General features: G+C 62.9%; 111 protein-coding genes and 1 pseudogene (2 of these 112 only partly in view). 55 read left to right on the top strand and 57 right to left on the bottom strand.

Translation table 11 applies throughout. The features are described from left to right. The 4 genes from purD to ACVWVY_RS14240 all read right to left on the bottom strand — a co-directional run. Positions 1-648, bottom strand: the 5' portion of a protein-coding gene (purD, locus tag ACVWVY_RS14255) for a phosphoribosylamine--glycine ligase (protein WP_456626947.1). It extends 633 nt beyond the left edge of the window; the window shows 648 of its 1281 coding nt (coding positions 1-648); the start codon lies at positions 646-648; its stop codon lies off the left edge, out of view. Positions 649-756: 108 nt separating this feature from the next. Further along, positions 757-1059 carry a winged helix-turn-helix domain-containing protein gene (locus ACVWVY_RS14250; RefSeq protein ID WP_456626946.1) on the bottom strand — a complete coding sequence of 101 codons (303 nt, stop codon included), beginning with the start codon at positions 1057-1059 and terminating at the stop codon, positions 757-759. A gap of 1 nt (position 1060) precedes the next feature. Next, complete coding sequence (locus tag ACVWVY_RS14245; RefSeq protein WP_456626945.1) at positions 1061-1612, bottom strand: hypothetical protein; 552 nt, start codon at positions 1610-1612, stop codon at positions 1061-1063. 11 nt (positions 1613-1623) lie between these two features. Beyond that, on the bottom strand, positions 1624-2619 hold the full coding sequence (locus tag ACVWVY_RS14240; protein WP_456626944.1) for an alpha/beta hydrolase: 996 nt from the start codon (positions 2617-2619) through the stop codon (positions 1624-1626). A 202-nt stretch (positions 2620-2821) separates the two neighbouring features. On the opposite strand from ACVWVY_RS14240, the gene xseA reads away from it, so the two are divergent. Further along, positions 2822-4447: an exodeoxyribonuclease VII large subunit gene (gene xseA, locus ACVWVY_RS14235; protein ID WP_456626943.1), complete on the top strand. Its 1626-nt coding sequence runs from the start codon at positions 2822-2824 to the stop codon at positions 4445-4447. Here xseA and ACVWVY_RS14230 read toward each other — a convergent pair. Continuing rightward, entirely contained in the window at positions 4444-5271 is an 828-nt protein-coding gene (locus ACVWVY_RS14230; protein ID WP_456626942.1) for a dienelactone hydrolase family protein, read from the bottom strand. The genes xseA and ACVWVY_RS14230 overlap by 4 nt on opposite strands. 186 nt (positions 5272-5457) lie before the next feature. On the opposite strand from ACVWVY_RS14230, the gene ACVWVY_RS14225 reads away from it, so the two are divergent. Next, positions 5458-5685: a DUF2093 domain-containing protein gene (locus ACVWVY_RS14225; protein ID WP_456626941.1), complete on the top strand. Its 228-nt coding sequence runs from the start codon at positions 5458-5460 to the stop codon at positions 5683-5685. Between the two features lie 100 nt (positions 5686-5785). Here the strand turns inward: ACVWVY_RS14225 and lpxK are convergent, their stop codons facing one another. From lpxK to ACVWVY_RS14195, 6 genes are all read right to left on the bottom strand, one after another. Beyond that, positions 5786-6787 (bottom strand): tetraacyldisaccharide 4'-kinase, encoded by a 1002-nt coding sequence (gene lpxK, locus ACVWVY_RS14220; RefSeq protein WP_456626940.1) that lies wholly within the window; start codon positions 6785-6787, stop codon positions 5786-5788. Next, complete coding sequence (locus ACVWVY_RS14215) at positions 6780-8084, bottom strand: 3-deoxy-D-manno-octulosonic acid transferase (protein WP_456626939.1); 1305 nt, start codon at positions 8082-8084, stop codon at positions 6780-6782. Before ACVWVY_RS14215 ends, lpxK begins: the two co-directional genes overlap by 8 nt. Beyond that, positions 8077-8790 carry a lysophospholipid acyltransferase family protein gene (locus tag ACVWVY_RS14210; protein WP_456626938.1) on the bottom strand — a complete coding sequence of 238 codons (714 nt, stop codon included), beginning with the start codon at positions 8788-8790 and terminating at the stop codon, positions 8077-8079. Before ACVWVY_RS14210 ends, ACVWVY_RS14215 begins: the two co-directional genes overlap by 8 nt. Positions 8791-8802: 12 nt before the next feature. Continuing rightward, entirely contained in the window at positions 8803-9051 is a 249-nt protein-coding gene (locus ACVWVY_RS14205) for a DUF4170 domain-containing protein (protein WP_456626937.1), read from the bottom strand. A gap of 93 nt (positions 9052-9144) precedes the next feature. Continuing rightward, entirely contained in the window at positions 9145-9954 is an 810-nt protein-coding gene (locus ACVWVY_RS14200) for a 3'(2'),5'-bisphosphate nucleotidase CysQ (RefSeq protein ID WP_456626936.1), read from the bottom strand. Then, positions 9941-11341, bottom strand: coding sequence for a TldD/PmbA family protein (locus tag ACVWVY_RS14195; protein WP_456626935.1), 1401 nt, complete (start codon positions 11339-11341; stop codon positions 9941-9943). Before ACVWVY_RS14195 ends, ACVWVY_RS14200 begins: the two co-directional genes overlap by 14 nt. 286 nt (positions 11342-11627) lie before the next feature. On the opposite strand from ACVWVY_RS14195, the gene ACVWVY_RS14190 reads away from it, so the two are divergent. After that, positions 11628-12155 (top strand): DUF6101 family protein, encoded by a 528-nt coding sequence (locus ACVWVY_RS14190; RefSeq protein ID WP_456626934.1) that lies wholly within the window; start codon positions 11628-11630, stop codon positions 12153-12155. Positions 12156-12897: 742 nt separating this feature from the next. Here the strand turns inward: ACVWVY_RS14190 and ACVWVY_RS14185 are convergent. Beyond that, positions 12898-13125: a hypothetical protein gene (locus ACVWVY_RS14185; protein ID WP_456626933.1), complete on the bottom strand. Its 228-nt coding sequence runs from the start codon at positions 13123-13125 to the stop codon at positions 12898-12900. A 701-nt stretch (positions 13126-13826) separates the two neighbouring features. Here ACVWVY_RS14185 and ACVWVY_RS14180 point away from each other — a divergent pair. Further along, positions 13827-17033, top strand: a complete 3207-nt coding sequence (locus tag ACVWVY_RS14180) for an AAA family ATPase (protein ID WP_456626932.1) — start codon at positions 13827-13829, stop codon at positions 17031-17033. A gap of 98 nt (positions 17034-17131) precedes the next feature. On the opposite strand, the gene ubiA is transcribed toward ACVWVY_RS14180, so the two are convergent. The 3 genes from ubiA to ACVWVY_RS14165 all read right to left on the bottom strand — a co-directional run bounded on the left by ubiA (position 17132) and on the right by ACVWVY_RS14165 (position 19573). Further along, complete coding sequence (gene ubiA, locus ACVWVY_RS14175) at positions 17132-18058, bottom strand: 4-hydroxybenzoate octaprenyltransferase (RefSeq protein ID WP_456626931.1); 927 nt, start codon at positions 18056-18058, stop codon at positions 17132-17134. A 10-nt stretch (positions 18059-18068) separates the two neighbouring features. Next, on the bottom strand, positions 18069-18737 hold the full coding sequence (locus ACVWVY_RS14170) for a hypothetical protein (protein WP_456626930.1): 669 nt from the start codon (positions 18735-18737) through the stop codon (positions 18069-18071). 284 nt (positions 18738-19021) lie between these two features. Further along, complete coding sequence (locus ACVWVY_RS14165) at positions 19022-19573, bottom strand: hypothetical protein (protein WP_456626929.1); 552 nt, start codon at positions 19571-19573, stop codon at positions 19022-19024. Between the two features lie 174 nt (positions 19574-19747). Here ACVWVY_RS14165 and ACVWVY_RS14160 point away from each other — a divergent pair, with 174 nt between their 5' ends. From ACVWVY_RS14160 to ACVWVY_RS14135, 6 genes are all read left to right on the top strand, one after another. After that, positions 19748-20500, top strand: coding sequence for a 16S rRNA (uracil(1498)-N(3))-methyltransferase (locus tag ACVWVY_RS14160; protein ID WP_456626928.1), 753 nt, complete (start codon positions 19748-19750; stop codon positions 20498-20500). 175 nt (positions 20501-20675) lie between these two features. Then, on the top strand, positions 20676-21857 hold the full coding sequence (locus tag ACVWVY_RS14155) for an ATP phosphoribosyltransferase regulatory subunit (RefSeq protein ID WP_456626927.1): 1182 nt from the start codon (positions 20676-20678) through the stop codon (positions 21855-21857). Continuing rightward, positions 21854-22831 (top strand): ATP phosphoribosyltransferase, encoded by a 978-nt coding sequence (gene hisG / locus ACVWVY_RS14150; RefSeq protein WP_456626926.1) that lies wholly within the window; start codon positions 21854-21856, stop codon positions 22829-22831. Before ACVWVY_RS14155 ends, hisG begins: the two co-directional genes overlap by 4 nt. A gap of 75 nt (positions 22832-22906) precedes the next feature. Beyond that, entirely contained in the window at positions 22907-23953 is a 1047-nt protein-coding gene (locus ACVWVY_RS14145; protein WP_456626925.1) for a glycosyltransferase family 2 protein, read from the top strand. Continuing rightward, positions 23950-24792: a ChbG/HpnK family deacetylase gene (locus tag ACVWVY_RS14140; protein WP_456626924.1), complete on the top strand. Its 843-nt coding sequence runs from the start codon at positions 23950-23952 to the stop codon at positions 24790-24792. Before ACVWVY_RS14145 ends, ACVWVY_RS14140 begins: the two co-directional genes overlap by 4 nt. Positions 24793-24919: 127 nt before the next feature. Beyond that, on the top strand, positions 24920-25741 hold the full coding sequence (locus ACVWVY_RS14135; protein WP_456626923.1) for a DUF2076 domain-containing protein: 822 nt from the start codon (positions 24920-24922) through the stop codon (positions 25739-25741). 192 nt (positions 25742-25933) lie between these two features. On the opposite strand, the gene ACVWVY_RS14130 is transcribed toward ACVWVY_RS14135, so the two are convergent. Continuing rightward, positions 25934-26710 carry a L,D-transpeptidase gene (locus ACVWVY_RS14130; RefSeq protein ID WP_456626922.1) on the bottom strand — a complete coding sequence of 259 codons (777 nt, stop codon included), beginning with the start codon at positions 26708-26710 and terminating at the stop codon, positions 25934-25936. Positions 26711-27014: 304 nt separating this feature from the next. Between ACVWVY_RS14130 and ACVWVY_RS14125 the strand changes: the two genes are divergently transcribed. Continuing rightward, positions 27015-27791: a protein phosphatase CheZ gene (locus ACVWVY_RS14125; RefSeq protein ID WP_456626921.1), complete on the top strand. Its 777-nt coding sequence runs from the start codon at positions 27015-27017 to the stop codon at positions 27789-27791. A gap of 172 nt (positions 27792-27963) precedes the next feature. Here ACVWVY_RS14125 and ACVWVY_RS14120 read toward each other — a convergent pair whose 3' ends face one another. Beyond that, positions 27964-28479 carry a hypothetical protein gene (locus ACVWVY_RS14120; RefSeq protein WP_456626920.1) on the bottom strand — a complete coding sequence of 172 codons (516 nt, stop codon included), beginning with the start codon at positions 28477-28479 and terminating at the stop codon, positions 27964-27966. A gap of 337 nt (positions 28480-28816) precedes the next feature. On the opposite strand from ACVWVY_RS14120, the gene ACVWVY_RS14115 reads away from it, so the two are divergent. From ACVWVY_RS14115 to ACVWVY_RS14095, 5 genes are all read left to right on the top strand, one after another. Continuing rightward, entirely contained in the window at positions 28817-29113 is a 297-nt protein-coding gene (locus tag ACVWVY_RS14115; protein WP_247517682.1) for a co-chaperone GroES, read from the top strand. Positions 29114-29275: 162 nt separating this feature from the next. Continuing rightward, positions 29276-30922, top strand: a complete 1647-nt coding sequence (groL, locus tag ACVWVY_RS14110; protein WP_456626919.1) for a chaperonin GroEL — start codon at positions 29276-29278, stop codon at positions 30920-30922. A gap of 274 nt (positions 30923-31196) precedes the next feature. Then, entirely contained in the window at positions 31197-32396 is a 1200-nt protein-coding gene (locus tag ACVWVY_RS14105; RefSeq protein WP_456626918.1) for a hypothetical protein, read from the top strand. 268 nt (positions 32397-32664) lie between these two features. Continuing rightward, the gene (locus ACVWVY_RS14100) at positions 32665-33051 is read left to right on the top strand and encodes a VOC family protein (RefSeq protein WP_456626917.1); all 387 of its coding nucleotides are present in this window, start codon (positions 32665-32667) and stop codon (positions 33049-33051) included. Positions 33052-33271: 220 nt separating this feature from the next. Beyond that, positions 33272-33964, top strand: coding sequence for a hypothetical protein (locus ACVWVY_RS14095; RefSeq protein ID WP_456626916.1), 693 nt, complete (start codon positions 33272-33274; stop codon positions 33962-33964). Between the two features lie 113 nt (positions 33965-34077). Here the strand turns inward: ACVWVY_RS14095 and ACVWVY_RS14090 are convergent, their stop codons facing one another. Then, entirely contained in the window at positions 34078-34476 is a 399-nt protein-coding gene (locus ACVWVY_RS14090) for an META domain-containing protein (protein ID WP_456626915.1), read from the bottom strand. 243 nt (positions 34477-34719) lie between these two features. Between ACVWVY_RS14090 and ACVWVY_RS14085 the strand changes: the two genes are divergently transcribed. Continuing rightward, complete coding sequence (locus ACVWVY_RS14085) at positions 34720-36174, top strand: acetamidase/formamidase family protein (RefSeq protein ID WP_456626914.1); 1455 nt, start codon at positions 34720-34722, stop codon at positions 36172-36174. A gap of 74 nt (positions 36175-36248) precedes the next feature. Here the strand turns inward: ACVWVY_RS14085 and ACVWVY_RS14080 are convergent, their stop codons facing one another. Then, positions 36249-37913: an L-lactate permease gene (locus tag ACVWVY_RS14080; protein ID WP_456626913.1), complete on the bottom strand. Its 1665-nt coding sequence runs from the start codon at positions 37911-37913 to the stop codon at positions 36249-36251. Between the two features lie 305 nt (positions 37914-38218). Between ACVWVY_RS14080 and ACVWVY_RS14075 the strand changes: the two genes are divergently transcribed. Beyond that, positions 38219-39961 carry an ABC transporter ATP-binding protein/permease gene (locus tag ACVWVY_RS14075; RefSeq protein WP_456626912.1) on the top strand — a complete coding sequence of 581 codons (1743 nt, stop codon included), beginning with the start codon at positions 38219-38221 and terminating at the stop codon, positions 39959-39961. A gap of 36 nt (positions 39962-39997) precedes the next feature. On the opposite strand, the gene ACVWVY_RS14070 is transcribed toward ACVWVY_RS14075, so the two are convergent. From ACVWVY_RS14070 to ACVWVY_RS14045, 6 genes are all read right to left on the bottom strand, one after another. Further along, the gene (locus ACVWVY_RS14070; RefSeq protein WP_456626911.1) at positions 39998-40510 is read right to left on the bottom strand and encodes an HPP family protein; all 513 of its coding nucleotides are present in this window, start codon (positions 40508-40510) and stop codon (positions 39998-40000) included. 68 nt (positions 40511-40578) lie between these two features. Continuing rightward, complete coding sequence (locus ACVWVY_RS14065; protein WP_456626910.1) at positions 40579-41607, bottom strand: TorF family putative porin; 1029 nt, start codon at positions 41605-41607, stop codon at positions 40579-40581. Between the two features lie 417 nt (positions 41608-42024). Next, positions 42025-42393 (bottom strand): histone, encoded by a 369-nt coding sequence (locus ACVWVY_RS14060; RefSeq protein WP_456626909.1) that lies wholly within the window; start codon positions 42391-42393, stop codon positions 42025-42027. A gap of 224 nt (positions 42394-42617) precedes the next feature. Next, positions 42618-43940, bottom strand: a complete 1323-nt coding sequence (gene glcF / locus ACVWVY_RS14055) for a glycolate oxidase subunit GlcF (RefSeq protein WP_456626908.1) — start codon at positions 43938-43940, stop codon at positions 42618-42620. After that, positions 43937-45175: an FAD-binding protein gene (locus ACVWVY_RS14050; protein WP_456626907.1), complete on the bottom strand. Its 1239-nt coding sequence runs from the start codon at positions 45173-45175 to the stop codon at positions 43937-43939. The genes glcF and ACVWVY_RS14050 overlap by 4 nt, the downstream gene beginning before the upstream one ends. A gap of 12 nt (positions 45176-45187) precedes the next feature. Continuing rightward, positions 45188-46681 carry an FAD-linked oxidase C-terminal domain-containing protein gene (locus ACVWVY_RS14045; protein WP_456626906.1) on the bottom strand — a complete coding sequence of 498 codons (1494 nt, stop codon included), beginning with the start codon at positions 46679-46681 and terminating at the stop codon, positions 45188-45190. Positions 46682-46911: 230 nt separating this feature from the next. Here ACVWVY_RS14045 and cycA point away from each other — a divergent pair, with 230 nt between their 5' ends. Continuing rightward, positions 46912-47304, top strand: a complete 393-nt coding sequence (gene cycA / locus ACVWVY_RS14040) for a cytochrome c-550 CycA (RefSeq protein WP_456626905.1) — start codon at positions 46912-46914, stop codon at positions 47302-47304. 48 nt (positions 47305-47352) lie between these two features. Here cycA and ACVWVY_RS14035 read toward each other — a convergent pair whose 3' ends face one another. Both ACVWVY_RS14035 and ACVWVY_RS14030 read right to left on the bottom strand, forming a co-directional pair. Then, a complete protein-coding gene (locus ACVWVY_RS14035) occupies positions 47353-47646 on the bottom strand; it encodes an antibiotic biosynthesis monooxygenase (protein WP_456626904.1) in 294 nt (97 codons plus the stop codon). 192 nt (positions 47647-47838) lie between these two features. Then, positions 47839-48801: an alpha/beta fold hydrolase gene (locus tag ACVWVY_RS14030; RefSeq protein ID WP_456626903.1), complete on the bottom strand. Its 963-nt coding sequence runs from the start codon at positions 48799-48801 to the stop codon at positions 47839-47841. A gap of 263 nt (positions 48802-49064) precedes the next feature. Here ACVWVY_RS14030 and ACVWVY_RS14025 point away from each other — a divergent pair, with 263 nt between their 5' ends. Continuing rightward, complete coding sequence (locus ACVWVY_RS14025; RefSeq protein WP_212417885.1) at positions 49065-49244, top strand: hypothetical protein; 180 nt, start codon at positions 49065-49067, stop codon at positions 49242-49244. A 49-nt stretch (positions 49245-49293) separates the two neighbouring features. On the opposite strand, the gene ACVWVY_RS14020 is transcribed toward ACVWVY_RS14025, so the two are convergent. The 5 genes from ACVWVY_RS14020 to ACVWVY_RS14000 all read right to left on the bottom strand — a co-directional run bounded on the left by ACVWVY_RS14020 (position 49294) and on the right by ACVWVY_RS14000 (position 51806). Beyond that, on the bottom strand, positions 49294-49575 hold the full coding sequence (locus ACVWVY_RS14020; protein ID WP_456626902.1) for a hypothetical protein: 282 nt from the start codon (positions 49573-49575) through the stop codon (positions 49294-49296). Between the two features lie 159 nt (positions 49576-49734). Further along, positions 49735-50334, bottom strand: a complete 600-nt coding sequence (locus ACVWVY_RS14015) for a hypothetical protein (RefSeq protein WP_456632208.1) — start codon at positions 50332-50334, stop codon at positions 49735-49737. 180 nt (positions 50335-50514) lie between these two features. Continuing rightward, positions 50515-50640 carry a type B 50S ribosomal protein L36 gene (gene ykgO / locus ACVWVY_RS14010; RefSeq protein WP_002718645.1) on the bottom strand — a complete coding sequence of 42 codons (126 nt, stop codon included), beginning with the start codon at positions 50638-50640 and terminating at the stop codon, positions 50515-50517. A 225-nt stretch (positions 50641-50865) separates the two neighbouring features. Beyond that, complete coding sequence (locus ACVWVY_RS14005; protein ID WP_456626901.1) at positions 50866-51315, bottom strand: MaoC family dehydratase; 450 nt, start codon at positions 51313-51315, stop codon at positions 50866-50868. 14 nt (positions 51316-51329) lie between these two features. After that, positions 51330-51806, bottom strand: a complete 477-nt coding sequence (locus ACVWVY_RS14000; protein ID WP_456626900.1) for a MaoC family dehydratase — start codon at positions 51804-51806, stop codon at positions 51330-51332. Positions 51807-51910: 104 nt separating this feature from the next. Between ACVWVY_RS14000 and ACVWVY_RS13995 the strand changes: the two genes are divergently transcribed. The 4 genes from ACVWVY_RS13995 to ACVWVY_RS13980 are packed head-to-tail and all read left to right on the top strand — an operon-like array spanning position 51911 to position 54901. Then, positions 51911-52795 (top strand): amidohydrolase family protein, encoded by an 885-nt coding sequence (locus ACVWVY_RS13995; protein ID WP_456626899.1) that lies wholly within the window; start codon positions 51911-51913, stop codon positions 52793-52795. Between the two features lie 39 nt (positions 52796-52834). Continuing rightward, a complete protein-coding gene (locus tag ACVWVY_RS13990; protein WP_456626898.1) occupies positions 52835-53656 on the top strand; it encodes a dienelactone hydrolase family protein in 822 nt (273 codons plus the stop codon). Beyond that, entirely contained in the window at positions 53653-54399 is a 747-nt protein-coding gene (locus ACVWVY_RS13985; RefSeq protein ID WP_456626897.1) for a haloacid dehalogenase type II, read from the top strand. Before ACVWVY_RS13990 ends, ACVWVY_RS13985 begins: the two co-directional genes overlap by 4 nt. A gap of 1 nt (position 54400) precedes the next feature. Beyond that, on the top strand, positions 54401-54901 hold the full coding sequence (locus ACVWVY_RS13980; protein WP_456626896.1) for a YbaK/EbsC family protein: 501 nt from the start codon (positions 54401-54403) through the stop codon (positions 54899-54901). Here ACVWVY_RS13980 and ACVWVY_RS13975 read toward each other — a convergent pair. The 3 genes from ACVWVY_RS13975 to ACVWVY_RS13965 form a co-directional block, all read right to left on the bottom strand. Further along, positions 54883-55278: a hypothetical protein gene (locus tag ACVWVY_RS13975; protein ID WP_456626895.1), complete on the bottom strand. Its 396-nt coding sequence runs from the start codon at positions 55276-55278 to the stop codon at positions 54883-54885. The genes ACVWVY_RS13980 and ACVWVY_RS13975 overlap by 19 nt on opposite strands. 125 nt (positions 55279-55403) lie before the next feature. After that, positions 55404-56393, bottom strand: a complete 990-nt coding sequence (locus ACVWVY_RS13970) for a tripartite tricarboxylate transporter substrate binding protein (protein WP_456626894.1) — start codon at positions 56391-56393, stop codon at positions 55404-55406. 186 nt (positions 56394-56579) lie between these two features. Then, on the bottom strand, positions 56580-57488 hold the full coding sequence (locus tag ACVWVY_RS13965; protein WP_456626893.1) for a LysR family transcriptional regulator: 909 nt from the start codon (positions 57486-57488) through the stop codon (positions 56580-56582). A gap of 115 nt (positions 57489-57603) precedes the next feature. On the opposite strand from ACVWVY_RS13965, the gene ACVWVY_RS13960 reads away from it, so the two are divergent. From ACVWVY_RS13960 to ACVWVY_RS13940, 5 genes are all read left to right on the top strand, one after another. After that, on the top strand, positions 57604-58356 hold the full coding sequence (locus ACVWVY_RS13960) for an SDR family NAD(P)-dependent oxidoreductase (protein ID WP_456626892.1): 753 nt from the start codon (positions 57604-57606) through the stop codon (positions 58354-58356). 73 nt (positions 58357-58429) lie between these two features. Then, complete coding sequence (locus tag ACVWVY_RS13955; RefSeq protein WP_456626891.1) at positions 58430-59128, top strand: pirin family protein; 699 nt, start codon at positions 58430-58432, stop codon at positions 59126-59128. A gap of 150 nt (positions 59129-59278) precedes the next feature. Further along, positions 59279-59878: an NAD(P)H:quinone oxidoreductase gene (gene wrbA / locus ACVWVY_RS13950; RefSeq protein ID WP_456626890.1), complete on the top strand. Its 600-nt coding sequence runs from the start codon at positions 59279-59281 to the stop codon at positions 59876-59878. After that, positions 59871-60095 (top strand): hypothetical protein, encoded by a 225-nt coding sequence (locus tag ACVWVY_RS13945; RefSeq protein WP_456626889.1) that lies wholly within the window; start codon positions 59871-59873, stop codon positions 60093-60095. Before wrbA ends, ACVWVY_RS13945 begins: the two co-directional genes overlap by 8 nt. A gap of 59 nt (positions 60096-60154) precedes the next feature. Beyond that, complete coding sequence (locus ACVWVY_RS13940; RefSeq protein ID WP_456626888.1) at positions 60155-61102, top strand: DUF5996 family protein; 948 nt, start codon at positions 60155-60157, stop codon at positions 61100-61102. A 91-nt stretch (positions 61103-61193) separates the two neighbouring features. Here ACVWVY_RS13940 and ACVWVY_RS13935 read toward each other — a convergent pair whose 3' ends face one another. The 3 genes from ACVWVY_RS13935 to ACVWVY_RS13925 all read right to left on the bottom strand — a co-directional run bounded on the left by ACVWVY_RS13935 (position 61194) and on the right by ACVWVY_RS13925 (position 63701). After that, positions 61194-61388 (bottom strand): hypothetical protein, encoded by a 195-nt coding sequence (locus ACVWVY_RS13935; RefSeq protein WP_456626887.1) that lies wholly within the window; start codon positions 61386-61388, stop codon positions 61194-61196. 180 nt (positions 61389-61568) lie between these two features. Continuing rightward, positions 61569-62756 (bottom strand): GNAT family N-acetyltransferase, encoded by a 1188-nt coding sequence (locus ACVWVY_RS13930; RefSeq protein ID WP_456626886.1) that lies wholly within the window; start codon positions 62754-62756, stop codon positions 61569-61571. 12 nt (positions 62757-62768) lie between these two features. Then, positions 62769-63701: a cupin-like domain-containing protein gene (locus ACVWVY_RS13925; protein ID WP_456626885.1), complete on the bottom strand. Its 933-nt coding sequence runs from the start codon at positions 63699-63701 to the stop codon at positions 62769-62771. Positions 63702-63945: 244 nt separating this feature from the next. Between ACVWVY_RS13925 and ACVWVY_RS13920 the strand changes: the two genes are divergently transcribed. Beyond that, entirely contained in the window at positions 63946-65070 is a 1125-nt protein-coding gene (locus tag ACVWVY_RS13920; RefSeq protein ID WP_456626884.1) for a hypothetical protein, read from the top strand. A gap of 3 nt (positions 65071-65073) precedes the next feature. On the opposite strand, the gene ACVWVY_RS13915 is transcribed toward ACVWVY_RS13920, so the two are convergent. From ACVWVY_RS13915 to ACVWVY_RS13900, 4 genes are all read right to left on the bottom strand, one after another. Further along, the gene (locus ACVWVY_RS13915) at positions 65074-66387 is read right to left on the bottom strand and encodes an O-antigen ligase family protein (RefSeq protein ID WP_456626883.1); all 1314 of its coding nucleotides are present in this window, start codon (positions 66385-66387) and stop codon (positions 65074-65076) included. Continuing rightward, positions 66384-67385: a glycosyltransferase family 2 protein gene (locus ACVWVY_RS13910; RefSeq protein ID WP_456632207.1), complete on the bottom strand. Its 1002-nt coding sequence runs from the start codon at positions 67383-67385 to the stop codon at positions 66384-66386. The genes ACVWVY_RS13915 and ACVWVY_RS13910 overlap by 4 nt, the downstream gene beginning before the upstream one ends. Before the next feature lie 252 nt (positions 67386-67637). Continuing rightward, on the bottom strand, positions 67638-68624 hold the full coding sequence (locus ACVWVY_RS13905) for a hypothetical protein (RefSeq protein WP_456626882.1): 987 nt from the start codon (positions 68622-68624) through the stop codon (positions 67638-67640). After that, positions 68611-69027 (bottom strand): SGNH hydrolase domain-containing protein, encoded by a 417-nt coding sequence (locus ACVWVY_RS13900; protein ID WP_456626881.1) that lies wholly within the window; start codon positions 69025-69027, stop codon positions 68611-68613. The genes ACVWVY_RS13905 and ACVWVY_RS13900 overlap by 14 nt, the downstream gene beginning before the upstream one ends. A 574-nt stretch (positions 69028-69601) precedes the next feature. Here ACVWVY_RS13900 and ACVWVY_RS13895 point away from each other — a divergent pair. The 7 genes and pseudogenes from ACVWVY_RS13895 to ACVWVY_RS13865 form a co-directional block, all read left to right on the top strand. Continuing rightward, positions 69602-70267, top strand: a pseudogene (locus ACVWVY_RS13895) (polysaccharide biosynthesis protein); the annotation flags it as partial. A gap of 82 nt (positions 70268-70349) precedes the next feature. Beyond that, complete coding sequence (locus ACVWVY_RS13890; protein WP_456632206.1) at positions 70350-71078, top strand: hypothetical protein; 729 nt, start codon at positions 70350-70352, stop codon at positions 71076-71078. Next, positions 71078-72289, top strand: coding sequence for a hypothetical protein (locus ACVWVY_RS13885; RefSeq protein WP_456632490.1), 1212 nt, complete (start codon positions 71078-71080; stop codon positions 72287-72289). The genes ACVWVY_RS13890 and ACVWVY_RS13885 overlap by 1 nt, the downstream gene beginning before the upstream one ends. A gap of 41 nt (positions 72290-72330) precedes the next feature. Further along, positions 72331-73119: a class I SAM-dependent methyltransferase gene (locus ACVWVY_RS13880; RefSeq protein ID WP_456632205.1), complete on the top strand. Its 789-nt coding sequence runs from the start codon at positions 72331-72333 to the stop codon at positions 73117-73119. 5 nt (positions 73120-73124) lie between these two features. Continuing rightward, positions 73125-73877: a polysaccharide deacetylase family protein gene (locus ACVWVY_RS13875; protein WP_456626880.1), complete on the top strand. Its 753-nt coding sequence runs from the start codon at positions 73125-73127 to the stop codon at positions 73875-73877. 156 nt (positions 73878-74033) lie between these two features. Beyond that, the gene (locus tag ACVWVY_RS13870) at positions 74034-76337 is read left to right on the top strand and encodes an exopolysaccharide transport family protein (RefSeq protein ID WP_456626879.1); all 2304 of its coding nucleotides are present in this window, start codon (positions 74034-74036) and stop codon (positions 76335-76337) included. Next, the gene (locus tag ACVWVY_RS13865) at positions 76330-77163 is read left to right on the top strand and encodes a WecB/TagA/CpsF family glycosyltransferase (RefSeq protein WP_456626878.1); all 834 of its coding nucleotides are present in this window, start codon (positions 76330-76332) and stop codon (positions 77161-77163) included. Before ACVWVY_RS13870 ends, ACVWVY_RS13865 begins: the two co-directional genes overlap by 8 nt. 44 nt (positions 77164-77207) lie before the next feature. Here ACVWVY_RS13865 and ACVWVY_RS13860 read toward each other — a convergent pair whose 3' ends face one another. Continuing rightward, complete coding sequence (locus ACVWVY_RS13860) at positions 77208-77813, bottom strand: 3-keto-disaccharide hydrolase (protein ID WP_456626877.1); 606 nt, start codon at positions 77811-77813, stop codon at positions 77208-77210. Positions 77814-78255: 442 nt separating this feature from the next. Here ACVWVY_RS13860 and ACVWVY_RS13855 point away from each other — a divergent pair, with 442 nt between their 5' ends. The 7 genes from ACVWVY_RS13855 (at position 78256) to ACVWVY_RS13825 (ending at position 84134) form a co-directional block, all read left to right on the top strand. Next, complete coding sequence (locus ACVWVY_RS13855) at positions 78256-79908, top strand: hypothetical protein (RefSeq protein ID WP_456626876.1); 1653 nt, start codon at positions 78256-78258, stop codon at positions 79906-79908. After that, on the top strand, positions 79905-80885 hold the full coding sequence (locus tag ACVWVY_RS13850; protein ID WP_456626875.1) for a UbiA family prenyltransferase: 981 nt from the start codon (positions 79905-79907) through the stop codon (positions 80883-80885). Before ACVWVY_RS13855 ends, ACVWVY_RS13850 begins: the two co-directional genes overlap by 4 nt. After that, positions 80885-81571, top strand: a complete 687-nt coding sequence (locus ACVWVY_RS13845; RefSeq protein WP_456626874.1) for an HAD family hydrolase — start codon at positions 80885-80887, stop codon at positions 81569-81571. Before ACVWVY_RS13850 ends, ACVWVY_RS13845 begins: the two co-directional genes overlap by 1 nt. 242 nt (positions 81572-81813) lie before the next feature. After that, positions 81814-82281 (top strand): cupin domain-containing protein, encoded by a 468-nt coding sequence (locus tag ACVWVY_RS13840; RefSeq protein ID WP_456626873.1) that lies wholly within the window; start codon positions 81814-81816, stop codon positions 82279-82281. A gap of 48 nt (positions 82282-82329) precedes the next feature. Further along, complete coding sequence (locus ACVWVY_RS13835) at positions 82330-83421, top strand: amidohydrolase family protein (protein WP_456626872.1); 1092 nt, start codon at positions 82330-82332, stop codon at positions 83419-83421. Positions 83422-83489: 68 nt separating this feature from the next. Further along, positions 83490-83729: a DUF2171 domain-containing protein gene (locus ACVWVY_RS13830; protein ID WP_456626871.1), complete on the top strand. Its 240-nt coding sequence runs from the start codon at positions 83490-83492 to the stop codon at positions 83727-83729. 60 nt (positions 83730-83789) lie between these two features. Then, positions 83790-84134: a hypothetical protein gene (locus tag ACVWVY_RS13825; protein ID WP_456626870.1), complete on the top strand. Its 345-nt coding sequence runs from the start codon at positions 83790-83792 to the stop codon at positions 84132-84134. Here ACVWVY_RS13825 and ACVWVY_RS13820 read toward each other — a convergent pair. Continuing rightward, the gene (locus tag ACVWVY_RS13820; protein ID WP_456632204.1) at positions 84108-86810 is read right to left on the bottom strand and encodes a bifunctional diguanylate cyclase/phosphodiesterase; all 2703 of its coding nucleotides are present in this window, start codon (positions 86808-86810) and stop codon (positions 84108-84110) included. The genes ACVWVY_RS13825 and ACVWVY_RS13820 overlap by 27 nt on opposite strands. Next, positions 86800-88197 (bottom strand): GAF domain-containing protein, encoded by a 1398-nt coding sequence (locus tag ACVWVY_RS13815; RefSeq protein ID WP_456626869.1) that lies wholly within the window; start codon positions 88195-88197, stop codon positions 86800-86802. Before ACVWVY_RS13815 ends, ACVWVY_RS13820 begins: the two co-directional genes overlap by 11 nt. A gap of 387 nt (positions 88198-88584) precedes the next feature. Between ACVWVY_RS13815 and ACVWVY_RS13810 the strand changes: the two genes are divergently transcribed. The 4 genes from ACVWVY_RS13810 (at position 88585) to iaaH (ending at position 93432) form a co-directional block, all read left to right on the top strand. After that, entirely contained in the window at positions 88585-89637 is a 1053-nt protein-coding gene (locus tag ACVWVY_RS13810) for an Ldh family oxidoreductase (RefSeq protein WP_456626868.1), read from the top strand. A gap of 31 nt (positions 89638-89668) precedes the next feature. Continuing rightward, complete coding sequence (locus ACVWVY_RS13805) at positions 89669-91036, top strand: LLM class flavin-dependent oxidoreductase (RefSeq protein WP_456626867.1); 1368 nt, start codon at positions 89669-89671, stop codon at positions 91034-91036. Between the two features lie 14 nt (positions 91037-91050). Continuing rightward, positions 91051-91836, top strand: coding sequence for a fumarylacetoacetate hydrolase family protein (locus ACVWVY_RS13800; protein WP_456626866.1), 786 nt, complete (start codon positions 91051-91053; stop codon positions 91834-91836). Between the two features lie 168 nt (positions 91837-92004). Next, entirely contained in the window at positions 92005-93432 is a 1428-nt protein-coding gene (gene iaaH, locus ACVWVY_RS13795) for an indoleacetamide hydrolase (RefSeq protein WP_456632203.1), read from the top strand. 16 nt (positions 93433-93448) lie between these two features. Here the strand turns inward: iaaH and ACVWVY_RS13790 are convergent, their stop codons facing one another. From ACVWVY_RS13790 to ACVWVY_RS13775, 4 genes are read right to left on the bottom strand one after another with little or no spacing between them, the layout of a single operon-like run. Further along, positions 93449-94183, bottom strand: a complete 735-nt coding sequence (locus tag ACVWVY_RS13790; RefSeq protein ID WP_456626865.1) for a response regulator transcription factor — start codon at positions 94181-94183, stop codon at positions 93449-93451. Between the two features lie 59 nt (positions 94184-94242). Further along, the gene (locus ACVWVY_RS13785; RefSeq protein WP_456626864.1) at positions 94243-95226 is read right to left on the bottom strand and encodes a tripartite tricarboxylate transporter substrate binding protein; all 984 of its coding nucleotides are present in this window, start codon (positions 95224-95226) and stop codon (positions 94243-94245) included. 31 nt (positions 95227-95257) lie between these two features. Then, positions 95258-96460 carry an acyltransferase family protein gene (locus tag ACVWVY_RS13780; RefSeq protein ID WP_456626863.1) on the bottom strand — a complete coding sequence of 401 codons (1203 nt, stop codon included), beginning with the start codon at positions 96458-96460 and terminating at the stop codon, positions 95258-95260. Positions 96461-96475: 15 nt separating this feature from the next. Further along, positions 96476-97759, bottom strand: coding sequence for a serine hydrolase domain-containing protein (locus ACVWVY_RS13775; protein WP_456626862.1), 1284 nt, complete (start codon positions 97757-97759; stop codon positions 96476-96478). Between the two features lie 143 nt (positions 97760-97902). Here ACVWVY_RS13775 and ACVWVY_RS13770 point away from each other — a divergent pair, with 143 nt between their 5' ends. Together ACVWVY_RS13770 and ACVWVY_RS13765 are read left to right on the top strand one after the other, a co-directional pair. Continuing rightward, the gene (locus tag ACVWVY_RS13770) at positions 97903-98364 is read left to right on the top strand and encodes a carboxymuconolactone decarboxylase family protein (protein ID WP_456626861.1); all 462 of its coding nucleotides are present in this window, start codon (positions 97903-97905) and stop codon (positions 98362-98364) included. 17 nt (positions 98365-98381) lie between these two features. Then, complete coding sequence (locus ACVWVY_RS13765) at positions 98382-98795, top strand: cupin domain-containing protein (RefSeq protein ID WP_456626860.1); 414 nt, start codon at positions 98382-98384, stop codon at positions 98793-98795. A 162-nt stretch (positions 98796-98957) separates the two neighbouring features. Here ACVWVY_RS13765 and ACVWVY_RS13760 read toward each other — a convergent pair whose 3' ends face one another. The 6 genes from ACVWVY_RS13760 to ACVWVY_RS13735 all read right to left on the bottom strand — a co-directional run bounded on the left by ACVWVY_RS13760 (position 98958) and on the right by ACVWVY_RS13735 (position 104065). Continuing rightward, positions 98958-99815: a D-amino-acid transaminase gene (locus ACVWVY_RS13760; protein WP_456626859.1), complete on the bottom strand. Its 858-nt coding sequence runs from the start codon at positions 99813-99815 to the stop codon at positions 98958-98960. A gap of 56 nt (positions 99816-99871) precedes the next feature. Next, on the bottom strand, positions 99872-100603 hold the full coding sequence (locus ACVWVY_RS13755) for an amino acid ABC transporter ATP-binding protein (RefSeq protein ID WP_456626858.1): 732 nt from the start codon (positions 100601-100603) through the stop codon (positions 99872-99874). Positions 100604-100612: 9 nt separating this feature from the next. Continuing rightward, positions 100613-101305 carry an amino acid ABC transporter permease gene (locus ACVWVY_RS13750; RefSeq protein WP_456626857.1) on the bottom strand — a complete coding sequence of 231 codons (693 nt, stop codon included), beginning with the start codon at positions 101303-101305 and terminating at the stop codon, positions 100613-100615. Between the two features lie 2 nt (positions 101306-101307). After that, entirely contained in the window at positions 101308-102039 is a 732-nt protein-coding gene (locus ACVWVY_RS13745; protein ID WP_456626856.1) for an amino acid ABC transporter permease, read from the bottom strand. Between the two features lie 78 nt (positions 102040-102117). Next, on the bottom strand, positions 102118-102969 hold the full coding sequence (locus tag ACVWVY_RS13740; RefSeq protein ID WP_456632202.1) for an amino acid ABC transporter substrate-binding protein: 852 nt from the start codon (positions 102967-102969) through the stop codon (positions 102118-102120). A 94-nt stretch (positions 102970-103063) separates the two neighbouring features. Further along, entirely contained in the window at positions 103064-104065 is a 1002-nt protein-coding gene (locus tag ACVWVY_RS13735) for a LysR family transcriptional regulator (RefSeq protein WP_456626855.1), read from the bottom strand. A 424-nt stretch (positions 104066-104489) separates the two neighbouring features. Between ACVWVY_RS13735 and ACVWVY_RS13730 the strand changes: the two genes are divergently transcribed. From ACVWVY_RS13730 to ACVWVY_RS13715, 4 genes are all read left to right on the top strand, one after another. Continuing rightward, a complete protein-coding gene (locus ACVWVY_RS13730) occupies positions 104490-105752 on the top strand; it encodes a D-amino acid dehydrogenase (protein WP_456626854.1) in 1263 nt (420 codons plus the stop codon). A 189-nt stretch (positions 105753-105941) separates the two neighbouring features. After that, a complete protein-coding gene (locus ACVWVY_RS13725) occupies positions 105942-106913 on the top strand; it encodes a Bug family tripartite tricarboxylate transporter substrate binding protein (protein WP_456626853.1) in 972 nt (323 codons plus the stop codon). Between the two features lie 182 nt (positions 106914-107095). After that, positions 107096-107581 (top strand): tripartite tricarboxylate transporter TctB family protein, encoded by a 486-nt coding sequence (locus ACVWVY_RS13720; protein WP_456626852.1) that lies wholly within the window; start codon positions 107096-107098, stop codon positions 107579-107581. Positions 107582-107588: 7 nt separating this feature from the next. Further along, on the top strand, positions 107589-109097 hold the full coding sequence (locus ACVWVY_RS13715) for a tripartite tricarboxylate transporter permease (protein WP_456626851.1): 1509 nt from the start codon (positions 107589-107591) through the stop codon (positions 109095-109097). 94 nt (positions 109098-109191) lie between these two features. On the opposite strand, the gene ACVWVY_RS13710 is transcribed toward ACVWVY_RS13715, so the two are convergent. Next, positions 109192-110577: a M20 family metallopeptidase gene (locus ACVWVY_RS13710; RefSeq protein WP_456626850.1), complete on the bottom strand. Its 1386-nt coding sequence runs from the start codon at positions 110575-110577 to the stop codon at positions 109192-109194. Between the two features lie 187 nt (positions 110578-110764). Here ACVWVY_RS13710 and ACVWVY_RS13705 point away from each other — a divergent pair, with 187 nt between their 5' ends. Beyond that, a complete protein-coding gene (locus tag ACVWVY_RS13705; protein WP_456626849.1) occupies positions 110765-112153 on the top strand; it encodes an LLM class flavin-dependent oxidoreductase in 1389 nt (462 codons plus the stop codon). A 117-nt stretch (positions 112154-112270) separates the two neighbouring features. Here the strand turns inward: ACVWVY_RS13705 and ACVWVY_RS13700 are convergent, their stop codons facing one another. Continuing rightward, positions 112271-113830: the 3' portion of a thiamine pyrophosphate-binding protein gene (locus ACVWVY_RS13700; RefSeq protein WP_456626848.1), read on the bottom strand. Its footprint extends 105 nt past the window's final position; only the last 1560 of its 1665 coding nucleotides appear in the window; its start codon lies off the right edge, out of view — the gene reads right to left on this strand; it ends in the stop codon at positions 112271-112273.

Below are 113830 nucleotides of genomic sequence, written 5' to 3'. Positions count from 1 at the left end.
GAACACGCGCTTGTGGTCCTGGGCAGAGGCCAGCGGGATAGCGGTTTCGCCGTCGCACAGCGCAAAAAAGCTGATCTCGCGGCCTGCGAGAAATTCCTCGATCACGACTTCCGTGCCGGCCGAGCCGAACGCGCCGTCGAACATCATGGCAATGGCCGCCTCGGCTTCATCAAGCGTTTGGGCGACGACAACGCCTTTGCCGGCGGCCAGGCCATCCGCCTTGACCACGATCGGCGCGCCCTGCGCGCGCGCATAAGCCAGCGCATCGTCAGCCGTCGTGAAGCGGCCATAGGCGCCGGTCGGAATGTTGAATTCGGTGCAGAGCGCCTTGGTGAACCCCTTGGACCCCTCGAGCTGGGCGGCCTGTTTACTCGGTCCGAACGCCTTGATGCCGGCTTTCGCGAGATCGTCGACGATCCCGGCCACCAACGGCGTCTCCGGGCCAACCACGACGAGATCGACGGCGTTTCGCTTGCAGAAATCGATCAGCGCCGGATGGTCAGCGATATCCAGCGCCACGCATTCGGCTTCCCGCGCGATGCCGGCATTGCCCGGCGCGCACCACAGCTTGGTCAGCAGCGGGGAAGCGGCGATCTTCCATGCGAGAGCGTGTTCACGGCCGCCGGAACCGAGCAGAAGGATGTTCATGACTGGAGCCAGATGCGAGGACGATATGCGGTTTCGGTCGCACAAAACGTCCCCTCGCCGCAAGGGGACCGGACGGCAGAATAACCGTTGTGCAGAGGTGTTTCGGCGCTATTTGCCGCCCGAGGCCGCGATGATTTCCTGCAGCATCGCGACGTGGCGGGCGAAGGCGCCCCGCCCGGAGGCCGTGGCCGTCACAGTGGTCTGTGGCTTCTTGCCGACAAAGGCCTTGTCGACCGCGACATAGCCGGCCTTCGACAGGGTCTCGATATGGGCGCCGAGATTGCCATCGGTGGCGCCGGTGAGCTGCTTCAGCCTGGCGAATTCGAGCCCTGTGCCCGATGGCAGCGCGTTCAGCGCGGCCATGATTCGCAGCCGCAACGGTTGGTGGATGACCTCGTCGAGCGCTGCCATGTCAGCTCCGCCGCATCCAGAACCCGCCGAGCAGCAGCCCGCCGCCATTGACTAGCGCCATCCACAATCCGAACCACGGGCCGGCATAGAAATAGCCGATCAGCGTCAGCACGATGATGGTCGTCCCGATAGCGACCCAAGCGCTGCCCAGCCACAGGCCGACCATGATGTAGGGCAGCATGAAATAGGTCGGCCAGAATACGCTGAGCTGGCGCGGGGTGAACTGGCCGAAACCGACGCTCCAGATGGCGCCGAAAGCGATGAATACCACAATGGCCGCCGTCGCCCTTGCGTCGAACGTATTCACGCCTGCGCGTTTCCTGCTCAGGGCGCCGATCAACACCGAGCCCGCGACGCCCGCGATGAATACCGCAACCCACCCGTAGCCCGCGAGCGACGGCATGCCGAACGCAAATGCGTGTCCCAGGAACGTCAGCGCGCCCCACAGGATCAGCATCGAGCTCGCGTGCCGGTAAAACCGCGATTGGCGCACCCGCCGTGCGATGTCCGTGATGTCGGCAAGCGCCGAACTCGCTTGATGGCTGTCGATCATGATCTAAAGTCTCACCGGGTTGCGATATCTTCCGATATCACGGAAACTGCCGCGGCCGTGCTGACGACATCCATGTGATTGGTGTTGTCGAGGATGCGGACATCGATGTTCGCCGTTGGCGAGCGACGGACCGTTTCCTCATACTTGCCGGCGAACATCAGTTCGTCATTGGCGCCGGCGATGAGCGTCAGCGGGCCTTTGGCGGCGTCGAGATCGACGCGATAGTCACGATGCGTGCCGAAGTTCGCCAGCAGGCGGAAGGAATATTCCGAGGTCAGAATGCGGGTGGTATTGGGCGGCACGGCAAAGGCGATCACCGGGAGCTGTTCGCAGCATGCAATGCCAGCAGCTCGCAGGACACTCAAGGCAATGATGCGCGGCATATTCGGACTGGCCCAACCACCGGCGTTTTCCCGGCTGGAGGCCGCCTTGGTGCCGAGATACGGCGACAGCAGCACGGTGCGCGTGAAAAGGTTCTGCATCGGCGAACCCGCCACCCGCAAGGCGAACGCGCCGCCCGACGAATGCCCGACCAATGTCAGCGGTGTGGATGGAATGGTCGTTCTGATCAATCCGACGAGGTCCGCCATGTCGTCTTCGAGCTGGCCGATATAACCGATGTCCCCGCGCATGCCGGACGAACCGTGACCGCGAATATCCGGCACGAAGCTCTCGACCCCGCGAGCGGCAAGGGCCTTGGCCAACGGATGCACCGCAAGGCTGGAACCGGATGACCCATGGACCAGAACCGCGACGCGGCCCGTTGTCGGCTCACGTGGGACGTAGCGGCGATAAGCAAGCCTCGATCCGTCACGGGCTTGAAAATACAGCAAGGGCGGAATGCCTTCGCGATCTCCTGCCCGTACCGTTTCGGAAATGAAGGCCAGGGTCGGCGGCTTCGCCAACGGCCGGGAGATCATGCCGACCAGCAGCAGCGTGACCAGCCCTGCGCCGGCGAGACCCAAGATCACCAGCTTGAAAAGTCCCGACACAATCTTCGCCGCCATGATGAAAAAGCCCTTTCTCTATCTAATATAGAGAACTCTGTACAACAGAGTATATGGTTCCGCAAGGCTTACCCGGCGGGGATTTTGCGGAAACCAGCTTGAGATTTGCCGAGAGACTTCGGTTTGGCGGGGATCGGATTGGCGGCCATGGCCAAAAATCCCTACCTTGCGTCATCACCCCAAACGCCCGAATCAGTTGCCAATGCCTGCTGCCGAAAACCTGATCAACGCGCCGGAATTTACCGTTTCCGAGCTGTCCTCCGCCCTGAAACGGACGGTGGAGGACGCCTATGGCCATGTCCGCGTCCGCGGCGAAATCTCCGGCTTCCGCGGGCCGCACTCCTCGGGCCATTGCTATTTCGCGCTCAAGGACGAGAGCGCCAAGATCGAGGCGGTGATCTGGAAATTCGCCCACGCCCGGATGCGGTTCAAGCCGCAGGAGGGGCTGGAGGTCATCGCCACCGGCAAGCTCACGACCTATCCGGGCTCCTCGAAATACCAGATCGTCATCGAGGCGCTGGAGCCGGCCGGCATCGGCGCGCTGATGGCGCTGATGGAGGAGCGCAAGAAGAAGCTCGCGGCCGAGGGGCTGTTCGACGAGGCGCGCAAGCAATTGCTGCCGTGGCTGCCGGAGGTGATCGGCGTCGTCACCTCGCCGACCGGCGCCGTGATCCGGGACATCCTGCACCGGCTGGAGGATCGCTTTCCCCGCCGCGTGCTGGTGTGGCCGGTCAAGGTCCAGGGCGAAGGCTCGGCCGAACAGGTTGCCGCGGCCATCCGCGGCTTCAACGCGCTGCCCGAGGCGGGAAGGATTCCGCGGCCGGATCTGTTGATCGTCGCGCGCGGCGGCGGCTCGCTGGAGGATCTGTGGTCGTTCAACGAGGAGATCGTGGTCCGCGCCGCCGCCGACAGCATCATCCCGCTGATCTCGGCCGTCGGCCACGAGACCGATATCACGCTGATCGACTTTGCCGCCGACAAGCGCGCACCGACGCCGACAGCCGCGGCCGAAATGGCCGTGCCCGTGCGCAGCGAATTATTCGTCGAGGTCGAGAGTCTCGCGCGGCGCACCATGGTGTGCTGGCAGCGCGGGCAGGAGAGCCGCCGCAATGAATTGCGCGCTGCCGCGCGCGCCCTGCCGGGCTTGAGCGAACTGCTCGCGATCCCAAGGCAGCGGCTGGATCATCTCGGCGCCGCCCTGCCCCGCGGCCTGAAGGCCAATACGCACGCCCACCATCGCCGCTTTGCGCATCTCGCCGCGGGGCTGACGCTGAAGGTTTTGCGCGGACAGGTTGCCCAAGCCAATCACCGCCTGACGGTGTCGGGCGAACGCATCAGGCTGTCCGCCCACGCCCTGCTGCGCAGCCGGCGGGACCGCTTTGCCGGGCTGGAGGTCAGGTTGAAGGCCTCAAAGCTCTCCAACGCCCAGGCGCAGCGCAACGCCATCGCGCGTGATCGCGAGCGCGCGCAACGGCTGGCCGAGCGGGCCCGCCGCGCGCTTCTGACCGCCATGCAGCGTCTCGAAGCGCGCGTCGCCCATAGCGGCCAATTGTTGTCGGCGCTGTCCTACCGCGGCGTGCTTGCGCGCGGCTTTGCCCTGGTGCGCGACGAGCATGGCCACGCCGTGCACGCCGCCGCCGCGATCGAACCGAGCGCACATCTCTCCATCGAATTCGCCGACGGCCGCGTCGGCGCCATCGCGGATGCCGATCGGCCTCAGGCAACGGCGCCCGCCGCGAGTACGCCGAAAGCTTCGCCACACGAGGCGAAGCCGGCGGCGGCGCCGAAGCGGCTGGCCAAGCCGGTTGATCAGGGAAGTCTGTTCTAGCGCGCCAGCCACTCCGTGACGCGCCGTTGCGAGTCCTTGCGCGCGTCCGCATCCGTGCCGATATGACCGCGTTCGGGCAGCGCGGCGTCGGAGCCTGCGATCGCCCGCAGCGGCAGGTTGGCGCGGTCGAAATCGTGAGGCGCACCGGGATAGACCACGATTTGCGCCAGCGCGCTGCGGCCGCGGGCCCCCTCCACCACCTGGCGGCAGGCCGCCGGCGAACTGACGTCGTCCTGCGCGCCGATCAGCAGCAGCGTCGGCACCCGCGTGCTCCAGCCGAGACCGGAGGAGACGCGGCAATCCGGATAGAATGCGATGGCCGAGCGGAAATCCGGCTCGATACCGCGTGCTGACGATTGCGGGCGCACCGCCCACAGCACCGCGCTGGCGCCGTTCGCCCATCCCATCAGGCTGATCCGGTCCCGCGCGGCCCAGGGTTGCTGCAACAGCCATTGCCGCGATGCATTGACATCGGCCACCCGCTCGCGGCGGGCGAGCACGCGGCGCTCCTTGACGCGGCATTGCGGGCCAAGCTCGCGCGAACCGTAACTGTCCGGCAGCAGCACGGCGTGACCGCTCTTCAACAGCTGTTCTGCCCAGTCGCGATAGCGCGACTGTACCGGCTCCGATGGTCCACCCAATCCGCCGCAGCCATGCAGCGCGATCACGGTGGGAAACGGGCCGTCACCCTCGGGCTTGTAGAGCTGGGCATGCAGGGTCAGGCCGCTCCCCGGGATATCGACCGGGGCCGGCAACGGCGCGGCACCGGCCGTGCAGGCCGCAGCAAGGAGCGTCAGGAATAGCGTTGCTGACAACAGGCGCATCGGTCTCTGTCGGATCGGTATGACGCTGCGGGCACGGTGAAATTCACGCTATCATGCAGGTGGGCACAAAATCATCACAAGTAGGTCAGTTTCCGGGGCGGACAGTACGACCTATTTATGATAGATCGAATCCGGAAAATACACTTGAGGCCAGCCTCGCGGGCCGGCCGATCGGAGAGTTATACGGTGCTTAATAAATTCGGCCCCTCCGGCCATGGCGAAGCGCAGGTGCAATATCTGGACGGCGATTTCCGCGTGATCTCGCCCGGAACCTATGTGCGCTGCGCCGTATCAGACGTGCGGATCCCGCTCGACGAATTGAAGTACTGGAGCGTCGATCTGCAGGAGGCGTATTCGGTTCCGACCGCCGTGCTGCAACGGCATTTTCCGGGTGCGCTGAAGACGCAGGGCTGATTTCGTAGGATGGGCAAAGGCGCGCCGCGCCGTGCCCACCATCTATCGTCGAGCATTGTCTTGAATGGTGGGCACGCTTCGCTTTGCCCACCCTACGAAGTTACGGTTCTTTCGCCTCTCGCGCCTTGAATAGCCGATCGGCGACGAACTTCCGCAGCAGCGCCGGATCGTTGAACTCCAGCGTCACCCTGAACGGCACGATTTGCTGCGCCCGATCACGCAGCCGCGCCAGGTCCTTTTCTGTCGTCACCAGTATCAGCTCGTCGCGTCTGGCTTCCGCGATCAGGCTTTCGATCTCGGCTTGCGAATACGGATGATGATCGGCGAAGGCGCGCTGCCCGGCCACGTCGATGCCGCTGGCGCGCAGCGTGTTGAAGAATCGCGCGGGATCGCCGATGCCGGCGAACGCCAGCACGCGCTTGCCCCGAAGCTGCGCGACCTGCGCCTCATCCGGCCTCAGATGCGCCGATAACACCGGCTTGCCCTGCGCCGCAATCTCGGCCGCAATCTGCCCGGCAGCATTGCCTTTGCCGACGACGATGAGCGCGTCGGTACGCGCCAGTTGCGGCGGCAGCGGCGCGCGCAGGGGGCCGGCGGGGAATACCTGCCCGTTGCCGAGCCCGCGCTCGCTGTCGATCACGATCAGGGAGGCATCCTTGACGACCGACGGATTCTGAAAACCGTCGTCCATCAGGATCACGGTCGCGCCTTGCGCGCGCGCCAACGGCACGCCGTCCGCGCGCTTGCGCGACACCACCACCGGCAGCACACCCGCCAGCATCAAGGGCTCGTCGCCGACATCGGAAGCCGCATGCCTGGCCGGATCGACCCTGACCGGCCCGCGCAGCTTCCCGCCATAGCCGCGGCTGAGCACGACCGGCGTCTCGCCGAGCTCGCGCAGCAGCTTGGCCAATGCCAGCACGGTCGGCGTCTTGCCAGCGCCGCCGACGTGATAATTGCCGACGCAGAGCACCGGAATGCCGGCATTCAATCCCCTGCGCTGCAGGCGCCGCGCGGCGATGGCGCCATAGAGTGCGGCGAGCGGTTTCAGGAGATGCGCGTTGAGCGAGGCCGGGCCGTGCCAGAAGCCTGGCTCACGCATTGGCGGCTCCCATCTCGATCCGCAACTGCAGCAAATACGGCTCGAGCGCAGAGAGCGTGCGCTCCAGCGCGCCGCCGAGTTGCCCGACCACGCGCTCGGATGCGGTCAGCACGGCTTCGCGCGCCTTTGGATCGGCGAGCATCTGTCCGAACTGCTTGACCAGCGCTTCCTGCGTTTCGGCCCGCCGCGCGCCGCCGGCGGCATCGAGGGCTTCATAGACGTCGGTGAAATTGAAGACATGGGGGCCGTGAATGACCGAGGCACCGAGCTTGATCGCCTCGATCGGATTCTGTCCGCCATGCTCGACCAGCGATCCGCCCATGAACACGATCGGCGCCAGCCGGTAGAACAACCCGAGTTCGCCCATGGTGTCGGCGACATAGATGTCGGTCGTGGCGGTGGGCAGGTCCTCGTGCGAGCGCAGGGTCGGATTGAGGCCGGAAGCTGAGATCATGCGCGCGATGGCCTCGCCGCGATCGGGATGCCGCGGCACGATCACGGTCAGGAGCTTTGGGAAGAATCCGGCGAGCGACTTGTGTGTTTCCGTCAGGATCTCCTCTTCGCCGGGATGCGTGGAGGCCGCGAGCACGACGGGGCGGCCGCGCGTCATTGACATCAGCATATCCAGCTTGTTCGCATCGGCCGGCGGGGCGGGAACGTCGAGCTTGAGGTTTCCCGTCACCACGACGTTGCGGCTGCCCAGCGCAGCAAAGCGATCCGCATCGGTCTGCGATTGCGCCAGGCAGACATCGAACTTGCCGAGCAGCGCCGAGATGGTCCCTTGGACCCGCTGCCAGCGCGGAAACGAGCGCTGCGACATCCGTCCGTTGATCAGTACCATCGGCAGCCGCCGCGCGGCGCTCGACAGGATCAGGTTCGGCCACAGGTCGGATTCGATGAACAGCGCCAGCGAGGGCCGCCAGTGATCGAGAAATCGCGCGACGTAACGCGGCGAGTCGTAGGGTACATATTGATGGATGACGTCGGCGGGGAAACGCTTGGCGACGATCGCAGCCGAGGTCACCGTGCCCGAGGTCAGCAGGATGCGCAGGTTCAAGGCCCGCAGCCGCTCGATCAGCGCCGCCGCCGCCAGCACTTCGCCGACGCTGGCGCCATGAATCCACACCAGGGGACCTGCAGGGCGAATGTCGGCACTCATGCCGCGGCGCTCGCCGAAGCGTGCCGGGTCTTCCTTGCCGAGTTTCAACCGGCGGCTGATCAGCGCAGGCGACAACGGCACCATCGCGTACGACAGTTTCCGGTAGACGCGCAACGTCATCGGCAGCGAATTAGCCAAGAGCGGCCTCCGGACGCCCGACCGCCTTATAGGCGCGACGAGTCGCTTCGTTCAGCAAAGCTTCTACCTGAAGGCGCAGCTTTTCCATAGTCTCGGCGTCGGCGTCCGGCGGCACGTATACATGTTCAATGCCTACCACGGCACCGTGCCCGAATGGCAGATTGATGGTGGTAGAGTCCCAGTTCCTCAGCCGGATGAACCTGGAGGTCACCATCGCAAACGGCATGATCGGCCGGCCGGATTCGCGCGCCAGCATGATGATGCCGAGCCCCACCACCCGCGCGCGCTTCGGCACGTCGGCGGTGGTCGCAACGTTCCAATTGTCCGCGAGCGCCTGCAGCATCTCACGGAACGCGCCGACGCCGCCCTTGCGGTGAAAGGCGCCGCCATGATCGCCGGAACCGCGGATGGTTCCGATGCCGAGCCGCTCGGCGGCGATGGCGTTGAATTCGCCGTCGCGATGCCGCGAGATCAGCACCTTGGCGCGGTGGCTGTCCTTGGTCTTGATGAACGGCGTCATGAAATGCTGGCCGTGCCAGAACGCGAAGATCGCCGGCATCTCCGGCTCGACCCGCTCATAGACGTCGGCCGGGTCGTAGCTGAAGCGGTTGGTCAGCCACACCAGCCGCAGATATTCGGCCGCAAGCACACCCAGCGCGCGCTGAACCCAGGTGCTGCGCAGCAAATCGCGAAGGAATCGTTTCAACTGCAGGACTTCTTAACCAGAGGACTTCGTGTCTTGACCTGGATCGAGCAGCCGATGCAGGTGAACCACGAAGTAGCGCATGTGGGCGTTGTCCACGGTTTGCTGCGCCTTCGCCTTCCAGGCCGCGAGAGCGGATGCGTAATTGGGATACACGCCGACGATGTCGACCTGGTCGAGATCCTTGAACGTGATGTGTTCGAGATCGGTCAGTTCGCCACCGATGACGAGATGAAGCAATTGCTGCGGGGCACTATCTGGCATGATGGTCTTTCCTAATGAGATGCCCGGCAAGCAGGAGCGACAGCAGATATCGCGGCGTGGAAGGGATGATTTGTGGCACCGATTTAGACCGATTCAGGGCAGCGGACGATTTCGGAAATGTTCGACAATGCGCGCATGTCGATCCTGTCCCGCCGCCACCAGCACCCCGTGCACCACCTCCCGGCGATTATACTCAATCGCATCCCCCGAGAGCGCAGTCATTCTACCATTCGCTTCCTGCACGATCAAATTCGCCGCGGCAAGATCCCAGTCGCGGCTCTGACCGCCGGCAAAAGCGGCATCGAGGCTGCCGTCGGCAACCCGGCACAGCCGAAGCGCCAGCGATCCGATCCGCGGATGCAGCGTGATCTCATCCGGTGACGAACTCAGCCGCTGTACCAGCGGTTTTGGTCCGGCCATGCGGGAAAAAACGAGATCGTTGCCTGCGGCAGCACGCACCGGCCCTTCGTTGAGGGTGGTCCCCTGGCCGCGGATTGCGAAGAAGAATTCGTCGGTGGAGGGAGCGAACACCGCCGCCAGCACCGGTGCCGAGCCTGCAACCAGTGCCACGCTGACGCACCAGTCTTCGCGGCCGGCGAGATAGGCGCGGGTGCCGTCGATCGGGTCGACGATCCAGACCAGTTCCTTGCCGAGACGGCTGTCATCGTCGACGCTCTCTTCCGACAGCCAGCCATAGTCCGGCGTCGCCGCGCGCAGCCGCCGCTCGACGAGGTCGTTGACGGCGATGTCGGCCTCGGAGACCGGCGACGAAGCGCCCTTGGTCCAGTTCTTCAGCTCGGTGCGGAACAACGACAAGGCCAACGCGCCGGCCTCGCCCACGGTATCCCTCAACAGCGCGGCATCGCGCGCCCAGATCCTGTCGGCCGTGTCAGCGTCCGCCAAGCGTCAGGCCCTCGATGCGCAGCGTCGGCGCGTTGACGCCGTAGCGGAATTCCAGATCGTTGGCAGGAACGAGCGATTTAAACATCGGCAGCAGATGGCCCGCGATCGTCACCTCGCTCACGGGGTAAGTGATCTCGCCATTCTCGATCCAGAAACCGGAGGCGCCGCGGCTGTAATCGCCGGTCACGCCGTTGACGCCGGAGCCGATCAGGTCGGTGACGTAAAAGCCCTGCTTGATATCGGAGATCAGCTCTTTCGGCGTCATCTCGCCGGGCTCGAGATGCAGATTATACGATCCCGGCGACGGCGAGGACGAGACGCCGCGATGGGCATGTCCGGTCGTGACCAGCCCGAGTTCGCGCGCGGTCGCGCAATCCAATAGCCAGGTGGTCAACACCCCCTCGTCGATCAGCGCGTGCTTCTTCACTCGTACGCCCTCGGCGTCGAAGGTCTGCGACCGCAGGCCGCGCACCCGCAAGGGATCGTCGATGATGCGGATGTTGTTCGCGAACAGCTGCTCGCCCATCCGGTCTTTCAAAAAGCTGGTCTTGCGCGCGATCGAGGCGCCATTGATGGCGCCGACGAGATGGCCGACCAGCGATGCCGACACCCGGGGATCGTACACCACCGGCACCTTGCAGGTTTCGACCTTGCGCGGATTGGACCGCGCCACGGTGCGCTCGCCCGCCTTGCGGCCGACGCTTTCGGGCGAAGCAAGGTCGGAAGCATGCGGGGCCGAGGTGAAATCGTAATCGCGCTCCATGCCGGTGCCTTCGCCCGATATCGCGGTCACCGAGATGCCGTGGCTGGAGCGCAAATAGGAGCCGTGGAAGCCCGTCGAGGTCACCAGCACCATGCCGCCGATGCCGCTCGAGGCGGACGCGCCGCCTGATTTGGTCACACCCTTGACCGCAAGGCCCGCGGCTTCCGCTTCGCAGGCGCGGCGCTCCAGTTCGGACGTCGAGGGAACTTCGCGGTCGAGGAGATCGAGATCGGCGAACTCACGCGCCAGCAGCGACGGATCGGCGAGACCGACATATTTGTCGTCAGGCGCGACGCGGGCCATCGCGACCGCCCGCTCGGCGAGCTTGGCGATGCCGTCGCCGGAGATATCGTTGGTCGAGACCACGGCCTGGCGTTGCCCGACCAATACCCGCAATCCGACATCGTCGCCTTCGGAGCGCTCGGATTCCTCCACCCGGCCATCGCGCACTTCGACGCCTTGCGAGACGCCGCGCACCGCAACCGCGTCGGCGGCGTCCGCGCCCGCGCGCTTGGCGGCCTCAACCAGCCGCTGCGCCAGCGTCGACAGCGCCGATTGATCGAACAGATCGGAGGTTGCGGGAGCCTGCGAAAGCGGCGAAGCGGTGGATGGTGAAGAGTTCACAAACAAAATCCCTGACAATTGAAGGGGCTCGGGCGGAAATCGGCAGACCCACCAGATGTGCCTGATTCACAGGGATATCAAGCATTTTGCGCCACCGAATGCCAAACATTTTCGGCATTGGCGCAAGGTCTCGTCAATCATGCGCGCCAAGGTCTTGTCAATCATGCGGCCAGATCCAGGGCGGGTGACATCTCCTTAACCAGGCTTTTTAAGGCGAAACGGAAATCGCTCGGCTAAGGTCTCACGTATCGACCGGGAACATAATCCCGGCGGGGAGATGAGAGCCGTGAGGCGTCAAACAGCAACAAGCGGGATCAATCCCGCCGGGTCGAGCCGTGTCATGCGGCTCGACCCTCTTTCTCTGCCGCTCAGCTTTCATGCGCACGACACCCGCGCAGACGGCGGCGTGCGGAGGATCGAACTTCATCGCGAACGCGTCGTGCTGCACCGTGCCGTCAAGGGCATGCGGATGGCGATCAACGTCCGCGTCAGCGACTTTCTCGGCGTTGCGCTCCGTGGTCTCGACGACGATGCGCAGATGCTGGTGCTGGCGCATCGCGATCCAGCGCTGAACATTCCCCTGTGCGTGAGCTCCGACCACGAGGAGATCGCCTCCGCTTGGCAGATGTGGAGCGACATCCTCGCGCTGCCGCTGCTGGCGGAAGATGACCACAGCGAACCGGCCGCCCGGCGCCGCCGCCACAACGCGATCCGCGCCCGCCGCCCGAAATTTCTGGTGCGCCGCCGCGCCGGCGACCTGCTCAACCCCGCCAATATCCATCAGGGCGAACGCGAGATCATCGCGCGGGGTTGAGGTTCTGAAGCCTCGCCGCACAAAGGTCGTCATGCCCCGCGAAGGCGGGGCATCCAGTACGCCGCGGCCCCTCGGTTCAATCATTGACGTCTCTGGAATACTGGATCACCCGCATTCGCGGGTGATGACGACTGAATATGACGTTGCGATCTCGCGGCGCTGATCGCCCGAGGTTTGCCGGAGACTTCCCGCCCTCCGAAAACAGAGGGCGCAGGGAAGACCGGGTGCTTGCTGCACCCGCGGTCTCGCGTGCGATTTGCGCAAACAAAACTGCACACGAGCATACAGGGCAGCGGGAGCATTCCGGCCTTCCCTGCGCAATGGCTTTACGGCTTACTTCGTGCTCTCCCCGGAGAACGGCTCTTTTGCCTCCGTCGCCACGAGAGAAGCTTTACCTCTCCCGGACTTAGCGCCAGCACCGCGGCGCCCGAACCACACGACTTCGCCGTACGCTTCCGGCGCGTACGTCTATCGCGCCCTCAGCGTCCACCGCATCTCACCGCGCGTTCGTGACGATCGCGAGCGCCCCTCATCTGCCGTGAGACGGATGGAGTTGTGCGACTGATTTGGGTGAGAACGAAAGCGGAATATTTTTGATTTCCAGGCTTGACACGATTTCGGAAAATCCGAAGCGATTATTGCGCCGCCGCGAAATGACGCAACGTGCCATCCTCAGACATCGTTGGGGGCAATTACATCTAGATCACCAAATAGATGTTCGCGATGCGATCATGGAATCCTCCTACGCACGCGGTGGCAGATAGATGCAGACCGGGATGTTGGCGACGCAGACATGGCAATTACCATCGGGCGAGGCGCGCAGCGTCCATCTTGGAAACGTCCTGTCACGCCAACGCCAGCCGTCATCGCCGAGCTCGACCACCTCGTTGCACGGCACCGGGCGGCAATGATGATCTTCGCAACATTCGTGCGAGTACAGCATGTGGATGAGGATCAGCATCGTCTTCATCTTCGTTATCCTAGCGAGTTCGATCACACAGGGATACCGGCCGCCCGGGCGTTTGATCCTGCGCCCGAATTTCCAAGATTTTTCGCGGATGCCAGCGCAGCTTCATCTTGCCCTACCATCGACGCCGCCGTGGCCACTGACGAAATTCAACAGGCACTCTGCGCCGCATCCAAGCTGGTGAATAGGAGGAGCAGAGACAAATCGGCAGCCCAGGTGACTCACCCAACCACTTAGACGAGGTATCCGAAACACGACAGATGTCCGCTTCGGTCATTCGCGACCGAGGTGAACCGGCGGCAAGTCCGGCCATGTCCGCTCGCAGCTAAAGCGACCGAATTATAGCACCGCCGCGAAATGACGCGATGTGCCACGCGCGGAAGTCGCACTTTCGAATGGTTATTCATGCAGGCGCAGCGAGGATCTCACGAGCCGCGGTGTTACTAGGTTGGCCGGGCTGAAATCAATAAGGGGTAGCCGAGTAGCGAAGAACCAGGATTGGTCCGAAAACAGTAGAGAAGAGTTGGCCGTGCTGTCCGCACGTTATGCTTTACGCAGCGTCCAAACGTTTCAAAACTATGGAAGGGTCGAGTACAGGTTGCGCTTATTCAAACCTATCTTGCCGCGCATTCACTTTTTCGCCGTGTGTGATACCGTGTGTAGTATCAAATTCTCCGGGGACCGAGAACTGAGCGGGGAACGCCATGACAGGCGTCACCGAGTGGCTCAAGTCAATCGGCTTGTTGGAATACGCCCAGCGCTTCGGCGAAAACGGCATCGACCTCTCAGTCGTCCGCGACCTGACGGAGCAGGATCTCAAGGAGCTGGGCGTCCTTTTAGGTCATCGCCGTAAGCTGCTGCGCGCCATTGCGGAGCTTGAATACGAGGCCGGGGCTAAGCCTGCGAAAACAGGAACCGAGCCGGGGCGACCGAGCGAAGGCGAGCGGCGCCACCTCACAGTGATGTTTTGTGACTTGGCTCGCTCCACAGCTGCGGCGCGGTTGGACCCGGAGGACATGCGAGCGTTGATTGTCGCGTATCATGGCTGCATCGCAGAAGTCATAGGTCACTATAGCGGAGAGGTCGCCCGCAACATGGGTGACAGTGCGTTGGTCTATTTCGGCTTTCCGCAGGCACATGAGGATGATGCCGAGCGGGCCGTGCGCGCCGCGCTCGCACTCATTGATGCCGTGGCGAGTATCCGGAACGTCGCCGAGACGCTCCAGATACGCATCGGCATTGCGACAGGCACCGTGGTTGTTGCCGAGCTTCTGATTGAGAAAACACTGGAGCAGGAGGTTGTCGGTGAGACGCCGAACCTCGCCGCACGCCTGCAAGCGATAGCGGAGCCAGGGACCGTGTTGATCTGCGCGAGCACGCGCCGGCTCACCGAGCGAAAGTTTTATTATCGCGACATCGGCCCCGTCGCGTTGAAAGGCTGGACGACGCCGTTCCAGGTTTATCAGGTGCTGGGAACGAGCGATGTAGAGAGCCGCTTCGAGGCGATGCACGCCGCCAAGCTGCCGCCTCTGTTCGGGCGTGAGGAGGAAATAGAGCTGCTGTTACGCCGCTGGCGACGAGCCACCCTGGATGGGGGACGGGTGGTGACCCTTACCGGAGAGCCGGGTATTGGCAAGTCACACATCGCGTTGGCGCTTAATGAGCGGATCCAGGGTGAACCACACATCACCTTGCGCTATTTTTGCTCTGAGCATCATACCCACAGCGCATTGTTCCCGTTCATCAATCAGCTCGAACGTGCTTCCGGGTTCGTGCGCGGCGACTCACCTCAGGAGCGGCTATCCAAGCTCGACGCGCTACTGGCGCAATCCACACGCAATCCCGAACACCTGGCAGTTCTGGCCAACTTGTTGGCGCTGCCGATCGATGATCATCACCGACTGCGGGACGTCACTCCACAAAAACGCAAGGAGAAAACCTTCGCGGCATTACTGGCCCAGCTCGATGGGTTGGCGGCACAGCAGCCGGTTTTGCTTATCATCGAAGATGTCCACTGGATTGACCCAACTTCGCTCGAGCTCCTTGCAACAGCTGCGGAGCAAGCGCCGCAGCTCCGAGCCATGATGCTGATCACGGCCCGGCCCGAGTTTACACCCCCGTGGCCGAGTTATCCTCACACCACAACCATCCCGCTCACCCGCCTCGGCCGACGCGACGGCGCAGCGTTAATCCTGCGAGTGACCGGAGCCAAGACACTCCCCAAGGAGGTAATGGAGCACATTCTCGCTCACACCGATGGGGTGCCGCTCTTCATCGAGGAATTGACGAAGATGGTGATTGAAGGCGGGTTGTTGCGCGAGCGGGACGGCGAGTATGTTCTCGATGGTCCACTACCTTCATTCGCGATCCCAACCACATTGCAGGCTTCGCTGATGGCTCGCCTTGATCGGCTGTCACCGGTGCGGGATGTGGCTCAGATCAGTGCGGTCGCAGGTCGCGAATTTCATTACGAACTTGTAAACGCCGTCGCCGGGCTGCCAAAGGAGAGATTGGACGAGGCGCTCGACCAGTTGGTGCGTTCGGAACTGATGTTCTGCCGGGGAGAAATTCCAAACGCGGTATACACCTTCAAGCACGCACTGGTGCGGGATGCAGCGTATGCCGGGCTGCTAAAGAGCCGCCGTGTACATCTACACGCCACTATCGCGAAGGCGCTCGAGCAGAGGTTTCCTGAAGTTGTGCAAACTCAGCCCGAGATTATTGCTTACCACTACACAGAAGCGCGAAACCACGAAAGAGCCCTGCACTACTGGTATGAAGCAGGCAAACAGTCTGCGAATAAGGGCTGGAGCACTGACAGTGTGAAGCATGCATACACGCGAGCGTTTCAACTGTGCAAAGAGAGTGGGCTTGACGACCAAATCTTGCCTGCGGTGTTTGGTCTATGGACGTGGAATTTTGTTCGTGCCTCGCTTGGTGAAGCTCAAGCCCTTGCCGAACATTTGCTGAAGAGCGCTGAGAACGTGGATAACTCAGCTTACGACGTTCTTGCCCACGAAGCTTTAGGATTTACCTTGTTTGCACAAGGGAAATTTTCCGCTGCCCACGCGGAACTGGAACGCAGCATCAGCCTCTGCGAGGACTGCAAGGCCGCAGAATATCTTGAACTCTCAGCACAAGATCCGCGAGTTCATGCAAGGTTATACGACGGCATGGCGATTTGGGTACTCGGCTATCCAGATCAGGCGTTGCGGCTTTGCGCGGAAGCTCGCCGATATGCAGATGCATCTCGATATCCGTTCAGTGAGGCAATTGCACGAACGATAGGCCTTCGCGTGCATCAGCTTCGCGGCGATGCGGCAGTCGTTGCGGGTGAGGCGAACGCAGCCATTGCATTCTGCGAAGAGCATGAGTTTGCGTACTATCTAGCCATGGCGTTGATTTTACGCGGCTGGGCAAGTGCCGACCAAGGCGAGTTTGAGAAAGGTATTGCCGAGATTCAGGAAGGCCTGGAAAGAAAACGGGCCACTGGCGCCTTGTTATTGGAGTCGTACTCTTTGGGATTGATGGCGGATGCATGCATCAAGAACAAGCGCTACGGGCAAGCGTTCGACTCTTTGAAGCAGGCGCAATCGAGGCTCGATGGCGAGAGCTGCGAACGCTTTTACGCGGCGGAAATATATCGTTTGCTTGGCGAAACGTACCTTAAATCGAACCAAGATCTGAATCAGGCGGAGCACTATTTTTGCAAAGGTCTTGAAGTCGCGCGCGAGCAGAAAGCCAAATCCTTTGAACTTAGAATTTGCCTGAGCTTGTGTGACTTGTATGAGCTGAAGCCAGACGCCGACAAGTGTCGCTCACAACTCCGCGAGGTCTATAGATCTTTTGACGAGGGTTTTGACACGCCGGATCTAGTGAGGGCCAAGGCAAGATTAGAAAGTCCTTGGTGATGTTCAGGTTCGGATCGCAATCGGCCGAATGGATCGGACTGCGAACTGCCTGAGCGAGCATGTACAAGAAAGACGACGCCGTTGCCCACCCTACGAAGTCAGCGCAGCACCGCGTCGACCAGCAATCCCGCGAACAACAACAGCCCCGCATCGCGGTTGGATTTGAACACACGCAGGCACAGCGCGGGATCGGCGATGTCGAGCCGCCTGATCTGCCAGACGAGATGCGCGGCGAAAGCGATCAGGCCGATCCATGCCGGCCAGCGCGCGCCGCCCAGTACGAGCGCTGCGCCGATCAAGACCACCGCGAGCGAATACAACACCGAAAGCGCCAGGTGGGTGCGCGCGCCGAACAGGCGCGCGGTGGACTTGATGCCGATCAGCGCGTCGTCCTCGGTGTCCTGGTGGGCGTAGATCGTATCGTAGCCGATCACCCAGGCGATCGAGCCGGCATAGAGCACGAGCGCGGTCAGGTCGATCCGCCCGAGCGTGACGGCGAACCCCATCAGCGCGCCCCAGGAGAACGCGAGGCCCAGCACGACCTGCGGCCACCAGGTGATGCGCTTCATGAAGGGATAGACCGCGACGATGACGAGCGAGGTGATGCCGGTCAGAATCGCGAAGCGGTTGAACTGCAGCAGCACGGCTAGCCCGATCAGCGCCAGCAGGACCAGGAAGGCGAACGCCTGCGCCACGCTGATCTGCCCGGCCGGCAGGGGCCGCGACCGCGTCCGCTCGACGCGCGCGTCGAGGTCGCGGTCGGTGATGTCGTTCCAGGCGCAGCCCGCCCCGCGCATGACAAAGGCGCCGATCAAGAACAGCACGATCACGAGCGGCAATTGCGAGACGTCACGGGCCATGCCGGCGGCCAGCGCCGCCGACCACCAGCACGGCATCAGCAACAGCCACGATCCGATCGGACGGTCGAAACGGGAAAGCCGCAAATAGGGTCGCGACCAGGACGGCGCGCGCGTATCGACCCAGTTCCCGGTCGCGTCGGCAACGCGGGTGGTCGCGTCGCTCATCGGGCCGAGATCATCGCTGGAGAACGTTGCCGTTCAGCGTATCGAAGGTGCTGCCGCCCTTTTTGACAGCTTGCGCCTCGGGGAGCGCCGCCGAAGAGCCGAGCACTTCGCTGAGACTCGGACCAGCCGGCCCCCGCGACTGCACCTGCTGCGCGACGGCACAGACCTGATTCTGCATCTTCTCGGTGTTCTTGTGGCCGTTCTTGAGCTGGTCGGCGATCTGCGGCGGAATTCCGCATTTGGCGGAATTGGTCTCGACATATTGGATCATCTTGGTTTCGGCCTGGCCGAAATTTTTGATCAGCTTGCAGGCCTCGTCCGGCGGCGCCTTGCGGTCGCTCGCGGCCTTGATCAGCTTGCCGCGCCGCTCGGCTTCCTCGCGCAAGGGAACGAAGCCCTTCATGCAGGCGTCTGCTCCACCGCTGGCCTGTGGCGGACCGCCCGCTGGCGCCATTCCGCCCGTTGGCGAGGCTCCGCGATCGAAGACCGAGCCGCCGGAAGCCGGCGCCGCACTCTGGACCGGCGCGCCACCAACGCCATTCACCGGCGGAAACGGCGAAGCATTCGCGGGTGCGCTCTGGTTGGGCAATGGCGCCGGGAACGCGCCCTGCGCAAAGACGTGGCCCGCGTGAAGGCTCACGACGGCAGCGGTCAACGGCACAATCAGGCGGCGGATCATCAAATGTGTTTCTCCAGCAAGCTCAGGGAGCCCAACGACTTCCGAACGAAGCAGATCTGAGACGAGGCCTTTTACGATTCCTGCCGCCCCTTAACAACCCGGGGATTAGGGCGGCAGCGCGGCGTAGGGCCACGCCAGACGCGCAATACTGCTCCTGATTCTGGCCCTTTAGGCCAAAAAAGGCGCCGATTGGAAATCAAATATGCCTGAACCCGACTTCGCGCCTCGGGGAAGCCCATTCCGGCTGCAGCCGGACATGACGCGTTTCATTCAGCTCGCGAGGGTTAATCGGGGAACGGAGCGGATGCGGGCCAGAAGTCGCCCGGCCCCAGCACTTTGTCCAGGTCCGACCCCGCTGACGGATGCCGCTGCGCCATGGTGCAGACCTGCTTCTGCATCTTCTCGGTGTTCTTGTGGCCGTTCCTGAGCTGGTCAGCGATCCGCGGCGGAATTCCGCACCGCTCCGCATTGGCTTCGACGTATTTGATCATCTTGATTTCGGCCCGGCCGAAACTTCCGATCAGCTCGCAGCCTTCAACCGGAGACGCGTGCCGTTCGCTCGCCGCTTTGATCAGCTTGCCGCGTTTTTCCGCCTCTTCGCGCAAGGGAGCGAACCCATTCATGCAGGCGTCGGACCGACTGCCCGCCAGCGACTCTGCGGAAGCGCCAGGGGAAGCAGATGGCGCCCCGTTCATGTGCGGAACTGGCGAAGTGCTGCTTGCGGGCGTTTCGGTCTGGCTGGGCAGCGGTGCTGGAAACGCGCTTTGCGCGAAGGCCTGACCCGTGTGAAACGTCACGACGGCTGCGGTCAGCGGCAGAATCAGGCGGCGAATCATCAAGAGATTTCTCCTGCGAGGACCACGGGACCTGAAACATCTGCCGAGCAACGGGCGATCTTTGATTTTGCAACCCTTGATAGTCTGCGAAACAGGGCGACGGCAACAGACAAAAATAGCCTCCGGATTCCGGCGCGTTAGGCTAAAAAGCGGGCCCGGTCTGGATCATCGCATATGCCCGAATTCGACTTTCGCGCCCCTCGCCTGTTCGTCGACGCCTCCTTGCAGGAAGGCGCGCGGATCGCGCTGGAGCGCAACCAGAGCAACTATCTGGGCAACGTGCTGCGGCTCTCGGCCGGCGAAAACATTTTGGTGTTCAACGGCCGCGACGGGGAATGGAAGGCGCAGATCGAGGGCCGCAAGCGGCCCGACGGCCTGACGATCGTCGCACGCACGCGGCCGCAGGATCGCCTGCCTGACATCGCCTACGTCTTTGCGCCGCTGAAACACGCTCGCCTCGACTACATGGTGCAGAAGGCGGTCGAAATGGGGGCCTCGGCGCTGCAGCCGGTGTCGACGCGGCATACGCAGGTTTCGCGAGTCAACGTTGAGCGGATACGCGCCAATGTCATCGAGGCCGCCGAACAGTGCGGCATCCTGAGCCTTGCCGCGGTCGCCGAGCCCACGGCGCTCGACCGCTTTCTCGACAAGCGCGAAGCCGGTCGCCTGCTGGTGTTCTGCGACGAGGCGGCCGACATCGGCAATCCGATCCAGGCGCTGCAACAGGGGTTATCAGCGGCAGAGGGCATCGACGTCCTGATCGGCCCCGAGGGCGGATTTGCCGACGAAGAACGCGCGCTGCTGCTGCGGCAGCCCAGGACGCTGCGGCTGTCGTTGGGCCCCCGGATCCTGCGCGCGGATACCGCCGGCGTCGCCGCGCTGGCGCTGGTGCAGGCCGCGCTGGGGGACTGGACGGGACCGGGCTAGCTCCAACCGGCCAAGGCGCCTCCCGATAAGCCACCGCCCATTAATTCAGTTAGCCAATCCCTGTCGAAACGCCGCCCCGGCCATGCTAAGGCCTGCGCCAACCAGGCCCCCGGAACCACCGGGGAGCCCCAAATGAACCCTTGGAACCCGGTTTTCCCGGATATTTGGACGTGAAATGACCGCGACCGCTGCCGTCAGAGGTGCTGCCGGATCCGCCGCCTGGGCGGACGCCCTGCTATTGTCGTTTGCACAAGGCGGCTACGTCCAGGCCCACCCCGGCATCCTGCAGCCGGCCGAGCCGTTCCTCGACCTCTCCGGCGAGGACATTCGCAAGAGCCTTTACCTCACCACCGACGCGTCGGGCGAGGAGCTCTGCCTGCGCCCCGACCTCACCATTCCGGTGGCGCGCGATTATCTTGCCTCCGGCCGCGCCGGACAGCCCGCGGGCTTCAGCTATCTCGGGCCGGTGTTTCGCTATCGCGGCGGCCAGCCGAGTGAATTCCTGCAGGCCGGCATCGAATCCTTCGGTCGGCAGGACCGCGCCGCGGCGGATGCGGAAATGCTGGCGCTGGCGCTGGAAGCGACTTCCGCCTTCGGGTTGAAGGATGTCGAAATCCGCACCGGCGATGTCGCCCTGTTCACCGCGCTGATCGACGCGCTCAAACTGTACCCGGTCTGGCGGCGGCGGCTGATCAAGGACTTCAACCGCAAGGTCAGCCTCACCGACGATATCGAGCGGCTGACGCTCGCCACCGCCCCCGGCCGCAACGAATATGAGGGCGTGCTGGCAGCCCTTGCCGGCTCCGACCGCAAGGCGGCGCTGGCGCTGGTCACCGACCTGATGTCGATCGCCGGCACCACCAATGTGGGTGGACGGACGGTTGCCGAAATCGCCGACCGCTTCCTCGAACAATCGACATTGAAGGGCGGCGCGCTGCCGCGCGACGCGCTCGCGATCATCAAGCGTTTCCTCGCGATCGCGGGCGACCCCGATGAATCGGTGGCGAAACTGCGTGCGCTCGCCGCCGACGCCAAGCTCGATCTCGCAGCCGCCATCGATCAGCTCGAAAGCCGCCTCGGCTTCATGGCCGCGCGCGGCATCGACACCAAGCTCGTGCGGTTTTCCACCTCGTTCGGCCGCGGGCTCGATTATTACACCGGCTTCGAGTTCGAGTTGCACGCCAGGGGTAACGGCGTTGAGCCGCTGGTCGCGGGCGGGCGCTATGACGGCCTGATGACGCAACTCGGCTCGCCGACACCGATCCCGGCGGTCGGCTTCTCGGTCTGGATCGAGGCTCTGACGCAGCACGCCAAACCTGTTGCGCGAAAGCCTGTTTCGCAAGGGAGCGCCCCATGACCGCCCCCTTCGTTCTCGCCGTTCCCTCCAAGGGCCGCCTGCAGGAAAACGCCGAGGCATTTTTCACGCGCGCGGGGCTATCGCTGGCGAAGCCGCGCGGCGCGCGCGACTATCGCGGCACGATTCCCGGCCTCGACAATGTCGAGATCGCCTATCTCTCGGCGAGCGAAATCGCTTTCCAGCTCTCGCGTGGCATGGTGCATCTCGGCGTCACCGGCGAGGATCTGTTGCGCGAAAGCATTGCGGACGCCGACAAGCGCATATTGCTGATCGACAATCTCGGCTTCGGCAGCGCCAATGTCGTGGTCGCGGTGCCGCAGGCCTGGATCGACGTCCGCACCATGGCCGATCTCGACGACGTCACCACCGGCTTTCGCGCCCAGCATAACCGGCGGATGCGGGTCGCGACCAAATACATCAATTTGACGCGCAACTTCTTCGCCGCCCACGGCGTGGTCGATTACCGCATCGTCGAAAGCGCCGGCGCCACCGAAGGCGCGCCCGCCGTCGGCACCGCCGAGATGATCGTCGACATCACGACCACGGGTGCCACCCTCGCCGCCAACGGGCTCAAGGTGCTGGACGATGGCGTGATCCTGCGCAGCCAGGCCAATCTCGTGGCGTCCCGCGATGCCGACTGGTCGGCTGACGCCCGCGAGACCGCGCGCGTCATCCTCGACCACATCGCAGCCCGCGCCCGCGCCAACCAATACCGCGAAGTCCGCACCCGCTTCGCCGGCTGCAACGATGCGCTGCTGGCGGAGGCGCACAACCGGTTTGGCGTGGTGACGCCGTTCGGCGGGCCGACCTCGTCGGGCATGCTGACGCTGCACTGCCCGCCGATGCAGCTTTACGCGCTCGGCAGCTTCCTGCGCGAGCACGGCGCCGATACGGTTTCGATCGCCTCGCTCGATTACGTGCTCGACCGGGAAAACCCGTTATTTGCCAGGCTCGAGACGTTCTTGCGGCAATAAGGCTGCCGTTTCGTTCATCGTTGCGACAGGTGGCGACAGGTAGCATATACGGTTGGATAATCTGGGACCTGATCGATGACGCTCGGCTCTGACGTTTCCCGCCTGTCGGCCACCGCAGCCGGCGCCGCGGCGCAAGGCCTGTCGATTGTCGTGCCGCTGTACAACGAGGCGGCAGGGCTCGCTTTGCTGCACGGGCGGCTGACCGGCCTCGCCCGCACGCTGAAGGCACGTTACGGCCTCGAAAGCGAAGTGGTCTATGTCGACGACGGCAGCGCCGACAATACGCTGGCGATTGCGCGCACGCTTGGCGCCGACGCGCTCGACGTGCAGGTGGTGTCGCTGTCACGCAATTTCGGCAAGGAGGCCGCGCTGATGGCGGGGCTGGACCATGCCCGGCGCGGCGCAATACTGTTCATGGACGGCGACGGCCAGCATCCGCCTGATCTGGTCGAAAAACTGGTCTCGCACTGGATCGATGACGGCTACGACGTCGTCTATACGGCGAAGGCGCATCGCGACAATGAATCGTTCCTGCGCCGCCAGGCCGTGCACGGTTTCTACGCGCTGATCAACTGGGGCTCACGGCAGAAGATCCCCGAGGATGCCGGCGATTTCCGCCTGCTGTCGCCGCGCGCGGCCACGGCGCTGCGCCAGCTTCCCGAACGCAACCGCTTCTTCAAGGGCCTGTCGAACTGGATCGGCTTCCGCCAGATCCGCGTCGACTACGAACCGTCGCCACGCGCGCACGGCGTCACGACGTTCAGCCCGGGCCGGCTGATCGGGTTGTCGATCGAGGGACTGACGTCATTTTCGGTGGCGCCGCTGCGCTTTGCGAGCCTGCTCGGCGTGCTGCTCGCGCTCACCGCCTTCATCTTCGGCCTGACCATTCTTTGGGAGGTCTTGACCACCGGCAAGCAGGTCCCCGGCTATCCCTCGCTGATGATCGGCCTGATGACGATCGGCGGCGTGCAGCTCATCATGATCGGGATCGTCGGCGAATATATCGGCAAGATCCTGTCCGAGCTGAAGGCGCGTCCGATCTACTTCGTCGCCGAGCACTCCGAAAAGCGCACCGACGCCGAGACGTCGGCGAGCGCCACTGAGCGGACCGCCGCGGAATGAACGACGCCGCGCTGCGCCGGATCTGGCTGTGCGCCGACGATTACGGGCTGGCCGAGGGCGTCAACCGTGCCATTCGCGATTTGATCTCCCGCGGCCGTCTCAATGCCACCTCGGTGATGGTGGTGGGCGCAGCGATCGGACGCGCCGAGGTCGCCGCGCTGCAGGACGCAGCGGCGAACAGCCCACGTTGCGCGATCGGGCTGCACGCGACGCTCACCGCGCCGTTTCGTCCGCTGACGATGTATTTCCGGCCGCTCGATGGCGGCTTGTTCCTGCCGTTTCCAACCATGCTGCGATCAGGGCTGTTGCGGCGGCTCGATCCCGGCTTGATCGAGGATGAGCTCTCTGCCCAGCTCGCAGCCTTCAAGGAGCTGTTCGGCCGCGCGCCCGATTTCGTCGACGGCCACCAGCACGCACAACTCTTCCCGCAGGTGCGCGACGCCTTCCTGCGCGCGGTGAAGGAAGCAGCCCCCGGGGCCTGGGTCCGCCAGGGCGGCCGACTCAAGCCGCTGGCCAAGCTGCTCGGCGCGCCCAAGGCGCTGGTCCTCGACGTCCTCAGCGCGCAATTCCGCAAGCGCGCCGCAGTTGCCGGCATCCCGTTCAATCCCGCCTTTGCCGGCGCCTATGATTTTTCGAAAGAACCCGATTTCGCGGTGCTGATGGATGAGTTCCTTCGGGAGTTGCCGGAGGGCGGGCTCGCGATGTGCCACCCCGGGTTCGTCGACGAAACGCTCAGGAGTCTCGACCCCCTCACCACCCAGCGCGAGGCGGAACACGCGTATCTCGCAAGCGATCGATTCCCGGCATTGCTGGCGGCGAATAAAGTTACATTGAGTTGATAGGACCCGGCAAATCCCGGCGTTTTGTCGCATACCAAAATTTAATTCAGCCACCCACTACTTGCGACGCAAAGCCCGCCCTACATCTTGCCCGCGTCGACGACGATGTGACGCGAGGGAGAGGGCCATGACACCGCAAGAACGCCAATTGATTGACGATCTTTTCGACCGGCTCGCCAAGCTGGAAAGCGCCAAGCGCGATCCCGAGGCGATGTCAGCGATCATGCAGGGCCTGCGCAGCGCGCCCAACGCGGTCTATGCGCTGGTGCAGACGGCGCTGGTGCAGGACGAAGCGCTGAAGCGCGCCGACATGCGCATCCAGGAACTGGAAGCGGGCGCTGGGCAGCAAGCTCAATCCGGCGGCTTCCTCGATTCGATGCGCGACGCGATCTTCGGGCAGAACCAGCAACATGGCCAAAGCCAAGGCTCGGTGCCCAACGTGCGGGCGCCCGAGATGGCTGGCGGCAGCCGGCCGGCCTGGAACACCGGACAGGTTTTGCAGCAGGGCCAGCCTCCCGGACAATATGGCCAGCCGGCCTACGGCCAGCCATATGGCGGCGCGCAGCAACAGCCGTCTGCGTTCGGCGGTGGCGGCTCGTTCCTCGGAACGGCAGCGGCGGCCGCGGCCGGCGTGGTCGGCGGATCGCTGCTGGCCGGCAGCATCCGCTCGATGATGGGCGGCGGCGGCAGCCACCAAAGCTTCGGCGACACGGCCGGCCATGGCGGCGGAATTGAAGACCGCAGGCCGTGGAGCGACCAGTCCGGCGGCAACCTGGCAAAGGACGCCGGGGTCAACGACATCGGTTCGTCAGGCCGGCGCGCCGACAACAACGACAACGATTCCGGTTCGCGGCAGGGCTACTTCGATCAGGCCTCGCATGACGATGACGACATGGACCACGATGGCGACGGCTTCGACGGCGATGATGGCGATGGCGATTACGCGTGATCGATGCGAGAGTTGAAACGACAACGGCCGCCCGATCGGGCGGCCGTTTTTATTCCACTTTGCCGTCGTCCCTGCGAACGCAGGGACCCATACTCCGCGGCCGTAATCGTCGCGCGCGGTAGTCGACGGCTTTCTTCTACTACGTGGACCTGTGGTTATGGGTCCCTGCGTTCGCAGGGACGACAACGAGCATCAAATCACCACGACCCTGGCGCCGACGCCGACGCGGCCGTAGAGATCGATGACGTCTTCATTGCGCATCCGGATGCAGCCGGACGACACGTTGGTGCCGATGGTCCAGGGCTCGTTGGAGCCGTGGATGCGATAGAGCGACGAACCCAGATACATCGCGCGCGCACCGAGCGGATTTTGCGGGCCGCCCTCCATGTGCCGCGGCAAATCGGGGCGCCGCGCCAGCATTTCCGGCGGCGGCGTCCAGGCCGGCCACTCCTTCTTCGCGGAGACGGTCTTGACGCCCGACCAGGTGAAGCCGGGCCGGCCGACGCCGACGCCATAGCGCAGCGCCTTGCCGTCGCCCTGCACCAGGAACAGGAACTTGTTCGGGGTGTCGATCACGATGGTGCCCGGGCTTTCCTTGCCATGATACTCGACCACCTGCTTTTCGTATCTCGGATCCATCGGACGCAGCGCGGGGTCTTCCTCCTCCCGGCGCATCGACTGCTGCGGATCCATCGGTGGCAGCAACGCGCGCCGTCCGTAATCGGGCTGCGGCTGATAGGCCGGCTCCCGCTGATAGCGCCCGCCCTGCGGCGCATCGCCGAACAGGAATTCGATGAAGCCGCCGCCCATCTGCGAGCGTTCGGCAGAAGCCATGCGCACCGGCGCCGGCTCACGGCCGTAGATCACGGTGGGTTCGGCAATTGGCGAGGCGTCGATCGCAAAAGCCTCACTGGCGAAGCATAGGCAAGACGCGCTCGCGAGGAGCGCAAGGGAGATTTTTCCGGACATCGACGTACTCTGTACTGTTCGTCACTGCGGGTTGCCGGCGGCTCGACGAACGCCGCTGCACGCGATCAATACAAATCAAAACCTAATCGGTTTGGTAAACAGATCAGCCGTTTCGATTCACCACGTCAGCAATCGCGCGCGGATTTGCCCGGTAGCGTTTATTTTGCGTGAACGCGGCCCGCTCATGGTTAATCGTTGGTGTGCGGCCGCAGGCAAACCTCTGCCACGAAGCGTTCCGGCGTGAACCTCACGTTAAATCGCATCGGTTTAGAACACTCCGGAAGTGAAGGGGTGGGAAAAACTCATGTCGGTCAATCGCAAACGTTTTCGTATCGAACAATCTCTTCTGGGCGACGAGCCAATTATCATGCCTGCCGTCGAAGGCGGCGAGATCGGTCCGATGCATCGTGAGATCATGGCCGAGCTGCGCACGATCCGCGCGCAGATGGCGGGCTTCGGCCACGCCCGCGACGGTTCGGCTGTCGCCACGGATATCGCGCGCGAGACCGCGGATGCCCACGCGTTGCTGGAAACCTATCGCGCCCAGATCGAGCAGTGCGCGAAGCTCAAGGTCGAGCTTGACCTCATTCACGACGCGATCAACCGTACCAAGCGCGAAATCGCAACCCTGCACGGCACCAGCTTTGACGGCCAGGAGATGGCCAAGGTCAATGGCGAACTCGGCGCCGTCGTCGGCGGCACCGAACAGGCCACCCAGCAGATTCTCGAGGCCGTCGAGGCGATCGACCAGGCTGCGAGCGCATTGTCCAAGAACATCTCGCCCGACCAGCAAAAACTGCTCAGCGAGGAAATCCAGGAACGCGTCGTCGCGATCTTCGAGGCCTGTAATTTCCAGGACTTGACGGGCCAGCGCATCAGCAAGGTGATGCAGACGATGAAATTCATCGAAAAGCACATCATCGAGATGATGGAGATCTGGGGTGGCGTCGATGCCATCAAGGCGCACGCCCCCCCGATCGTTGATACCCGCGAAGGTGACGCCAAACTGCTGAACGGCCCGAAGCTGGACGGCGACGACGGTCACGCCTCGCAGAACGACATCGACGCGCTGTTCGATTGATCGAACTGGTTAACACGCACTAAACAAAACGCCGGCAGCGATGCCGGCGTTTTTTGTTTTGCGATGGCCCAACCACGTCATTGCGAGCGAAGCAATCCATCTATCGCTTATGCCGCGCTATGGATTGTTTCGTCGCTTCGCTCCTCGCAATGACGGCGAGCGTGTCGCCGCCTCACGCCCGCGGCGCGCAGCGCACGTAGACCATGTTGCCGTAACGGACCGCGGCGTCCTTGTCGATGAAGCGGGTGATCAGCACGCGGCCGTCGAACGAGACGATCTCGCGGTCCTGTTCGCCGGGCGTCGGGCCCGCCGGGCCGATATAGTTCTTGCCGCTCGGGCTGCCCTTGAGGCGCAGCTCCTGCGGGGTGGCCTGGTCGGCCAGATGCATGACGACGCCGCCGGAAGTGCCGGCGCTGATCACATAGGGCTGCTTGCACTGCCCGCGCGCCGCCGCTTCGGTGCGGGCGCGGTCGTTGGGATTCTGGAACGAGGCCAGACCCCAGCGGCCGACGATCTCGTCGGAGCGGATGGTCGCTGGCATTTCGGGCGCAACGCCGGGCTCGGCGTCGGGCGCCGGACTGGACGACATCGACGGCAGGCTCATGCTGCTGCACCCCGCCAGCAAGACCGTCAGCGCCGACGCGATCGCCAGATTGGCAATCGTACGCGCATTACGTGAGCTGATCATCGTATTCCCCCGAGCAAATCCTTAGCCGCTCCCGTCAAGCAGCCAATCGCAAAACGCCTGCCGGAGCAATGACGTCCGTTAAAATTACGCCGCTGCGCCGATTTGGTTTCCGTGAGCATCCTATATTGGCCTCACCAAGGACTTAACCCCCTTGTTTGCTTGACAGGAACAGCGCCAAGCCATATTCCCCGGCCCCACGTTTAGCACTCAAATACGAAGATTGCTAAGGGTCGTGCTGTCCCGCCCGGGGCGGCGTCGAATGCCCGGCATTACCAGCCATTTTCGATGGCACAGACCTGAAACCACGCCCTTCCACGGAACTTCAAGAGGAGACGTCATGGCCAAATCCAAATTCCGTCCGCTGCACGACCGCGTCGTGGTCAAGCGCATCGATGCCGAAGAGAAGACCAAGGGCGGCATCATCATTCCCGACAGCGCCAAGGAAAAGCCCTCCCAGGGCGAAATCACCGCCGTGGGCCCGGGCGGCCGCGACGAAGCCGGCAAGCTGATTCCGATCGATCTCAAGGTCGGCGACCGCGTGCTGTTCGGCAAATGGTCGGGCACCGAGGTCAAGCTCGACGGCGAAGAACTCCTGATCATGAAGGAGAGCGACATCATGGGCGTGCTGAGCTGATCGAATAGGCCCCGAACCGCCGCCGCACTCTCAAGTGTCATGCCCGGACATGATCCGGGCATCCATCACTTTCCAAAGAAAGTGGATTGCCGGGTCAAGCCCGGCAATGACGATTGAAAGAGCGGCAGCCGATTGCCCCCCAACTCTCAAGGAGTCCAAAACATGGCTGCCAAAGACGTTAAATTTTCCGGCGACGCCCGCGACCGCATGCTGCGCGGCGTCGACGTTCTCGCCAACGCGGTGAAGGTGACGCTCGGCCCGAAGGGCCGCAACGTCGTGATCGAAAAGAGCTTCGGCGCTCCCCGCATCACCAAGGACGGCGTCACCGTCGCCAAGGAAATCGAACTCGAGGACAAGTTCGAGAACATGGGCGCGCAGATGCTGCGCGAAGTCGCCTCCAAGACCAACGACACCGCCGGCGACGGCACCACCACCGCGACCGTGCTGGCGCAGGCGATCGTGCGCGAAGGCGCCAAGTCGGTCGCCGCCGGCATGAACCCGATGGATCTCAAGCGCGGCATCGACATCGCCGTTCTCGCCGTCGTCAAGGACATCGAGAAGCGCGCCAAGCCGGTCGCCGCTTCGTCCGAAGTCGCCCAGGTCGGCACCATCTCCGCCAACGGCGACACCGCCATCGGCAAGATGATCGCCCAGGCGATGCAGAAGGTCGGCAATGAAGGCGTCATCACGGTCGAGGAAAACAAGTCGCTCGAGACCGAAGTCGACATCGTCGAGGGCATGAAGTTCGACCGCGGCTACCTGTCGCCCTACTTCATCACCAATGCCGAGAAGATGACGGCCGAACTGGAAGACGTCTACGTGCTGCTGCACGAGAAGAAGCTGAGCGGCCTGCAGTCGATGCTGCCGGTGCTGGAAGCCGTGGTGCAGTCCGGCCGTCCGCTTTTGATCATCGCCGAGGACGTCGAGGGCGAGGCGCTGGCGACGCTGGTGGTCAACCGCCTGCGCGGCGGCCTCAAGGTCGCCGCCGTCAAGGCGCCGGGCTTCGGCGATCGCCGCAAGGCCATGCTGGAAGACATCGCGATCCTGACCGGCGGTCAGCTGATCTCCGATGAACTCGGCATGAAGCTGGAAAGCGTCACCGTCAACATGCTCGGCCGCGCCGGCAAGGTGGTGATCGACAAGGAAAACACCACGATCGTCAAGGGCGCCGGCAAGAAGAAGGACATCGAGGCCCGGGTCACGCAGATCAAGGCGCAGATCGAGGAAACCACCTCGGACTACGACCGTGAGAAGCTGCAGGAGCGTCTGGCCAAGCTCGCCGGCGGCGTCGCGGTGATCCGCGTCGGCGGCGCGACCGAGATCGAGGTCAAGGAAAAGAAGGACCGCGTCGAGGACGCCCTCAACGCGACCCGTGCGGCCGTGCAGGAAGGCATCGTGCCGGGCGGTGGCGTGGCGTTGCTGCGCGCCAAGAAGGCTGTCGGCCGCATCCACAACGACAATTCCGACGTCCAGGCCGGTATCAATATCGTGCTGAAGGCGCTGGAAGCTCCGGTTCGCCAGATCTCGGAGAATGCCGGTGTCGAGGGCTCGATCGTGGTCGGCAAGATCCTCGAGAACAAGTCCGAGACCTTCGGCTTCGACGCCCAGACCGAGGAATATGTCGACATGGTCGACAAGGGCATCATCGACCCGGCCAAGGTGGTGCGGACTGCGCTGCAGGACGCTTCGTCGGTCGCCGGCCTGCTGGTGACCACCGAAGCCATGGTCGCCGAACTGCCGAAGGAGCCGGCAGCCCCGATGCCCGGCGGTGGCGGCGGCATGGGCGGAATGGGCGGCATGGGGTTCTAAAGCACTACCGGTTCTGACTGAATCAGAACTGAAGCTCTGGATTCTTGTTTTGACGCGTTTTCTTCACGCGAACCGGTACCCACTTCGCTCGAAAACGCTACCAAAGCCCCGTTTTCCCGATCAATCAGTCGAAGGCCGCCTCCGGGCGGCCTTCTTTTTTGGCTTTTTTGGCGATGAAGCGCGCCCGATCGGTTGAGGACGTGCTGGCTCGAAAACGCTGCCGGGGTTTGCTACTTACGACCCCTGCCGATTTCATCGTTTAAGGGAATTTCATATGCGCGCGCGCTTCCTCCTCCTGCTCGGTCTGATCACGGTCTTCCCGAGCCTCGCTTTCGCCCAGATGAAACTTCCCTCCAAGACGACGCCGGGCGCGGCCGAGACGCGCTATTTCACCGCGATCGACGGCCTGATGGGCGGCAACGCCGACGTCATCCTGAAGGAAACCCGGCAGGGCAAGAACGTCACCGCGGCCGTGCTCGACGTCTGCTACCCCGCCGCGAAAGGCTCCGACCGCAAGGACCGCTTCGTCGCCAACCTCGCCGTCAACGGCCAGAACCTGACCGGCACGACGCAGAGCCTCGGCGACAAGCTGCCGGTCGCCATCAAATTGCTGCGCAAGCCGACCGGCGACACGTTCGAATTCCGCGGCCAGATCACGATCGGCCAGGCCGTGACCGAAGTGACCTCGACGGAAAATTCCGATCTCAGCGAGAAGGAATTTTTGGACAACCAGACCAGCGACGACGGCATCACCCCGGCGCCGAAGGATTTTACCGAGGTTTCGCCGGAAGCGTTCGGCGTGCGGGTCAAGCTCGACGCCGCGCTCGACTTCCTCAAAAGCCTGAAGGGCGAGGCCGTCGAGGTCGGGCTCTCGAGCCTTTCGATTTCCTGCGATGCGCTGCGCGCCGGCGAGCAGACCATCAACCTCACGGCCGATCCGGAGCGCGCCGCAGCACTGATTGCGAAGGCCAAATCGATGCCGGGCGTGGTCGCGGCGGGATGGACCAGCGGCGCTGTCGAGATGGACCGCACCATCCGGTTTGCCGCGGCCGAATGGCGCGACGGCGACAAGATCAACAAGGACAAGATCGCTTCCGCGATGTCGGGCGTGCTGGCCAAAACGCTCGTCGCCAAAGCTGCGGGCGCAACGTGGGATGCCAATACCGGCAAACTGAAACTGGCCTTCAAGCGGCCGAGCCCGGTCTACCCGCCACTCGCGCTCACCGAAAGTGTCGAGGTCACCGCGCTGGTCTCCCCGGACAAACCGGGCGCATCGGACAGGCTGATGCTGTGGATCTCGAGCCCGGTGATCACAACCGCGGATGAAGGCACGGGCGCGAAGCTGAACCTGACGGAAGAGTCCACCGGCGACGAGGAAGGCGGCGAGCCAAAGGACGACAATGGCTCGGTCGAGGCACTGGCGAAAGAGTTCAAGGGCCAGCGCTGGGACGCCGACAAGTCGGTGTGGAAATAGGGCGCGCGTCGCTCATCGAGGTTGCGTAGTTTGACGTCGAGCGTTGGCGCGTGCTATCCGGCTCCCGCCGAAAATAGGTATGGCCGGATTGGTAAGCCCGGCCTGTTCCCGGAAACGGGAATTCTATCCCCGCTTGCGGTTGGACCCACGGCCGGACGGAGTGACGACGTCGTCACGCTGCCGGTTGGTCGTGCGCACCGGGTTTTCGGCCTTCTCGTCAGCTTCGGCTTCGTTTCTGTCCGTTCCTCAAATCTGAACGGATGAGACCATGCAACTCAAGCACATCAATTTCGCCACGTCGGACGTCGCCGGTCTGGGCGCATTCTTCGAACGCTACTTCGCGTTCAAACCCTTGCTCGAACGCGGCTCCGGCGCATTCATGCTGATGAGTAATGATGAGGAATTCGTCCTCACTTTGATGAAGACGAAAAAACAGGACCGGGCCATCTACCCGGAAACCTTCCATATCGGTTTCTACGTCGGCGATCCGGCCGCCGTGCAAGCCAAGCACGACGAATTGGCGGCCGCCGGCTGCTCGCCGGGAGAGATAAAGCACGCAGGTGGCAACGGACGCCGTACGCATTTCTACTGCGCCGCACCCGGCAATGTCGTTGTCGAAATCGCGACGAAACCGGAACTCCACGCCACTGAGTAGGCTGGCGCTTTGCGGTCGTGGTTGGGCAGCGTGCTGGTCGCGATCAGCGTGACAAAATCACCCTGACGTTTCCAGCACGCCGGCGTCCCGGCGGCCGGCGACTGACCTTCATCGCCCAAGCCGATCTATCCACTGCAATGATCTGGCCCCGGACTTTGATTGTTAAGATTCGATTCAGCTTAGAGGAACATCATCGATTATCCGAAAATTGGATCACATCATGCAAGACCGCGAGCCGAGTACCTTTGAAAGCAGTTGGTCGGGCAATGTGATTGCCGGGCAGTGGCGGGAGCAATCCGCGAGCCTGTGGAGTTTCCTCAAATCCGATCGAGACCAGGTATTGGTGGTGCGGGAGCCATTTGGCGATCGGGCACGCGCCGCTGTGCTGGTCGCGGCAGCGCTGGTAGCAAGCTTTGGACTGGGATGGGCCGGCGGCCTGAACTGGCCCCAGTTCGCAAGCGAACTCGGTCTTGTGGAAGTGGCACAGAAAGAAGCTCCCTCGCCGCGAATTGCCGAAGCACGATCAAGCGGCAGGATTGAAGGCACGCGAAAGGCGGCAACGACGTCAGATTCGCCCGCCATTGTCGGAAGCATCCCCAAGCCATCGGCCCTGTTGCCGAGCGGTGCACGCCCGGCTGCGGGCCCGATGTCCCAGGCCAATGCAGGCCCTTCCGCCGCTGCGATCGCGATGCGGCAGCCCCTGGTGGCCGCGCCGGAAACCAGGCCGGCGACGATTCCCGGCTGGACGGTTGTCGATGTCAGGGACGGCACCGCTGTTCTCGAAGGTCCTGAAGGAATTCGGATGGCTGCACGCGGCGACACAATTCCCGGACTCGGACGCGTGGAGTCCATCGTGCGCTGGGGCAACCGCTGGGTCATTGCCACCGCCAGCGGATTGATCGCGACGCAGTAACGGAGCTCCCGCCTGGAGCACGATCGGTTCTGATGAATCAGAACCGATACTCAGGATTCTTGTCTTGACGCGTTTCTTGACGCGAACCGGTACCCACTTCGCTCGAAAACGCTCTAGTTCGTGTTGATGCGAAACCGCAGCGTCTTCGCGCCGACGAACGACACGAAATCACCCTGCCGTTTCCACGTCCCCGCTTCGGTCAAGGCCGCGATCAACTCGTCATCGGCCTGCGCCCGGTCTGGCGGACAGGGCCGGTTTTCCATCGCGCCGGCGACGAAGATCACGGTGTTGCCCGCCACCGAGAACTGGCCCTTGCCGCCCTTGCACCAGAGTTCGAGGACCACCTCGCCGGCATCGCCGATCTCCAGATTGGGGATCCGTTTGGAGCCGGGCTGGCGGCCCACGTCGAGTTGCATTTCCGTCCCGAACGGAAAGCCATCATCGGCCCGGGCCGGGCCGAACGGCAGTGCGGTAGCGATCAGCAGCAGCGAGCCCACCCCGGCCTGAAACATGCGTGCGAATGAAAACATGCAACCCCCTCGAAACACCTGCGCCCGTCACCGCGCGCCGTTTTATTGAACAACGGCGTGATTGGCTAGGGCGTTTGTCAAAAGTTGAGCACGCAAGGCTTAGGCAATAAGCAAAGGAGCTATTTTTCGTTCACTTCATGATGCCGCAACGCTTTGACTGTTGCGATGAACTGAGGTGGGATCAGGCGTGCGCCTGAATGCGCGTTCAAATCGGGGAGAGACACGATGTGCGCGGGTGATGACAAGAACTGTCCGGAATATGAATTGCACCACCGCAGCTTCAAGGAAACGCTTGATCGGGAACGTCGGTCGTTCTTGAGGTCCGGCTTCGCCGCGGCCGGGGGCGTCGCAGCGATGACCGCGGGCGGCATTTCTCTGGTGACGCCGCAGATGGCGGCTGCCGCCGAAAAGAACCAACCTGCCAAGCGCTCCTATCACCATTTGCCGGCGAATGCCGATACGGTGCATTGGGGCTATTTCAGCAAGAAGCTGAAACCGCAGGTCGAGATCGATTCCGGCGACTTCATCACCATTGAGGCGTTGACCCACCATGCCAACGACGACGCCGAGCGCATGGTAAAGGGCGATCCCGGCGCCGAAAGCGTGTTCCTGTGGACCAAGGAAAAGAAGGGCGTAAACCGTCGTGGCGCCGGACCGATGGATGCCTCGCTGTTCGGACGTGGCGCCGGCGAGGGCCTTGGCGTGCACATCTGCACAGGCCCGGTCTACGTGCGCGGCGCCCAGGAGGGCGACGTGATCGAGTTGCGCATTATCGACGTCACGCCCCGGCCATGCGCCAATCCGCAATATCCTGGAAAGACTTTCGGCAGCAACGCGGCGGCATGGTGGGGTTTTCACTATAAAGACTTGTTGACCGAGCCTAAACCGCGCGAAGTCATCACGATCTACGAGGTCGACGCGTCAGGCGAACGCAACTGGGCGAAAGCCGTCTACAATTTCCAATGGACTCCACAGACCGATCCTTCGGGCGTGGTGCACAAAACCATCGACTATCCCGGCGTTCCGGTCGATCACGCCACGATCAAGGAGAACCACGGCATCCTGAAGAATGTGCGGATTCCGATACGTCCGCATTTCGGCGTCATCGGCCTGGCGCCAAAGGAAGCCGATATCGTCGACTCAATTCCGCCAAGCTATACCGGCGGCAACATCGACAATTGGCGGATCGGCAAGGGCGCCACGATGTATTATCCGGTCGCGGTCGAAGGCGGCCTGCTTTCTGTTGGCGACCCGCACGCTTCGCAGGGAGACTCGGAGCTGTGCGGCACGGCCATCGAAAGCTCGCTGAACGGCACCTTCCAGATCATTCTGCACAAGAAAGCCGATCTCGTTGGAACGGCTCTCGAAGCCCTCGACTATCCGATGCTGGAAACCAGGGATGAGTGGCTGGTGCACGGCTTCAGCTTCGCCAATTATCTCACCGAATTGGGAGACAAGGCGCAGTCGGAGATTTACTCGAAATCGTCAGTTGACCTCGCTTTGCGCGATGCGTTCCGCAAGATGCGCAAATTCCTGATGACGACCAAGAAGCTGACGGAGGATGAAGCGATCTCCTTGATTACCGTCGGCGTCGATTTCGGCATCACCCAGGTGGTCGATGGAAACTGGGGCGTCCATGCGGTCATCAAGAAGGATATTTTTGCAGGCGGCGAGACCTGACCAAATCCCTCTCCTATGAATATCCCCGCGGCGCCGGCCGCGGGGATCGTTATCGATCGCTTCGATCGCGGCGGCTATTTCAGCACCATCTCCGTGAATGGATAGACGTAGGCCTGCAACATGACCAGGAGGCCGACGAGACAGGCCAGCGCGATTGAATGCTTGAACACGAAGCGCAGGATCGTGCTTTCGTGTCCATACCAGTTGGTTGCGGTGGAGGCGACCACGATCGATTGCGCGTCGATCATCTTGCCCATCACGCCACCGGAGGAGTTGGCGGCGGCCATCAGCACCGGAGACAAGCCGAGTTGTTCGGAGGTAATCTTCTGCAGATTGCCGAACAGGATGTTCGACGCCGTATCCGATCCCGTCAACGCCACGCCGAGCCAGCCGAGCAGCGTCCCGAAGAAGGGATAGAGCACGCCGGTTGCAGCGAAGGCGAGACCGAGTGTCGCATCGACACCCGAGAGCCGCGTCAACGTGCCGATCGCCAGCATCGCCGAGATCGTGATCAGCGAGATCGCGCACAGCCTGATGGTTCGGCCATATTCCCCGATCATCCTGGCCGGACTAAAGCCCGCCAGCAGGCCGGAAACGATCGCGGCAATCAACATGCCCGTGCCGGTGAACGACAGGTAGGTGAACGCGAACACCGCCCCTTCCGGTGTCGGCTTGGCCGCCACCGGCGGCACCTTGTTGATCATGTTGTGCAGGTCGGGAACGGGATAATTCCAGGTGAAGATCGAGTTCGCCCAGGTCTTGAACCCGCCGTTGCCCCAGACCAGCATCACGACGCAGACGATGATCCACGGCAACAACGCGCTCCAGAGCTGGCTCTGGGTCAGCGGCGTCGTGTCCATGGGTTTCGGCGCGGTCATGGTCGCCGCCGATTCATCGCGGCCGCGCAGCGCCGCCGACCGCCAGAGCTGCTTGGGCTGCCACACCCTGAGGAACAGGATCAGGCAGCCCATCGAGATCAGCGAGGCGCCGATATCGACGATCCATGGGTTGATGTAGTTCGAGATCACGAATTGCGGGATCGCGAACGAAAGGCCAGTCACCAGAATGGCCGGCCAGACCTCCTTCATGCCCCGCCAGCCGGCGAAGGCCCATACCACCCAGAACGGCACGATCAGCGAGAACACCGGCAATTGCCGGCCGACCATCGCGCCGAGGATGTAGGGATCCAATCCCGTGACCGAGGCGAGACCCTGGATCGGCGTACCGAGCGCGCCATAGGCCACCGGCGCAGTATTGGCGATCAGCGACAGGCCGGAGGCGGCCAGCGGAGAGAAGCCGAGGCCGATCAGGACCGAGCCGGTGATGGCGACCGGCGTACCAAAGCCGGAAGCCCCCTCGAAGAACGCACCGAACGAAAACGCGATCAACAGCAGTTGCAGGCGCCGGTCCTCGGTGACGCCGCCGACCGCGCGTTTCAACAATTCGAATTGGCCAGTTGCGACCGTGAGCTGGTAGAGGAAGATGACGTTCAGCACGATCCAGCCGATCGGGAAGAACCCGGCAACGACGCCGAGCAAGGAGGCACGGATCGACATCCCCGCGGGCATGGTGAAGATGAAGATCGCGATCAGGTTGGTCAGGATCACGGCAATGATCGCAGCCACATGCGCCTTCACCTTGCCGCTGGCGATCAGCACCAGCAGCGTGACCACAGGCACGGCGGCGGCAATCGTCGACAGCGCGGCGTTGCCAAGCGGATTATAGTGTTGATCCCACATTGCGGTTCTCCCCGACATTGTTGTTCAGCGAGCCCGCCAGCGTGGACGGTCAGGCACGTTTTTCGGCGATCGCGGGAGCGTCCTTGCATGCGGGGCTGGGGGCTGATCCGGTTTCGCCAGAAGTCCGCTCACAACCTCGCGAAGTTTGATGGCCGCCGCCCCTCGCCGTTCCGGCCATGCTAGGCTCTCGGCGGCGGTTGCGACAAGCTGCCGCAGGCCAGAAACCACATAACTTTCGTCGCAGGCCCTGTAATTCTTCCATCCCTTCAAGGCCTTGAGGGCCTTCCTCCGGAGACGGTGAATCTGTGAAAAATATCCGCTCGACGCTCGCGACGGTGTGGCGAATCGCCGCCCCGTATTTCAATTCCGAGGACAAATGGGCCGGCCGCGGACTGCTTGCCGCGGTGATCGCCATCGAGCTGGCGCTGGTCGGAAACGACGTGCTGATCAATTTGTGGCGCGCCCGCTTCTACAACGCGCTGCAGGAGAAGGACTCGGACAGCTTCATCCGCGAAATGCTGGTGTTTTGCGTGCTCGCCACGATCCTGGTCGCACTCCAGGTCTATCAGCTCTATCTGAACCAGTGGCTCCAGATCCGCTGGCGCAGCTGGATGACCAGCAAATATCTCGCAGATTGGATGCATGACGCCAATCACTACCGCATGCAGTTGCAGGGCGACGCCGCCGACAACCCCGACCAGCGCATGAGCGACGACGTCAAGCTGTTCGTCAGCCAGACACTCTCGTTAGGGGTGGGGCTGCTCAGTTCCATCGTCTCGCTGGCGTCCTTTGTCGTCATCCTCTGGGGATTGTCAGCGGCTGCACCGCTGGTGCTGTACGGCATCGATTTCACGATCCCCGGCTATCTGGTGTTGGCCGCGCTGATCTACGCCATCTTCGGCACCGCGTTGACGCAGTGGATCGGCTCGCCACTGGTCACCCTCGATTTCAACCAGCAGCGGCTGGAGGCGGACTTCCGTTTCAACCTGGTGCGGGTGCGCGAGAACTCCGAGCAGATCGCACTGCTGAAGGGCGAGCCCGCCGAACGCGAGCGGCTGTCGGAGCGCTTTTCCCGCGTCATCGCCAACTGGTATGGCATCATGAGCCGCACCAAGCGGCTGACAGCCTTCACCCAAAGCTATGCACAGGCGGCGGTGGTGATTCCCTTCGCGCTGGTCTCACCCGCCTATTTCGCCAACAAGATCCAGCTGGGTGCGCTGACCCAGACCGCGGAAGCCTTCGGCAAGGTGCAGGACGCCCTGTCCTTCTTCGTCACCGTCTACCGCACCATGGCGGAATGGCGCGCGGTGGTCGCCCGTCTCGACGGGTTTGAGCGATCGATTGCAAGCGCCACCACCCTGCCGACCGAACCCGGTTCGATCGGCATGGCCCAGACCGCGACAGCCGAGATCAGCCTGCAACAGCTTCTGGTGAACTTGCCCAATGGCAAGCCGCTGGTCTCTGCCGACGGCCTCAGCCTTCGCGCCGGCGAGCGTACGCTCCTGACCGGACCGTCGGGGTCCGGCAAATCGACGCTGTTCCGCGCCGTCGCCGGCATCTGGCCATTCGGAAACGGCGCGATCAACGTTCCCGCCGGTGCATCCCTGATGATGCTGCCGCAACGGCCGTATTTCCCGATCGGATCGCTGCACGCGGCGATCGTCTATCCCGGCGAGACCGAAGGCTTCAACCCGGACCAGGTGAGAGGCGTGCTCGCCATGGTGGGCCTGCCGCTGCTTGGTCCGCGGCTGGAAGAGGAAGCGCACTGGAATCGCATGCTGTCGCTGGGCGAGCAGCAGCGTCTCGGGCTGGCGCGCGCCCTGCTGCACAAGCCGGACTATCTGTTCCTCGACGAGGCGACCGCCTCGCTCGACGAGCCCTCGGAAGCGGCGCTGTACAAACTGCTTGCGGAAAAGCTGCCGGACACCACCATCGTCTCGATCGGCCACCGCTCGACGCTGGATGCATTCCACGAGCGCAACATCAGTATGGTGCGTGATGGCGATCGCTTCGCGCTAAAGGACGGCAAGCTGGCGTCGGTTCAGTAGGCCGCGGGCTCCATCCGGGCTACGCCGTTCCTGGAGCTACAGCCAGCGCCGCGGCCATGGCTGGCGGCGCACCCCGCGGTGCCAGACATAGGAGAACGCGGTCAACAGCAGCGCGCCGGCCAGCACCGGCGCCAGCAGGAACGTCGATGGCAGATTGCCTGATACCACCAGCAGCGGGTTGATGCCCGCCGGCGGGTGAAAGGTCCCGGTCACGTACATCGCCAGAATGGAAAGGCCGACGGCTGCGGCCGCGGCCCAGGCTTGCGGCCCGGTCAGCTTAAGCACGGCAAGGCCGACCAGCGCCGATATCAGATGACCGCCGATCAAGGCGCGCGGCTGCGCCGGCTCCACATCCGGCGATCCGATCACCAGCACGATCGAAGTGGCGAACGGAATCACCGCGAGCGGATAATGCGCGGCGAACGAGAACAGCTCCATCACGCCGATGGCGATGGCGCCGCCGAGGCCCGCGACCGCGCCCGCCGCGACGTTGCGGTGATCGTTGCGGACGATCGCATTCCGCAAGCTCCGCCGCCAATCCTGTTTCATCTGCGCCACCCAAAAGAAAAGGGGCGGCAGATCGCTCTGCCGCCCCCCTCGTCTTCGACGAGAAGATCTTACTTCAGGTTGGTCAACGCGGTCAGGTCAGCCGAGAGCTTGACGATGCCGGCGGCGCCGCACCAGTTCGAACCGACGCCCGACGGATTGATCGGGGTCACGAACGTGCCGAGGTTGGTGCCGTTGAGGTTGCCGCGAGCCGAGAAGTCGCTGGTGAAGGCGTTGCAATCACCCTTCGACAGGTTGGTGTCGGAATAGCGGAAGTCGAGCGTGAACACCTTGTAGGTGAAGCCGATGCCGATGTTCCAGGTGTTGTAGTCGGCGTAGTTGATGCCGTTCGGGAACAGCGCGGTGCCGTAGAACGAGTCAGTCGTGCCCAGCCACTGGCGGCCGAACTCACCCGACACATACATGCCGATGCCGCTGGCGCCGAACCAGGTGCTCGGGGCAATCGCCTTGCCGACGATCGAAGCATAGGTGCCCGGGGCGCCGCTGTTGAGGAAGCTCGGCGTATAATAGACGTTGCCGCCCATCGAGAAGTTGTCGTTGAAGGTGTAGTTCACCTTGCCGTAGACCTCGACGAAGCTGACGTCCTTTTTCAGAACGTTGCTGTTTACGAGCGCGTTCTGCAGACATTCGCCGCTAAGCGGAACGCCGGCGGCATCAGTCCCACCCGGAAATGCGTTGGCTGCGCCGTATTGGCAGGTGCCGCCCGGATACATGTAGCCCCAGGCGCCGACGTCAAAGGCGAACTGGCCGACCGTCAGGCGCGCGCCGCCGTAGGCGTCGACTTCAGCCGCGGCACGGTTGGGGAACGAGATGCTCGCACCGCCCACGCCGACATAGAGCTGGAAGTCCTTGGTGACGTTGTAGCGCGGCTCGAAATAGACGTTGACCGACGGCTTGTGGTTGGACTGGGTGATGCCGCGGAAGATGTAGTCGTTGGTGATGCCACCACCGAAGGCGAAATCCCAGGGATCGAATGCCGGCGGCGGCGGGGCCTTGACGGCCTTCACAGGCATATCCGCAGCGAAAGCCGAACCCGATACCAATGCCAGCGCCGTTGCTAACAAAGCCACTTTCTTCATGACGATCCCCATTCCACCCTTATTGACAGTCCCGTTCCGGCACCCCCCAAGGGCAAACGACAACCGACTGCGGCCAAATGTCTTAACGTGGTCACACAGTGGTCTGCGGCATCACGATCGTGAAGCAAAAAAGGCAAGCATGTGCCGCCTTTTTAGGCGTTCTGGCCGTTCCGATAAATGTTCTCCGCGTGTGTTGCATTCCCACAACTATTTTAGGGGTTTTGGTGCCGCCGGCCGCCAATTGAAACTGGAAAATGGGGCGGCGGGCGACGTGCCGGAGGATGCTTTTTACGAATCAACCACCCCCGGGAAAACACGCCTTCGGTCGACCGCGCAAACTTAAGGACAGCCCACACGAAAAAGGCCGCAGCGCTGGACGCTGCGGCCTTTCCGAAACGTTGTTCCGCAGGCGACCGTCTAGTTGTGGTCACCGCCATTGGACGAGCCGGCTCCCCACGAGGAGTTGGACGATTCCGGGCTAGCCCAGCTCGGCGCCGGTGCGGGCTCGGCTTCCGGCTCGGGCGCGGCCATCGCGGGCTCCGCCTTGGGAGCGGCGGGCTTGGCCGCCTTCCGTTTCTTCGCCGCGCTCTTCTTGGCGGCCTTCTTCGGGGCAGCCGCCTTTGACTTCTTGGCGGCCTTCTTGGCGGATTTCTTTGCGCCCTTGGCAGCCTTCTTCGCCGATTTCTTCGCGGCTTTCTTCGACGCCTTCTTGGCGGACTTCTTCTTCGCCACTACGGCCTTCTTGGCCTTTTTGGCCTTCTTCGCCTTCTTACTCTTCTTCGCCATCTGGTCCTCCTGTTGCCGCTGTCCATGTCTGTCGAGCGCTTCGAATAGTCCGTGGGCCAGACCGGGGCGACACTTCCTGGAAGTGCCCTCCCGCTCCATCCCTTGTCGGGGCGTGATCTCCGGGCAAACGCTTCGCGTTTGGTCCCGGGGAAACCGGATGCCGATCCCGCCATCCACATGCGGGGCAGACGCTCCGGATCATGCCCTTAGGCCGATCGATCAATTCAATCCTGGCCGATCGATCCAGGCTTTGGACCTCCTGTCGCCCAATCGAGAAGCTCAATCGTGTGCACCACAGGAACTGACGTACCGCCGGCAATTTGAACCATGCATCCAATATTGCCTGCAGCGATCATGTCCGGCTTGACTGTCGCAAGATTGGCGATCTTCCGATCGCGCAATCTGCTCGCAATGTCGGGCTGGAGAATGTTGTAGGTCCCCGCCGAACCGCAACACAAATGGCTCTCAGGCACATCTTTCACCACGAATCCATTCTTGGAAAGCAATTCTTTCGGAAGGCCTGTGATTTTCTGTCCATGCTGCAGCGAACATGCCGAGTGATAGGCGATTGTGACGTCGCCTTTTTGCGTCGTTGGCGCGAGTTCAATGCCGCCGAGAAACTCCGTGATATCCTTTGCCAGCGCGGAGATTTGCGCTGCAGGGCTAGCGAAATCGCGATCCTCGCGCAGCATGAAACCATAGTCCTTGATGACGGTGCCGCAGCCCGATGCCGTGATCAGGATGGCGTCGAGGCCACCTTGTTCCGCTTCCTTTTTCCACACGTTGATGTTGGCGCGGGCCCGCGCCAGCGCGTCGCCGTCCTGCCCGAGGTGATGGGTGAGCGCGCCGCAGCATTGCTCGTCCCTGACCAGAACGACCTCGATGCCGTGGCGCGTCAGGAGATTGATGGCGGCCTGGTTGATGCGCGGCGCCAGCACCTGCTGGGCGCAGCCCTGCAGCAGCGCGACCCGCCCGCGCCGCTCGCCGATGGCCGCAAAGACGCTGCCGCCCGAGGGTCCAGGCGCCGGAAGGCCGTTCGGCGCGAGCGCCAGCATCGCCTTGATCCGCCGCAGCAGACCGGGCGTCGCCGCCGCCCTTGACGCCGGCAGCAGGGCCGCAAACGGCCGGGCGAGCCGTGCCATGATCATGCTGGCGCGAAACAGCTTGGGCCGCGGCAGCACCAGCGCCAGCACCGCGCGCAGGGCCCGTTCGGTCAGCGGCCGCGAATAGTCCCGCTCGATCCGGACCCGCGCCTGATCGACCAGGTGCATGTAGTGCACGCCGGACGGACAGGTGGTCATGCAGGCAAGGCAGGACAGGCAGCGGTCGATGTGCTTGACCACCTCCGCGGTCGGCGGGCGGTCCTTTTCGAGCATCTCCTTGATCAGGTAGATCCGCCCGCGCGGGCTATCGAGCTCGTCGCCGAGCAGCACATAGGTCGGACAGGTCGCGGTGCAGAAGCCGCAATGCACGCAGGCGCGCAGGATCTTGTCGGCTTCAGCGATGTCAGGGTCGGCGAGCTGGGTGAGCGAGAATTCGGTTTTCATGTCGCGGTCCTGCGCAGCATCCGGCCGCGGTTGAGCACGATCCGGGGATCGAAGCTGTGGCGCACGCGTTCGCTCAAGGCGGCGAGCCCGCCGGCTTGCGGGTGGAATACATCGACCTCGCGGCGAACCTGCTCGGGCGCCCGTATCAGCATCGCGTGGCCGCCCACCGCCTCGGTGCGCTGGCGCACCAGGGCCGTCTGCGCGTCCGGCTTCGGCGGCAGCGCCGCCCAGATCAGGCCGCCGCCCCAGTCGTAGATCACATCGCCGCCGGTCTCGCGCGCCAGGGCCTGACCGAGCGCGCCGCCGGACGTGGGCGGACACACGATCCGCCATACCGGCCACGCCCCGATTTCGCCGCCCACGGCGAACGGCCGGACGTCACGGATCGTGCTCCAGACCGCCGCAGAGCCTGTGTCTGTAAGAACGTCTACCCCACCAAATGGCGCGAGCACCTTCGCGAGCGAGTCGGCGCGTGCCGCAACCGATGCCGCGATGCCCTCGAGCCGCAGCAGTGTGGCCGTCTGAGGCGGCGGTAAGAGCTCCGCCAGCGGTCCCACACCGGCGCGGAACGCTGAATTCGGCACATGCGCCGCCCCCGAGACATCGAATGGCGATCCCAGCGCCGCGGTCATCGCCCGGTTGGCGGTGACGGCATCGAGCCCAAGCAGCCTCAACGTGCGTTCACTCTCCGGCTTTGGCATCACCTTCAAGGTCACTTCCGTCATGACTGCCAGCGTGCCCCACGACCCCGCCAACAGCTTGCAGAGATCGTAGCCGGTGACGTTCTTCACCACCCTGCCCCCGGTCTTGAAACTGTCGCCGAAGCCGGACACGGCATGCGCGCCGAGGAGATGATCGCGCGCGCCGCCGGCCTTGATCCGGCGGGGACCGGCCAGCCCCGCGCCGATCATGCCGCCGATGGTGCCGTTGCCGGACACGCCCAGCAGCACGGAAGTGTCCATCGGCTCGAAGGCGAATTGCTGGTTCTTGGAATCGATCAGCGACTGCACGTCGGCGAGCGGTGCACCCGCCTGCACCGTGATGATCAGCTCGTTCGGCTCGTAGGCGGAGACCGCGTTGAGCGAGGAGAGATCGAGCACCGCGTTGGTCGCCATCGGATGGCCGATCGCACGCCTGGTGCCATGGCCGATGATTTCAAGCGGCTGCTCGCTGGCGATCGCCGCCCGCACCACCTCTTCAACGTCCCTGGCGTCACGTACCTTGAGAGTATCCACGCACGCCCTGCTTCAAAATCTTGGAATATCGGGAAACGCCAGTCTGCCGCCGTGCACATGCATGCGGCCGAGTTCGGCGCAGCGGTGCAGGGTCGGAAACACTTTTCCGGGGTTGAGCAGCCCCTGCGCGTCGAAGGCGCATTTCAGCCGCTGCTGCTGGTTGAGGTCGACTTCCGAAAACATCTCGCCCATCAGGTCGCGCTTCTCGATGCCGACGCCATGTTCGCCGGTGAGCACGCCGCCGAATTCGACGCACGCGCGCAGGATGTCGGCGCCGAAGGCTTCCGCGCGCTCGATCTCACCGGGCTGGTTGGCATCGTAGAGGATCAGGGGATGCAGATTGCCGTCGCCGGCGTGAAACACATTGGCGACGCGCAGATCGTATTTCGCCGAGAGGTCGCGAATGCGCGCCAGGGCCTTCGGCAGCGCGCCGCGCGGAATGGTGCCGTCCATGCAGAGATAGTCGGGCGAAATCCGGCCCACCGCCGGGAATGCCGCCTTGCGGCCGGCCCAGAACAGATTGCGCTCGGCCTCTGACGTCGAAATCTGGCAGGTCGTCGAACCGCAGGCCTGCGCGATCGCCTCGACGCGCTTGATCAGCTCGTCGACTTCCACGCTCGGACCATCGAGTTCGATGATCAAAAGCGCCTCGACATCGAGCGGATAGCCGGCATGGACGAAGGCTTCGGCGGCGTGGATCGCCGGCTTGTCCATCATCTCCATCCCGCCCGGAATGATGCCGGCGCCGATGATATCAGCCACGCATTCGCCGGCGGCCTCGACCTCGGCGAAACCGACCATCAGGGCGCGGGCGGTCTCCGGCTTCTGCAGGATCCGCACCGTGATCTCGGTGATGACGCCGAGCAGCCCTTCCGAGCCGGTGATGATGCCCATCAGGTCGTAGCCCGAGTTCTCCGCGGCCTTGCCACCGATGCGCAGGATCTCGCCGGACATCAGCACGATCTCGCAGCCCAGCACGTTGTTGGTGGTCATGCCGTATTTCAGGCAGTGCACCCCGCCGGAATTTTCCGCGACATTTCCGCCGATCGAACAGGCGATCTGCGACGACGGATCGGGCGCGTAATAGAATCCGGCATGCGCCACCGCCTGGCTGATGGCGAGGTTGGTGACGCCGGGCTCGGTCACCACGACGCGGTTGTCGAAATCGATCTCGCGGATGCGCTTGAACTTGCTTAAGCCCAGCAGCACGCCGTCCGCCAGCGGCAGCGCGCCGCCGGATAGCGACGTGCCGGAGCCGCGCGGCACCACCTTGATGCCCTGCTCGCAGCAATATTTCAGGACTTGAGAGACCTGCTCCGTGGTGTCGGGCAGCACTACGACCATCGGCGGTTGCCGATAGGCCATCAGGCCGTCGGACTCGTAAGGGACCATTTCGGCAGCACTATCGATTACGCCCTCGCCCGGCACGATCGCCCGAAGAGCTGCAACGATGGCACCCCGGCGCTCCAGAACCGCCTGATCGGAAGCCGGCATCATGATGGCCATACGAGTTCTCCAAGCCCCGCGAATTAACGATTTGTGGTGGCAAATCAAGCACGTCTGCCATGGTTTGGGTAGGCCACCCGAAGGCTGGATTGCGACGCTTCACACGACCATTTCTCTCTGGGACAAGTCTGCAATGATGAAACCTGTCAAGGTTTCGTGGCTTGTCCAACCCAAACGGGCCTGCCACAAGAAATCCACCTCTCTACTTGGGAAGAAACGAAGAGCACCACATGAAAACACCGATTTTGGGCGCGCTGGTTGTCGTTACCTCATTGGCCGCGGCATCGGGCGCGCTGGCGCAGGACGCCGCCGCCGGCAAAACCTCGTTCAACAAATGCCTTGCCTGCCATGCGATCGGCGAAGGCGCCAAGAACAAGGTCGGCCCGGTGCTGAACGGGCTCGATGGCCGCCACTCCGGCAGCGTCGAAGGCTACTCCTATTCGGATGCCAACAAGAATTCCGGCATCACCTGGAACAAGGACGTGTTCCTCGAATACATCAAGGAGCCGAAGGCGAAGATTCCCGGCACCAAGATGGTGTTCGCCGGCATCAAGAACGAGAAAGAGGCCAGCGACCTCTGGGCCTACGTCTCCTCGTTCGACAAGGACGGCAAGGCCAAGTGATTTCTTCACCCTCCCCTGGAGGGTGAGATGACGACAGCGCTCGCCGCATCAAGGCAGCGTATGGACGATCACGGGCCCGGCCATCGCGGTGGCCGGCCCGGTCAACAGTGGCGCCAGATCGTGCTCGATCCACGCCAGCGCGCGCTTGTTGGATTCCTCGGCAGCCGCGAAGTTGTTGAACAAGCTGATCGCGATCACCGTGTCGTCGGGCGCATAGACCACGTAATAGCCCATGAAGCCCTCGACCCCGCTGATGACGGGTATCGCGCCTTCCTTGATCCTGCGTGTGAGTTCCTCGGCCTTGCCGGCCTTGGCCTTGCCCTGACGAATGGCAGCGTACATGGCGCTCTCCCTCGAAGGTCGGCTGCCCAGTTCGCATCCCTCAAACATTCATCCCGAGCGGGGCGAGCAGCGGAATCCCGCGCGCGTCGATCGTATCCCATCTGCAGCCGTCAAGCCACGTGCGCCGTCATTATCGCCCTTTGACCCGCGCAAAAATCCGCACGGCGACAAAAAACCGGGCTCCCGCATGTCTCAATGGGCCGCCGCGGCCGTAGTTGACGCCACGCCGCCGATCATCGCCTCGACTTCCGCCATGACGAGATCGGGCGCGGCCTGCTGGATCATGTGGCCGACGCCCGGCAGCACGATCAGTTTTACGTTCGGCGCGGTAGCCGCAAACGGCCGTGAGTGGATGTTGGTCGACACCGTCTTGTCGGCCTCGCCGGTAATGATGGTGACCGGCGCCTTGATCTCCGCATAACGCGGCGCCTGCTCGGCGACCGAGGCCTTCAGCGTCACCAGATCGTGTGCATTGGCGATGAATTCGCGCGGCCGCAGCAACAGCGGCGTGGCGGTGTTCCGGACAAATCCATCCGGCATGGTTTGCGGCAGGAACACGCTGCGCGCGCCCGGTTCCGCCAGCAGGAGGCCGAGCGGCAGCGTGACGGTGTAGGCGAATAGCGGGCCGATCACCGGGGTTGCAATCAGCCTGTTGTAACGCGCGATGCCGCCGGGCCACGGATAAGCCACCGGCGCCAGCATCACGAGACCAGCGACGGCTTGCGGATAATCCAGCGCGATGCGTGTCCCCAGCGCCCCGGCCCAGGAATGCACCACAAAGATCGCGCTTTTGACGCCGAGCTTTGCCAGCGCGTCGGCGATCATGCGGGCCTGAATTTCGGGCGTCGAGTCCTCGAGGCGGGCGCGGGTGCTCCAGCCATGCCCGGGACGGTCGATCAGGATCACGCGGTGCTTCCTGGCAAGCCGTTCCCCGACCGGCTGCCGCATCACTTCGAGATTGGAACTCGCGCCATGGAGCATCACGATCGGCGGACCGGCCGCATCGCGCGGACCGATATCGACGACGTGCAGGGCCCCGCCCTCGACCTCGACCATCCTGCCCTGGGCCGGATGGGCCCGTTCGCTGAGAAAGACGCCGGCTTGCGTGACCAGCGCCAGCACTGCCAGCACCGCCACGAAAATCACCACCACCATCGAGGATTTCCGGCTGATTTTCTGCACCAGCGAGCTACGGCCCGGATCGGCGCGGGTTTCGGAGGTTGTCCACAGGGTGCCGATTCTGTGGATAGCGGGGTCATAATGATGTCATCGACAAATTTATACATTGGCGCTGACACTTTCGCCATGTGTGGCCGTGCCTGATTAGGGGGTTAGTCGGGCGCCTCACTTTACCCAACATCCACAGGAGCAGGGGCGCTCACTGCAAGTTGTTCCAGCGTAAAATCGGAGAAGTACCCATGATTTCCGACGCAAGCGAAGCCGCCATCGATCAGATCGTAGCGAGTTGCAATGGCGACATCCGCGGCGCCCTCAAGGCCCTGCTGCGAGTAAACGAGCAGCTTGAGGCCGAACTGGCGCAGTTCTACGCGGCGGTAGGCCTCGACGGCATGGCGCGCGGCAGCAACGCCGTACATTAGAGCCTTTGGGCCGACGCGTTTTCCCGACGCGAAACGGCTCCAAAACGCTCTAATCGGATTTGTTCTCGTCACCCTGCGTCTGTGCGGGCGGTTCTTCCACCGCGGGGCATTGAGGGATGGTCGAACGGGCCAGCTTGGCGTCGTTGAGCGACTGATACGGTCCGGTTCCGAACCAGATGTTTCCGCCGACCTGGGCGTTGATGACGGGGTTGCTCGTGACGATCTCGCATTTGCCGGTCGCGCTGTTGCCGACCACCCAATAGCCACCTTGGGCGAAGGCGCAGGTTCCGGTCGCGACAATCATCCCGCCGACCAGCAGCAATGATTTCATGGCTCGCTCCTGTAACGCAGTCAGCCAATAATAACCCGTGCGCGGCGCGGCGTTCCTGCCTGAAGTATGTCGTCGGGAATCAGGGTTAACCGCGATCTTCTTGATTGAGCATGATCTTATCGGAAAACCGCTACCCACTTTTCCGGATCATGCTCGTAATCAGATATCGCGGCCTTCGACCTTTTCGGTCAGCGTCTTGACCAGTTCCGGCACCTTTTCGAGATGCGGATTGACGGCCAGCGCCTTGCGGAACGCTTCCAGCGCGCGCCTTTCGTCGCCGATGTCCTGCATGATCATGCCGAGCCCGGCCAGCGCGCCGAAATGCCGGGGCTCGCGTATCAGCACCTGCCGGATGTCCTCCAGCGAATGGGCGTAGTCGTTCTTCAGGTAATACAGCGTCGCGCGCCGGTTCCATGCCTCGACATAGTCGGGACGCAGCTTGACGAGGGCATCGAGCAGTTTCAGCGCGACGTCCGCCTTCTGCGCATCCATGGCGGCCTTGGCGCGCAGCATCAACAGCGCAGCCGTGTCGCTCGGGGTCTGCATCCACAGCGCCCAGATCCGCGCCTCGACATGCTTGGCGCTGGCTTCATCGGGGGCGGCCTTCAGTGCGCCGAACAGGAAATCCAGCCCACGGGTGCGGTCGGCACCGACCTTCGGAAGCTTGCTCGGCGCTTCCGGCAATTTCTTCTGGGCTTTCGGCGGGGGGACGACCTGGGTGTTGTTCTGGGCAAAGGCGGTCACCGGCGCGGCTGCCATGACAGCAGCGAGAACCACGATCCGGCAGTTACGGGCGCCCGGGAATCTCAAAAGCATGGGCCAAGTCTAGACGCGCAAAATCGCGCCGCAAAGCGGCACGTCGTCAAAGACATGTGAAATGAAGAAGAAAAAGCGGGCTCGGCGCCCGGGGCTTGACCCCGGCGGCTCAACCTTCGCGGCTTAACCCTGACGGGCCTTGAAGCGGCGCTGCACCTTGTTGATCACGTAAACCCGGCCCTTGCGGCGGACCAGACGGTTGTTGCGGTGACGGCCGCGCAGCGATTTCAACGAGTTACGGACCTTCATGGGAACAATCCTGATGCTTTGAAAGGCCGTGTTGAAGGCCGAACCTGAGCTACCCGAAAGTGGCAAAATGGGATTTATCCCGAAAGCGGCCAACCGCCCGGGACGGGGCGGTTTCTAAGCCATGGCGGCACCGAATGTCAATGCGAATGGGACCGTTTTCGGGCCCATCCGTCCCGTTCCGGACCTAACGCCGGGCGGATTGATGCCTGGTGGAACGCCTGGGAATCACTGGCAAAACAGATCGCGCGGGAATTCGACCAGGGCCTCGCCGGTCGCGACCTTCTCCTCGCGCTGGTTCTTCACCACCACGTCGATCAAAACCCAGCGGGATTTTTCAGTCGTCTGCTTGGCCTTGATGATTCCTGAGGGCTGGATGGTGTCGCCGGGCCGGACCGGCTTGACCCACCGCGTCTCCAGCCGCCGGTGGACCGCGCCGGCAGGGCAGGCCCAATCGGTGAGCATCCGGGAGATCAGCCCGAAATTGTTCATGCCGTGCATGATGATGCCGCCAAAATTGGTCTTGCCGAAATTGCCCTTCATGTAGTCGTCGTCGAGATGCAGCGGGTTGTAGTCCAGCGAGGCATCGCAGAACAGGCGGATGGATTCGCGCGAGACGGCGAATTTCGGGCCGTCGATGACGTCGCCGGCGGAGAGACTGTCGAACGTGGCAGGCATTGATCGCTCCCCTCTCACATCGGCCGAATCGTCCAGCCGCGGCCGGAACAGATTACATTGCCCTTCTGGTTGAAGAAGACGTTGTCGTGCACCACGAACAGCCGCTCGCGCTTGATGAACTTGTCGAGCGCGCGGGCCTGCAAGGTGATGACGTCGCCCGGTCGCGCCGGGATGTTGTAGCTCCAGGATTGGCCGGCATTGACGGTTCCCGGCGAGCGCATCCAGTCGTCCGCCGGCGTGCAGGAAAACATCAGGAGGATATGGATCGAGGGCGGCGCGATCAGCCCGCCATAACGCGTGGTCTTCGCATAGGCCTCGTCGAAATAGATCGGATGATCCTCGCCGACCGATTTGCAGTACAGTTCGATGGCTTCTTTGGTCAGCGTGTAGGGAATGGTCTTGCGGGGCTCGCCGGGAACGATGTCGTCCCAGAGCTTTCGCAAATTGGCGTCTTTCCAGAAGTCGGTTTCGAAGGCCTCCGCTTGCGCCATACTACGCTCCTGTTCTTGCTCTTTTGCTTCTGCCGCCTTGCGGAATTTGTTATATAGTATAATCAATTTTCCAGACCCAAAAATCAAGCCGTCGGGGAAGCCCAATGCCCAAGCTCAAACTGCCCGATATCGAAAAAGTCGTCGCGATCGACATCCACACCCACGCCGAGGAGCCCTGCGGCATGCATGGCGACGACGGCTATGACGATTTCCAGGAGCGGATGGCGGACTATTTCAAATCGCCGCACAAGCATCCGCCGACCGTGCCGGAAACCGCGGCCTATTACCGCTCCAAGAACATCGCGGCGGTGATCTTCCCGGTCGACGCCGAGCGCGAGACCGGCTTCCGCCGCTACAACAATTACGAGATGCTGGAAGTCGCGTCCGACAATCTCGACGTCCTGATCCCCTTCGTTTCGATCGATCCGCACAAGGGCAAGCTCGGCGTGCGCGAGGCGAAGAAGCTGATCGAGGAATACGGCGTCCGCGGCTTCAAATTCCATCCGACCATGCAAGGTTTCTACGCCAACGACCGCATGGCCTATCCGCTTTACGAGGCGATCAATGACGGCGGCGCGATCGCGCTGTTTCACACCGGCCAGACCGGCGTTGGTTCCGGCATGCCCGGCGGCATGGGGATGCGCTTAAAATATTCCAACCCGATGTATATGGACGATGTGGCGGCGGATTTCCCCGACCTGAAGATCATCCTGGCGCATCCTTCCTTCCCCTGGCAGGAAGAGGCGCTGTCGGTCGCGACCCACAAGCCGAACGTCTATATCGACCTCTCCGGCTGGTCGCCGAAATATTTTCCGCCGATCCTGGTGCGCTACATCAACTCGATTTTGCAGGACAAGATGCTGTTCGGCTCGGATTGGCCGGTGATTACGCCGGACCGCTGGCTGGCGGATTTTGCAAAACTCGACATTCGTGAGGAAATCAGGCCGAAGGTGCTGAAGGCCAACGCGCGGAAGATTTTGGGTATATAATGCGCCTCGCTGGCAGACTGCTGAGCAAGAGGATGGTGCGTGGCGAAGCTCGCCAATATCGTCTTCGTCACCGCGCTTCTGATCGGAAGCGCGGCAGATTGCCTTGCGGCTGACACGCTGCCGATCGTCGTCGAAATCGAGACGCCACTTGCCAGTTCACATCCGCTCCAGGGTTACCTGAGACCAACCCACGCCGCGGGTCCCTCGCCTGCCGTTATATTGCTGCACAGTTGCAGCGGAAACTGGCAACGGACCGACCAACGCTGGGCAAAGCGAATCGCGTCATGGGGCTACGTGACGCTGACAGTGGATAGTCTCGGTCCGCGCGGCATCGATAGCTGCGTCAACACGACCCCGGACGAACTGCTCCGGGATCCCTACCGGGCCCTGAACTTTCTGGTACGCCTTCCGTCAGTCGATCCCGCCCGCGTCGCCGTGCTGGGCTTCGCACGCGGTGGCGCGACGGCGCTCATGTCTGTCGAACGTGGCTCCCTGGAAGAAGCATCGCCAGACAAGTTCCGCGCTGCGGTTGCTTTCTATCCACCGTGCAGCAAATTCAAAGGCAACATGATCGCGCCGACGCTGATCCTGATCGGCGAACTCGACGACTGGACGCCGGCCGAGGAGTGCCGCAAGCTGGTGAACGGCCGGGACGATTGGGGGATTTCACGGCAGGAGCGCGGCGCGCCGGTCAAGCTGATCGTCCTTCCCGGCGCCTATCATGCCTTCGACGCGCCTGATCCGAAGGATCCGGTCAAGGACCACCACCTCGAATTCAACCAGTCGGCAACGGATCAATCGTCCGAGGCGCTTCGCGAATTTCTCGGCGCGACGATCGGCGAGAAGGTGCAGGGACAGTGACCATCAAAGCCGTTGTGTTCGACGCCTATGGCACGCTTTACGACGTCCAGTCGGTGGCTGACGTCACCGAGGACGCGTTTCCGGGCTATGGCGACATCATCACCCAGGTCTGGCGCATCAAGCAGCTCGAATACACCTGGCTGCGCTCGCTGATGCGGCATTACCGCGATTTCTCCAACGTGACGCGCGACTCGCTCGCTTACACGCTTGATAGCCTCGGGCTGCAATATGCCGACGACAGCTTTGCGCGCATCATCGACAAATATCTGCATCTCGATCTCTATCCGGATGCGCTCGCAGCACTTTCGGCGATGAAGGACCGCAAGCTCGCGATCCTGTCCAACGGCAGCCCCGATATGCTCAACGCGCTGGTGCGCAACAGCGGGCTCGACGGCGTGCTCGATGCGGTCATCAGCGTCGATGCGAAGAAAATCTTCAAGCCCAGTCCAGAGGCCTACACGCTGATCGAGGAGGTGCTGAACGTGCCGCCCGCCGAGGTGCTGTTCATCTCGGCCAATCCCTGGGACGCCTGCGGCGCCAAGGCGTTCGGGCTCAACGTCGCCTGGATCGAGCGGGTGACACCGGAAGCGATGGCGCTGGCCTGCCTCGAAAGCGAGACACTGCCGCCATTGACGATGTTTTGGGCGTTGCGTACCCAGATGGATAAACTCGGCGTCGTGCCCGATCATCGCATCCACGGCCTCGCCGAGCTCCCCGCCCTGGTGTCTGGCATAAGGTCCTGAAATGAGTCTTGAGTCTGTCCGCGCCTTCTTCGCAGAAAAGGCGCCCGATATCTCCGTGATCGAATCCCAGATGAGTTCGGCCACCGTAGCGCTGGCCGCCGAAGCTTACGGCGTCGAGCCGGCGCGGATCGCAAAAACGCTGAGCTTGCGGATCGGCGAGCGCGTGGTGCTGATCGTGGCTGCCGGCACCTCGCGGATGGACAACAAGAAGGTGAAGGCGCTGTTCGGGGGAAAGCCGAAGATGCTCGGCCTCGAGGAAGTCGCCGAGATCACCGGGCACGAAGTCGGCGGCGTCTGCCCGTTCGGATTGAAGACGCCGCTGCCGATCTATTGCGACGTCTCGCTGAAAGCGTTCGACGTCGTGGTGCCGGCCGCTGGCTCGACCCATAGCGCGGTGAAAATCACGCCGGCGCGCATGGCGGAACTGACCGGAGCCGAATGGGTCGACGTTTGCGAACTCAGGCCCGCGCCGGAAGCGCCGGCCTATTCGTCGTCCTCATAATACGGCGGCGGCTGCATCGGGCGCGGCCGCATCCCCTGCGGCTGCCCATACTGCGGCTGTCCATACTGTGGGCCATACTGCGGCTGCCCATACTGTGGGGCGCGGACGCGTGGCGCGTTTTGCTGTCCGCGCGGCGCGGGCTGCGCGTCGGCCTGCGATTCGAACACCGCACGGCAATTGGTTGAGAGCTGCGGCGCATTTTGCCGCAAACACGCCACGATGCGACTGACGTCCGGGACCTGATCGCTGCAAAGACGCCAGACATCGGGCGTGCACGCCATCTGCTGTTCCCAGGTTCCGCGATACTCTTGCGACAACGCGGGCGCGACGCCGCCGATCGCGATTGCAAGGCCGAGGACAATCCGCTGCGTTCGCATGGATCACGTCCTTTCGTTTCGATTTCGAGTTGACGCGGAACTCCGCGCGGCGACAGCGTTCAGCCTGTCGAATGAATGCGGCCACGCGACGTTGGTGCAAACAAAAAAATGTGAAGCGGGTTCCGCTATTCGACCTTGCCGATCTTCTTCACCGCCGCGACCAGCCGTGCGCTGTCTTCCGCGACGAATTTTGAAAATTCCGGCGCGTCCTGATAGGCGACGGGACTGCCGGCGGTTTCGAAAGTCCTGACCACCTCCGGCGCCTTCACCGCTTGCGCCATCGCTTCGCGCAGTTGCGTCATGATCGGCGCCGGCAGCGCGCTCTGCGCGAACAGTCCGGCCCAGATGTAGAACTCGACATCCTTGTAGCCGAGCTCCTTGAAAGTCGGCAGATCGGGGAAACTCTTGACGCGCTCCGCGCCCCAGTTGGCGAGCACGCGCATCTTGCCGTCATCGACCTGCTGCTTCAGCGTCCCCGGCGCCGACGCCATCGCCTGCACCGTGCCGCTCAGCAGCGCGGTCAGCGCGGGACCGGCGCCGCGGAACGGCACATGCAGCAATTTGATGCCGGCGCTCGCCGCGAACATCTCCATCGCCACGTGCAGCGTGCCGTATGGACCCGACGAGCCGTAGGGAATCTGCCCGGGACGTTTTTTGGCGTCATCGACGAATTCCTGCAGCGTCTTCCAGGGCGCCGACGCCGGCACGGCCAGCAGCGTCGGATCGGCGAGCACGCGCGCGACCGGTGCGAACTGCGAGACCTCATACGCCACCGGGCGATCGAACAGCCGGTCGGCTTCCGGCAGCACCGCAAGCGAGGACAGCGTCATCAGCAGCGTGTGACCATCGGGCTCGGCACGCGCCGCCGCCGCATTGCCGACCGATCCGCCACCGCCGCCGGCGCGGTTGTCGACGATCACAGGCTTGCCGAGGATCCGCTCCAGCGCCTGCGCGATCGGCCGCGCCGCGAGATCGGCCTGCCCGCCCGGCGGGAAAGGGACGATCATGGTGACGTTGCGCGAGGGGTATGGGGCCTGCGCGAAAGCGGCATTGGGGAGCGCGGTCTGCGCGAGCGGCAATGCGGCGGCGGCCTTCAGGAGTTCGCGGCGGTTCATTGGTGGTTGTCTCCCCGGTCGTTTTGTTTTGGTTGTTGGTGGCAGCCTAGCCTCAAATCGCAGGGTGGGCAAAGCGCAGCGTGCCTACCATCTTGCGGGCGTTGGTGCTCATTGTGTGCGTTCAACGAATTTCCGGCCGCGCTCATCAGCGGTGGGCACGCTTCGCTTTGCCCACCCTACGAGACCTCACCGCTTCTTCGCCTTCGCAAAATGCTTTGCCAGAAAATCCGCCAGCACTTCCACGCGCGCAGGCCGCGGGCCGCCGGGCGGGGTGACCAGATGAACCGCGCCTTCGGGCTGATGCCAGCCTTTCAGGATCACCTCGACTTCGCCTGACGCGATGGCGTCGCCGACGATGAAGTCTGGCAGGTCGGCGATCCCGAGGCCGGCGATGACCGACGGCAACACCGCCTCGCCATTGTTGACGCGGAGCTGGCCTGCGGGACGGACGCTGGCCTGCTCGCCGGCCGCGTTGGTGTAGTGCCAGACACCTGCCGTCGAGAGATAGGCGTAGCCGAAGCATTTATGCTCCGCGAGATGCATCGGATGCGTCGGCCTGCCGTGGCGCTTCAGGTATGACGGCGCGGCCACGGTGTAGCGCGGCATCGCGCAGAGCCGTCGCGCGATCAGGGAGGAATCCGGCAGTCGTGCGATGCGCAGGCCGGCATCAAAGCCCTCGCCGATCAGATCGACGGTTGCGTCGCTCAGATGAAGATCGATCGAGACTTCCGGATAGGCTGAGAGAAATGCCGGCAGGATCGGCGCAACAGCTTTCACGCCGAACGTCATCGGCACGGCGAGCCGCACCAGCCCGCGCGGCGCCACCGATTGCGACAACGCCTCGTTTTCCGCCGCCTCACCATCGGCCAATAACTGCGTCGCGCGCTCGGCGAGTTTGTGCCCGGCATCGGTCAACGCCAGCCGCCGCGAGGTGCGGTTGAACAGCCGCGCGCCGAGCCGCTGCTCCAGCCGGCTGACCGCCTTGGACACCGTGGCCTTGGACAGCGCCAGTTCGGTTGCGGCGGCTGCAAACGACCGTAATTCCACGACTTTTGCGAAAATCGCGAGCGCCTCGAAATCCGGGAGCTTTGACATTCGGATCGCCTTCAAGGCTCATTGTGGAAACAATGAGTTTCAATAGTTTCTATTTCTATACCACGGCGGACGGCATATCCAAGGGCCATCGGAATTCAAGCAACGGAGAAATCCAATGACCAAGAAGCTCTCGGGCAAGGTAGCTCTCGTCACCGGCGGTTCGCGTGGCATCGGCGCGGCGTCTGCCCGCGCCCTCGCAGCAGAAGGCGCCAATGTCGCCATCAGCTATGTCGCTTCCCCCGACAAGGCCGAGGCCGTCGTCGCCGAATTGAAAGCCAAGGGCGTCAATGCCCGCGCCTACAAGGCCGACCAGGCCTCCTCTGCCGATGTCGATCAATTGGTGAAGAACGTCGCCAAGGATTTTGGACGGCTCGACATCCTCGTCAACAATGCCGGCGTGGCCGTCGGCGGCGCGATCGATGACGCCAATACCGACACCGCAGCTCTCGCCCGCCAGGAAGAGATCAACGTGCACGGCGTGATATCAGCGATCCGCACCGCGTCGAAGCTGATGGGTGACGGAGGCCGCATCGTCACGATCGGCTCCGGCATTGCCACCCGCGCTTCGTTCCCAGGTCTTGCCGATTATGCCGCCACCAAGGCTGCGATCGTCGGTTACTCCAAGGGCGCATCGCGCGACCTCGGACCGCGCGGCATCACCGTGAACGTGCTGCAGCCGGGTTCGATCGACACCGACATGAACCCGAAGGACGGCGGCGACTTCGCCGAAGCCCAGCGCGCCCAGCACGCACTGCAACGCTTCGGCACCGCCGAAGAGATCGCGGCCGGCGTGCTGTTCCTCGCGAGCCCCGAAGCCTCGTTTGTGACCGGCACGGTGCTCAACGTCGATGGCGGCTTCGGCGCGTAACTGAAACCACGAGACACAAGGCCGGGCGCACCGCGCCCCGCACATCGCGAAAACTCAACAAAGGAACATTCCCATGATCGAACTCAGACCATTTGCAAAGCTCGGCAGCGCCGATCACGGCTGGCTGAAAGCAAAGCATCACTTCTCGTTCGGCAGCCATTACGACCCCGACAATATGGGCCACGGCGCGCTGCGGGTGTGGAACGATGACGAGATCGCGCCGAACACCGGCTTTCCCGCCCATCCCCACGCCAACATGGAAATCATCACCTATGTCCGCGAAGGCGCGATCACGCACCAGGACTCGCTCGGCAACAAGGGCCGGACGGAAGCCGGCGACGTGCAGGTGATGAGCGCCGGAAGCGGCATTCGTCATTCCGAATACAATCTGGAACCTTCGAAGACGAAGATCTTCCAGATCTGGATCGAGCCGACGACAACGGGCGGCCAGCCGACCTGGGGCGCAAAACCGTTTCCGAAGTCGGATCGCTCCGGCAAGCTTGTCACCATCGCCAGCGGCATTGACGGCGACAAGGATGCGCTGCCGATCCGCGCCAATGCGCGGGTGCTCGCCACCACGCTGAAGGCCGGCGAGAGCGCGGAATACGAACCGCACAAGGCGCGTAACCTCTATCTGGTGCCGGCGGCCGGCAGCGTCGAAGTCAACGGCGTGCGCGTCAACGCCCGCGATGGTGCCGCGATCCGCAACGAGGCGAAGCTGACGATTACCGCACTGGAAGATTCCGAACTGGTGCTGGTCGACGCGGCGTAAGGCCTCAACCCCCAAACCGTCATGGCCGGGCTTGACCCGGCCATCCATCCCCTTCGCGTGACTCTTTCAACGACGATGGATTGCCGGGTCAAGCCCGGCAATGACACCTCAAGACAAACAACCCAGCTTCAAACTCAAAGGAAAACCATCATGGCCAAAGTACTCGTGCTCTATTACTCCGCCTACGGTCACATCGAGGCGATGGCGAATGCCGTCGCCCAGGGCGCGCGCGACGCCGGTGCCACCGTCGACATCAAACGCGTGCCGGAGCTGGTGCCCGAAGCGGTCGCCAAGGCTTCGTATTACAAGCTCGATCAGGCCGCTCCGATCGCGAAGATCGAGGACCTCACCAATTACGACGCGATCATCGTCGGCACCGGCACCCGCTTTGGCCGGATGGCCTCGCAGATGGCGAACTTCCTCGACCAGGCCGGCGGCCTCTGGGCCAAGGGCGCGCTGCACGGCAAGGTCGGCGGCGCCTTTACATCAAGCGCGACCCAGCACGGCGGGCAGGAAACCACGCTGTTCTCGATCATCACCAACCTGCTGCATTTCGGCATGACCATCGTCGGCCTGAACTACGGCTTCGCCGGCCAGATGAAGCTCGACGAAATCACCGGCGGCGCGCCCTACGGCGCCACCACGATCACCGGCGGCGACGGCAGTCGCCAGCCGAGCGAAAACGAACTCGCCGGCGCACGCTATCAAGGACGCGTGATCGCGGAGACCGCCAGCAAACTGCATGGCTGATGCGACAAGGGCGGCATTCTCATTCGGGAATGCCGCCATATTTGTCTCCGCAGGAGACAATGAATTCAGTGATGGTCGAAATTCTTTTTATCGCTCAACTGGCACGCCGGCCGCTGCAGGCCATGGCGCGGCGCTGGTGGTGCAGGAGCCTTTATCGCGCCTCGCGCGGGCAGCGGCGCTGTTCGGAATGCACGAAATCGTGAGCCGCGCTTTCTGAAGGCGCCGTGAATTCGTGATACGCCTTCTGCCTTCACGGCAGGCACGCAGGGTTCTGGCATGAGTAACAATTCGCACGGCCCGTGGCCGGAATTGCCGACGGCGGCGTGGCGTGACACCTGTGCGACGCTGCAGCTCTGGACCCAGATCGTCGGCAAGATCCGGCTGACCAAATCGCCCTGGCTCAATCATTCCTGGCATGTGACGCTCTACGTCACGCCGCGCGGATTGACGACTTCGCCAATGCCTGACGGTGCGCGAACGTTTCAGATCGATTTTGATTTCATCGACCATCGCTTGCGCATCTCGACCAGCGACGGCGCGCAGCGGCACTTTGCGCTGGCGGGTCATTCTGTTGCCAGCTTCTACGCGGCCACGCTTGCCGCACTTGCCGAGCTCGGCATTGCCGTTAGGATCGACGAGATGCCGAACGAACTGCCTGATCCGGTGCGGTTCTCGCTGGATAGCGCGCATGCCTCCTACGATCCCGATGCCGTCCGGCGCTTCCTGCAAATCCTCGTTAACTGCGATCGCGTCTTCAAGCAATTCCGCACCGGCTTCCTCGGCAAGGCAAGCCCGGTGCATTTCTTCTGGGGCAGTTTCGATCTCGCGGTAACGCGCTTCTCAGGCCGTCGTGCGCCGCGCCATCCGGGCGGCGTGCCGAATTTGCCCGATGCGGTCGCCCATGAAGCCTATTCACACGAAGTCAGCAGCGCCGGCTTCTGGCCAGGCAGTGGCGCGATCGATTATCCTGCGTTCTATTCCTATGCCTATCCCGAGCCATCGGGCTTCCGCGCGGCGAAGGTACGGCCGGAGGCGGCGTTCTTCGGCGAAGCACTCGGCGAGTTCATCCTGCCCTACGATGCCGTGCGCACGGCTGCCGATCCCGACAAGGCGCTGCTCGATTTCCTGCAGAGCACCTACGATGCCGCGGCGATCGCAGGGAAGTGGGACCGCGACGCGCTGGACTGCGATCCGGGCAAGCCGGGCGTGGTGCGACAGGTTTGAATTAGGTTCGCAGGGTGTGCGAAGCGCGTGCCCACCATCCCCGATGGGAAGGTGGGCACGGCGCACCGCCCCGTTGCCCCCCCTGCGAGACTTAGTGCTGCAATTCCGGCTTCACGACGGTCTGGCGAACCTCTGCGCCGCAGTCGGCGCATTCATACGTGAAGTCGATCTTCGCCATGCTCCAATGCGGCTCGACGTCGCGCACATACATCGGAATTCCGACGCAGCTCGGACAGATGACGAAGGCCGGTTCGGTATCGTCGTGCTGATGGATATAGGCTGGCATGTCGGCTCTCCCCAAGAAAGACCACCCAAGAAAGCATTCACCAGTAGTCCTGACCCGAAGCGGAGCGTACGCCTCTCGCGCGCAGGCGATCATGAACTCTCGCGAACACAGGCAGAACGTCCCCACAATCCCGGCGTATGTGACAGATTTGCATCGCCGTGGAACTCCAGCCGCAACGCGTCAATTCTCTTCGCGGGACAATGACTTACCGAGGGCGCGTTTCAGCCAGGCATCGAGCCGCGGATAGTTGCGCACTGCGCGCACCATATGATCGCGTACGCCATAAGGCCATCCGCGCCAGCTCAAGGCGGCGCTGATGTCGACCAGCGGCAACCGCGTCACGCCGAAACGGCGCTTGTAGGCGTAGTTGCCAACGGAGAAATCGAACGCGCGCACGCCATCCCTGTGCAGGGCCGCCATGGTGCGCTCGATGATCAACCGGCCCGGCGAACAGTTCGACCATTTCTCGCCGGCATTGCTGATGCGGATCATCACATAGCGTGAGCCGGTCCTGACGCCGAGCAGCGTCGCCACGACCTCGTCGCCGACCGCGAGCACCGAGACCAGCGCATAGCCGTTATCGACGCCATCACGCACCAGGTTGCGATAGAACGCCGCGCTGGCCTCGTCATTCAGGACGTAGGTGCGCCCGAGGTTCTGCATCCGCGTGCCCTGCTGAACCTCCGTGATGGACAGAATCCGCAGCGCTTCACTGGTATCGGTGATGATCGCAAAGGACGCAGCCGGATCGCGCGTGAATACGCGCCAACTCCGCTCCAGTTCCTTGCGCACGGTCTTTTCCAGCGTGTAGCGCCAGGCGTCGTAATCCTCGCCCGTGGTGACGAGATTGCCGTTGAGCAAGCATGGACCGGCGGTGTTCAGCAGGGCCAAAGGATTGGGCTTGCCATCGAGATCGACAGGCACCTTGCGGAGGCGGATCAGATCGGCCGCCTCAGGCATGCGGCGCAGCGCCGCCTGCAGGCTGCGCCACAGCGCGCGCATCGCCTTGGCATCACGCGGCGCAGCGCTGCCCAGGATCGGCGCGTTATAGTCGGTCAGGTTGAGATCGGCGAATTCGACGGTTGCGATCTTGTCTTGCCGGCGGCGGATCAGCGGCAGCAGCATCGCCGGCTCACCGGTCGATGCATCCGTGACAACAGCGATTAAAGGCACCACGCCCTCGGCACCGGCGAAAGCGGCGTACCATGCGTCATACCACTGCGGATGCTGGAACGGCGTCGACGGGCTGATGTCGCGCCAGCGCGCAACCGCCTGTTTCCAGTCGCGCAGCAACTCGACACGGAATCCGGCCGCGCGGCTGGTTGAACGCGCCGCCAATTGCCCCGCACTGGTCGTCAGCACCGTCATCGGCGTTGCGGCTTATGCCGCCTTCGGGAGATCGACGATCCTGCCGGGCTCAGTGGCGTCGAGGCGGAAATCGATCGCACGGCGGGCGTTGCGCTCGCGCTTGACCCACTTGCTGTCGCGAACGAGCTTCTGCAGCACCTTCTTGCCGAAGAACGACGGCCCGCGCAGATTGCTGGTCTTCGGCGTGTAGCCGAAGCGATGACGCAGCAGGCCGTTGGCGAGGTGGACGATCTGGGCGCGGCGGATATCGTCGTTGCCGTAGGATACCGTCATGGAAATGTTGACGGTGCCGAGGTTCTCGACGCGGTGCGGCGCGTTCAGCGGCCAGTTCAGCATCTGGCCGGGTTCGAGGTCGAACACCTGCGCATGCCCGTCGTACCAGGGCGCGTAGGGCAGATCGACCTCGACGTCGAACAGCGCGATGTCCTCGAGGTGTTGCGGCTTGATGAACGGCGCGGTGTTTGGATAGACGTAGACCCGTTTGCGGCCTGCGATCTGGATCAGCCCCTGCCCCGGCAAATCGGCATGATAATAGACCTGCGCATCCGGCGAGGAGATCAGAATGCCGGCCTGGTGGTTCGGCACCACGAAATCAGGAACCTTGGCCGCAATCTCCTCGAACATCCTGTCGATCAGCTTGCGGTAACGGCTGTCGACCGCGCCGACGTCGCGCATGTTGAGCCAGAGGCCGCCCCTGGAAATCGCTTCGATGACTTGCCGGCCGGAGAGGCTGCCGATGTCGCCCTCGCGCCACACGTGGCTGGATCCCTTGGCGCCGGTCTTCACCAGGCTGTAGTGCTCGCGCGGATAGCTTTCGATCAGCTGCGCGAGCTCGTCCATCGAGAACGCCGGCGATTTGTGCATCTCGTGTTCGAGCCGGATCGGCTGGTGGCTCCAAAGCTCGGAATGCGTCTCATCCCATTTGCTGAAGATCTTGCCCGTCATCGCCGCGCTCCTGCTTCCGTTGCCTGGCCCGCCCATTCCGGCTGTCCCGAAATCGCGGCCTGACGCCATTGCATTGCCGCCCGATGTCCCGTTATGAGACGGCCGGACGAACTTCATGGTCGGGTTGGCAAGAACGGTGCCGGGCGGACGCCGCCGCTTACCGGAAGCTAATGTCTGGGATGTATGGCTAACGCCGGTGTCTATTTCGGCGCGTTTTCTTAACGCGAACCGGAATCCACTTCGCTTGAAAACGCTTCTGGAAACCCGCCGCCGCACGATGACTGGAGAAACCCGATATCGGGCGCTGTTTCTCGGCGCGGGACCGCAGATGCATTGCGGCGTCGGCCAGTTCACGCGCCTGTTGCAGGAGACGATTGAAAAGCTCGCGCCTGGCAGCAGCGCGACGTTAACCCTGACGCGCGACGAAGGCTCGCTTTCAGAGACGTGGCGCGCGGTCGCTACGGCGCAAAGCGTGGTCTGCAATTTCCCGATCGTGGCCTGGAAGCGCGTGATGTTCGCGCCGCTCGCGGCGATGGCGATCGCCCGGCTGCGCCGGCGCAAGGTCGTCCTGCTCCAGCACGAATGGAACGGACTGCATTGGCTGCGCCGCATTACCTACGTGCCGGCGCTGCTGCTGGCCGACACCATCATCATGTTCTCGCCGCTGGTACAGCGCGAACTGGCGGAGGATCGCCTGCTCGGCTGGACCGCCAAAAAGAGCGTGCTGGCCCCGCTACCGCCGAACATAGAAGCCCCGCTGGGAATTCAGGATTCGAAATTGCGGCATCGCCTGATCGCCGCGAAGGGCGATGGGCGGCTCCTGATCGGTCATTTTGGATCGATCTACCCGGGCAAGCAGCCCAATGCGCTGCTCGAGATCGGCGCCATTCTGAAGCAACGCGGGCTCAAGCCGCTGCTCGTCTATATCGGCTCCTTCATCCGCGGTGTCGACAAAGTTGAAGAAGAGTTTCATGCCCGCTCCAGAGAACTCGGCATCGCCGAGGATGTGATCGTCTCCGGCTTCGTCGCCTCCGATCACGAAGTGTTCGGCCTGTTCAGCGAGATCGACGCATTCTGCTATCCGCTCGATGAGGGGCTAACCGCGCGGCGCTCCAGCATTCTCACCTGCGTGCAATCCGGCCGTCCGCTGATCGTCGCCGGCCCCGTGCTGCCGGAGGAATTCGACCATCATCCGCGTTTCAAGGAATTGATCGGCCGCGGCGCGATCGTGCTGGTGCCGCGCGGCGCTGACAGCGAGGCCTATGCCGACCGGATCGCCTCCGTGGTCAAACGGCCGCCGGTGCACTTGCCGTTCGATTTCGACGGCTGGTGGAAGGATGTTGCCGAAGCGGTTCGGGCGCAGCTCTAAGCCTCAAGCTTTCGCCCGGAACCGCGCGAGATAGTGCAGGCCGAACACCGCCAGCAAGAACGTGAACCACAAGGGATCGGAACGGTCGAGGAAGAAGCTTTCCATCGCCGACAGATAGAGCCCGAACAACCAGATCCGCAGCAACATCATGGCGAGCGGACCGTTGTTGCCACCCTCGTCCGCGCGCTGAAAATTTCTCAAGGGCACGATCACGAGCACGAGGATGAGCAGCGCAAGCCCGGGAACGCCCATGCCCAGCGCGGTATCGAGATAGCCATTGTGGCTGTGTGCGGCGAAGCCGGCCCACTCCTTGCCTTCCGGCAGGTTTTGAATGGCGCTGCTGCCCCAGAAGGACGCAAAGCCGTAGCCGGTGAGCAATCGCGCATGGAGCGACTGCAGCGCAAACGCCCAGATGTCGGTGCGTCCGGTGAATGTCGAATCGAACGGAAGCAGCTTCGAAATCCCGGCGAGGCCTTCAAACATCACCGTGCCGATGCTCAGGAGATTCAGCAATAGCAGCGGCGTCAGCAGTATGATCGCACGGAGCCAGAACGAGTGGATGACTGACGTGACCGACGTCAGCAATAACACCGCAAAGCACAGGGTCAGCGAGCTCTTTCCAGCCGAATACAACAGGAACAGCGAAGCGAGCGCTATGATCGCGACGCCGGATATCCAGAGGCCCGAGCGGATGATGTAGACGCCGAGAAACAGCACCATCACCATGATGGCCGCAGCCTGGTTCTTGTGGCCGAATGCGCCGCGCCAGTTGCCGGCAAGGCCGGGCTCCTGCGGATCGCTCGCCAGGTGAACCGAAAGATCGGGGGCCAGCAATATTCCGAGATAGCAGATCGCCAGCAAGGCGAGCGCCGCGATCGTGAACCAGTGCATCAATTCCTGCTGCGACTTCGGCAGCAGCATCAGGGCGGCGGTAACAGCGACAACGCAGATCGTCAGCGAAAGCCGCTTGATCGACGTGCCCGGATCGAACGACAACACCACCGTCGCCAGCAGCCAGGCGCCGAACAGGACGAACGCGGGCGACAACAACGTCGCCAGTCCCCGCGCGTCATTTCGCATCGCCAATGCAACCGTCAGCACGCTTAAGGCCCCGAACACCGCATAGGTCGCCAGTTCGTTGCCGGTGCCGGCCTCGCCGATCTGCATGTCGCCGAGGCTTTCAAACGGATGCAGCGATATCCAGCCCAGCAGCAGCGTTCCGACGAAGGTCGCTCCGCGGACGATATCCATCACCTGCTGGCGCTCGATCCCGGCGGCCAGCTCACGGATTTCGGATGCGTCGAGGAGCTCGCTCATGAGACGATCTTCGAGGCCTTGTAGGGTTGCGGTTCGAGGCCGAACGCGGCCAGCGCGCCGCCAATCGCCACCGTGACGGGATGCATGGCGATGGTCCGCTCATGCTCGGTGAAGATGGCGTACACGGCATAGACAAAAGAAAGCGGCAGGGCTGCCAACAATTTGGCGGTCAGTTTCGCCCGCAACCAGAGCGTCGGCGTCGCCTTGCGCTGGACGTGATAGTTGATCGCGCCGATCCGCAGGCCGCGCGTCACCAGCCATTTCAGGCTGGTCCGGCTTTGCGGCACGGTCTCCGAGATCACGGCTTCGGCCACCCAATGAAAGTGTAAACCGAGCCTCATGCAGCGGTAGAAGAAATCGGTATCCCCGCCGCCCAGAAAATTGAAGCGAAGATCGAATGCCGGCGTGCCCAACCGGGTGAACACCGAGCGCCGGATCAGGCAATTGCCGCAGCCATAGATCACCGGCACCGGTCCCGAGGCGTCATACGCAGGCGCAAACGCGGGATGGCGCCGCAAGCCGCGCTTTCGTGCGTCATCGAATTCGGGAAATACCGGTCCGCCGACGATGTCGGCGCCAGTCGCATCGGCAATCCCAACCATCTGCTCCAGCCAGTCCGGCGATGCGATTTCGTCATCGTCGATCATCAGGAGACTGGTTGCCATCGGGAACATCTGCAGCGCGGTCTCGAAGGCGGCGTTGATCGCATGGCAGTTGCCCTGCCGCGGCTCGATCACGCATAGCCCTGCGAATTTCCCCGAAGCGAGATATTCGGCAGCAACCGGAACGCTCTCGCTCTTTGACGCATCGTTCTCCACCATGACGACGGCGAAGCGGCGGCTGGTGCGCTGAGCGGCGAGCGATTCCAGCGTCCGGCGCAGGTACTGAGGCCGGCGGAAACAGGGGATGCAAATGACGATTTCGGTCGCGGGATCGAGCGCCGGCGAAACCGCCACCAGCGCGCGCAGAGCCCTGACCGATGGATCAGGCCCATTCATCCGGAGATCGCTGGTCGAAATCTCTGCCATGACGCTCAGGTCGTTTACGAATACGTCTCATCGTCCCGAAACGGGATGGCGCGCGTGATCGCGGGACACTTCCGTCTCGATAAATTCGTTCGTTCCGGGGTTGATCCGGCCTTGGCGAACGTAACGCGCGAGGTGGTGCAATATCCGGTCCGGTGGCGAGGTCGGAAGCGCCGAACTCCGGCGACGGTTAATGGACGGGGTTAATCCGCACTGAACGAAAGGTCAGCGGCTGAACAGCTTTCGGAACAGACGCTGCGCGTTCGGAAACTGGCCGTTGTCAATCTGGGTGGGCCAGGCCCCATCGACGTCGAAATAGGCGGCGTAAGCAATACTGTCTTCGTTCTTCATGAACCAGTCGTGCATCTGCAGGATGAAGAACGGGTTGTCGCCGAAATTACCCACGCCCCATTCGGGGTAGCTCATTCGCTTGCCGTGCAGATGCGCAAACTCGCGGTGCCATTCGAGGCCGAATGGCACCTTGACGTAGAATTTGTTCCAGCGCTCTTCGACCGAGCCTTCATGCTTGAAGTCGTAGACGTCGAGACCGACGTAGTCGACGACGTCGTCGCCGGGATAGCTCGCGTCCGCCGGCATCTCCTGCGGCCCCCACCCCGGACACCAGTCGAACTTGAAACCTGTGGAATGGCGCCTGAATATTTCCACGACGCGCCGGAACGCCTTGATGTAATCGGCTTCATGCCCGCCGGCGAACCACGCCATCTCAGCCAGGTTCATCTCCCAGCCAAGCCGAATGATTGCCTGCGGATGCGCTTCTGCAATCGCGCGCGCGGCCGCTTCGAACTCGGCGTCGTGGAGCCCCTCGGCAACGTCGGCGAGCGGCGTTCCTTTCATGGTCAGCGGGATCGACCAGACCAAATTGCGCGCCGGGTTGAGCTTCTTCCAGACGCCCGGCACCCAACTCAGTTTGGAGAAATCTTCCCAGGTCGTCTGGCCATAGAAGTCGACGCCCAGCACCGAGGACGGCTTCTGCTTCAGCCATTTTTCCCACGCCTGCAGCGTATGCTCGCGACCTGTCGGGCCCCAATTGACGAAGGCGCCCGCGAACTTCTCTGGCGTGGAAACGGCGCGCGAGGCGGCGTTGCTGTCGACATGCGCCAGCAGCAGCACGGTCAAGACGAAGGCCGCCAGAAACAGCACCAGCCGCTTCGCGCCGTACTTTTTACGCCGCGGCGGTTCAGTTCGAAACATCGGTTGCCCCCGCATGCTTGCTGGCAAAGGCGGCCGAGAGCCTTCGTCCCACCTCGATCGCGCCTTCGGCCGTGAGATGGCCTGCGTCGAACTGCATGGGAATATTGCCCTGCACGAGTTCGTCGCAACGATCGTCTCGGCATATCGCATCGTGGACCGAGAGATAGGTCGCGCCGGTCGCCGTCACCATCCGCTTCATGGCGAGATCCCGCTCGCGAACGCCGGGCGTCCGCTTCGTGCTCGCCACCGACGGCGTGTCGTGCAGGATACCGTCCACGAGAAGCCGTGGCAGCGCCGCATCATATTCGACGATCGGGCCAAGCACCGTGACGAAATGATAGAGCAGCACGGGAATGACGGCGATCGCCCGCAGGCCGTCGATGTCGGCGCGGTAACTTGTCACCTCGGGCTCTCCGGCCGAGCCGGGACGCGCCGCGGGAAGCCGTTGCGGTGTTGGGCTCTTGCCCGTCGCAAAAGGATACACGCCGGACAGGGCGGCTGTATCAAAACGAACAGGAGGCTCGCAGCCCGCTTCTTGCGAAAAGGGTTTTCGTCGAAAATCGGTCATCCAAAATCCAATCGTCGAAGACGTCGACGATGTCAGCGACCTGTTCTGCAATATCCGGTCCACCATGAGCGAGCGCGCAGGCGGCGCTTCCGCCATGGTTACCGCGGAGCTGGTGTGTCGCAAATGCGGACACCGTGGACGGAGCGGACGTACCAAAAATTGCCGGCCTCGCGGGGGCTGCAGCGCTCTGGCCACAAGAGACTAGGGAAAAAGCGGCAAGTTAACTATGTCGACGCGCCACAAGATGTATCGCACCGGTTCGGCATCGATCTTGCTCAATGGGTAACGCTGGAGAATTGCGCCTGTTAACGGCGGGCCTCCGGCCGATTGTCGAGATGAATAGTGTCGTGTCGTTAACCCTGAACCCATTGCCGAAGCGAAGTTCCGCGCTTCCAAAGCCGAAAGTCTAATGCTCAGCCAAACGTTCCATTATTCGGTTGCGAGCGTCGTATCGGCCGCGATCGGCTTGCTGAGCGCGGTCGTCTTCACGCGCCTGCTCTCGCCCGAGGAATATGGGGTCTACGTCGTCGGCCTGAGCACCGCGGGCATCGTTTCGGCGCTGCTGTTTACCTGGGTTCGCGTCTCGGCGCTGCGTTTCCAGTCGGAAGGCGGCGCGATCGACGTCCGGAAGACCATCTTCGTCGCCTATCTCATCTCCGCCCTCGCCGCGCCCGTCGCACTCCTGGTTGCCACGCTAACGACGTCGGTATCGCTGGAGCGAAATCTCGCGGCAATCTTTTTCGCACTGGGGCTCGGCCTGTTTGAGCTCGGACAGGAACTGCTCAAAGCACGCTTGCAATCGTTTGCGTTCATGTCGGCGTCGATCATTCGCGCCTGCCTGGCGTTCACGCTGTGCCTCGCTGCGGCGCTATTGGGCGGCGGCGGACTGTGCCAGCTCGCGATGGTAACCATCACCTATTTCGTCACGACCCTGCTGTTTGCGGGCACGATCCTGCGATCGCCCGTCGCCGGACCGAAGATTGCCGATTTGCGGACCTTTGCGGGCTTCGGCATTCCGATCACGCTGTCGGGCATCGTCTTTGCGATCCACGCCGCGCTCGACCGCATGCTGGTGTTTCATTTCATGGGCGACCACGCGGCCGGCCAGTACGGCGCATCCGCCGATCTCGTCCGGCAGATCATCCTGATTCCGGCGGGTGAGCATCGCATCCGCAACGATCCCGCTGGCGGTGCGCGCCTATGCCACCGGCGGCGCCGGCGAGGCGCGGCCGCATCTGGAATTCAGCCTCGAAATTCTGCTGGCCGCCGTCCTGCCGGCTGTCGCCGGCGTGGCGTTGACGAGCAGTTATATTGCCGGGGTGATCCTCGGCAGCGAGTTCCGGGAGACCGCGGCGCAGATCATGCCGATCCTGGCCTTTGCCTGGCTGTTTCAGTCGATTTCGCAATCCTACATCCACGCGAGCTTCCATCTCGCCAAGACCCCGTTCATGATGACGACGCAGAGCATCGCGATGCTGACCGTGAACCTGCTGGTCATGCCGGCCCTGCTCGCCAGATTTGGCCTGATCGGCGCGGCGTCGAGCCTCGTCATCGTCGAAGCCTTCGGCGCCACCTTCGGCTGGTATCTCACGCGCAAGGCATTTCGGCTTCCCTTCAACGCATTCCAGGTCATGCGCATCGTCGCGGCGACGGCGATCATGGCGCTGGTGCTGACATTCGTAAAACCGCTGCTTCCGATCGGTGTGGTCTCCTTCGGCGTGCTGGCCGCAACCGGCTGCGTTGTCTACGTCGCCGCAGCCTTCGCGTTCGACATTGCCGGCTTGCGCAAGGCGGTGATCGCCTACGCCGCGCGGCGCAATCTCCCGGCCCCGTCCATCACCGCCCCGTCCACGGGACTACCCAGCATGTCGACAAGAGAACTATGATGCGGCTAGCCAGCAAAAATGCGGTCGTTGCAGCCGACCATCGACATGCCATCTGTCGAACCAATTCAGTTTCGCTGTCGGACTTTACCGACAAGCGGCGCGCGGCGACACGCCCGCTCGCATTCCGGGGCGATAATTTCGAGCGCGACTTCGACAGCAATACGCTGTTCTACGACGCGGTGCAGGTGAGCAAATCAAAGGTTGCCCTGCTTGCGCCGCCATTCTTCAACCTCGCGCGCGACGTCGCGACGACGAACTTCATCAGCGGCGCCGGGACCTGCAAGGCGCGGGCTCGGAACCTCGACCGCCACGCCCAGTTGTGGCTGGACATTCACGAGCATGCCGGCCCGATCCAGGCATTGGGCGAATTGGGGAGCTTCACGTTCTCGGTATCGCCAAACGAGTCGGAGATGTTCCGGGATCGCCGCGTCATCTTCACGATGTCGAAGGACAATCCGATCGAATGGATTCTCGACTGGGTGCGGTTCAACCGGGACATTCACGGCGCGGATGCCGTTCTCATCTATGACAACGGCTCCAGCGCCTATGACAGCGCCACGCTGAGCGCGGCGCTCCGCTCGGTCCCGGGCATCCGATGCTCGGTGGTGATGGAGTGGCCTTTCAAATACGGACCGCAGGGCGCCAACAGCTGGGATCACTGGGATTCCGATTTCTGCCAGCTGGGTGCGTGGGAGCACGCCAGATGGCGCTTCCTGCAGAATGCCCGGAGCGCGATGAATTCCGACATCGACGAACTGGTGCTGTCGAAGTCGGGACAATCGGTGTTCGAGGCCGCGGAAAAATCATGGACCGGGCTCGTCCGATATCGCGGGCGATGGATCATCGGCATCGATGACGGCATCCGCGACAGCGTCAGCAAGACGCCACATCGGCACGCCGACTTCTCGATTCTGATGCCGCCGAAATACGAATTCTCAAGGCTGGTATTGCGGCGCGACGCAAACGAATGCCTGCCGAAATGGACGGTGGTTCCCGCCCGGTGTCCCACGCATGCGCAATGGCATGTCCATTCGATCTTCTCCTGGTGGGCGTCCTATTTCTGTACCAAGGAGTTTTCGTTCCGGCATTTTCGCGAGATCGGCAGCAACTGGAAATACCAGCGCACCAACCGCGTGCCGCTCGATCCGAGGGTTCACAAGGCGGACCAGGCATTGATGCAAGCTTTTCAGCGCGTCGATTGGGAAAACTAAAGATGAACAAGGCAACCCCCACGTCAGAATGGATGAAGCCGATGAACAAGGCAGTCACGATCGATTCTACGCAGGCTGCGACCGAAGCCGTGCAACATCCGCAGGCGCTGCTCGAGCTTGCACATGGCGAGGCGCGGCACAGCCTGTTGACCGTCCACGGTATTCTCGAAGCGAGACTGCCCGAAGGCGAACTCTCGATCTATGAGGCCGGCGGTGGCTCGACCAGCTTCCTGCCGCTCAAGGTGCTGCGCCGCGCCCACGTCACGGTGGTCGACATCGACGAGGACCAGATTCGCAACAATGACTATGCGCAGCAGGCGATCCTCGGCGACATCCAGACCCATCGCTTCAAGCCCAACAGCTTCGATCTCGTAATCTGCTACAACGTGATCGAGCACGTGCCCGATGTCGAAGCCGCCCTGCTGAACTTCTGCGAAGCGCTGAAGTCGAACGGCATGATCCTGATCGGCGCGCCCAATCCCAGGTCGCTGTCCGGCGTCGTCACCAAATATTCGCCGCACTGGTTCCATGTCTGGTTCTACCGCCACATCCGCGGTGACAAGAAGGCCGGCCTGCCCGGCCAAGCACCGTTCCCGACGCTGTTCCATCCGCTGGTCACGCTTGCGAACCTTGAAGCGTTCGCCGAGCAGCACGGCCTGCAGATGATTTATCGCAAACAGTATGAGAGCCCGCGCTATCCCGAGATGCGGCTGCGCATGCCCGCGTTCGCAGCGCTAGTCGATGCCGCCGCGCGCGTGATGAACTTCTTTCTGCCCGCCCGCACCGACGTGCGGCATGGCGACTACCACGTGATCCTGCGAAAGCGTTGAGACCCATGAACGCGATGTTGTCAGAGGCAAGGGCAAAGGTCGGCCACCGGCTGGCGATGCATCTGCGCGTCGATCTGTTTCGCTTGCGCAACACCACGCCGATGGTCAGCTTTACGTTCGACGATCTGCCCAAGAGTGCGGTGACGACCGGCGCCGGGATGCTCGAAGCGCATGGCGCGCGGGGGACGTTCTATGTCTCGGGCAGCCTGGTCGGCGCCGCCGCACCGGACTGGGTGGCGGGCGATGCCGATGACGTGGTCGCGCTTCACCGCAGGGGTCACGAAATCGGTTGCCACACGTTCTCGCATCAGCGCGCCTGCGATCTCGACGAGGCGGCGATGATGCAGGAAATCGTGCGCAACCGCGCGTACCTTCGCGCGCTCGATCCTTCGATACGGGTCGACAGCTTTGCCTACCCGTTCGGATACGGCTCCTATGCCCGGAAGTATCAGCTCAGGAAGGAATTCCAGACCTGCCGCAGTATCGTGCAGGGCGTCAACGCCGGCGGCGTCGACTTGCAGTTCCTGCGCGCCATTCCGCTGATCGATCGCGAAATGGATCGCGACGGGATCGACCGTGCGTTCGATGAAGCGCAAACCAATAACGGATGGTTAATTTTCTATAGCCACGACGTCACCGGCCGGCCGAGTCCCTATGGCTGTTCGCCCGCCCTGCTCGCGCATGCGCTGGAAGCGGCAACGAAACGGAAAATTCCGGCCCTCACCATGGCGGAGGCGATGCAATGCGCCCGTGGTTAAACGCTTTGTTTGTCATTTCGGGGAATAGTCCCTCAGTGAGTATGGTTAATTTTCCCTGTTGCGTTTGTTCAGCGCTTTTTTTCCGCGCCCCTGGCGTAACCCGAAGAGTAACCCCTCAGCCGACGCGTGCGGCAGTTCGAATGGAAGCTGGGGTCGATGCTTATCTATGACCAGCCGATAGAGCGGGCAAAGCCTGAGGCCGGACCCGTGGCGGTAGCCGCACCGGCGGGCTTCAGCGTGCTCGATCTGGCCCAGCTCCTGTGGCAGCGGAGGGTCGCGATTGCCTCGGCGGCGCTGATTTCCGCCTGCGTCGCGGTTGCGGTCGGCAAGAGCCTGACGCCGAAATACAGCGCCTCCGCCCAGCTTTACGTCGATCCCCGCGAACTACAGCTGGTCGATCGCGAACTGACGCCGCGCGCCCAGGATATTTCCGGCCTCGCGATGGTGGTGGAGAGCCAGGCGCGCGTCATCACCTCGAACAACGTGCTGCTGCAGGTGATCCGGGACACCCATCTGGAAAAGGATCCCGAGTTCGGCGGCAGTGATTCCAGGGGCATTCTGGGATCGCTGCTCGGCTTGGTCGGGATCGAACTGCGCCCGACCGCCGAGCAGCAGAAGCAGATCGAGATGGGCGCGCTCGAAGCGCTCATTCGCCACATCAACGTCAAGAAGACCGACCGCACCTTCATCGTCGATATCGACGTCTGGTCGTACGACCCGGCCAAAGCGGCGATGCTCGCCAACGCGATCTCGAAGGCCTATCTCGCCGAATCCAAGCAGTCGCAGGCGGCCGCCGCGCGGCGCGCAACCACCGACCTTTCCGGCCGGTTGAAGGAATTGCAGGAACGGCTTCGCAACGCCGAGAACGTGCTCGCGATCTACAAGGCGCAGAACAATTTCGTCGGCACCCAGGACACGCTGATCAGCGATCAGCAACTCTCCGCCAGCAACCAGCGGCTAGCCGCCGCTCGGGCGCTGACGCTGGACGCGCAGGCCAAGTACGACCAGATCGAAGCCGGCCGCAAGACGTCGGCCGACGCCGGCGCTGTCCCTGAGGCGCTGCAGTCGCAGACCATCGCCAACCTGCGCGCGCAATATGCCGAAGCACGGAAGCGCCAGGCGGAATTGCAGAGTGAACTGGGGCCGCGTCATCCGGCGCTGCGCCAGATGGAACAGCAGGTGCAGGACCTGCGCCGCGCCATCAACGAAGAAGTCGAGCGCTTCGCCCAGTCCGCGAAGAACGACTTGATCCGCGCCCGTGACTTCGAAGCCTCGCTCAACAAGGCGCTGGAGACCCAGAAGCGCCAGAGCGTCCAGATGAGCCAGGCCTCGGTGCGCCTGCGCGAACTCGAACGCGAGGTGGAGGCAAGCCGCGACGTCTATCAATCGTTCCTGAAGCGATCGCGCGAAACCGAGGAACAGGAGACCCTCAACACCTCGAGCGCACGCGTCATCGGCGACGCCACCGTACCGCAACGGCGCACCTTCCCGCCGGCCATGAGTCTGCTCGCGATGATCGGTTTGGTCTTTGGCGGGCTTGCTGCCTCCGGCTGGTTCTTTGCAGCCAGCCAGTTGATGCGGGGCACGAACCCGGTTCAGCCGCGGGACAAAGCGCCGGCAGAAACACCGCAGGAACCGGCTGCTCCCGCCGCCGCGAAGCAGCCGCCTGCCGCCCTGCCCCAGCCGCAACCCGCGGTCAGCCTGATCGAAAAGCCTCCGATCGTCCGGCTACAGGAAGCCGACGTGATGCGCACGCTCGGCAGCATCTTCGCAACCGATAGCACTGCCGACGTCACGCGGCTGGGCTGGCCGACGCTGCGCGCGGGCTTTCCGCTGATGACTGTTCTCAATTCGCTGCGCGAGATGCGCGCGGTGTTGGCCAGGCGCGCAGGCGACGAAAACCTGCCCGTGGTAGCCGTGATCGGCTCGGGCCCGGACCAGGACCGCAGCATCGCCGCGCTGAACATTGCGCTCGCCGCGGCGCGCGACGGCGCCAGGGTGCTGCTGATCGATGCCGACCTCAAGGAGCGCGCGCTATCGAGCAAGGTGAGCCATTTTGTCAACAGCGAGCCCAGCCGTTTCGGCTGGCTCAACATCGGCGCCAAGGCCGCTCGCGCGATTCCGACTGCCAACGGAATTTCGATCCTGCCGGCCATCAATGCCGCCGACGCGAACGCCTGTGACGCCATCCGCAAGGCGATTGCGCAGGCCCGCTCCACCGGCGGCCATGATCTCGTGATTCTCGACGGGCCGGCCATGCCGTGGAGCCCGACCGACCGCAAACTGCTCGACATGACCGATGGGCTCGTTCCGATCCTCCCGGTGCATCTCGATATCAACGACAGCATGGAAGACATCATCGCAGCGCTCGGCGGGACTGAGCGCAAGCTGGTCGGTGTCGTCCTCAGCGAAGTCAACCCAACGGGCGCAAGCCCGCAGCGGGACAAGCAATATGCGTGAGCGCCGCGCAAATCCCGTCGGGAGAGCGGCCACCGCCAACGTCCCTCGCATCACATTGGGCGGGCTGCGGCTTGCCGTGCTGGATCTCGAGCAGACCGCGAACTTCATGATCGAAATGGTGTTCCCGCAACGCCGCCTCGATCGTCCGCTCTATCTGACCTCAGCCAATGGCGAGGTGCTGGCGCGCTGCTCGACCGAACCGATGACCGACCGGCTGTTTCGGGCCGCCGATCTGATCAATGCCGACGGCCAGCCGCTGGTGACCGTGTCGCGGTTCAGGTCAAAGACACCGCTGCCCGAACGCGTCGCGACCACCGACCTGTTTCACGTCGTTGCCCGCAAGGCGCAGGCAGCCGGCCTCACCTTCTACATGCTGGGCGCGGACGAGGCGGAGAACGCCGCCGCTGTCGCCAGCGTTCGCGAGCAATATCCCGATCTCAACATCGTCGGCCGTTGCCACGGCTTTCTGCGCGGCGAGGCGCTGCGGGCCAAGGTCGCCGAAATCAACGCGCTGGCACCGGACTATCTCTGGGTAGCGCTCGGCGTTCCCTATGAACAGGCATTCGTCGAGGAATTCACGCCCAACCTCTGCAATGTCGGCGTCATCAAGACGGCGGGCGGGCTGTTTAATTTCCTGTCGGGCAGCCGCGTCCGCGCGCCGGTGTGGATGCAGCATGCGGGCCTCGAATGGGTCTGGCGCATCTGGCTGGAGCCGCGCCGCCTGTTCTGGCGCTATCTGACCACCAATCCGCGCGCGCTCTATTTGTTGCTGAACAGGAGCCGATCGACACCGCCTGGGCGTGGCACAATAAGGCGCACCCGCTGAAGACGGGTGGGCCTATTGAACCGAGCCGGCCTCGGACCGGTTGATCAAAGCGGCTTGATCTGCACCTTGCGGAACTTGACCACGCCGGAACCGTACTGAAGCGCGAATGGCCCCCCGGCATTGTGCTTGCTGTCCTGGACGTCAGCTGTCTTCTGACCGTTGAGCACGACGACGAGATGCGAGCCTTGCGCGGTGATCTCGTAGGTATTCCATTTGCCCGCCGCTTTCGGCATCGGGTCAACCTTGGCAACGTCGACGATCGCACCGGTGCCATAGCTCGGGTCCGGCCGCTTGTCGAAGATGTTGACCTCATAGCAGACCTTGGCGTCGATCTTGTCCCTGACGTCACAGCGGATGAAAATGCCGCTATTGGCCTCCTCGTCGGTCCAGAACTCCGCCTTCATCTGAAAATCCTTGAAGGAATCCTTGCTGACGAGGTAGGAGAGAACCTTGGCGTCGTCGAGCTTGTCGGCCACCAGCGCGCCGTCCTTCATCGCCCAATTGGCTTTGCCGACCTCAGTCCAGTCACCCATCTTGGTGCTGTCGAGCAACGTTATCCAGCCATCGCTCTGGCCGGAAGCTACGCTGGAAAATTGAATCGCGGCCGCGCCGATCAACAGACCGGCCGCAAGTATCGACAAGCGCTTCATGAACGTAGCCCTCCCATGGCTGCTTTTGGTTGGGCGGAAACCTATCACCGCGACGCGCGGCGTAAATCCGTTTTTCATGCTGCAGCTGCGTTGTGCGACATTTCGCTTTCGACCGCCGCCGATCACCCCTGCAGGTACGCGCGCCGAATCGTGGCGCGACCATTCTCGCAAGCACGACCGCCAGGACGAAACGGCGTACCGACCGGAGCAGACCCTCGTCGTGCAAGGAACGGGGCCCCACGGCTCGCTTCAACAATCTTAAGTTTTGTTTAACGTTGATGCGTTGAATATGCTGACAATTTTGACAGTCTTATTGTCGGGGTAACCGAGTTGTACGCGTTATATTTCCAACAAATGGCGACAGCATCGCGACGATGAGCAGGCGGTCAACACGCACGAGCTTTCGGCGCCTGATGTTGCTTTGGGACAGTTGGGGTGGCGTTTGAAAAGCGAGGTTCCGGTGACAGAAGTCTCGGTCAGGACGAAGGCGGGCGCTGGAGAATCCCGAACGGCGGATCAGTTGCTCGGCTACGTGGTCACCCGGATACTGCCCTTTCTGGCCTGCCTTCTCATCATTTGGCTCGCGCTAAGTCTCACGGACTTCTACTACGTCCATGCCTGGGCCAGTGCACACTTCGCGACAATCGCGCAGGCCTTTGCCAGCCATGGAATCATCGGCCTTCACGGCGCGCCGATTGAGAACTTCGACCCGTTAACGTCCCAGCCGGACAATTATCTGCATTTTCCGCCGTTTTTCTTCTACGCCCTGAGTCTGGTTCTGCACGCATTTCCGGATTCCATTCGAGCAATGCACCTCTTCATGGCGCTCGTTGCCATCGCGAGCGCCTGCGTGATGTGGATCATCGCCTCGATGTTCTTCAAGCCAAGGGCGGCAATCGTTTGCGGCTGCGCTTTCTTGCTCATGCCCGCCACGCTTCGGTACGGCTTGCTTCTCCTGCCGGCCAACCTGAGCGTGCTGGCGGTTTTGGTGGCGCTGCTTTTCATGTTGCGCTACCTGCAAGGTGCCGATGCCGGCCGCGGGAAGTTGCTGGACCTCGGCATAAGTGCGCTCGCCTTTTTTCTCGCCTGTTTTACCTCCTGGGAGCCGTTTCTGGCGCTGCCCGGGCTGTTGCTCGCGTACGGCTTCAATCGCCGCCCGGAGCTCTTGAAGGCAGGTTTTTGTTGGGCGGTGGCCGCAGGCGCGGCGGGCGCGAGCACGCTGGCCATCTTTTCCTTGTCTGACCCCGCGTTTTTTGCGGATCTGTGGTCCATCTTCACGTTTCGTCTGGGGCTTACCCAGTATTTGCCTCTGTCGACGCGCGTTCACCCCGTGGAAGGCCATCTGGAAACCGTCGAAAGCCTTAACGCATTTTCCTCGTTCCTTCACTTTTTTGACGCTTACATCGTCCGTACGCAGGTGTTCTGCGGGTCGCTCGGCATCATCGGCATCTTTGCGCTGCTCTCAACCGCGGCTCGCCGCCGCCGGGCCACCGCCAACAATTCATTCGCCGTGCTCGTGCTGCCGCTCTGCACATTCTGGCTGGGTTGGGCGACCATCATGCAAGGGCACTACATCATCCACGAGTATCAGTTGATCCTCGCCAGTCCCCTGCTCGCCATCGGCGTGACGTGCATTTATTCGCTGCTCGACGAGACCATCGCAACCATGCCGGACTCCTGGTCGCGAGAAAATCTCAAGATGCTGACCAATCTTGCCTTGCCCTGCGCGGTATTTTTTCTGGGCCTCTCCGCGGCAGCCATCACGGTTCGTGTTGAAGCGGAGCCCTGGCAACTTGCGAATTTCGGACGTCGTATCAAGGCCGAGGTTCCAGCAGGCGCAATGGTCGTTACAAGCGAGATGAGCATGGTGCAGACCTATTATGCGAAGCGGCACGTTATCCGCGGCGTTCCCGACGGAGCTCACCTGGAAAGCAAGTTGGGAATGATGCAGGGCATATGCCCCGGCTGCGCCCTGTATCTTGCCGTGCGGCGCCAGAATGCGGAAAAATTTCGTGGCGTACTCGATCGCCTGCAGCCCGTCTTTGAGGATGATAATTTCATCATCAAGCAAATCAGTCGCGCAACACAATCATGAGCAAGAGCACCGGCATTGCAACGGTGAAGTTGCAGGAAACGGCTTTGGCCTACCTGGCCATGGCTCGCCTCGACCATAGCACCAAGCACATCTTCATCGTTCCTGGTATCATGCTCGCCTACCTGCTTCGGGGCGTTCATACGGATTCTCTCGGCCTTTCCGTCGCGCTCGGGTTGATGACGGCGATATGCATCGCATCAGCCAACTACGTCATCAACGAATGGCTCGATCGGGACTTTGACAAATTTCATCCGACCAAGGTCGGGCGATCTGCGGTGCAGAACCAATTGGACCAAAACATCGTTCTCGTGGAATGGGCCGCCCTTCTTGGCGTCGGGCTGGCTTGCGCGTTTGCGAACAGCAAATCGATGTTCATCATTGCGAGCATCTTCGCTCTGCAGGGTGTCGCCTACAACGTTCCTCCGCTCCGAACAAAGGACAGGGCGTATCTCGACGTAATCTCGGAATCCATCAACAATCCTCTGCGGTTGATGATCGGATGGGCAATGGTGGATCCGACGACTTTACCACCCTCTTCGGTCATCCTGATGTACTGGGCAGGCGGCGCGTTTCTGATGGCGGCAAAGCGGCTGTCGGAATTCCGGGAAATCGTCGCGTCGCACGGCAGGGAATTGCTGGAACGATACAGGGCCAGCTTTGTCAGCTACTCGGAGACGTCGCTCGCCGTCTCATGCCTGGTTTACGCACTTTGTTCGGTCTTCTTCCTTGCGATCTTTCTTATCAAGTACCGGATCGAATATGTGCTGACGGTGCCGATCGTCATCGCGTTGTTCGCGAAATACCTTGCCCTTTCGATGGAACCAGGATCGTCGGCACAAAAGCCGGAGAAATTATTCAAGGAAAGCGGTCTGATCGTTTTGGTTGTCTGGCTAGTCGCGATCTTTTCGATCACGACATTCACCAACATTCCCGACCTCGAAGTGTTCACGACGCAACGGTTTATTAGAGTTCAGTAATGCCGTTGGACTGGGATAATTTGCATTTCGTCGTGTTCGATGTGGATGGCACGCTCTACCGACAGCGCCGTTTGCGGGTCAGGATGGCGCGGGACATCCTGCTCCACACGCTTCTGAAAAGGGACCTGAACGTCATTGCTGTGCTCGCCAAGTATCGCCGTATTCGGGAGCGGCTGGGAGATGAGCAGATAGTCGATTTCGAACCTGCGTTGATCGCGCAGACGGCCACGGCGACGGCCAATTCTCCGGATAGCGTGCGCTCTATCGTGTCCGAGTGGGTTGACCGAAGGCCACTCAGGTATCTCGCCGCCTGTCGTTATCCAGGGCTTTCCCAACTGTTTGCAGGTTTGCGGCGCAGCGGCAAATCCATCGGCATCCTCTCGGACTATCCGGCGGTAGCGAAGCTTGAAGCGCTAGGCTTGAGCGCCAATCACGTCGTATCTGCCGGGGACGAGAGTATTGGACTGCTAAAGCCACATCCCCGGGGTCTTGAGTCTCTGATCGCCGCGGCGGGCGTGAAGCCGCACGAAACCGTCGTCATTGGGGATCGCGTCGATCGCGATGGGCTCGTTGCGCAACGGGCCGGAGCCCAGGCTTTGATCAGGTCTCCAAAACCCATTGAGGGATGGCAGACCTTCGCCAGGTTTGACGATGCATTGTTCTCTCCCTTTCTTGCATCTTCCTGACTGCTGTTGCTCGCGTCGATGTCGGTATGGCTCCCGCTAATGAGGCCACGCCCTGGCATCACATTGCATTGCACGGCGTAAATCCGCCTTTCATGCTGCAGTTGCGTGCACGCATTGTACACGTCGCAACCGCCGGTCACGTATGCACCCGCGGTGCCTTGCTCCCCGGGAACGAGACCGGCTAGCATCGTAGCAACAGTGATGAGCGCATCCCAGCTCACGAGACGGCAACGGAGGAAACCATGAAGGCGATATTCCGGTCCTGGCGATACCTCATGACACCGCTGGTTTTCGCCGGCATGCTGGGCATCTCTTCCGCTGCGGAACTCAATCCGGCCGCCGTCATCTACAAATTGCCGGACCAGATTCCCTGGGGCCCGGTCAACGCAGCCGGCGCGCAAAGCGCTGTTGTCGTGGGCGATCCCACCAAACCCGGCTTCTACATGGTCTACAACAAATGGACCAAGGGCAATCATTTCAGCCGCCCGCACTTCCACCCCAACGATCGCTATATCGTCGTGCTGCAGGGTACGTGGTGGGTCGGCTCGGGGCCGAAATTCGATCCTGCCAACACGACGCCGATGCCGGCCGGCAGCTTTGTCACTCATTTCGCCAAGCAGGTGCATTGGGACGGCGCCAAGGATGAGGACGCCGTTCTCCTGATCATGGGCGAAGGCCCGGCGACCTCAACGGGGGCGGAAGAGAAATAGCCCCGGCGCAGCCAATCATTCTTGAAACTGTTTTCCACGGCGCATCTCATGCTGATTCAATGCAAGGCCTGCGGACCCGCGACCGATCATGGCGGCGCGCCAAAGCGCTCCGGCAAGGCCAAGCGGTGGCGTACCATCGACATTCACTGTCACTGCATGGTGCCCGAAGCGAACGCGATGGTGTTGAAGGCCACGGGCATTCCCGGCGGCGGCGTCACGCCGAATGCCAACGCGCATGTCAACGACCTCACCAAAAGCATCCAGCCGCAGCGCGGCAAGATCGATTTTCCGAAACTGACCGATCTCGACACCCGACTTGCCGACATGGACCGCGACGGCATCGACGTGCAGGTAATCTCGCCCTATCCCGGCCATTTCGTTTATGCCGCGCCGCCGGAAGTGGCGCGCGATAGCTGCCATATGGTCAACGATCACATCGCCGGCATGATTGCAAAGCATCCCGACCGGCTGATGGGCATGGGCACCGTGCCGCTGCAGGACCCCGGTATGGCCGTTACTGAGCTGAACCGCACCGTCAAGGAGCTCGGCTTCCGCGGTGTCGAACTCTGCACCAACGTCAGGGGTGTCGACCTCACCCGCGCCGGGCTGGAGAAATTCTTTGCCCGCGTCGAGGAGCTCGGCGTGATGATCTTCCTGCATCCGTTCGGCACCAGTCTGGTCGGCCGCATGGAGGATCATTATTTTCCGAACACCGTCGGACATCCGCTGGATTCCGCGCTGTGCGTCGGGCACCTGGTTTTCGACGGCTATCTCGAACGCTTTCCCGAACTGAAAATCTGCATCGCCCATGGCGGCGGTTACATCCCGGGTTATTGGGGACGGTTCGATCATGCATGGGCGCATCGCGAGGATTGCCGTGTCACCATCGAGAAGAAGCCTTCGGAATATTTGAAAAAGCTCTATTTCGACACCGTGGTGTTCGACGAGCGCGAGCTGAAGCATCTGATCGAGATCTGGGGTGCCGATCACATCATGCTCGGCACCGATTATCCGTTCGACATGGCGGAACCGGACCCGGTCGGCTTGCTCGGCAGGATCAAGGGGGTCAGCAAGGAGGACATGGCGCTGGTGGCGGGCGGCAATGCCGCGCGGTTGTTGGGCTTGGTGGCGGACGCGTGATCGACGGCTTGGCAACCATTTCCGCAGCGATGCGTTTCATGGGCCCAACCATTTTACGGATTTGAAACATGGCCGTTACCGAACAGATCAAGGAACACATGGACGTCATCTCGTCGGACAGGAAGACGGTCGGAAAAGTCGACCATCTGGAAGGAACCGACCAGATCAAGTTGACCAAGCAAAGCTCGCCGGACGGGCAGCACCACCACTTCATTCCGGTGTCGTGGGTCGACCATGTCGATCAGCACGTCCATCTCAATAAATCCGGTGCGGATGTGACCTCGCACTGGCAGCATGGCCGGCAGTAACCGGCCAACACGCATTGCGCTACGCGCGGATGCGGCTATCATCCGATATCAGGAGATAGGATGCATCCAGCGGCGCGATTGCAATTTGAACGCATGATTGGCGAATATGCTCGCTGGCGTAGCGTTCCCGAAAATGAACGATCGCCCGCTCCGGCTTGGTGGTGGGGGCCGGCGATGGAACTGCGTAACACGTCGCACACTCTCCCGGTGGAATGGTGCGCTGAGCTCGGCCTGCCCGATCGGGCGACGTATGCCGCCGCGGCAGAAATCTTCCTCGGGGCTTTTGCGGGACAGACGTCTCTGCCCTGGCCGTACGACTTTCCCCGCAAGACCGAAATTCCGGACGCCAAGGACGTGCGCGAGCTGCATCCGCAGCCGTCAGACGACAGCGCCTTCCAACCCTGACCCGGCTTCCGGCTGCAACGGCGGCGAGGCGAGCGGCGGTTCGGCGCGAAGCAGATCAGCCATTTGCTTTGCCGGCAGCGGCTTGGAGAACAGAAAGCCCTGCATCTCGTCGCAGGCGTGGTTGCGCAGGAAGGTCTCCTGCTCCACGGTCTCGACACCCTCCGCAATGACGGTCATGCCGAGCGCCTTGCCCATGCTGATGATCGCCTGGGCGATGGCCTGGTCTTCCGAATCGATCGGCAGATCGCGAACGAAGGAACGGTCGATCTTGATGGTGTCGATCGGGAACTGCTTCATCAGCGACATCGACGAATAGCCGGTTCCGAAGTCGTCGATCGCAAGGCGAATGCCGCGGCTCTGGATCGCATCGAGCACCTTGATCGCGCGCGACACGTTTCGCATCACCATGCTTTCGGTAACCTCGAGCTGCAGCAGCACCGGCGACATGCCGCTCGCCAGCAGCGCCTCGTCGACATCGTGCAGCAGGTGCGCGTCGGCGAATTGCCGCGGCGAAAGGTTGACCGCCATCGTCACCGGCCGCAGGCCGCGGCCCTGCCAGGCCATATTCTGCGCGCAGGCTTCCTTGAGCACCCAGCGGCCGATCGGAACGATCAGTCCGGTCTCCTCGGCCAGCGGAATGAATTGGCCGGGAGAGACGGTGCCGAGATCGGGGTGGTTCCAGCGCAGCAGCGCCTCGACGCCGGTGATCTGGCCGCTCGCCATGTCGATCTTGGGCTGATAGTGCAGACAGAACTGATCGCGCTCCAGCGCGCGGCGCAGCGCGCTCTCCAGCGTCAGGCGCTCGATCGACTGCGTCTTGAACTCCTTGGTGAAGAAGCGGAAGCCGTTCTTGCCGTCCTCCTTGGCGAGGTACATCGCCATGTCGGCGTTCTTGGTCAGCGTCTGCATGTCGGTGCCGTCGGACGGGTACATCGCGATCCCGATCGAGGCGGTGGTGTGGCACTCGTGACCGCTGAGCTGCAACGGCTGGCTGAGCAAGGACAGCAGTTCACCGGCGATGCGCTCGACCTCAGGACGCTCGGCGGTCTCCTCCAGAATGACCACGAACTCGTCGCCGCCGAGCCGCGCCACGACATCGCTCGAACGCAGTGCGCGGCGCAGCCTGCCGCCGATCTCCACCAGCAGCATGTCGCCGGCGTCGTGGCCCAGCGAATCGTTGATCACCTTGAACCGGTCGAGATCGATGAACAGCACCGCGAATTGCCGCCGATAGCGCTCGGCGCCATCGATCGCGCGACGCAGCATGCCGTTGAACATCTCACGGTTCGGCAAATTGGTCAGGCTGTCGTGCGACGCCAGATATTCGATCCGTTCATCGGCCTTGGTCTTTTCGTCGGCGCGGTCGAAATTCTCCAATGCGAACGAAACGTTGTCGACGAGCCGCTGCAGCAGCTCCGCAAACTCGGGCGTGAACGTATCCTTCTCACGCGACATGAAAGACATCACGCCGACGATCTGCCCATGCACCCACAGAGGGAATGAAGCGCCGGAATTCGTGCCGTCGTTGCGCGCTTTACCGTGAAACGCCGCGGCGCGCGTATCACTGAGGTAATCGTTGATGATGCAGGCCTGCTGCGAACGTACCGCCGAACCACAGAGCCCGCGCCCCTCCGGGTGCGCCTCGCTGGTCGATATCACTGCCTCGCGGGCGCTGGAGGCGGTCGGACCGTCGGCAGCCACGACGTCGAGGAAATCGCTATCGGGCTTTATCATCGCGATCGAGGTCAGGGTAAACTTGCCGCCCTTCGCCGCTGCTTCGCACACCAGCGCAAACAGTTCCGCCCGCGACGACGCACGGATGATCGCCTCGTTGGTTGCGCTTAGCGCCGCCAACATGCGTGTCAGGCGCTCTTTCTGGGCCTCGGTCCGCGCCTTGTCGTCGGCGCGATCGAAGTTCGCCAGCGCGAACGAGACGTTGTCGGCCAATCGCTGCAGCAGCTCGGAGAATTCAGAAGTGAAAGTGTCCTTGTCCAGCGACATATAGATCATGACGCCGACCGGCTCGCCGCGAACCAGCAGGGGAAAGGCGGCCCCTGACTGCGCGCCGTAGCTGCCAACGACGGCCTGGAAAGCGGCGACGCGCTGGTCGTTCACATAATCATTGGTGATGCAAGGCCGCCTGGTTCGGAACGCCGTTCCACTGAGCCCACGGCCCTCAGGACGGCTTTCATCCACCGACAACCTGACATGCCGCGTCGTCTCGGCCGCCGGACCCGAGGCTGCGACGATCCTGAGCAGGTCGCTGCCGGAATCGGCCAATGCGATGGTGGTGGAAGTAAATCTGCCGCCGCCCGCCGCGGCCTGGCACACCAGATCGAACAGCTCTTCGCGGGATTTGGCCCGCATGATGGCTTCGTTGGTCGCACTCAGCGAAGCGAACATCCGCGTCAGACGCTCTTTCTGACTTTCGGTCCGCGCCTTCTCGTCGGCCCGGTCGAAGGTCGCGATCGCGAACGACACGTTGTCGGCGAGCCGCTGCAGCAGCTCGGCGAATTCCGGCGTGAACGTGTCCTTCTCGGAGGAAATGAAGAACATCACGCCGACGGGCTCGCCCGAGACCAGCAGCGGAAAGGCCGCGCCCGACATGGCGCCATCACTGTGAATGAACTGGTGAAACGCCGACCCGCGCGGGTCTGAGCGCAGGTCATTGGCAATGCAGGCCCGGCGCGCGCGGAATGCGTTGCCGCAGAGCCCGCCGCCCTTCCGGATGATCCGCGTTGATCGAAACCTTCACCCGGCGCATATTGTCGGCCGTCGGCCCCGCCACCGCCACCATGTCGGTGTAGTCGCTGTCGGATCTGGCCAGCAGGATGCTGGTCGAGTTGAACCGGCCGCCCTTTGCGGCCGCTTCGCACACCAGTTCGAACAGCTCCGTCCGCGACGTTGCGCGAACGATCGCTTCGTTGGTCGCGCTGAGCGCCGCCAGCATGCGCCCCAGGCGTTCCTTCTGGGTGTCGGCTCTCGCCTTTTCACCGGCGCGGTCGAAATTGTCCAGCGCGAACGAGACGTTCTCCGCGATCCGCGCCATCAGGGCGACGATCTCTTCGTCCTCCGCCCACAGTTTGCCGACAAAAAACATCAGCACGCCGATGCTCTCGTCGGCCTTGATCAGCGGAACCGCGACGCAGGCGGTGACGCCGGTCGCGCGTGCCGCCTGATGCCAGGGCTGGCCCTGGGTCGAGTTGAGGATATCGTTATTGACGGCCGGCTGCTGCGTTCGGAATGCCCTGCCGCAGACTCCCGATCCATACGGGTTGCCGGCGTCAATCGAGAACGGCGCCTGCATGATCTGTTGGACGATTGCGCCGGTGCCCGCGATCGGCTTCAACCAGATCGAGTCCGGCTCCGCCAGCAGGACCACTGTCGCCGCGGATTTTCCGCTGTAGACCGCGGCATCGCAAACGCGCTGATAGAGATCCTGTTCGGTCTTGGCACGCAGAATGGCTTCGTTGGTCGCGCTGATGGCGCCGAACATCCGGTTCAACCGCCGCATGACGCGCTCGCCATTCTTGCGCGCGGCCTCATGGTCGAAATTGTCGAGGGCAAACGAAACGTTGGCCGACGCGCGTTCCAGCATCGAGACGAGTTGCCCATCGATCGAATGCGCCTCGCGCCGCGAAACGAGCAATACGCCGACGCTCTCGCCGTTGCGGATCAACGGCAGCGCCGCAGACGCGCCCACCTGATTGGCCTTGGCGCCCTCGCGCCAGACCAGCGAGCGCTGGTCGTTCAGAAAATCGTTGCTGACGCATATTCGCCGATCGCGGAAGGCCTGCCCGGCGACCCCGGATCCCTCGGGAGTACCGGCAACGGTTGAAATGTCGATGCTGCGCAGGCGAGGCACGTCGTCGCCACAGCCGGCGGCGAAGCGCAGGAGTTTGGTTTCCGGCTCCAGCAGGAAAACCGCCACGGCCAGGAAGTCGCCAACCGAGAACGCGGCTTCGCAGACCTTCGTGTACAATTCTTCGGGCGATTTGGCGTACAGAATCGCTTCGTTGGTCGCATTCAACGCCGCGAACGTCCGCGCAATATCGGTCTTCACGTCCCCAAGCTCCATGCCGGCAGCGCCGAGCTGCCCCTTTCCGGATTTTATGCGTGCGGGAGGCCTAAGTGCTCGTTATTGGCGACCGCGAGTTGCGATTCAGAGTAAATGTCGGACCAACGAACGGCGACGTCGCTCAGGAGAACTACGGGCTCATTCACGATTTGTCAGCCATACCGCCGGCGGGCGCCGGCCGCGATGCGGCCCACCGAAGGTAATCCTCGAATTTTGCAGGATGAAATTCCGGGCCATCGAGGACCGTGCTGGCGGCATGGCTAACAGGATATTTCCACGCTTGCCCTGCCGCCGCCGCTTTGAGAGCATGCCCGCTGCCGCAACAAGCAAGACCCGCCGTTCGCGCGGGCATTAAAGGTAGAGGAAATTCCCATGCCGATGGTCCAGGCCGACCGTCTCAGGCGAATTGGCGCGGCTCTGCTCAAGGCCGCCGGCGCGTCTGAGGAGGAAGCCGATGCCGTGGCGACTGGCTGTGTCAACGCCAATCTCGCCGGCCATGACTCCCACGGCGTAATCGCAATCCCGACCTATATCGACCGCATCAAGGCCGGCCATATCGTGCCCGGCGCCAAGTGGACCATCGTCCAGGAATCGCCGACCACGACCGTGATCGACGGCCACTGGGGTTTTGGCTTCCACGTCAACGCCAAGGCGATGGCGCTGACGATCGAAAAGGCGAAGACCGCCAATGTGGCCGCCTGCACGGTGTTCCGCCAAAGCCATGTCGGGCGGCTCGCCGCCTATCCCCTGATGGCGATGCGCGCTGGCATGATCGGCATTGCCACCGCCGATTCCGGCCGCTCGCCGAAACACGTCGCGCCGTTCGGCGGCCGCGAGGCAAGGCTCGGCACCAACCCGATCTCGATCGCGGTGCCGTCCGATCTCGAAGCACCGTTCTATCTGGACATGGCAACCTCGGCGGTCGCAGCCGGCAAGATCGCGCTGTCGGTGGCGCGCGGCGAACAGATCCCGCAAGGGTGGATCATCGACGCCGAGGGACGGCACACCACCGATCCCACCCAGTACCGCAAGGGTGGCGCGCTGCTGCCGCTCGGCGGCAGCGAGGGCTACAAGGGAAGCGGCCTCGCCGCGATGGTCGAGGTGCTGTGCGGCCTGCTCACGGGCTTGGGCTTTGGCGTGGAGCCGACCGGCCGGCACAATGACGGATGCTTCATGGCGGTGTTCAACGTCGCCGCCTTCCGTCCCTTGAAGGACTTCGAGAAAGAGGTCGGCGAGTTCGCGCGCTACCTCAAATCGACGCCGCCGTCGGAAGGCTCACCTGGCGTGTTCTATCCCGGTGAGGTCGAACATATCCGCGAACAACAGCGCAGGCGCGACGGCATCGAGGTCGAGGACGCCACCTGGGACAAACTGAAGGCGCTGGCGACTGACTACAAGCTCGCCGCCGAACTCGACCTGAAATGAAATCTAGTCCCACGCGCACAAGGAGAACGGCATGACACGGCAAATGGCGCTGGTGGGATTCCTGCAGGCGCAGAACTGCACCAACCTGCCGAGTTCGTGGCGGCATCCGGAATCGCGCGACGATTCGATGTCGGCCGACTACTATCTGGAGATCGCGCGGATTCTCGAAGCCGGCAAGTTCCACATGGCGTTCTTTGACGACCGCCTGGCGATGCCGGACCGTTACGGCAACGACCATGCCCACACCGTCGAATACGGCATCCGCTGCGTGAAGATGGACCCGCTGATCGTGCTGACCACGATGGGCATGGTGACGACGAAGCTCGGGCTCGCCTCGACCTGCTCGACCACCTATTACGAACCGTTCGACGTGGCGCGCCGCTTCGCCACCCTCGACCTGATGACCGGCGGACGCGCAGGCTGGAACGTCGTCACCTCGCTCAATGACGGCGAGGCCCACAACATGGGCAAGGACGCCCATCTCGAACATGACTTCCGCTACGATCGCGCAGACGAATTCATGGAAGTCGTGCTCGGCCATTGGGATACCTGGGAAGACAACGCACTGATCATGGACAAGAACAGCGGCCGCTTCGCCGATCCGGCGAAGGTCAAGCGGCTCGACCACAAGGGGCAGTTCTTCAAGTCGCGCGGTCCCTTCACCGTGCCGCGCTCGGCGCAGGGTCATCCCGTGATCATCCAGGCCGGCGCGTCCGGCCGCGGCCAGCGCTTTGCGGGACGGTGGGGCGAAGTGATTTTCACCGCCGCGCGCAACGTGACCGGCGCCAAGGAAGGCTATGCGGCGGTCCGCAACGAAGCGGCGAAGGCCGGCCGCGATCCCGACCAGATGTTTCTCTGCAACCTCACCACGCCCGTCTGCGGCGCGACCAAGGCCGAGGCCGAGGACAAGATGGCTGTGATTAACAAGCTGCCGCTGGAGATAGACGCGCTGTCGTTGCTCGCGGAGGCCTTGAACTTCGACTTCGCCTCCAAGCCGCTCGACGAGCCACTGACATCAGAAGACCTCAAGAGCATGCAGGGCATCCTCGGCATTCGCGACGGTGTGCTCAAGACTTCAGGCAAGTCCAATCCCAGCGCGCGCGATTTCGTCACCTTCTCGGGCCGTGGCCAGGTGCATGACGCAATCGTCGGCGGTCCGAAAGAGGTCGCGGACAAGCTCGAGGAGATGTTCGTCGAGCGCGGCTGCGACGGCTTTGTCATCGCGGCCACCATCGTGCCAGGTTCCTACGCCGATTTCGTCCAGCACATCGTGCCGGAATTGCAGCGCCGCGGCCTGTTTCACAAGGATTACGCCGGCAAGACCTTGCGCGAGAATCTCGGTCTGGCGCGCCCTGCCGCCGGCGCCTGGAAAACCAGCCCGCAGGCCGCAGCCGAATAACGAGAGGACATTTCATGCGTTGGCTCAAATTCACCTCCGCCGGCAAGACATCCTGGGGAATCGTCGAGGGCGACAACGTGATCGCCGTCAATGGCGAGCCGTTCGGTGAATGGCAGCGTGGAACGCAATCGCATGCGCTGAAGGACGTCAAGATCGAGCTGCCGCTGATCCCGCGTACCTTCTATTGCGTCGGGCTGAACTACCTCAAGCACCTCAAGGAAGCCGCTGACAAGGCCGGAACCGTGCCCAACGTCCCCGACCGGCCCGAGATCGGCTATCGCGCCCAGAACGCGCTGATCGCCCATGACGAGGATGTGGTGATCCCGGCGAGCGCGACGGAGAAGATTCATTACGAGGGCGAGCTGGTGGTCGTCATCGGCAAGAAGGCAAAACACCTCAACGAAGCCAACGCGATGGATTGCGTGCTCGGCTACACCATCGGCAACGATGTCAGCGAACGCAGCTGGCAGAAGGCCGATCGCGGCCTGTGGCGCTCGAAGAACGCCGACACTTTCAAGCCGATGGGCCCCTGGATCGAGACGTCGGTCGACCTCGACAAGATGGAAACCGTGATCCGGGTCAACGGCAAGGAGACCGGCCGTTTCCGCACCAACGACATGATCTTCGGCATCGTGCCGTTCATCGTCGAGCTGACCAAGTATTTCACGCTGTCGCCCGGCGACGTGATCTGGATGGGCACCGACGGCGCCTCGCCCGACCTGAAAGCCGGCGACGTCGTCGAGATCGACATCACGGGGATCGGGACATTGCGGAACAGGTTTGTGGCGGAGAAGATCTGACGTCCCCAGAAATGAGGACAGGCGCCGCCCCCGGCAGCGGGTAAGGTTCGTCCGGACGGGTACCCAGTTCTACGGAGGATCATCATGGCTCGCAGTTCCATCCTGCTCGGCTCGGCCCTTACGAGCCTTGTGCTTGCCGCGGCCTCTCCAGCAGCGGCCCAGCCGGCAATCAATCTGGATCAACTGACCGCAACGCAGGCCGCGGCCGATCTGTGCGCCGGCAAGATCACCAGCAAGGCGCTGACCTCGGCAGCGCTGGCGCGCGCCAAGGCAACGCCCGAACTCAACGCCTTCGTCACGTTGGACGAGGCCGGCGCGATGAAAGCCGCCGAAGCGTTCGACGCCGGCCGCAAGAAAGGCTCATGCAAGCCGCTCGGCGGCGTCCCCATCGTGATCAAGGACAATATCGAAGTGGCCGGGCTTCCCGCCAGCGCGGGAACGCCGGCGCTGAAGGGCTTTGTGCCAAAGAAGGACGCGCCGGTGGCGGCAAAACTGCGCGCGGCGGGCGCCATCATCATCGGCAAGACCAACATGCATGAGCTCGCCTTCGGCATCTCCGGCTACAACGCCGCGTTCAAGACCGGCGCGGAGTCCGGGGTACGCAACGCCTATGACGCGACCAAAATCGCCGGTGGCTCGTCGTCGGGAACGGGCGCTGCGGTCGGCGCACGCATCGTGACCGCGGGTCTCGGCACCGACACCGGCGGCTCGGTCAGGGTGCCCTGCGCGCTGAACGGCTGCGCCGCGCTCCGCCCGACCGTCGGCCGCTACCCCCAGGCTGGGATTGCGCCGATCTCCCATACCCGCGATACCGCTGGCCCGATGGCTTCCACGATCGCCGACGTGGCCATCCTCGATCGCGTCATCGCCGGCGGCGGCGCGATTGCGCCCGCCGATCTGAAGCAGGTGCGCATCGGCGTCGACAAATCCATGCTGGCCAATCTCGATGGCGATACCGAAGCTGCTTTCAAGGCCGCGCTGGAGAAGCTCAAGTCCAGTGGCGTGACGGTGGTCGATATCGAGATGCCAAAATTGGCCGAGCTCAATGGCCAGGTCGGGTTTCCACTCGCGCTCTACGAGGCCTATGACGACATGGTCGCCTATCTCAAGAAGAGCGGTTCCGGCGTCAGCATCGAGAACCTCGCCAAGGACATCGCGAGCCCCGACGTGAGGGGCACCTATGACGGGCTGGTGATTCCGCGCAAGCTGCCGGGGCCGAACAATACCGTTACCGAGGCCAAGCCGGCCTATGACGCCGCCATGAAGACCGCCCGGCCCGCGCTGCAGGCGCTCTATCGCGATACGTTCGCCAAGAACAAGCTCGACGCCATCGCCTTCCCGACCGTGCCGAAGGTCGCGATTGCTTCAAATCCCGACTCGTCGAGCCTCGCCAACTTCCTGCTGTTCATCCAGAACACCGATCCCGGCAGCAATGCCGGCGTCCCCGGCATCCAGCTTCCGATTGCGCTGGGCGCATCGACCAAGCTGCCCGTCGGTCTCGAGCTTGACGGGCCCGCGGGAAGCGATCGCAAGTTGCTCGCGATCGGCGTAGCAATGGAGAAGATTTTCGGCAGGCTCCCCGCGCCCTCGCGCTAGGCCGGGGCCGGCGATGTCAATGCCGTGCAAACAGGCTCGCGACGCCGCTACGGCGGCGGACGCCGAGCTTGGCAAAAATCCGCTCGATATGGGTGCGGACAGTCGAAACCTCGACCTGCAGCCGGCGAGCAATCTCCTTGTCGCTGAGATCGTCCGATATCATTCGCGCGATCTCGAACTCGCGCACCGAGAGTTTCAGGATTGGTGAGCCGTCTACCGCGATGGCCGAAGCCCCCCCGGCCGCGCGGACCAGCGCCCCGGTGAAGGCCGGCTCGATCAGCCGCAACAATTCCAGCGTATGACCATCGAAATTCTCGCGGCGCCGGCCACGCCAGATCCTGACGTCGCCGATATTGCGGCCGCCGACGAAACTATAGGCATTGACGCCCCAATGCAGGCCGTCGCGTGCGAGGAAATCGTTGAAGAACTCGGTCCGCATCAAATCGCGCTGCGGCATCACCTGCGTGACCAGCGTCGCCTCGCGGCGAGCCTGCAGCTTTGAGGTGATCGGATCGTGCTGCTGATAATAGCGGTCGTAGGCCGCGATGTTGTCCGGGTCCATGTTCAGGTAGACGGCCTTCTCAAAACGACCGGTCGCATCCTGCCAGACGAAGGAGGCGTAGTGATCGGCTTCCAGCAATTCCAGCAAATGGCGGCCGACCGCCTCGCGAACGTCGCGTTCGCTGAGGTCTTCGGACAACAGCCCGAAGATGCGCGCCAGCACCCGGCTCTCGGAAGCGCTCACATACATGGAGCCATCCTAGCGGGGAACCGCGATCAGGGGAACCGGGTTCGCGCGCGCCTACCCGGCTACTCGACCTTGATCCCGGCGTCCTCGATGACCTTGCGCCAGCGCTCCATCTCGCTGCGGTAGTAGCGGCCGAATTCATCAGGCGGGGCCGCAATCAGGACGAGGCCCTCGTTGACGCTGAGCTTTTTGAAGGCGTCGGTCTGCACGGCCTTCGCCGCCGATCTGTTGAGGCGGTCGATGATGTCAGGCGGCGTTCTTGCCGGCCCAAGCAGGCCATACCAGGTTTCCGCTTCAAAGCCGGGAAGACCGGTTTCGGCGACCGTCGGCAGTTGCGGAAAGGCGGGCGATCGTTCCGCCGTGGTCACCGCCAGCGCGCGCAACTGACCGCCCTCGATCAGGGACGCCGCGCTTGCGACCGTCGTGAACATCACCTGGATCTGCCCGCCGATCAGATCGGTGATGGCGGGTGCCGAGCCCTTGTAGGGGACCGTAGTCATGTTGACCCTGGCCATATGCTTGAACATTTCGCCGGCGAGGTGCGCCGAGGTGCCGGTACCGAACGTGCCGTAGGAAATCTTGTCGGGCTCGGCCTTTGCCGCCGCGATCAGATCGGCGATGGAACGAAACGACGATTTCGGATTGACGACGACGATATTGGGAGAGCGCGCGACAAGTGCAACGGGCGCAAAATCCTTGTTCGGGTCGAACGGCAGTTTGGCGTTCATGCTCGGATTGACGGCATGGGCAAACGTCCCCATCAGCAGCGTGTAGCCGTCGGCTTCGGCAGTCGCGACCGCCTGCGCGCCGATAATGGTGCCCGCGCCCGGCTTGTTCTCGATGATGATGCTGCCGCCGAGGTCTTTTGCCATCTCCTGCGCCAGCACGCGCGCGATGGCGTCCGTGCCGCCGCCCGGCGCAAAGGGCACAATGATCTTGATGACGCGGTCCGGATATCCGGCGATGGCGGGCATGCCGGAAAGCAACATGGTCGCGGCGAGCATGAACAACGCCGCCAGACGTTTCCCATTATGCTGAGCTTGCATGGTCCAGTCCCGTCAGATGCATGGATCCACTCTAGATCATCCGCGCCACAACTGGAATTCTCCGCAGCAGCCATGTGACCGCCCAGCTCAGCGTCAACGTGCCGGAGAAAACGACGGCAAACTTGACAATTGCCGGCCAGGAATAATCGTAAACGGCGTATTGCAGCCACAGGATGAAGATGTAGTGCGTGACGAAAATGCCGTAGGCAGATGGCCGCATGGCATCGAGCAGCTTCATGTTCGATGAGGCGAAGGCCAGCGACACGGTCAGCACCGTGAATGTCATCGCTGCGCTGAACAGCGCAAACGCGAGGCCATAGCCGGCTTGCCAGGATAGCGGCGGCATACTGAAATCCCTGATCCAGTTGTGATGGTCATAGACCATCAGCAGGATCGCGCCGTAGAACAACGACGCAAAGGCGAGCCAAAGCGGCCAGCGCCTGACCAACGCACCTTCTTCGCTCAGGATTCCTGCACGAAGGCTGACCACGCCGATGCCGACACCGGTCAGGAAATAGCTGGCATAGAGCAAAATCCGGCTGGTCTGGATCGGCAGCGGGAAGCCGTCTGGCTCCAGCCAGCTCATGTCGCCGACGATCAGCCGCATCGGAATATAGACGAAGGCAGAAACAGCGAGGAACGCCGCAAACGCCGTCCACGGCCGTTCGCGCAGCGAAAAGATCAGCAAGCCGAATATTTTCAGCAGCCGCGGCGCCAGCGCCAGCAAGCCTGCCGCAACGATGTCGAGCGCCAGCAGCACCCACAAAAACCATGCCGGCCCCGACGGCCAGGGACCGACCGTCAGCGTGCGCCACCAGAAATGAAAGAAGTTGAAATCGGTGGTGCCGGGCAGATGGTAGCGCAGGAAGGTCGGATAATACGCAATCGGCATCAACACGAAGATTGAAACAAGAAAGGGGATGCCGAGGCGCCACGCCCGGATTTTCAGATATTCCGCCGCTCCCCTCCGGCTAAGGCTGTCGTGCACGAACAGGCCCGAGATCAGGAACATGCAGGCCATGAAGAAGCTGTCGTTGAACAGCACGACGAAATCAAAGCCGAGCCAGCGCATTTTGTCGCCGCTGCCGAAATGGGTGTAGTTGACCACGGAGTGATGGATCAGCACCAATAGCGTGATGAAGGTGCGCGCGCGGTCGAGCGCCACAATGCGCCCCCTCGCCTTGACGGTCCGGTCGCTCCCATCGGCCTTGTGCAGCATCTCGTTACTTCCCATCGAGCCTGCGCCCGATCATTTCTCGAACGCGTCGTAAATCAGCTTCTTGACGTTCACCTGCACATGCTGGCGGCCCGATGGTGCGTTTTGCAGCACGACGAAGAACATGTCCAGCGCGCGGTCGATCACCAGGTAGGCACCGGTGGCGCCATCCCATTTGATTTCGCCGAGCGAACCCGGTGGCGGGGGCACCGCATTGCCGGGATCGGTGCGGACGCCAAAACCATAGCCGAACCCGAAGCCGTCGCCCGGGAAATAGAAGTAATTGCGTTCGACGCCCGAACCCGGGCCGATGTGATCCGTCGTCATCGCCGCGAACGTGGCAGGACTGATATAGGTCTTGCCGTCGAGCGCGCCGCCGTTCAGCAGCATCTGCCCGAAGCGCGCGAAATCGGCGACGGTGGTCACCAATCCGCCACCGCCGGATTCCCAGCGCGTGACGTCGAGTGAATTGCGTTCGGTATGGCGGTCCTTGCGCAACGGTGTGGCATAACGCGCCCGCTCGGCCGCGTCGGTCAGGAAAAATCTGGTCGTCGTCATCCCCAGGGGATCGAACAGCTCGGCTTTTTCAAACTGGTAGAGCGACTGACCGGAGACGACCTCGATGACGCGGCCGAGCACGTCGATCGAATGCCCGTAGTCCCATAGCGTGCGCGGCTGCTCCGCCAGCGGCAGTTTTGCGATCCGCTCGGCAAATCCGGCATTGTCGAAATCGCCGAGATAAATGCCGTCATATGCCGCTTTCACCGGCCCTCGCGGCCCGTAGAAGCCGTAAGTGATCCCTGACGTATGCAGCAGCAGATCCTCGATCGTGACCGGCCGGCGCAACGGCACGAGATCGAGCACGACCTTGCCCGACTCACCCTTGCGCTCGACGCCGACCCTCATGCCGGCGAAGGAGGGAATGTATTTGGCGACGGGATCGTCGAGTTTGATCCTGCCGCGATCGACCAGCATCATCGCGGCAAAGCTGGTGACCGTCTTGGTCAGGGAATGCAGCGGAAAGATCGCATCCGGCGCCATCTCGATGCCGGCATCGACGTCGCGCTTGCCGAACCATTTAAAATAGACCGGCTTGCCGTGGCGCTGGATCAGGACGATGGCACCCGGAATTTCTCCTTGTGCGACCTGGTCATTGAGAAAATCGTCGATCCGCGCAAGCTTGTCCGCCGACAATGGCGCGTTCAGTGGCGGGCCGAATTGCGCCGCGGCCAGAGGAGCGCTCAGCAGGACCGATGCGAGCATCGCAACCAGCGGCGCCGCACAGAGGCCTGCCGACACCGACTTTCGCGATAGCATTCGCCGCCTCCCCCATTGCATCGGATCACTTTATTGTATCTGACGCGATCGATCCAGATGGTGACTATCGTTCAGCTCGGGATACACTGACAGTCACTTCGACATTCGCTTCAAATTGAAAACGTCCAGAGAGGAGCATAAGCATGAAGCCCCGGATGAATTACTACCAGGCCGCGCCCGATACCATCAAAGCGCTCGTCGCACTCGAAGCCCAGATAGCCGGCTCCGGTCTCGAGAAGTCGCTGATCGAGCTGGTGAAGACGCGCGCCTCGCAGATCAACGGCTGCGCCTATTGCATCAACATGCATACCCAGGACGCCCGCAAGCTTGGCGAGACCGAGCAGCGGCTGTATCTGTTGAGCGCCTGGCACGAGTCGCCGCTCTACACCGACCGCGAACGCGCGGCTTTGGCCTGGACCGACGCGCTGACGCTGATTGCCGAAACGCATGCCCCCGACGATCTCTACGAAGACGTGCGCGCCCACTTCTCGGAAACGGAGACGGTCAATCTCACCATGCTGATCGGGGCTATCAATGCCTGGAACCGGCTGGCGATCGCTTTTCGTGCGGTTCACCCGGTGAAGGCGAAAGCGGCGGTGGCGTAAACACGGGGAGGACGCCCATGACACGATCGATTCAAGGCATTGCGGCAATCGCCCTGCTCGCGCTGGTCGCGGGCAGCACGGCGGCCGCGCATGCCGAAGGCGACAAGGTGACGCCCGTGCGTTCGGAAAAGCTGCCGAACGTCCCGGGCAAGAGCCTCACCACCGTGTTGGTGAACTACGCACCCGGCGGCAAGTCGGTCAGCCATCATCACGCCGGTAGCGTGATGGCCTTTGTGCTGACGGGCCAGATCCGCTCGGAGAATTCCGCAACCGGACCGGCCCGCGTCTACAAAGCCGGCGAGGCGTTCTTCGAGCCGCCCGGCAGCGAGCACCTCGTCAGCGAGAACGCGAGCACGACGGAACCCGCAAGCCTGCTCGCGATTTTCGTTGCCGATGATGGCGCGCAACTGACGACGTTCGAGAAGAAATGATCGGTGGTGTGGTGGCGGACCGCGCGCACCACATCCCGCTGTCATGCTCCGCGCAGGCGGGGCATCCAGTACGCCGCGGCCTTTCGGCTAAAACGCTGATGTCTCTGGAATACTGGGTCGCCCGGTCGAGCCGGGCGACGACACATCGAGGATGCGAAGGTGCTACACCGCCGTCGCCTTGGCGAACTCCACATAGATCTCGCGCAGCCGGTTGGTCATCGGACCGGGCTTGCCGTCGGCGACCTTCTTGCCGTCGATCGACACCACCGCCTGCACGAAGACGCTGGCGCTGGTGACGAAAGCTTCCTTGGCGGCCAGCGCTTCCTCGACCGAAAACGCCCGCTCCTCGAGGCGAAGCTGGCGCTCTTCGGCGAGCGCAACCACGGCCTTGCGGGTGCAGCCGGGCAGGATCTCGCGGCCGTTCTGCCGCGTCACGATCACGTCGTCCTGGGTCAGGATAAAGCACGACGACGAGCCGCCCTCGGTCACCTTGCCGTCCTCGATCATCCAGGCCTCGCCGGCGCCGGCCACTGCCGCGGCCTGCTTGGCCAGCACCTGCGCCAGCAGCGCCACGCTCTTGATGTCGCGCCGGGTCCAACGCAGGTCGGGCACCGTGATCACGTTCATTCCGGTCTTTGCGGACGGTGCGTTGATGATGTCCTTGGTCGAGGTGAACATGATCAGCGTCGGCTTGACGCCCTTGGGAAACGCGAAGTCGCGTCCGGTATCGGCGCCGCGCGTTACTTCCAGATAGACCATGCCGTTAGCGAGATTGTTGCGCGCGATCAGTTCCTTCTGGATCTCCTGGATGCGCGCCGTGGTTTCCGGCAAGGCCAGTTCGATCTCGCCGACCGAGCGTTCCAGCCGCGCCAGATGCGAGGCATTGTCGATCAGCTTGCCGTCGAGCACGGCGGCGACCTCATAGATGCCGTCGGCAAACAGGAACCCGCGGTCGAGGATCGAGACCTTCGCCTCTGAAAGCGGTACGAACGAACCATTGACGTAAGCGATCTGTTCCAAAGCAGAGTCTCCTGTCGGCGCCAAGCCATTGCGCCGCGTTTATTACATCCAAACCGCTAATGCGACAGAATCTTCGACAAAAACTTCTGCGCGCGTTCGCTGCGCGGGCTGCCGAAGAAATCCGTCTTCAGCGCGTCCTCGACGATCTCGCCCTTGTCCATGAAGATCACGCGATTGGCGACCTTGCTGGCAAAGCCCATTTCGTGGGTAACGACCATCATGGTCATGCCCTCGTGGGCGAGATCGACCATGACGTCGAGCACCTCGCTGATCATTTCGGGATCGAGCGCCGAGGTCGGCTCGTCGAACAGCATCGCGATCGGGTCCATCGCCAGCGCACGCGCGATCGCCACGCGCTGCTGCTGGCCGCCGGACAGCTCGGCCGGGTATTTGTTCGCATGCACGGTCAACCCGACCCGCTCGAGCAGCTTTTCGCCCTTGGCCATCGCCTCCTCATGCGAGCGGCCCAATACCTTCTCCTGCGCCAGGCACAGGTTTTCGATGATGCGCAGGTGCGGAAACAGCTCGAAGTGCTGGAACACCATGCCGACACGGGCGCGCAGCTTCGGCAAATCGGTCTTGGGATCGTTGACCTTGATGCCGTCGAGGACGATCTGGCCCTCCTGGAACGGCTCCAGCGCGTTGACGCATTTGATCAGCGTCGACTTGCCCGAACCTGACGGCCCGCAGACCACCACGACTTCGCCCTTGGCGACATTGGTGGTGCAGTCCTTCAGCACCTGAAAGGTCGGCCCGTACCATTTATTGACGTGGCTGATTTCGATCATGCGCCCTCGCTAGCGAACAATAGCAATGCGCGCCTGCAGGCGTCGGACGCCATAGGACGCGAAACAGGAAATCGCGAAATAGACCACCGCCGCGAACAGGTACATTTCGACCAGCCGCCCATCGCGCTGCGCCACCTTGCTGGCGGCGCCAAGAAAGTCCGGGATCGACAGCACGTAGACCAGCGAGGTGTCCTGGAACAGCACGATGGTCTGAGTCAGCAGCACCGGCAGCATGTTGCGGAACGCCTGCGGCAGCACGATGTAGCGCATGGACTGAGCGTAGGTCAGGCCGAGTGCGCTTGCGGCCGCGGGCTGTCCCTTGGAAATGGACTGGATGCCGGCGCGCATGATTTCGGAGAAATACGCCGCCTCGAACATGATGAAGGTGACGAGGGACGACGTGAACGCGCCGACGCGGATCGGCCGCGACGCGCCGGTCAACCACTGCCCGATATAGGGAACCAGGAAATAGAACCAGAAGATCACCAGCACCAGCGGCAGCGAACGCATGAAGTCGACATAGAGCCCGGCGATGCGACCGAGCAGCCTGTAACTCGACAGCCGCATCAGCGCGATCAGGGTGCCGAAAATCAGCCCGCCCAGCGCCGACAGCCCGGTCAGCATCAGCGTAAAACTCATGCCGTCGAGAAACAGATAGGGCAGCGAGCGTCGGATGACATCGAAATCGAGGTTGGCGAACATGGCTATTTCCCCGTGATGTAGCCGGGGATCGCCAGGCTGCGTTCGAGGAAGCGCATGCCGGTGACGACGATGATGTTGATCACGAGATACATCACGGTTGCGGCGGTGAAGGCCTCGAATACCTGGAAAGTGAACTCCTGCATTTCGCGCGCCCTGCCGGTGAGTTCGATCAGGCCGATGGTGATTGCAACCGAGGTATTCTTGATGGTGTTGAGGAATTCGGACGTGAGCGGCGGCATGATGATGCGAAACGCCATCGGCAGCAGCACATAGCGATAGCCCTGCGCCGTGGTCAGCCCGAGCGCGGTCGCCGCCTGCTTCTGCCCGCGCGGCAGCGAGGCGATGCCTGCAGCAAGCTGCACGGCGACGCGCGCCGACATGAACAACCCGACCCCGATCGCAGCCGTCCAGAACGGCGCGTAAGGAAGCTTCTTCAGCCACAGCCCCGCGGCGCTCGGCAAGAGCTCCGGCAGCACGAAGAACCAGAGGAACAGCTGCACCAGCAGCGGCATATTGCGGAAGAATTCGACGTAAGCGAAGCCGATCCAGGACGCGGTCTTCGACGGCAGCGAGCGCAGGATGCCGATGATCGTGCCGAAGATCAGCGCAATGACCCAGGCCAGCAGTGCCGTCTCGATGGTCAGCACCAATCCTGACAGCAGCAAATCGAGATAGTTGCCCGCCCCGGTCGGGTTCGGCTCGAAAAAGATGTGCCAGTTCCAGTTATAGTTCACGGGTCCCCACCGTCCGTCATTCGTCCCACAGGAGTACGCTCATGCAATGACCGGGCCATTGCATGAGCGCGGGAACGTTTACTTATACGAATCCGGATCCGGCGAGTCGGACGGCTTCGCAAACTCGTTCTTCAGCTCGGAGCTGATCGGAACGTTGAGATTGAGGTTCTTGGGCGGGATCTTCTGCGTGAACCACTTGTCGTAGATCTTCTGGCCCTCGCCGCCCGTGTAGAGCGCCGTGGTCGCAGCATCGACCACCTTCTTGAAGGCGGGATCATCCTTGCGCAGCATGATGCCGTAGGGCTCGGGCTTGGAGAACGCATCCTTGGAGAGCACATAATCATCCGGCGCTTTCGAGCCGGCGACCAGGCTCGCCAGCAGGATGTCGTCCATCACGAAGGCCACCGCACGGTCGGTCTCGACCATCAGGAACGCTTCCGCATGATCCTTGGCCGGGATGATGTTGATGTTGAGGCTGCGCGCGCCGTTGGCTTCGGTGAGCTGCTTGATGTTGGTGGTGCCGGCGGTGGAGACCACCGACTTGCCCTTGAGATCGTCGATCGAATTGATCTTGGCCGCCTTCTTGGTGACGTAGCGGCTGGCGGTCAGGAAGTGCGTGTTGGTATAGGCGATCTGCTTCTGGCGTTCGACATTGTTGGTGGTCGAGCCGCATTCGAGATCGATGGTGCCGTTGGCGAGCAGCGGGATGCGGGTGGACGATGTCACCGGATTGAGCTTGACCTCGAGCTTGTCGAGCTTGAGCTCCTTCTTCACGGCATCGACGATCTTGTAGCAGATGTCCATGGCGTAGCCGATCGGCTTCTGGTTGTCGTCGAGATAGGAGAAGGGAATCGAGGAATCGCGGAAGCCGAGCGTGATGGCGCCGGTATCCTTGATGTTCTTCAGCGTCCCGGTGAGCTCCTGCGCCATCGCCGGTCCGGCGCACAGGACGCCGGCCAGCAGATAGCCGATAATCTGACGATGTTTCACGTAACTTCTCCTTTAAAAGGCTACAGATGATTGCTCATCGACCCAAACTTGGCGACTTGCCGGGTCGCTTACGAAGTGACTTGGCAGATAGTTTCGCCGGCGACCTTGCACCTGTCGGTTCGTGATCGCCCTTGGCGTGCCCGGCACTATGCCTGCACAATTCGGACCAAAACAGATTTAGCGCCCGTTGACCATCATGCATTCGACCCCTGAATGCGACTAAAGACAAAGGCAACGCCCATTTGTCGCCGCCGATCGGGGTCAGCCGCTTCCGGCCATAAGCCGCGACGGTGCCGTCGGTCAACCAGGCAATGCCCCGGCCGCCGAGCGCCATCCCGCACAGCACATCCGACATGTCGCTCTCTATGACGCGCACGCCGAAAATCGGGGTATTCTCCAGGATGAGATCGACCAGCCGGGCGAAATAGACGCCGGGCGAATACATCAAAAGCGGCACCGGATGCGACGGCCGTCCAGGTAGCGACGCGCCTCCCTTCGCCACCAGCGCTTCGCTGGCATAGGGCCGCAAAAATTCTGTGCCGAGCGTCACACGTTCGTAAAGATCCGGATCGAGATGGATCGGTTGTTGCGCGTGATGGTAGCAAATCATCAGGTCTACATTGTCCGACACCAGCGAGGTGACGAGATCGTGAATGTTGCCCACCACCACCGAACAGCTCAGCCGCCGCTCCTGTGACCAGGCCTGCCACCAATGCGGCAGCTGTGCGGTGGCCATCGCGAACGGCAAGGCGATGCGGATATGTTCGTTGCGGCCAAGCGGCTTGCCGCCGAGCTCGCCGCGGCTGTCGAGCATCTGCCGCAGCAACTCGCCGGCATGTTCGCGGAAACGCTCGCCTTGCGGCGTGAGCTGCGTCGGATAGACGCTGCGGTCGATCAGGTCGAAGCCGAGCCAGGCTTCGAGCGACTTGATCCGTCGGCTGAACGCCGCCTGGGACGTGTTTCGCTTCTCGGCGGCGCGCGTAAAATTGCCGGTCTCGGCCACCATCAGAAAATCCTGAAGCCAGCGAAGCTCCATCATGCTCCCCGCTTTGATGCAGGCCGTGGCCGCCGCGCGGCCGCAACGCCCACCTCTGGGCAGCGCAAGGCCGCGGACGCCAACCGGCGTTGGTTCTCGATACAGAATGTGAAGCCCCATGCCGGCAAACGTAGCGGATCGGCTGGCAGGCTGGCCAATGCAAGCTTTGCATCACCATACCCGGCCGTCATCAGCGCGACATTCCCGATCATTCCTCGCCCAGTCATATAAGCCGGTCCGCGCTCACCCATGAGGTCACGCCTTCAATAGCCTGCCACGGCGTGGGCAGGTTATGCAAATTTTGCATCATGCAGACTTGGCATCAATGGCGGCGTCCGGTGGCCTTAACCTGGCACGCAACAACCCTTCGCCCGATCGGTTCTCGCGTTCCGATCGGACGATCACTCAAGGCGAGACCCCCGAAATGAAGATCTGTGTACTGGGCGCCGGCGTCATCGGACTGACGACCGCATGGTGCCTTGCCGAGGCCGGGCACGACGTCATCATCGTCGACCGGCATGCTTCCACCGCGAAAGACGCCAGCGCTGCCAATGGCGGCCAGCTCTCCTACGCGTTCGTGGCGCCGCTGGCGTCTCCGGCAACCCTCAAGAAGCTGCCATCGCTGCTGCTGTCGCCGGAATCGCCGATGCGCATCCGCGCCGGCCTCGATCCGGCCCTGATCTCCTGGGGCGCGCGATTCCTGCTCGCCTGCCGGCCGGCGGCGGTGCGCGAGACCATTGCAGCACAGCTCGCACTTGCCGCCTTGAGCCGGAGCGAGCTGGCACGACTTTCCCAAAGCTTGATGCTTTCGTTCGGATTGCGCACCGCCGGCAAGCTTGTTGTGTTCCGCAGCCGGAAGGAATTCAACGCAGCGCGCCGCGCCGTCATTGCGATGACCGGCGAGGACCGCCAGCGGGTGTTGACGCCGGCCGAATGCCAGGCGCTGGAGCCTGCGCTCCAACTCGACATCCGCGAACTCGCAGGCGGCATCTTCACGGCCTCCGAACAGGTCGGAGATTGCGCGGCGTTCTGTGCGGGGCTTACGTTCCGCCTGAGACGGCAACGCAATGTCGAATGGCTGCTCGGCGCAGACGTGAACGGTCCGGTTCGCTCCGGCGGCCGGCTTGTCGCGGTCGACACCGGCAAGGGGCAAGTGCAGGCGGACCGCTTCGTTCTGTGCATGGGAGCGGCATCGAGTGCATTTGCCAGAGCGTGCGGATTCTATCTGCCGATCTATCCGCTCAAGGGTTACAGCATCACCCTGACACCCCCGCCCGATACGCACGCCATGAGGCACAGCGTGACGGATATGGAACGCAAGCTGGTATTCGCGCCGCTCGCGCGCGATGGACACACGGCAATAAGGATCGCCGGCATCGCCGACCTCGAACGCAACAACACGACGATGGACGCCAGACGCGTCGACATCCTGCGCCGCGCTTCGGCGGAGCTGCTCGGCATCGACGCTGCCGGCGACGTCGAGCCGTGGTGCGGACTTCGTCCCATGACGCCGGACAGCCGGCCGATCATCGGCTGGTCGCCACTCGATGGCCTGTTCATCAACTCGGGCCACGGCATGCTCGGCTGGACGCTCGCCTGCGGCAGCGCGCGACTGGCGGCCGATATGATCGATCGCAAGCCGTTGGCAAGCGAAGCGAGCGCGTTTGCACTGCGGCGCGCGGCATAAATTCCGTACCTCGGGAGGACGCGGCAGACCAATTGTCGCATGTCGCGTTTCCAGCCGGTTGCGACCCGCCTCGGCGCCGCCGCCGCGGTCAATGCGCTTTTCTTCTCAGGCGATTTCGGGGAAGATCGAACCCAGAAAAAGAAGACAAGCGCGCCTCCCCGTCAATGAGGCCGCAAGGGAGTGTTCGATATGTCCAGAGCTCGCCGCTTGACGATCGCCGTCGCAGCCTTCGGCATGCTGATTTCAGCAGCCGCCGGCGCACAGGAATACCCCACCAAGCCGATCACGCTGATCGTCCCATGGCCGGCGGGCGGCTCGACCGACATCTCGATGCGGGCGATCGCCGAAAGCGCCTCAAAACTGCTCGGTCAGCCGATCGCCATCGACAACAAGGCCGGTGGCGGCGGCACGGTCGGTCCGGCCACCATGGCGGCAGCGGCCAAGCCGGATGGCTACACCATCGCGCAAATTCCGATCACCGTGTTCCGCCTGCCGCTGATGCAGGAGGTGTCGTGGAATCCGGACAAGGACTTTACCTACATCGTTCATCTCACCGGCTACACGTTCGGCGTCACCACCAGCGCCGAGTCGCCATTCAAGACCTGGCAGGACGTAATCGATTACGCCAAGCAGAATCCCGGCAAGGTGACCTATGCGACGCCGGGCGCCGGCACGTCGCTGCATATCGGCATGGAGCAGATCGCTTCGATGGCCGGCATCAAGCTGACGCAGGTGCCTTTCAAGGGCGGCGCGGAAACCAATGCTGCGGTGCTGGGACGGCACACCACGTTGCAGGCGGATTCGACAGGCTGGCGACCGTTGGTCGACGCCGGCAAGCTGCGGCTGTTGATGGTATGGACCTCGGCGCGCTCGCCGAATTATCCGGATGTTCCGACGCTGAAGGAACTCGGCTATCCCATGGTCTATGATTCCCCGTTCGGCATTGCCGGACCAAAGGGCATGGACCCGAAGATCGTCGCGAAGCTGCACGACGCCTTCAAGAAGGCGCTGGAAGATCCAGCCGTGATCGCCACGCTAGCGAAATTCGACATGGTGCCGAACTACAGGAATACGGAAGACTACAAGAAGTTCGTCGTCGAAGTGACGGAATCCGAGCGCAAGGTGATCGACAAGCTCGGGCTGGCGAAGAAGACGAACTGAGGCTCCCGGGGGATGGCTACATCCTGCAGCCGTTCCCCGTCATTGCGAGGAGCGACAGCGACGAATCCATACTCTCCATACGCTCGATGACGATGGATTGGTTCGCTTCGCTCGCAATGACGGAATTTAGACACTCGCCCTGTTGGTTACGATAGGACGGGCGACATCCGAAGGCACCCCGCATGAGTAGCGACACCGACGTCAAATTCCGCCTCAACAATTCCGAACTGTGGGGCGGGCTGATCGGGCTTGCGCTCGGCGGTTTCGTGATCTGGTCCGGGCTCAAGCTCAAGCTCGGCACGATCAACGATCCCGGCTCCGGGTTCGTGCTGTTCTATACCGGCATCCTGATGTGCCTGTTCGCCGCCTCGATCATCATAGCCGCATTGATCGAGGGCGGGCCGACCTTTGGCTCGCGCTGGGTGGACACGCGCTGGACCAAGCCGCTGGTGGTGATCGTCTGCCTCGTCGCTTTTTCTTTCGCCCTCGACCCGCTCGGCTTTCTGCTTTCCTCAGTTCCTCTCATGTTGCTGCTGTTGCGCCTGATCGATCCGGTGCGCTGGACGCTCGCCATTCCGATCGCGGTACTGGTCCCGCTCGGCATGTGGTGGGTCCTCAAGCGCTTGCTCCTGATCCAGCTGCCCTCCGGCATCTTCGAAATCGGCTGACCGCACCATGGACACGCTCATCAATGTCGCCCATGGCTTTGGCATCGCGCTGCTGCCGATCAACCTGCTCTACTGCTTCATCGGCGTGTTCATCGGCACGCTGGTCGGCGTGCTGCCGGGCATCGGCCCGATCTCGGCGATGTCGCTGTTGCTGCCGATCACACTGTCGGGAACGCCGGAATCCGGCATCATCATGATGGCCGGCATCTATTACGGCTCGATGTATGGCGGCTCGACCACCTCGATCCTGGTCAACATTCCCGGCGAAGCCGCTTCCGTCGTCACCTGCATCGACGGCCATCAGATGGCCAAGCAGGGCCGCGCGGGACCTGCGCTCGGCATCTCCGCATTCGGCTCGTTCTTCGCCGGCACCTTCGCGCTGGTCGCACTGATGCTGGTGGCGCCCAAGCTCGCCAGCGTCGCGATCGCGTTCGGACCGGCCGAATATTTCAGCCTGATGGTGCTCGGCCTCGTGGTCCTCACCTTCCTGACCCAGGGCTCGATGGCAAAGGCGCTATTGATGGCCTGCATCGGCGTCGTGCTCGGCGTGGTCGGGCTCGACAGCATTACCGCACAGCCGCGCCTGACTTTCGGCCGGGTGGAGCTGATCGACGGCATCGGCCTCGTTCCCGTGGTCATGGGCCTGTTCGGCATCGCCGAAGTGCTGCTCAACACCGAGCAGGTCATCAAGCGCGACATCATCAACACCAAGATCACGCACCTGCTTCCAAGCAAAGAGGACTGGAAAGCCAGCGCCGGCCCGATGACGCGCGGAACAATCCTTGGATTTTTCCTCGGCATCCTGCCCGGCGGCGGCGCGGTGATTTCGTCGTTCGCGTCCTATGCGCTGGAGAAGCGATTATCCAAAACGCCGGAGCGCTTCGGCAAGGGCGCGATCGAGGGCGTGGCGGGACCCGAAGCCGCCAACAACGCCGCAGCGGGCGGCGCCTTCATTCCGCTGATGACTTTAGGCATTCCGCCGAACGTGGTTATGGCGCTGTTGCTCGGCGCTTTCGTCATTCACGGGCTGCAGCCGGGTCCGCTGATGATCACGCAAAACCCGGGCCTGTTCTGGGGCATCGTCGCCAGCATGTATATCGGCAATCTGATGCTGCTCGTGCTGAACCTGCCGATGATCGGGATGTGGGTTCAGCTTCTGAAATTGCCCTATAACATCCTGTTTCCGCTGATCATCCTGTTCACCATCATCGGCGTCTATTGCTCCAGCAACAACGTGTTCGACGTCTATGTGATGATCGCGTTCGGCATCATCGGCTATTTCATGCGCAAGCTCGGCTACGAGCCGGCGCCGCTGGTGCTGGCCTTCGTGCTCGGTCCGATGCTGGAGAACAATCTGCGCAAGTCGCTGATCCTGTCGCAGGGCGATCTCATGACCTTCATCGAACGGCCGATCTCGGCCGTCTGCCTGGCGTTCGCGGTCATGCTGCTGGTCGGCCCACTGCTGCCGGCGCTGCGCAAGAAGCGCGAGATGGTCGCGCTGGACGAAGGGGTGTGAGCCCTTTCCTGTAGCCCGCATGAGCGCAGCGACATGCGGGGAGACCGTTCCTGGGTATCGCTACGCTCACCCGGGCTACGCCTTCTTGCGCGACCTACGGCGACTTCTTCATCTCGCCGAGGTCCCAGAAGATCCCCGCCATGATCGCGAGCGCCTCTTCCGTCACCGGCAGCAGGATGTGCTCGTCCGGCGCGTGCTGCGAGCAGCCGGGATAGGAATGCGGCACCCAGATCGTCGGCAGCCCCAACCCTTCGGCGAACACGTCGTTGGGCAGCGAACCGCCGAAATTCGGCAGGATCGCCGGCGCCTTGCCGGTGGTTTTCAGGATCGAGTCCGCCGTCCAGTTCACCCAGGGACTGTCGACATCGGTGCGCGAGGCCGCAAAACGCTGCGTGCCGCTGACCTCCACCATCGAAAAGCCGTTGCCATGCAGATGCGCGCGCACGGCGTCGACGACCTCTTTATATCTGGTGCCGACGACGAAGCGAAGCTGCAGCACGGCATTGGCGCGTCCGGGAATGGCGTTGGCCGGCTTGTCGATACTGCCTGACGACATCGCCAGCACTTCCAGCGTATTCCAGGCAAACAGCCGCTCGGCCGGCGTTAGTCCCTCCTCGCCCCAGTCGGGCGCCAGCGCCGGCTCGTCCGCGGTCGGCTCGATCTTCACGTCCGCGAGCGCCGCTCGCACCGCATTCGAAATGCGCGGCGGCTTGAGCGCGTCGAGCTTCATCCGCCCCTTGCCGTCGACGAGGCTCGCGATGGCGTTGCAAAGGATCGTCGCGGGATTGGCGAGCACGCCGCCCCAATTGCCCGAATGGTTTCCGCCCTCGCGCAAATTGACGTCGAGATGGATGCGGTTGCCGCCGCGGCAGCCGAGGAAAATAGTCGGCCGGTCGACCGAAAGTCGTGGCCCGTCAGAGGCCAGAAACAGATCGGCCTTCAGCTCCTCGCGATGGGCTTCGCACACCTGCCGCAGATCGGGCGAACCGATCTCCTCGCCGGTCTCGATGATGAATTTGGCGTTGAAGCCGAGCTTGCCGCCGCGGGTCTCGCGCACGGCACGCAAGGCCGCGAGATTGATGCTGTGCTGGCCCTTGTTGTCGGCGGTGCCGCGGCCATAGACACGCTCGCCCCTGGTCGTGGTTTTCCAGGGATCGAGATTGTCGCGCCACTCGCCTTCCATGCCGTCGACGACATCGCCATGGCCATAGGTGAGCACGGTCGGCAGCGAGACATCCTCGCGATAATCCGCCAGCAGGTACGGACCCCTGCCGCTCGGCGATTCGATCAGGCGGGTGGAGAAGTCGAGCGCGGCGAAGGCGGGCTGGAGGTCGTCGACGAGATAGGCGCGCAACGCCTCGCCGCTGCCGGGATTCTGGCTTTCGGTCCGGTAACCGACCCTGCGGTCGAGCTCGGCGAGAAACGCGCCGGAATTCAGATGCTCACGTACCCGCGCAATCGCGTCGGCTCTATCAGCCATATTTCTTTTCCTTGTTCGCCAATTTTGTGGAGCGCAACCTATCGGGATAAGCCGCCCGCTGGAAGTGGCATGGGCTGCCGAAATGGGCCTTGCTAAAACCCGCGAGGATGCAACAATTTCAGGCAACAGCCCGGCGATTAACCGGGCGAACGCGCAGGAAACCCTGCGCGCATCCGAGGTTCGCGTCATGACAAAGCAAATCCGGCTCAACGCCTTCGCCATGAACTGCGTGGCGCATCAATCGCCGGGGCTCTGGACCCATCCGCGCGACCGTACGCTGGGCTACAACCGCCTGCCCTATTGGCTCGACCTGGCAAAGACGCTGGAGCGCGGCCGGTTCGACGGGCTGTTTCTCGCCGACGTGCTCGGCGTCTACGACGTGTTCGGCAATAGCCCCGACGCCGCGCTGCGCAATGCCGCGCAGACGCCGGCCAACGAGCCGCTGATGCTGATCCCGGCGATGGCGGCGGTGACGCAAAATCTTGGCTTTGGCGTCACCAGCAACCTCTCCTTCGAGCCGCCCTACCCGTTTGCCCGACGGATGTCGACGCTGGATCACCTCACCGAAGGCCGGGTCGGCTGGAATGTGGTGACCGGCTATCTCGACAGTGCCGCCCGCGGCGCCGGCAAGGACAAGCAGACCGCGCATGACGACCGCTACGAGATCGCGGATGAATATATGGAGCTGGTCTACAAGCTCTGGGAAGGAAGCTGGGAAGACGACGCCGTGCTGCGCGACCGCGCCCGTGGCATCTTTGCCGATCCTTCCAAGGTGCACCGCATTGAGCACGAGGGAAGCAACTACCGGCTCAACGCCATCCATCTCAGCGAGCCGTCGCCGCAGCGGACGCCGGTGCTGTATCAGGCCGGCACCTCGCCACGCGGACGGCAATTCGCCGCCCGGCACGCCGAATGCGTGTTCATGTCGGGCCCGTCGGCCAAGATCATCGGTCCGCGCGTGGCGGCGATCCGCACGCTGGCAAAGGAAATCGGGCGCAATCCGGCCGAGATCCTGATGTTCTCGATGATGACGATCATTCTCGGCCGCACCGAGGCCGAGGCGAAAGCGAAATACGCCGACTATCGTCGCCATATTGCGCCCGAGGGCGCGCTGGCGCTGATGTCGGGCTGGATGGGTGTCGATTTCTCGGGCTACGACCTCGACCAGCAAGTGCGTCACGTCCAGAACGACGCCGGGCGCACCGCGCTCGACAACGTCACGCGTGCCGATCCTGACAGGGTCTGGACCGTGCGCGAGGTCGTCGAGCATGTCGGCATCGGCGGCGCCGGCCCGGTCGTGGTCGGCACGCCCGACAAGGTCGCCGACGATATCGAGGCCTGGTTCGAGCAGACCGACGTCGACGGCCTCAACGTCGCGTTCGCCACCTCGCCCGGCGATTTCGAGGACATCGCCGATATGCTGGTGCCTGAGCTGACGAAGCGCGGGCGGTACAAGAGCGCGTATGCAGAGGGGACGTTGCGCGAGAAGCTGTTCGGTGCCGGACGCGCGCGGTTGAACGAGACGCATCCGGCGGCAAGTTACCGCGTGAAGCCACACGCTGCTGCGGCGGAGTAACTTGTAGGGTGGGCAAAGGCGCACTTCGCGCCGTGCCCACCACCTATCCACATCGCTATTCTGGATGGTGGGCACGCTTCGCTTTGCCCACCCTACGATTTCGCAATGACGGGGTAATCAATTCACCGAATTGCTCACCACGACCTCGATCAGCTTGGCGCCGGGGCGGCTGAAGGCCGATGACAACACGGACTTCAATTGCGAGGGATCGGTGACCCGTGTCGCCTCGAGCCCGAGCGATTTCGCCACGCCCGTAAAATCCACCGGCGGATCGATGAAATCCATGCCGACATAATGATCGTCGCCGTGGAAGGCGAGCAACCGCTGCTTGATGATGCGGTAGCCGCCATTATTGACGATCACAAACGTCAGCGGCAGCTTGTGGTTAGCCGCGGTCCACAGCGACTGGATCGAATACATCGAGCTGCCGTCGCCGGAATAGCATACGACCGGCCGTTCGGGGTTGGCGAGGCTGACGCCGACGGACGCCGGCAATCCCCAGCCGATGCCGCCCGAAGCCAGCGCGTGATAGCCGTAGCGGTCGCGATGCGGCCGCAGCGCGATCATCTGCCGCGACGACGTCAGCCCCTCGTCGACCAGGATCGCGTTATCAGGCATCGCCTCGACCACCTGCAGCGCCAGCCAGTCCGGATCGATCGGCGAAGTGCTGGCGTGTTTCGATATCTGCTCGACCAGCGGCCTGCGCCGGGCCGTCCAGTTCTTCGATGCCAGCGCGTCCCATCCCCGGTTCGCCCGCGCCTGAAGCGCACTACCGCCCGCGGCTTTCAGCGCCGGCACCAGCGAGCGCAGGGTTTCTTTGACGTCGGCCTTCAGCGCGATGTCGACGCCGTAATTCCTGGCGAGGTCATGATCGACCAGGCCGACCTGAACGATCGACAGCCCATCCGGCAGCGGGTCGGTTTCGCTATAGACCGACATCCGCAGGGGATCGCCGCCGAGCGCAATGATGAGGTCGTAAGGCGCGAGCGTCTCGCGGGCGATCTTTTGGATGCGCGCCAGCGCACCCATGAAACACGGGCTTTCGGACAGGAAATGCGCGCCATAGGGCGTCGACGACTGATACGCCGGACAACCCAGCGTTTCGGCCAACTGAGCAGCCTCCTGCAATGCGTCGCTCTTGACGATCTCGTCGCCGACGATGATTACGGGCCGCTCGGCCTTGAGGATGCGTGCGGTCAACGCCTGCAGCGATTCGTCCGCCGGTTTGACGCGCGTGTCGACCCGGGTCGAGCGGCCGAGTTCAATGCCGGCCTCGGCATTGAGAATGTCGCCCGGGAGCGAGATGAATACCGGCCCGGTCGGCGGCGTGGTCGCGATCTTGGCAGCGCGGCGCACGATGCGCGGCAGATCTTCCAGCCGCGTCACCTCGACGGCCCATTTCACCAAGGGCGCTGCCATCTGCACCAGCGGGCCATAGAGCACCGGCTCGGTCAGGCCGTGGCCCTGCTCCTGCTGACCGGCGGTCAGGATCAGGGGCGTGCCGGTGAAGCTCGCGTTGTAGAGCGAGCCCATCGCGTTTCCGAGACCGGGCGCTACATGGACGTTGCAGGCGACAAGCTTGCCCGAGGCGCGGCTGAAACCGTCGGCCATGGCGACGACAAGGCTCTCCTGCATCGCCATCACATAGGTGAGATCGGGGTGGTCCTTCAGCGCATG

The organism is Bradyrhizobium sp. URHC0002, assembly GCF_054059515.1.
The sequence above is the reverse complement of the archived record's forward strand: the minus strand, read 5'-3'. Positions and strand labels throughout refer to the sequence as shown.

Excerpts from the sequence above, each read along its gene's own strand:
- ACVWVY_RS13975 (WP_456626895.1), bottom strand. The coding sequence starts at position 55,278 with ATGCGAACGCAGCGGATTGTCCTCGGCCTTGCAATCGCGATCGGCGGC.
- ACVWVY_RS13915 (WP_456626883.1), bottom strand. The coding sequence starts at position 66,387 with ATGAGCGAGCTCCTCGACGCATCCGAAATCCGTGAGCTGGCCGCCGGG.
- ACVWVY_RS14030 (WP_456626903.1), bottom strand. The coding sequence starts at position 48,801 with ATGGTGGTGGTGATTTTCGTGGCGGTGCTGGCAGTGCTGGCGCTGGTC.
- ACVWVY_RS13840 (WP_456626873.1), top strand. The coding sequence starts at position 81,814 with ATGAAGGCGATATTCCGGTCCTGGCGATACCTCATGACACCGCTGGTT.
- ACVWVY_RS13775 (WP_456626862.1), bottom strand. The coding sequence starts at position 97,759 with ATGCTATCGCGAAAGTCGGTGTCGGCAGGCCTCTGTGCGGCGCCGCTG.
- ACVWVY_RS14185 (WP_456626933.1), bottom strand. The coding sequence starts at position 13,125 with ATGAAGACGATGCTGATCCTCATCCACATGCTGTACTCGCACGAATGT.
- ACVWVY_RS13805 (WP_456626867.1), top strand. The coding sequence starts at position 89,669 with ATGACACGGCAAATGGCGCTGGTGGGATTCCTGCAGGCGCAGAACTGC.
- ACVWVY_RS13785 (WP_456626864.1), bottom strand. The coding sequence starts at position 95,226 with ATGCAAGCTCAGCATAATGGGAAACGTCTGGCGGCGTTGTTCATGCTC.
- ACVWVY_RS14020 (WP_456626902.1), bottom strand. The coding sequence starts at position 49,575 with ATGAAATCATTGCTGCTGGTCGGCGGGATGATTGTCGCGACCGGAACC.
- ACVWVY_RS13755 (WP_456626858.1), bottom strand. The coding sequence starts at position 100,603 with ATGATCGAAATCAGCCACGTCAATAAATGGTACGGGCCGACCTTTCAG.
- ACVWVY_RS13720 (WP_456626852.1), top strand. The coding sequence starts at position 107,096 with ATGAGTAGCGACACCGACGTCAAATTCCGCCTCAACAATTCCGAACTG.
- ACVWVY_RS14035 (WP_456626904.1), bottom strand. The coding sequence starts at position 47,646 with ATGTACGCTGCCATTCGTCAGGGCAAGGCCAAGGCCGGCAAGGCCGAG.
- ACVWVY_RS13705 (WP_456626849.1), top strand. The coding sequence starts at position 110,765 with ATGACAAAGCAAATCCGGCTCAACGCCTTCGCCATGAACTGCGTGGCG.
- ACVWVY_RS13995 (WP_456626899.1), top strand. The coding sequence starts at position 51,911 with ATGCCCAAGCTCAAACTGCCCGATATCGAAAAAGTCGTCGCGATCGAC.
- ACVWVY_RS14025 (WP_212417885.1), top strand. The coding sequence starts at position 49,065 with ATGATTTCCGACGCAAGCGAAGCCGCCATCGATCAGATCGTAGCGAGT.
- ACVWVY_RS14140 (WP_456626924.1), top strand. The coding sequence starts at position 23,950 with ATGAACGACGCCGCGCTGCGCCGGATCTGGCTGTGCGCCGACGATTAC.
- ACVWVY_RS14095 (WP_456626916.1), top strand. The coding sequence starts at position 33,272 with ATGCAAGACCGCGAGCCGAGTACCTTTGAAAGCAGTTGGTCGGGCAAT.
- ACVWVY_RS13725 (WP_456626853.1), top strand. The coding sequence starts at position 105,942 with ATGTCCAGAGCTCGCCGCTTGACGATCGCCGTCGCAGCCTTCGGCATG.
- ACVWVY_RS14145 (WP_456626925.1), top strand. The coding sequence starts at position 22,907 with ATGACGCTCGGCTCTGACGTTTCCCGCCTGTCGGCCACCGCAGCCGGC.
- ACVWVY_RS13980 (WP_456626896.1), top strand. The coding sequence starts at position 54,401 with ATGAGTCTTGAGTCTGTCCGCGCCTTCTTCGCAGAAAAGGCGCCCGAT.
- ACVWVY_RS14230 (WP_456626942.1), bottom strand. The coding sequence starts at position 5,271 with ATGCGCCTGTTGTCAGCAACGCTATTCCTGACGCTCCTTGCTGCGGCC.
- ACVWVY_RS14245 (WP_456626945.1), bottom strand. The coding sequence starts at position 1,612 with ATGATCGACAGCCATCAAGCGAGTTCGGCGCTTGCCGACATCACGGAC.
- ACVWVY_RS13835 (WP_456626872.1), top strand. The coding sequence starts at position 82,330 with ATGCTGATTCAATGCAAGGCCTGCGGACCCGCGACCGATCATGGCGGC.
- ACVWVY_RS14085 (WP_456626914.1), top strand. The coding sequence starts at position 34,720 with ATGTGCGCGGGTGATGACAAGAACTGTCCGGAATATGAATTGCACCAC.
- ACVWVY_RS14160 (WP_456626928.1), top strand. The coding sequence starts at position 19,748 with ATGCCCGAATTCGACTTTCGCGCCCCTCGCCTGTTCGTCGACGCCTCC.
- ACVWVY_RS14130 (WP_456626922.1), bottom strand. The coding sequence starts at position 26,710 with ATGTCCGGAAAAATCTCCCTTGCGCTCCTCGCGAGCGCGTCTTGCCTA.
- ACVWVY_RS14155 (WP_456626927.1), top strand. The coding sequence starts at position 20,676 with ATGACCGCGACCGCTGCCGTCAGAGGTGCTGCCGGATCCGCCGCCTGG.
- ACVWVY_RS14105 (WP_456626918.1), top strand. The coding sequence starts at position 31,197 with ATGCGCGCGCGCTTCCTCCTCCTGCTCGGTCTGATCACGGTCTTCCCG.
- lpxK (WP_456626940.1), bottom strand. The coding sequence starts at position 6,787 with ATGCGTGAGCCAGGCTTCTGGCACGGCCCGGCCTCGCTCAACGCGCAT.
- ACVWVY_RS13860 (WP_456626877.1), bottom strand. The coding sequence starts at position 77,813 with ATGAAGCGCTTGTCGATACTTGCGGCCGGTCTGTTGATCGGCGCGGCC.
- wrbA (WP_456626890.1), top strand. The coding sequence starts at position 59,279 with ATGGCCAAAGTACTCGTGCTCTATTACTCCGCCTACGGTCACATCGAG.
- cycA (WP_456626905.1), top strand. The coding sequence starts at position 46,912 with ATGAAAACACCGATTTTGGGCGCGCTGGTTGTCGTTACCTCATTGGCC.
- ACVWVY_RS14135 (WP_456626923.1), top strand. The coding sequence starts at position 24,920 with ATGACACCGCAAGAACGCCAATTGATTGACGATCTTTTCGACCGGCTC.
- ACVWVY_RS14120 (WP_456626920.1), bottom strand. The coding sequence starts at position 28,479 with ATGATCAGCTCACGTAATGCGCGTACGATTGCCAATCTGGCGATCGCG.
- ACVWVY_RS13850 (WP_456626875.1), top strand. The coding sequence starts at position 79,905 with ATGAGCAAGAGCACCGGCATTGCAACGGTGAAGTTGCAGGAAACGGCT.
- ACVWVY_RS14170 (WP_456626930.1), bottom strand. The coding sequence starts at position 18,737 with ATGATCCGCCGCCTGATTGTGCCGTTGACCGCTGCCGTCGTGAGCCTT.
- ACVWVY_RS13710 (WP_456626850.1), bottom strand. The coding sequence starts at position 110,577 with ATGGCTGATAGAGCCGACGCGATTGCGCGGGTACGTGAGCATCTGAAT.
- ACVWVY_RS13825 (WP_456626870.1), top strand. The coding sequence starts at position 83,790 with ATGCATCCAGCGGCGCGATTGCAATTTGAACGCATGATTGGCGAATAT.
- ACVWVY_RS14250 (WP_456626946.1), bottom strand. The coding sequence starts at position 1,059 with ATGGCAGCGCTCGACGAGGTCATCCACCAACCGTTGCGGCTGCGAATC.
- ACVWVY_RS13875 (WP_456626880.1), top strand. The coding sequence starts at position 73,125 with ATGAACGCGATGTTGTCAGAGGCAAGGGCAAAGGTCGGCCACCGGCTG.
- ACVWVY_RS14180 (WP_456626932.1), top strand. The coding sequence starts at position 13,827 with ATGACAGGCGTCACCGAGTGGCTCAAGTCAATCGGCTTGTTGGAATAC.
- ACVWVY_RS14005 (WP_456626901.1), bottom strand. The coding sequence starts at position 51,315 with ATGCCTGCCACGTTCGACAGTCTCTCCGCCGGCGACGTCATCGACGGC.
- ACVWVY_RS14045 (WP_456626906.1), bottom strand. The coding sequence starts at position 46,681 with ATGGCCATCATGATGCCGGCTTCCGATCAGGCGGTTCTGGAGCGCCGG.
- ACVWVY_RS13730 (WP_456626854.1), top strand. The coding sequence starts at position 104,490 with ATGAAGATCTGTGTACTGGGCGCCGGCGTCATCGGACTGACGACCGCA.
- ACVWVY_RS13750 (WP_456626857.1), bottom strand. The coding sequence starts at position 101,305 with ATGTTCGCCAACCTCGATTTCGATGTCATCCGACGCTCGCTGCCCTAT.
- ACVWVY_RS14205 (WP_456626937.1), bottom strand. The coding sequence starts at position 9,051 with ATGCCAGATAGTGCCCCGCAGCAATTGCTTCATCTCGTCATCGGTGGC.
- ykgO (WP_002718645.1), bottom strand. The coding sequence starts at position 50,640 with ATGAAGGTCCGTAACTCGTTGAAATCGCTGCGCGGCCGTCACCGCAAC.
- ubiA (WP_456626931.1), bottom strand. The coding sequence starts at position 18,058 with ATGAGCGACGCGACCACCCGCGTTGCCGACGCGACCGGGAACTGGGTC.
- ACVWVY_RS13935 (WP_456626887.1), bottom strand. The coding sequence starts at position 61,388 with ATGCCAGCCTATATCCATCAGCACGACGATACCGAACCGGCCTTCGTC.
- ACVWVY_RS13970 (WP_456626894.1), bottom strand. The coding sequence starts at position 56,393 with ATGAACCGCCGCGAACTCCTGAAGGCCGCCGCCGCATTGCCGCTCGCG.
- ACVWVY_RS13945 (WP_456626889.1), top strand. The coding sequence starts at position 59,871 with ATGGCTGATGCGACAAGGGCGGCATTCTCATTCGGGAATGCCGCCATA.
- ACVWVY_RS14060 (WP_456626909.1), bottom strand. The coding sequence starts at position 42,393 with ATGGCGAAGAAGAGTAAGAAGGCGAAGAAGGCCAAAAAGGCCAAGAAG.
- ACVWVY_RS13800 (WP_456626866.1), top strand. The coding sequence starts at position 91,051 with ATGCGTTGGCTCAAATTCACCTCCGCCGGCAAGACATCCTGGGGAATC.
- ACVWVY_RS13770 (WP_456626861.1), top strand. The coding sequence starts at position 97,903 with ATGAAGCCCCGGATGAATTACTACCAGGCCGCGCCCGATACCATCAAA.
- ACVWVY_RS13810 (WP_456626868.1), top strand. The coding sequence starts at position 88,585 with ATGCCGATGGTCCAGGCCGACCGTCTCAGGCGAATTGGCGCGGCTCTG.
- ACVWVY_RS14070 (WP_456626911.1), bottom strand. The coding sequence starts at position 40,510 with ATGAAACAGGATTGGCGGCGGAGCTTGCGGAATGCGATCGTCCGCAAC.
- ACVWVY_RS14115 (WP_247517682.1), top strand. The coding sequence starts at position 28,817 with ATGGCCAAATCCAAATTCCGTCCGCTGCACGACCGCGTCGTGGTCAAG.
- ACVWVY_RS13830 (WP_456626871.1), top strand. The coding sequence starts at position 83,490 with ATGGCCGTTACCGAACAGATCAAGGAACACATGGACGTCATCTCGTCG.
- ACVWVY_RS13940 (WP_456626888.1), top strand. The coding sequence starts at position 60,155 with ATGAGTAACAATTCGCACGGCCCGTGGCCGGAATTGCCGACGGCGGCG.
- ACVWVY_RS13930 (WP_456626886.1), bottom strand. The coding sequence starts at position 62,756 with ATGACGGTGCTGACGACCAGTGCGGGGCAATTGGCGGCGCGTTCAACC.
- ACVWVY_RS13865 (WP_456626878.1), top strand. The coding sequence starts at position 76,330 with ATGCGTGAGCGCCGCGCAAATCCCGTCGGGAGAGCGGCCACCGCCAAC.
- ACVWVY_RS13910 (WP_456632207.1), bottom strand. The coding sequence starts at position 67,385 with ATGAATGGGCCTGATCCATCGGTCAGGGCTCTGCGCGCGCTGGTGGCG.
- ACVWVY_RS13790 (WP_456626865.1), bottom strand. The coding sequence starts at position 94,183 with ATGTATGTGAGCGCTTCCGAGAGCCGGGTGCTGGCGCGCATCTTCGGG.
- ACVWVY_RS14100 (WP_456626917.1), top strand. The coding sequence starts at position 32,665 with ATGCAACTCAAGCACATCAATTTCGCCACGTCGGACGTCGCCGGTCTG.
- ACVWVY_RS13735 (WP_456626855.1), bottom strand. The coding sequence starts at position 104,065 with ATGGAGCTTCGCTGGCTTCAGGATTTTCTGATGGTGGCCGAGACCGGC.
- ACVWVY_RS13955 (WP_456626891.1), top strand. The coding sequence starts at position 58,430 with ATGATCGAACTCAGACCATTTGCAAAGCTCGGCAGCGCCGATCACGGC.
- ACVWVY_RS13960 (WP_456626892.1), top strand. The coding sequence starts at position 57,604 with ATGACCAAGAAGCTCTCGGGCAAGGTAGCTCTCGTCACCGGCGGTTCG.
- ACVWVY_RS13880 (WP_456632205.1), top strand. The coding sequence starts at position 72,331 with ATGAACAAGGCAGTCACGATCGATTCTACGCAGGCTGCGACCGAAGCC.
- ACVWVY_RS13870 (WP_456626879.1), top strand. The coding sequence starts at position 74,034 with ATGCTTATCTATGACCAGCCGATAGAGCGGGCAAAGCCTGAGGCCGGA.
- ACVWVY_RS14240 (WP_456626944.1), bottom strand. The coding sequence starts at position 2,619 with ATGGCGGCGAAGATTGTGTCGGGACTTTTCAAGCTGGTGATCTTGGGT.
- hisG (WP_456626926.1), top strand. The coding sequence starts at position 21,854 with ATGACCGCCCCCTTCGTTCTCGCCGTTCCCTCCAAGGGCCGCCTGCAG.
- ACVWVY_RS13780 (WP_456626863.1), bottom strand. The coding sequence starts at position 96,460 with ATGGGAAGTAACGAGATGCTGCACAAGGCCGATGGGAGCGACCGGACC.
- ACVWVY_RS14000 (WP_456626900.1), bottom strand. The coding sequence starts at position 51,806 with ATGGCGCAAGCGGAGGCCTTCGAAACCGACTTCTGGAAAGACGCCAAT.
- ACVWVY_RS14125 (WP_456626921.1), top strand. The coding sequence starts at position 27,015 with ATGTCGGTCAATCGCAAACGTTTTCGTATCGAACAATCTCTTCTGGGC.
- ACVWVY_RS13885 (WP_456632490.1), top strand. The coding sequence starts at position 71,078 with ATGCGGCTAGCCAGCAAAAATGCGGTCGTTGCAGCCGACCATCGACAT.
- ACVWVY_RS13845 (WP_456626874.1), top strand. The coding sequence starts at position 80,885 with ATGCCGTTGGACTGGGATAATTTGCATTTCGTCGTGTTCGATGTGGAT.
- ACVWVY_RS14015 (WP_456632208.1), bottom strand. The coding sequence starts at position 50,334 with ATGGCAGCCGCGCCGGTGACCGCCTTTGCCCAGAACAACACCCAGGTC.
- ACVWVY_RS14065 (WP_456626910.1), bottom strand. The coding sequence starts at position 41,607 with ATGAAGAAAGTGGCTTTGTTAGCAACGGCGCTGGCATTGGTATCGGGT.
- ACVWVY_RS13925 (WP_456626885.1), bottom strand. The coding sequence starts at position 63,701 with ATGACGGGCAAGATCTTCAGCAAATGGGATGAGACGCATTCCGAGCTT.
- ACVWVY_RS14165 (WP_456626929.1), bottom strand. The coding sequence starts at position 19,573 with ATGATTCGCCGCCTGATTCTGCCGCTGACCGCAGCCGTCGTGACGTTT.
- ACVWVY_RS13965 (WP_456626893.1), bottom strand. The coding sequence starts at position 57,488 with ATGTCAAAGCTCCCGGATTTCGAGGCGCTCGCGATTTTCGCAAAAGTC.
- ACVWVY_RS13905 (WP_456626882.1), bottom strand. The coding sequence starts at position 68,624 with ATGTTTCGAACTGAACCGCCGCGGCGTAAAAAGTACGGCGCGAAGCGG.
- ACVWVY_RS13765 (WP_456626860.1), top strand. The coding sequence starts at position 98,382 with ATGACACGATCGATTCAAGGCATTGCGGCAATCGCCCTGCTCGCGCTG.
- xseA (WP_456626943.1), top strand. The coding sequence starts at position 2,822 with ATGCCTGCTGCCGAAAACCTGATCAACGCGCCGGAATTTACCGTTTCC.
- ACVWVY_RS14080 (WP_456626913.1), bottom strand. The coding sequence starts at position 37,913 with ATGTGGGATCAACACTATAATCCGCTTGGCAACGCCGCGCTGTCGACG.
- ACVWVY_RS13740 (WP_456632202.1), bottom strand. The coding sequence starts at position 102,969 with ATGGCGCAGGAGCTCACCGGGACGCTGAAGAACATCAAGGATACCGGC.
- ACVWVY_RS13715 (WP_456626851.1), top strand. The coding sequence starts at position 107,589 with ATGGACACGCTCATCAATGTCGCCCATGGCTTTGGCATCGCGCTGCTG.
- groL (WP_456626919.1), top strand. The coding sequence starts at position 29,276 with ATGGCTGCCAAAGACGTTAAATTTTCCGGCGACGCCCGCGACCGCATG.
- glcF (WP_456626908.1), bottom strand. The coding sequence starts at position 43,940 with ATGAAAACCGAATTCTCGCTCACCCAGCTCGCCGACCCTGACATCGCT.
- ACVWVY_RS14090 (WP_456626915.1), bottom strand. The coding sequence starts at position 34,476 with ATGTTTCAGGCCGGGGTGGGCTCGCTGCTGCTGATCGCTACCGCACTG.